The 114,294-nt window shown below is 54.7% G+C and carries 105 protein-coding genes, 2 tRNA genes and 1 pseudogene (2 of these 108 only partly in view); 54 read left to right on the top strand and 54 right to left on the bottom strand.

Translation table 11 applies throughout. From position 1 onward, the window contains the following. From ACKXF9_RS03190 to ACKXF9_RS03180, 3 genes are all read right to left on the bottom strand, one after another. Positions 1-413, bottom strand: the beginning of a protein-coding gene (locus ACKXF9_RS03190) for an NAD(P)/FAD-dependent oxidoreductase (RefSeq protein WP_418265278.1). 445 nt of this gene lie to the left of the window's left edge; the window shows 413 of its 858 coding nt (coding positions 1-413); it begins with the start codon at positions 411-413; the stop codon falls past the left edge of the window. 189 nt (positions 414-602) lie between these two features. Beyond that, positions 603-932, bottom strand: a complete 330-nt coding sequence (locus tag ACKXF9_RS03185; protein ID WP_291012481.1) for a branched-chain amino acid transporter permease — start codon at positions 930-932, stop codon at positions 603-605. Then, positions 929-1,696 (bottom strand): AzlC family ABC transporter permease, encoded by a 768-nt coding sequence (locus tag ACKXF9_RS03180; RefSeq protein ID WP_418265277.1) that lies wholly within the window; start codon positions 1,694-1,696, stop codon positions 929-931. The genes ACKXF9_RS03185 and ACKXF9_RS03180 overlap by 4 nt, the downstream gene beginning before the upstream one ends. Before the next feature lie 174 nt (positions 1,697-1,870). Here ACKXF9_RS03180 and ACKXF9_RS03175 point away from each other — a divergent pair, with 174 nt between their 5' ends. Further along, positions 1,871-2,173 (top strand): hypothetical protein, encoded by a 303-nt coding sequence (locus ACKXF9_RS03175; RefSeq protein ID WP_418265276.1) that lies wholly within the window; start codon positions 1,871-1,873, stop codon positions 2,171-2,173. Between the two features lie 48 nt (positions 2,174-2,221). On the opposite strand, the gene ACKXF9_RS03170 is transcribed toward ACKXF9_RS03175, so the two are convergent. Beyond that, positions 2,222-2,677, bottom strand: a complete 456-nt coding sequence (locus ACKXF9_RS03170) for a MarR family winged helix-turn-helix transcriptional regulator (protein WP_418265275.1) — start codon at positions 2,675-2,677, stop codon at positions 2,222-2,224. 92 nt (positions 2,678-2,769) lie between these two features. Further along, positions 2,770-4,434 carry a Na+/H+ antiporter NhaC family protein gene (locus ACKXF9_RS03165; RefSeq protein ID WP_418265274.1) on the bottom strand — a complete coding sequence of 555 codons (1,665 nt, stop codon included), beginning with the start codon at positions 4,432-4,434 and terminating at the stop codon, positions 2,770-2,772. A gap of 72 nt (positions 4,435-4,506) precedes the next feature. Here ACKXF9_RS03165 and ACKXF9_RS03160 point away from each other — a divergent pair, with 72 nt between their 5' ends. Further along, positions 4,507-4,680 carry a hypothetical protein gene (locus tag ACKXF9_RS03160; RefSeq protein ID WP_339394529.1) on the top strand — a complete coding sequence of 58 codons (174 nt, stop codon included), beginning with the start codon at positions 4,507-4,509 and terminating at the stop codon, positions 4,678-4,680. A gap of 60 nt (positions 4,681-4,740) precedes the next feature. On the opposite strand, the gene ACKXF9_RS03155 is transcribed toward ACKXF9_RS03160, so the two are convergent. Then, complete coding sequence (locus ACKXF9_RS03155) at positions 4,741-5,130, bottom strand: thioesterase family protein (protein WP_418265273.1); 390 nt, start codon at positions 5,128-5,130, stop codon at positions 4,741-4,743. Between the two features lie 498 nt (positions 5,131-5,628). Here ACKXF9_RS03155 and ACKXF9_RS03150 point away from each other — a divergent pair, with 498 nt between their 5' ends. From ACKXF9_RS03150 to ACKXF9_RS03125, 6 genes are all read left to right on the top strand, one after another. Beyond that, on the top strand, positions 5,629-5,964 hold the full coding sequence (locus tag ACKXF9_RS03150) for an ArsR/SmtB family transcription factor (protein ID WP_249237749.1): 336 nt from the start codon (positions 5,629-5,631) through the stop codon (positions 5,962-5,964). A gap of 24 nt (positions 5,965-5,988) precedes the next feature. Then, complete coding sequence (locus tag ACKXF9_RS03145) at positions 5,989-6,210, top strand: cation transporter (protein ID WP_249238732.1); 222 nt, start codon at positions 5,989-5,991, stop codon at positions 6,208-6,210. Between the two features lie 293 nt (positions 6,211-6,503). Further along, on the top strand, positions 6,504-8,396 hold the full coding sequence (locus tag ACKXF9_RS03140; protein ID WP_418265272.1) for a heavy metal translocating P-type ATPase: 1,893 nt from the start codon (positions 6,504-6,506) through the stop codon (positions 8,394-8,396). 491 nt (positions 8,397-8,887) lie between these two features. Continuing rightward, complete coding sequence (locus ACKXF9_RS03135; protein WP_418265271.1) at positions 8,888-10,450, top strand: EAL domain-containing protein; 1,563 nt, start codon at positions 8,888-8,890, stop codon at positions 10,448-10,450. Continuing rightward, positions 10,447-12,129 (top strand): MSCRAMM family protein, encoded by a 1,683-nt coding sequence (locus ACKXF9_RS03130; RefSeq protein ID WP_418265270.1) that lies wholly within the window; start codon positions 10,447-10,449, stop codon positions 12,127-12,129. The genes ACKXF9_RS03135 and ACKXF9_RS03130 overlap by 4 nt, the downstream gene beginning before the upstream one ends. Positions 12,130-12,144: 15 nt before the next feature. Further along, a complete protein-coding gene (locus ACKXF9_RS03125) occupies positions 12,145-14,118 on the top strand; it encodes a hypothetical protein (protein ID WP_418265269.1) in 1,974 nt (657 codons plus the stop codon). 86 nt (positions 14,119-14,204) lie between these two features. Here ACKXF9_RS03125 and ACKXF9_RS03120 read toward each other — a convergent pair whose 3' ends face one another. Then, a complete protein-coding gene (locus ACKXF9_RS03120) occupies positions 14,205-14,402 on the bottom strand; it encodes a hypothetical protein (protein WP_418265268.1) in 198 nt (65 codons plus the stop codon). A 12-nt stretch (positions 14,403-14,414) separates the two neighbouring features. Between ACKXF9_RS03120 and ACKXF9_RS03115 the strand changes: the two genes are divergently transcribed. The 3 genes from ACKXF9_RS03115 to ACKXF9_RS03105 all read left to right on the top strand — a co-directional run bounded on the left by ACKXF9_RS03115 (position 14,415) and on the right by ACKXF9_RS03105 (position 16,254). Continuing rightward, positions 14,415-14,999 (top strand): HAD family hydrolase, encoded by a 585-nt coding sequence (locus ACKXF9_RS03115; RefSeq protein ID WP_418265267.1) that lies wholly within the window; start codon positions 14,415-14,417, stop codon positions 14,997-14,999. A gap of 22 nt (positions 15,000-15,021) precedes the next feature. Further along, complete coding sequence (locus ACKXF9_RS03110; RefSeq protein WP_418265266.1) at positions 15,022-15,213, top strand: hypothetical protein; 192 nt, start codon at positions 15,022-15,024, stop codon at positions 15,211-15,213. A gap of 372 nt (positions 15,214-15,585) precedes the next feature. Continuing rightward, positions 15,586-16,254, top strand: coding sequence for an alpha/beta hydrolase (locus ACKXF9_RS03105; protein ID WP_418265863.1), 669 nt, complete (start codon positions 15,586-15,588; stop codon positions 16,252-16,254). A gap of 93 nt (positions 16,255-16,347) precedes the next feature. On the opposite strand, the gene ACKXF9_RS03100 is transcribed toward ACKXF9_RS03105, so the two are convergent. Then, positions 16,348-16,521, bottom strand: a complete 174-nt coding sequence (locus tag ACKXF9_RS03100; RefSeq protein WP_418265265.1) for a hypothetical protein — start codon at positions 16,519-16,521, stop codon at positions 16,348-16,350. A 22-nt stretch (positions 16,522-16,543) separates the two neighbouring features. Between ACKXF9_RS03100 and ACKXF9_RS03095 the strand changes: the two genes are divergently transcribed. Then, entirely contained in the window at positions 16,544-17,878 is a 1,335-nt protein-coding gene (locus tag ACKXF9_RS03095; protein ID WP_177801292.1) for a threonine/serine ThrE exporter family protein, read from the top strand. Between the two features lie 113 nt (positions 17,879-17,991). On the opposite strand, the gene ACKXF9_RS03090 is transcribed toward ACKXF9_RS03095, so the two are convergent. Continuing rightward, on the bottom strand, positions 17,992-18,744 hold the full coding sequence (locus tag ACKXF9_RS03090; protein ID WP_339394522.1) for a DUF4866 domain-containing protein: 753 nt from the start codon (positions 18,742-18,744) through the stop codon (positions 17,992-17,994). Positions 18,745-18,823: 79 nt separating this feature from the next. Between ACKXF9_RS03090 and ACKXF9_RS03085 the strand changes: the two genes are divergently transcribed. The 7 genes and pseudogenes from ACKXF9_RS03085 to ACKXF9_RS03055 all read left to right on the top strand — a co-directional run bounded on the left by ACKXF9_RS03085 (position 18,824) and on the right by ACKXF9_RS03055 (position 23,217). Further along, positions 18,824-19,024, top strand: a complete 201-nt coding sequence (locus ACKXF9_RS03085) for a hypothetical protein (RefSeq protein WP_339394521.1) — start codon at positions 18,824-18,826, stop codon at positions 19,022-19,024. Positions 19,025-19,600: 576 nt separating this feature from the next. Continuing rightward, positions 19,601-19,810: pseudogene (locus ACKXF9_RS03080) on the top strand (helix-turn-helix domain-containing protein); the annotation flags it as partial. A gap of 261 nt (positions 19,811-20,071) precedes the next feature. Then, positions 20,072-20,431 carry a DUF6017 domain-containing protein gene (locus ACKXF9_RS03075; protein ID WP_418265862.1) on the top strand — a complete coding sequence of 120 codons (360 nt, stop codon included), beginning with the start codon at positions 20,072-20,074 and terminating at the stop codon, positions 20,429-20,431. Positions 20,432-20,486: 55 nt separating this feature from the next. Continuing rightward, positions 20,487-20,861 (top strand): TnpV protein, encoded by a 375-nt coding sequence (locus ACKXF9_RS03070; protein WP_418265264.1) that lies wholly within the window; start codon positions 20,487-20,489, stop codon positions 20,859-20,861. A gap of 15 nt (positions 20,862-20,876) precedes the next feature. After that, positions 20,877-22,205: an AAA family ATPase gene (locus ACKXF9_RS03065; protein WP_418265263.1), complete on the top strand. Its 1,329-nt coding sequence runs from the start codon at positions 20,877-20,879 to the stop codon at positions 22,203-22,205. Further along, a complete protein-coding gene (locus ACKXF9_RS03060; RefSeq protein WP_418265262.1) occupies positions 22,193-22,816 on the top strand; it encodes an RloB family protein in 624 nt (207 codons plus the stop codon). Before ACKXF9_RS03065 ends, ACKXF9_RS03060 begins: the two co-directional genes overlap by 13 nt. An 11-nt stretch (positions 22,817-22,827) precedes the next feature. Continuing rightward, the gene (locus ACKXF9_RS03055; protein ID WP_418265261.1) at positions 22,828-23,217 is read left to right on the top strand and encodes a hypothetical protein; all 390 of its coding nucleotides are present in this window, start codon (positions 22,828-22,830) and stop codon (positions 23,215-23,217) included. Between the two features lie 305 nt (positions 23,218-23,522). Here the strand turns inward: ACKXF9_RS03055 and ACKXF9_RS03050 are convergent, their stop codons facing one another. From ACKXF9_RS03050 to ACKXF9_RS03040, 3 genes are read right to left on the bottom strand one after another with little or no spacing between them, the layout of a single operon-like run. Next, on the bottom strand, positions 23,523-23,756 hold the full coding sequence (locus ACKXF9_RS03050; RefSeq protein WP_081027638.1) for a DUF7695 domain-containing protein: 234 nt from the start codon (positions 23,754-23,756) through the stop codon (positions 23,523-23,525). Between the two features lie 38 nt (positions 23,757-23,794). Further along, on the bottom strand, positions 23,795-25,618 hold the full coding sequence (locus ACKXF9_RS03045; RefSeq protein ID WP_418265260.1) for a hypothetical protein: 1,824 nt from the start codon (positions 25,616-25,618) through the stop codon (positions 23,795-23,797). 39 nt (positions 25,619-25,657) lie between these two features. Then, entirely contained in the window at positions 25,658-27,910 is a 2,253-nt protein-coding gene (locus tag ACKXF9_RS03040; protein ID WP_418265259.1) for a DEAD/DEAH box helicase, read from the bottom strand. A 221-nt stretch (positions 27,911-28,131) separates the two neighbouring features. Between ACKXF9_RS03040 and ACKXF9_RS03035 the strand changes: the two genes are divergently transcribed. From ACKXF9_RS03035 to ACKXF9_RS03000, 8 genes are all read left to right on the top strand, one after another. Then, positions 28,132-31,290, top strand: a complete 3,159-nt coding sequence (locus ACKXF9_RS03035; RefSeq protein ID WP_418265258.1) for a DUF3427 domain-containing protein — start codon at positions 28,132-28,134, stop codon at positions 31,288-31,290. A gap of 12 nt (positions 31,291-31,302) precedes the next feature. Next, positions 31,303-31,704, top strand: a complete 402-nt coding sequence (locus ACKXF9_RS03030) for a (deoxy)nucleoside triphosphate pyrophosphohydrolase (protein ID WP_249233943.1) — start codon at positions 31,303-31,305, stop codon at positions 31,702-31,704. Between the two features lie 160 nt (positions 31,705-31,864). Then, entirely contained in the window at positions 31,865-32,485 is a 621-nt protein-coding gene (locus tag ACKXF9_RS03025; protein ID WP_418265257.1) for a hypothetical protein, read from the top strand. Continuing rightward, on the top strand, positions 32,475-32,717 hold the full coding sequence (locus ACKXF9_RS03020) for a hypothetical protein (RefSeq protein ID WP_418265256.1): 243 nt from the start codon (positions 32,475-32,477) through the stop codon (positions 32,715-32,717). Before ACKXF9_RS03025 ends, ACKXF9_RS03020 begins: the two co-directional genes overlap by 11 nt. After that, on the top strand, positions 32,714-33,163 hold the full coding sequence (locus ACKXF9_RS03015; protein WP_418265255.1) for a YaiI/YqxD family protein: 450 nt from the start codon (positions 32,714-32,716) through the stop codon (positions 33,161-33,163). The genes ACKXF9_RS03020 and ACKXF9_RS03015 overlap by 4 nt, the downstream gene beginning before the upstream one ends. A 198-nt stretch (positions 33,164-33,361) precedes the next feature. After that, entirely contained in the window at positions 33,362-34,519 is a 1,158-nt protein-coding gene (locus tag ACKXF9_RS03010; RefSeq protein WP_349176072.1) for a DUF262 domain-containing protein, read from the top strand. Between the two features lie 780 nt (positions 34,520-35,299). Continuing rightward, on the top strand, positions 35,300-35,575 hold the full coding sequence (locus tag ACKXF9_RS03005) for a helix-turn-helix domain-containing protein (RefSeq protein ID WP_418265254.1): 276 nt from the start codon (positions 35,300-35,302) through the stop codon (positions 35,573-35,575). A 65-nt stretch (positions 35,576-35,640) separates the two neighbouring features. Continuing rightward, complete coding sequence (locus ACKXF9_RS03000) at positions 35,641-36,840, top strand: tyrosine-type recombinase/integrase (RefSeq protein WP_418265253.1); 1,200 nt, start codon at positions 35,641-35,643, stop codon at positions 36,838-36,840. 108 nt (positions 36,841-36,948) lie between these two features. On the opposite strand, the gene ACKXF9_RS02995 is transcribed toward ACKXF9_RS03000, so the two are convergent. Beyond that, positions 36,949-37,039 (bottom strand) — tRNA-Ser (locus ACKXF9_RS02995). A gap of 448 nt (positions 37,040-37,487) precedes the next feature. Between ACKXF9_RS02995 and ACKXF9_RS02990 the strand changes: the two genes are divergently transcribed. Then, on the top strand, positions 37,488-38,855 hold the full coding sequence (locus ACKXF9_RS02990) for an MATE family efflux transporter (RefSeq protein WP_418265252.1): 1,368 nt from the start codon (positions 37,488-37,490) through the stop codon (positions 38,853-38,855). A 64-nt stretch (positions 38,856-38,919) separates the two neighbouring features. On the opposite strand, the gene ACKXF9_RS02985 is transcribed toward ACKXF9_RS02990, so the two are convergent. The 16 genes from ACKXF9_RS02985 to ACKXF9_RS02910 form a co-directional block, all read right to left on the bottom strand. Continuing rightward, the gene (locus tag ACKXF9_RS02985) at positions 38,920-40,377 is read right to left on the bottom strand and encodes a glycoside hydrolase family 1 protein (RefSeq protein ID WP_418265251.1); all 1,458 of its coding nucleotides are present in this window, start codon (positions 40,375-40,377) and stop codon (positions 38,920-38,922) included. Positions 40,378-40,380: 3 nt separating this feature from the next. Continuing rightward, complete coding sequence (locus tag ACKXF9_RS02980) at positions 40,381-41,763, bottom strand: PTS transporter subunit EIIC (protein ID WP_418265250.1); 1,383 nt, start codon at positions 41,761-41,763, stop codon at positions 40,381-40,383. A 210-nt stretch (positions 41,764-41,973) separates the two neighbouring features. Next, positions 41,974-42,804, bottom strand: coding sequence for a PRD domain-containing protein (locus ACKXF9_RS02975; protein ID WP_418265249.1), 831 nt, complete (start codon positions 42,802-42,804; stop codon positions 41,974-41,976). 244 nt (positions 42,805-43,048) lie between these two features. Beyond that, positions 43,049-43,963 (bottom strand): ornithine carbamoyltransferase, encoded by a 915-nt coding sequence (gene argF / locus ACKXF9_RS02970; protein WP_418265248.1) that lies wholly within the window; start codon positions 43,961-43,963, stop codon positions 43,049-43,051. Next, a complete protein-coding gene (locus ACKXF9_RS02965) occupies positions 43,960-45,162 on the bottom strand; it encodes an aspartate aminotransferase family protein (protein ID WP_418265247.1) in 1,203 nt (400 codons plus the stop codon). Before ACKXF9_RS02965 ends, argF begins: the two co-directional genes overlap by 4 nt. A 120-nt stretch (positions 45,163-45,282) precedes the next feature. Further along, entirely contained in the window at positions 45,283-46,137 is an 855-nt protein-coding gene (gene argB, locus ACKXF9_RS02960) for an acetylglutamate kinase (RefSeq protein ID WP_249237720.1), read from the bottom strand. A 219-nt stretch (positions 46,138-46,356) separates the two neighbouring features. Continuing rightward, positions 46,357-47,586 carry a bifunctional glutamate N-acetyltransferase/amino-acid acetyltransferase ArgJ gene (gene argJ, locus ACKXF9_RS02955; RefSeq protein WP_339394501.1) on the bottom strand — a complete coding sequence of 410 codons (1,230 nt, stop codon included), beginning with the start codon at positions 47,584-47,586 and terminating at the stop codon, positions 46,357-46,359. A 157-nt stretch (positions 47,587-47,743) separates the two neighbouring features. After that, positions 47,744-48,685 (bottom strand): N-acetyl-gamma-glutamyl-phosphate reductase, encoded by a 942-nt coding sequence (gene argC / locus ACKXF9_RS02950; RefSeq protein WP_348584260.1) that lies wholly within the window; start codon positions 48,683-48,685, stop codon positions 47,744-47,746. Further along, positions 48,682-50,082, bottom strand: coding sequence for an argininosuccinate lyase (argH, locus tag ACKXF9_RS02945; RefSeq protein ID WP_418265246.1), 1,401 nt, complete (start codon positions 50,080-50,082; stop codon positions 48,682-48,684). Before argH ends, argC begins: the two co-directional genes overlap by 4 nt. Positions 50,083-50,287: 205 nt before the next feature. Continuing rightward, positions 50,288-51,520 carry an argininosuccinate synthase gene (locus ACKXF9_RS02940; protein WP_418265245.1) on the bottom strand — a complete coding sequence of 411 codons (1,233 nt, stop codon included), beginning with the start codon at positions 51,518-51,520 and terminating at the stop codon, positions 50,288-50,290. A gap of 367 nt (positions 51,521-51,887) precedes the next feature. Continuing rightward, positions 51,888-52,193, bottom strand: coding sequence for a GIY-YIG nuclease family protein (locus tag ACKXF9_RS02935; protein ID WP_348584258.1), 306 nt, complete (start codon positions 52,191-52,193; stop codon positions 51,888-51,890). Further along, positions 52,180-53,007: an MYG1 family protein gene (locus ACKXF9_RS02930; protein WP_249237714.1), complete on the bottom strand. Its 828-nt coding sequence runs from the start codon at positions 53,005-53,007 to the stop codon at positions 52,180-52,182. The genes ACKXF9_RS02935 and ACKXF9_RS02930 overlap by 14 nt, the downstream gene beginning before the upstream one ends. 129 nt (positions 53,008-53,136) lie before the next feature. Further along, positions 53,137-54,468, bottom strand: coding sequence for an ATP-grasp domain-containing protein (locus ACKXF9_RS02925; protein ID WP_418265244.1), 1,332 nt, complete (start codon positions 54,466-54,468; stop codon positions 53,137-53,139). Between the two features lie 160 nt (positions 54,469-54,628). After that, positions 54,629-55,387 (bottom strand): esterase family protein, encoded by a 759-nt coding sequence (locus ACKXF9_RS02920; RefSeq protein ID WP_207699090.1) that lies wholly within the window; start codon positions 55,385-55,387, stop codon positions 54,629-54,631. 21 nt (positions 55,388-55,408) lie between these two features. Further along, positions 55,409-56,179, bottom strand: a complete 771-nt coding sequence (locus tag ACKXF9_RS02915; protein WP_418265243.1) for an alpha/beta hydrolase — start codon at positions 56,177-56,179, stop codon at positions 55,409-55,411. 349 nt (positions 56,180-56,528) lie between these two features. After that, positions 56,529-57,605 carry a branched-chain amino acid aminotransferase gene (locus ACKXF9_RS02910; protein WP_097776827.1) on the bottom strand — a complete coding sequence of 359 codons (1,077 nt, stop codon included), beginning with the start codon at positions 57,603-57,605 and terminating at the stop codon, positions 56,529-56,531. Positions 57,606-57,846: 241 nt separating this feature from the next. Between ACKXF9_RS02910 and ACKXF9_RS02905 the strand changes: the two genes are divergently transcribed. From ACKXF9_RS02905 to pyrB, 5 genes are all read left to right on the top strand, one after another. After that, a complete protein-coding gene (locus ACKXF9_RS02905) occupies positions 57,847-58,500 on the top strand; it encodes an HAD family hydrolase (protein WP_418265242.1) in 654 nt (217 codons plus the stop codon). Positions 58,501-58,638: 138 nt separating this feature from the next. After that, a complete protein-coding gene (locus tag ACKXF9_RS02900) occupies positions 58,639-59,439 on the top strand; it encodes a YoaK family protein (RefSeq protein WP_308632277.1) in 801 nt (266 codons plus the stop codon). Between the two features lie 229 nt (positions 59,440-59,668). After that, the gene (locus ACKXF9_RS02895) at positions 59,669-60,892 is read left to right on the top strand and encodes an argininosuccinate synthase (protein WP_418265241.1); all 1,224 of its coding nucleotides are present in this window, start codon (positions 59,669-59,671) and stop codon (positions 60,890-60,892) included. Positions 60,893-60,898: 6 nt separating this feature from the next. After that, positions 60,899-62,200, top strand: a complete 1,302-nt coding sequence (locus ACKXF9_RS02890) for an adenylosuccinate synthase (RefSeq protein WP_418265240.1) — start codon at positions 60,899-60,901, stop codon at positions 62,198-62,200. Further along, positions 62,191-63,144 carry an aspartate carbamoyltransferase gene (pyrB, locus tag ACKXF9_RS02885; protein WP_418265239.1) on the top strand — a complete coding sequence of 318 codons (954 nt, stop codon included), beginning with the start codon at positions 62,191-62,193 and terminating at the stop codon, positions 63,142-63,144. The genes ACKXF9_RS02890 and pyrB overlap by 10 nt, the downstream gene beginning before the upstream one ends. Before the next feature lie 132 nt (positions 63,145-63,276). Here the strand turns inward: pyrB and ACKXF9_RS02880 are convergent, their stop codons facing one another. The 12 genes from ACKXF9_RS02880 to ACKXF9_RS02825 form a co-directional block, all read right to left on the bottom strand. After that, on the bottom strand, positions 63,277-63,999 hold the full coding sequence (locus tag ACKXF9_RS02880; RefSeq protein WP_249237702.1) for a response regulator: 723 nt from the start codon (positions 63,997-63,999) through the stop codon (positions 63,277-63,279). Then, the gene (locus ACKXF9_RS02875; RefSeq protein WP_418265238.1) at positions 63,992-65,965 is read right to left on the bottom strand and encodes a DUF4118 domain-containing protein; all 1,974 of its coding nucleotides are present in this window, start codon (positions 65,963-65,965) and stop codon (positions 63,992-63,994) included. The genes ACKXF9_RS02880 and ACKXF9_RS02875 overlap by 8 nt, the downstream gene beginning before the upstream one ends. Positions 65,966-66,154: 189 nt before the next feature. Then, positions 66,155-66,802 (bottom strand): potassium channel family protein, encoded by a 648-nt coding sequence (locus tag ACKXF9_RS02870; RefSeq protein ID WP_294648750.1) that lies wholly within the window; start codon positions 66,800-66,802, stop codon positions 66,155-66,157. Between the two features lie 11 nt (positions 66,803-66,813). Beyond that, entirely contained in the window at positions 66,814-68,151 is a 1,338-nt protein-coding gene (locus ACKXF9_RS02865) for a TrkH family potassium uptake protein (protein WP_348584246.1), read from the bottom strand. 199 nt (positions 68,152-68,350) lie between these two features. After that, positions 68,351-69,484, bottom strand: a complete 1,134-nt coding sequence (locus tag ACKXF9_RS02860) for a M20/M25/M40 family metallo-hydrolase (protein ID WP_418265237.1) — start codon at positions 69,482-69,484, stop codon at positions 68,351-68,353. Between the two features lie 107 nt (positions 69,485-69,591). Further along, positions 69,592-71,118 (bottom strand): glycoside hydrolase family 1 protein, encoded by a 1,527-nt coding sequence (locus ACKXF9_RS02855; protein WP_418265236.1) that lies wholly within the window; start codon positions 71,116-71,118, stop codon positions 69,592-69,594. Between the two features lie 3 nt (positions 71,119-71,121). Then, positions 71,122-71,460: a PTS lactose/cellobiose transporter subunit IIA gene (locus ACKXF9_RS02850; RefSeq protein WP_097774500.1), complete on the bottom strand. Its 339-nt coding sequence runs from the start codon at positions 71,458-71,460 to the stop codon at positions 71,122-71,124. Positions 71,461-71,506: 46 nt separating this feature from the next. Further along, positions 71,507-72,781: a PTS sugar transporter subunit IIC gene (locus tag ACKXF9_RS02845; RefSeq protein ID WP_418265235.1), complete on the bottom strand. Its 1,275-nt coding sequence runs from the start codon at positions 72,779-72,781 to the stop codon at positions 71,507-71,509. A gap of 17 nt (positions 72,782-72,798) precedes the next feature. Further along, a complete protein-coding gene (locus ACKXF9_RS02840; protein WP_118529269.1) occupies positions 72,799-73,110 on the bottom strand; it encodes a PTS sugar transporter subunit IIB in 312 nt (103 codons plus the stop codon). Between the two features lie 749 nt (positions 73,111-73,859). Next, on the bottom strand, positions 73,860-74,288 hold the full coding sequence (locus tag ACKXF9_RS02835) for a hypothetical protein (protein WP_226870598.1): 429 nt from the start codon (positions 74,286-74,288) through the stop codon (positions 73,860-73,862). Beyond that, the gene (locus ACKXF9_RS02830; protein WP_020225660.1) at positions 74,219-75,019 is read right to left on the bottom strand and encodes a helix-turn-helix domain-containing protein; all 801 of its coding nucleotides are present in this window, start codon (positions 75,017-75,019) and stop codon (positions 74,219-74,221) included. The genes ACKXF9_RS02835 and ACKXF9_RS02830 overlap by 70 nt, the downstream gene beginning before the upstream one ends. A gap of 34 nt (positions 75,020-75,053) precedes the next feature. Then, positions 75,054-75,533, bottom strand: a complete 480-nt coding sequence (locus ACKXF9_RS02825; RefSeq protein ID WP_020225661.1) for an imm68 putative immunity domain-containing protein — start codon at positions 75,531-75,533, stop codon at positions 75,054-75,056. Positions 75,534-75,910: 377 nt separating this feature from the next. Between ACKXF9_RS02825 and ACKXF9_RS02820 the strand changes: the two genes are divergently transcribed. The 7 genes from ACKXF9_RS02820 to ACKXF9_RS02790 all read left to right on the top strand — a co-directional run bounded on the left by ACKXF9_RS02820 (position 75,911) and on the right by ACKXF9_RS02790 (position 82,997). Then, positions 75,911-76,324, top strand: coding sequence for a cysteine-rich VLP domain-containing protein (locus tag ACKXF9_RS02820; protein WP_020225662.1), 414 nt, complete (start codon positions 75,911-75,913; stop codon positions 76,322-76,324). 110 nt (positions 76,325-76,434) lie between these two features. Continuing rightward, entirely contained in the window at positions 76,435-76,830 is a 396-nt protein-coding gene (locus ACKXF9_RS02815; protein WP_020225663.1) for a replication initiator protein A, read from the top strand. A 183-nt stretch (positions 76,831-77,013) separates the two neighbouring features. Then, positions 77,014-77,955, top strand: a complete 942-nt coding sequence (mobV, locus tag ACKXF9_RS02810; protein ID WP_418265234.1) for a MobV family relaxase — start codon at positions 77,014-77,016, stop codon at positions 77,953-77,955. A gap of 69 nt (positions 77,956-78,024) precedes the next feature. Beyond that, positions 78,025-78,216 carry a hypothetical protein gene (locus ACKXF9_RS02805; protein WP_020225665.1) on the top strand — a complete coding sequence of 64 codons (192 nt, stop codon included), beginning with the start codon at positions 78,025-78,027 and terminating at the stop codon, positions 78,214-78,216. Positions 78,217-78,310: 94 nt separating this feature from the next. Further along, the gene (locus tag ACKXF9_RS02800; RefSeq protein WP_418265233.1) at positions 78,311-79,822 is read left to right on the top strand and encodes a recombinase family protein; all 1,512 of its coding nucleotides are present in this window, start codon (positions 78,311-78,313) and stop codon (positions 79,820-79,822) included. A gap of 127 nt (positions 79,823-79,949) precedes the next feature. Beyond that, positions 79,950-81,842 carry a BglG family transcription antiterminator gene (locus tag ACKXF9_RS02795; RefSeq protein WP_348584240.1) on the top strand — a complete coding sequence of 631 codons (1,893 nt, stop codon included), beginning with the start codon at positions 79,950-79,952 and terminating at the stop codon, positions 81,840-81,842. Positions 81,843-82,748: 906 nt separating this feature from the next. Continuing rightward, a complete protein-coding gene (locus tag ACKXF9_RS02790; RefSeq protein ID WP_418265232.1) occupies positions 82,749-82,997 on the top strand; it encodes a DUF6061 family protein in 249 nt (82 codons plus the stop codon). Positions 82,998-83,386: 389 nt separating this feature from the next. Here ACKXF9_RS02790 and ACKXF9_RS02785 read toward each other — a convergent pair whose 3' ends face one another. From ACKXF9_RS02785 to ACKXF9_RS02765, 5 genes are all read right to left on the bottom strand, one after another. After that, a complete protein-coding gene (locus tag ACKXF9_RS02785) occupies positions 83,387-84,202 on the bottom strand; it encodes an HNH endonuclease (protein WP_418265231.1) in 816 nt (271 codons plus the stop codon). A 76-nt stretch (positions 84,203-84,278) separates the two neighbouring features. Next, positions 84,279-85,259 carry a Shedu immune nuclease family protein gene (locus tag ACKXF9_RS02780; RefSeq protein ID WP_015537122.1) on the bottom strand — a complete coding sequence of 327 codons (981 nt, stop codon included), beginning with the start codon at positions 85,257-85,259 and terminating at the stop codon, positions 84,279-84,281. Next, positions 85,252-85,719: a very short patch repair endonuclease gene (locus tag ACKXF9_RS02775; RefSeq protein ID WP_015537121.1), complete on the bottom strand. Its 468-nt coding sequence runs from the start codon at positions 85,717-85,719 to the stop codon at positions 85,252-85,254. The genes ACKXF9_RS02780 and ACKXF9_RS02775 overlap by 8 nt, the downstream gene beginning before the upstream one ends. Further along, positions 85,719-86,543, bottom strand: a complete 825-nt coding sequence (locus ACKXF9_RS02770; protein ID WP_176933793.1) for a hypothetical protein — start codon at positions 86,541-86,543, stop codon at positions 85,719-85,721. The genes ACKXF9_RS02775 and ACKXF9_RS02770 overlap by 1 nt, the downstream gene beginning before the upstream one ends. 3 nt (positions 86,544-86,546) lie before the next feature. After that, positions 86,547-87,899 carry a Sau3AI family type II restriction endonuclease gene (locus ACKXF9_RS02765; RefSeq protein ID WP_418265230.1) on the bottom strand — a complete coding sequence of 451 codons (1,353 nt, stop codon included), beginning with the start codon at positions 87,897-87,899 and terminating at the stop codon, positions 86,547-86,549. 186 nt (positions 87,900-88,085) lie between these two features. On the opposite strand from ACKXF9_RS02765, the gene dcm (ACKXF9_RS02760) reads away from it, so the two are divergent. The 3 genes from dcm (ACKXF9_RS02760) to ACKXF9_RS02750 all read left to right on the top strand — a co-directional run bounded on the left by dcm (ACKXF9_RS02760) (position 88,086) and on the right by ACKXF9_RS02750 (position 91,661). Then, the gene (dcm, locus tag ACKXF9_RS02760; protein WP_208936266.1) at positions 88,086-89,324 is read left to right on the top strand and encodes a DNA (cytosine-5-)-methyltransferase; all 1,239 of its coding nucleotides are present in this window, start codon (positions 88,086-88,088) and stop codon (positions 89,322-89,324) included. 70 nt (positions 89,325-89,394) lie between these two features. Next, complete coding sequence (dcm, locus tag ACKXF9_RS02755) at positions 89,395-90,633, top strand: DNA (cytosine-5-)-methyltransferase (protein WP_418265229.1); 1,239 nt, start codon at positions 89,395-89,397, stop codon at positions 90,631-90,633. Positions 90,634-91,001: 368 nt separating this feature from the next. Next, positions 91,002-91,661 carry a hypothetical protein gene (locus ACKXF9_RS02750; protein WP_418265228.1) on the top strand — a complete coding sequence of 220 codons (660 nt, stop codon included), beginning with the start codon at positions 91,002-91,004 and terminating at the stop codon, positions 91,659-91,661. Here the strand turns inward: ACKXF9_RS02750 and ACKXF9_RS02745 are convergent, their stop codons facing one another. Further along, entirely contained in the window at positions 91,662-92,477 is an 816-nt protein-coding gene (locus ACKXF9_RS02745) for a helix-turn-helix domain-containing protein (protein ID WP_418265227.1), read from the bottom strand. Between the two features lie 446 nt (positions 92,478-92,923). Here ACKXF9_RS02745 and ACKXF9_RS02740 point away from each other — a divergent pair, with 446 nt between their 5' ends. The 5 genes from ACKXF9_RS02740 to ACKXF9_RS02720 all read left to right on the top strand — a co-directional run bounded on the left by ACKXF9_RS02740 (position 92,924) and on the right by ACKXF9_RS02720 (position 97,803). After that, positions 92,924-93,526, top strand: coding sequence for a CHC2 zinc finger domain-containing protein (locus tag ACKXF9_RS02740; protein WP_418265226.1), 603 nt, complete (start codon positions 92,924-92,926; stop codon positions 93,524-93,526). A 73-nt stretch (positions 93,527-93,599) separates the two neighbouring features. Then, on the top strand, positions 93,600-94,916 hold the full coding sequence (locus ACKXF9_RS02735) for a DNA primase family protein (RefSeq protein ID WP_418265225.1): 1,317 nt from the start codon (positions 93,600-93,602) through the stop codon (positions 94,914-94,916). 190 nt (positions 94,917-95,106) lie between these two features. Further along, positions 95,107-96,081 carry a MobV family relaxase gene (mobV, locus tag ACKXF9_RS02730; RefSeq protein ID WP_418265224.1) on the top strand — a complete coding sequence of 325 codons (975 nt, stop codon included), beginning with the start codon at positions 95,107-95,109 and terminating at the stop codon, positions 96,079-96,081. 24 nt (positions 96,082-96,105) lie between these two features. Beyond that, entirely contained in the window at positions 96,106-96,399 is a 294-nt protein-coding gene (locus ACKXF9_RS02725) for a helix-turn-helix domain-containing protein (protein ID WP_081028473.1), read from the top strand. 15 nt (positions 96,400-96,414) lie between these two features. Then, entirely contained in the window at positions 96,415-97,803 is a 1,389-nt protein-coding gene (locus ACKXF9_RS02720) for a site-specific integrase (RefSeq protein ID WP_418265223.1), read from the top strand. 150 nt (positions 97,804-97,953) lie between these two features. Here the strand turns inward: ACKXF9_RS02720 and ACKXF9_RS02715 are convergent. After that, a tRNA-Arg gene (locus ACKXF9_RS02715) sits at positions 97,954-98,030 on the bottom strand. A 21-nt stretch (positions 98,031-98,051) separates the two neighbouring features. Between ACKXF9_RS02715 and ACKXF9_RS02710 the strand changes: the two genes are divergently transcribed. Then, the gene (locus ACKXF9_RS02710; protein WP_348584182.1) at positions 98,052-98,375 is read left to right on the top strand and encodes a hypothetical protein; all 324 of its coding nucleotides are present in this window, start codon (positions 98,052-98,054) and stop codon (positions 98,373-98,375) included. 122 nt (positions 98,376-98,497) lie between these two features. Continuing rightward, positions 98,498-99,805, top strand: a complete 1,308-nt coding sequence (gene tig, locus ACKXF9_RS02705; protein WP_418265222.1) for a trigger factor — start codon at positions 98,498-98,500, stop codon at positions 99,803-99,805. Between the two features lie 308 nt (positions 99,806-100,113). Here tig and ACKXF9_RS02700 read toward each other — a convergent pair whose 3' ends face one another. The 6 genes from ACKXF9_RS02700 to ACKXF9_RS02675 all read right to left on the bottom strand — a co-directional run bounded on the left by ACKXF9_RS02700 (position 100,114) and on the right by ACKXF9_RS02675 (position 111,018). Beyond that, positions 100,114-100,890 carry a sulfite exporter TauE/SafE family protein gene (locus tag ACKXF9_RS02700; protein WP_249237675.1) on the bottom strand — a complete coding sequence of 259 codons (777 nt, stop codon included), beginning with the start codon at positions 100,888-100,890 and terminating at the stop codon, positions 100,114-100,116. Position 100,891: 1 nt separating this feature from the next. Beyond that, positions 100,892-101,326: a MarR family transcriptional regulator gene (locus tag ACKXF9_RS02695; protein WP_339394474.1), complete on the bottom strand. Its 435-nt coding sequence runs from the start codon at positions 101,324-101,326 to the stop codon at positions 100,892-100,894. 241 nt (positions 101,327-101,567) lie between these two features. After that, the gene (gene feoB / locus ACKXF9_RS02690; RefSeq protein WP_418265221.1) at positions 101,568-103,913 is read right to left on the bottom strand and encodes a ferrous iron transport protein B; all 2,346 of its coding nucleotides are present in this window, start codon (positions 103,911-103,913) and stop codon (positions 101,568-101,570) included. Between the two features lie 374 nt (positions 103,914-104,287). After that, the gene (galE, locus tag ACKXF9_RS02685) at positions 104,288-105,313 is read right to left on the bottom strand and encodes a UDP-glucose 4-epimerase GalE (RefSeq protein WP_339394472.1); all 1,026 of its coding nucleotides are present in this window, start codon (positions 105,311-105,313) and stop codon (positions 104,288-104,290) included. A gap of 361 nt (positions 105,314-105,674) precedes the next feature. Continuing rightward, positions 105,675-106,748 (bottom strand): aldose epimerase family protein, encoded by a 1,074-nt coding sequence (locus ACKXF9_RS02680; protein WP_348584179.1) that lies wholly within the window; start codon positions 106,746-106,748, stop codon positions 105,675-105,677. A gap of 325 nt (positions 106,749-107,073) precedes the next feature. Then, a complete protein-coding gene (locus tag ACKXF9_RS02675; RefSeq protein WP_418265220.1) occupies positions 107,074-111,018 on the bottom strand; it encodes an efflux RND transporter permease subunit in 3,945 nt (1,314 codons plus the stop codon). A 412-nt stretch (positions 111,019-111,430) separates the two neighbouring features. Here ACKXF9_RS02675 and ACKXF9_RS02670 point away from each other — a divergent pair, with 412 nt between their 5' ends. The 4 genes from ACKXF9_RS02670 to rsmI all read left to right on the top strand — a co-directional run. Then, complete coding sequence (locus ACKXF9_RS02670; protein WP_339394469.1) at positions 111,431-112,384, top strand: PSP1 domain-containing protein; 954 nt, start codon at positions 111,431-111,433, stop codon at positions 112,382-112,384. A gap of 286 nt (positions 112,385-112,670) precedes the next feature. After that, entirely contained in the window at positions 112,671-112,838 is a 168-nt protein-coding gene (locus ACKXF9_RS02665; protein WP_005937576.1) for a DUF362 domain-containing protein, read from the top strand. A gap of 139 nt (positions 112,839-112,977) precedes the next feature. Next, positions 112,978-113,652: a tRNA1(Val) (adenine(37)-N6)-methyltransferase gene (locus ACKXF9_RS02660; RefSeq protein WP_418265219.1), complete on the top strand. Its 675-nt coding sequence runs from the start codon at positions 112,978-112,980 to the stop codon at positions 113,650-113,652. 44 nt (positions 113,653-113,696) lie between these two features. Further along, positions 113,697-114,294, top strand: the 5' portion of a protein-coding gene (rsmI, locus tag ACKXF9_RS02655; protein WP_418265218.1) for a 16S rRNA (cytidine(1402)-2'-O)-methyltransferase. The gene runs 260 nt beyond the window's last position; 598 of the gene's 858 nt are visible here — the first part of the coding sequence; its start codon is at positions 113,697-113,699; its stop codon lies beyond the right edge, outside the window.

The raw sequence follows: 114,294 nt of genomic DNA, 5'->3' as shown, positions 1-114,294 counted from the left end.
CCACGGTAGAAAAAGGCGTCGCAGGCGGCGCAATAGCTCACGCCGTGCCCCTCCAGCCCGGCAAGGCCCGGGATGCGCGGCACCGCCCGGGATGCGCCCGTGGCAAGGATCACAGCGTCCGCCGGGTAATTTTTATCCACTGTTTCTACGGCGAGTTTATCCGTATAGGTCAGGCCCACCGCTTCGGCCGTGACGAACTGCACGCCCAGACGTCTGGCGTTTTCCATGCTGCGGCGTTCCAGCTCCGCACCGGAAACAGGCTGGGCAAAGCCGTAGTAGTTTTCAATTTTTTCGGCGCGGTCAAGGGCACCGGGGCCTTTGGTGAGCACCGTGGTATCCACACCGGCGCGGACAGCGTACAGAGCAGCGGAAATGCCCGCCGGGCCGGAACCGACAATGATGATGCTGGGCATGGGGAACCCCCTCCTTCGGATGCATTTTTCTACAGTATACACCTTTTTTTGAAAAATTTCCGTGACCGGGTCGCAAAACATCGTTTTTTCGGACGGTCCTGCTCCGGTTCGCTGTCAGCGGATCGTCCCATGCACAAACGCACTGTCGTACAGGAATCTTCCTGCGCGGCAGCGCGCTTTTCTCTTTCTTCAGAACACCAGCTGCACCAGCAGCACATAGCACAGCGTACCGCCCGCGACACTGAGCAGGGTCTCATGCTTCCACTTGTGCAGGCCCACCGTCACCAGCAGGGCGATAGCCTCCGGAATGCCACGGCTGCCCGCAAAGGGGGTGACGCTTTTCAGGCAGTAGACGATCAGCATTCCAAAAATGGCTGCGGGCAGCACCCGGCCCAGATACCGCACCACCTCCGGCGGCTGCTGATCCTTGGAAGAGAACACCACAAAGGGCAGAAAGCGGGTGATCATGGTGGCGGCGGTGCACACTGCAATGGTCAGGCCCATCTGGACTGCGGTCATGCGCCCACCTCCTCGCCGCTTTTTTCTGCTTCGGTGCCTTCGGCTTTTTCAATGGGTTTACGCAGGGCCAGCAGCAGGATCAGGATGCATCCCATGGAGGGCAGCAGAAAGCTGCCGGAGCCAAAAACAGCCAGACACACCAGCGGGGCGGCAAGGCCGATCAGGGCGCTGTAGTGCTGCCGGTCCTTTTCCCACTGGTTGAGGAAGATCACCGTGAACATGGCGGTCATCACAAAGTCCACACCCTCGGTGCTGAAGGGCAGCACCGAACCCACCACCGCGCCAAGACCGGCGCTGAACACCCAGTAGCACTGATCCAGTAGGGTGATGAAGAACATGAACCAGCCCCTGTCCACCCCTTCCGGCGGCTCGGCCGAGCAGGTGATGGAAAAGGTCTCGTCGCTCATGGCAAAGATCATATAAAAGCTGCGCAGGCCGTAGCCCTTGTAGCGCTCCAGCATGGCAAGGCCGTAGAACAGATGCCGCGCCTGGATCATCAGCGCCATCAAAAAGGCCGAAAGGGGCGAGAACGCGCTCAGCAGCAGGCTTGCCAGCACAAATTCCAGCGAACCGCCGTAGACCACCGTGCCCATGAGCATGGGCATCCACACCGGCAGGCCCAGCGACTGCACATAAATGCCGTAGCCCATCCCCAGCACAAAATAGCCCGCCAGCACCGGGATGGTCTGCGGTGCGGCGGCGCGCAGTGCCCGCCATACGGTGCTCTGCCGCCTTGTCAGTTGTTGTCCGGTTGCATATTCCATTGGTCTTCCCTCAAAAAACAGCATAGGGGCCTTTGACCGCAGCCGCAGTGCTGCCGTCAAACCCACTTTTTCGATATGTAGATGTATGTATTATTATAGCAGGTTTCACGGCTTTTGCAAAGGTGTATCCGAAAACAAACAAGAAAATCAATTTTCCTCTAAAGGCTGGCAGCGGTGTGCGCCTCCTTCATCAGCCCGGTGTTCGAGCTGCCGGCCCTGTTCGGCTCCATGGCGCTGGGTCTGTTCGCCAGCTCGTCCAGCGGCAGCAAGGTAGTCAAGGGCGGCATCAAGGGCGTGCTGCCGGTGCTGGTCATCATGACAGTGCTCTTCCTCGCCGCACGCCTTGCAGGCTACGGCTCCGTGCTGGGCGGCCTTGTGGGCATCTTTATCATCGTGATGCTGCCCATCGGCATCCTGACCTCCTACGTACTGTGGAAGAAGGGCAAGATCCAGGTAGTGGATAAAGAGCAGAAATAACGATACGCAAAAAGCCCTCCCGGTCGCAGCGACCGGGAGGGTTTTTGCTTATTCTGCGTTCTTTTTGGGCAGATCCAGTTCCGGCATCAGCTCCTCGCTCACGATGGTGAGCATCTCTTCCAGCTTTGCGCAGTCCTCGGGGGAGAAACGTTCGCGGGCGCGCTCCACTACGGTGTGCAGGTAGGAATAGCTGATGTTGTAGTAATCGATATACTTCTGGGTAGGACGCAGGTTGTATTCGCGCCGGTCGGTGGTGGACTGGATCTTTTCCACATAGCCTTTTTTCACCAGACTGCCGATCTTATACGCCGCATTGGGGGTGGAGATCTGCATCATGCGGGAGAACTCCGCAATGGTAGGCTCGCCCATGGCCATGATGCCCTCCATACAGAAGGATTCCACCGTGGTCAACGTGGCTTCCCGGGTGGCAAAGCGCTGAAAAATGTTCTGGTAAAAGTGCAGCTTGAATTTGGTATATACGTCCTGAAATGCCTGTTCCAGCATGGGTCGTGCGCCTCCGATGGTTCATTTTCTTTCAGTATACCACATTTTGCACGCAGCGCAAAGGGAAATCACGGAGAAGCTGAACAGCCTTTTCAGGCCTGCTTCGTCTTTTTGGTGCGCAGGCGGATCACGTTCAGCACCGCCAGCTCCACCACAATGGCAACAGCCAGCAGGATCAGCGAGGTGAGCAGGCTGCCGTTGGCACCCAGAAAAGCCTGTGCAATGCCTGTAATGACATAGCACACTGCCGCGCAGGAAGCCGCCGTAATGGCGTAGGGCAGCTGGGTGGACACATGGTTCACATGGCTGCAGTGGGCACCGGCGGAGGCCATGATAGTGGTGTCCGAGATGGGGGAGCAGTGGTCGCCGCAGACGGCACCGGACAGGCAGGCCGCAATGGAAATGACCAGCATCTCACCCTCCGGGAAGGCATGGCACACGATGGGGATGAGGATGGAGAAGGTGCCCCAGGAAGTGCCGGTGGCAAAGGCAAGGAACACTGCCACAAGGAAGATGATGACCGGCAGCATGTACTGCAGGGCAGAAGCAGAGCCGCTCAGCAGGTTTGCAACATAGTACTTTGCACCCAGCAGGCCGGTCATGCCGGACAGGGTCCATGCGAGGGAGAGGATCAGCATGGGGCTGACCATGGCCTTGAAGCCCTCGGGGATGCAGGCGGCAAAGTCCTGAAAGGTCATCACGCTGCGCACGCGGTAGAACACAAAGGTGAACAGCAGGGCGATGCTGCTGCCCAGCACAAGGCCGGCAGAAGCGTTGCAGTCCGCAAAGGCGGTAACGAAGTCCACGCCCTCAAAGAAGCCGCCGGTGTAGATCATGCCAAAGATGCAGGCTGCGATCAGCACCAGCACCGGGGCGATCAGGTCCGCCACATGGCCGCAGGTGTCGGTGCCGTCGTCCACATCGTTGCCGTAGGGACGGTCCTCGGTGGTGAACAGGTCGCCGTTTTTCGCGTTGTCCTCGTTGAGCTTCATGGAGCCGAAGTCCGTGCCGGTGAAGATGAGGAACAGGCTCATCACAATGGTGAGCACGGCATAGTAGTTATAAGGAATGGTACGCAGGAACATGGTAAAGCCGTTGATGCCGGAGCCTTCGGGCACGCTGGAGGTGACCGCAGCCGCCCAGCTGGACACGGGTGCAATGATGCACACCGGGGCCGCAGTGGCGTCGATCAGGTAGGCCAGCTTTGCGCGGGACACCTTCTGCCGGTCGGTGACGGGGCGCATGACGGAGCCCACGGTCAGGCAGTTGAAGTAGTCGTCCACGAAGATCATCACGCCCAGCAGCAGGGTGGAAAACTGCGCACCGGCCCGGGAGTGGATGTGGGTGGAGGCCCAGCGGCCGAAGGCGGCCGAGCCGCCGGCCTTGTTCATCAGGGCCACCAGAATGCCCAGCATCACCAGAAAGATCAGGATGCCCACGTTGCTGCTGTCCGAGAGCTTGGCGACCATGCCGCCGTCTTCGTTGAAGAACAGGGTGTTGATGGCCAGTTCCAGATTGCCGTTGGCGTACAGCAGTGCACCGGACGCGATGCCCACCAGCAGGGAGGTGTACACCTCCTTGGTGTTCAGCGCCAGCACAATGGCGATCACCGGCGGCAGCAGCGAAAAGAGGGTGCTGTACACCGCACAGGTATAGGTGGACGGGTCCGCGATCTTGCCGGGCGTTGCCGCTGTGCACCACAGCAGCAGGGCAAACACCAGCAGAGCTGCGAACCATGAAAGGTTCTTGTTTTTCATAACGGATTCCTCTTTTTTCAAATTTCCGGGGATGCATACCCCTCTTTGCGCAGGAAAAACTATCCCCATCGAATGCAAAGGGAGGGGTGCGCCGCGCCGGATTATAAAGCGATGTATTTTGAGCTGTTCCGGGCCAGCGTGCAGGCCGCACAGCTTTTGCAGGCCGCGCAGCAGCAGGCCGAAAAACAGCTGCTGGAAGCAGACTTGCCGCCGATCCGATTGGATGAGAAGGAGGACGAGAAGTAAGCCGGCTCCTTCCGTCACGGCGTTGCCGTGCCAGCTTCCTCAGCGAGGACGGAAGGAGTTTTACCCCTTCTTTGCCTCTGCCTTGGCGGCGAACTTTGCGTCGTTTACCACAAAGCGCTCGTGGGTACCGCCGCCCACGGGGCCTTTTTCGTCGTGCAGGGCCACCTTGAAGGTGAGCTTGCGGCCTTCTACCGCCACCAGCTCGCTCTCGCAGGTCACGGTCATGCCCACGGGGGTGGGGGCGGTGTGCTCCAGCTCGAGCTTGGTGCCCACCGAGCCATTGCCTTCGCCCAGCGCGTCGGCCACGCTCATCCAGCAGGTCTTTTCAGCCAGCGCCACCAGTGCCGGGGTGGCAAACACCTCCAGCGTGCCGCTGCCCATGGTCTTTGCGGTATTGGCTGCGGTGACGAGCACGCTCTGTGCCCCGCGGATACCGGTTTCCAATGTCATATACTTTCCTCTCCTTTTGCGCGCCGTATGGCGCATTTTATTTTTGAACACCTTTATAAGATACCACATTTTGCACCAGAACGCACCCTGTTTTGCGCTTTTTTGTAAATTTCTCTTTTTCTTTTTGCGCAAACGGGCTGTCATGGAGTGGAAAGGGGGGCGTCCCGGCGCGGGGAAGTCTTTCCTCAAAGGGAGATGCCTTGGCAAAAAGATGTAGTTTGCGGGGACTGCCAAAGGCTCTCCCTTTGGGAGAGCTGGCAAGCCCGACAGGGATTGACTGAGAGGGTGAGGATGCTGACCGTGGGGGTGCAAAGCCTCCAATCTGCACCCTTATTGCGATTCAAAAACGCAAATTTCCTGCGTTTTAAGGCAAATTTCATCAATTCAGCGCAGATGTCCAAAATCTTTGAAAAAAGCCTTGACAAGGGGCATTCCGCGTGATACTATGAACACATGAACAGACGTTCATATGAATCCACTGCGAAAGGAGCTGTCCACATGCCTGAGACAAAAGACCCCGCGCCCGCCCTGCAGCCGGAAGGCCCGGATATGCCGGACGACGAGGTGCTGTACGAGCTGGCCGACCTGTTCCGGGTGTTCGGCGACTCCACCCGCATCAAGATCCTGTATGCACTGCACGACAACGAGCTGTGCGTGCAGGACATTGCAAATGCGGTGGCGCTGAGCCAGTCGGCGGTGAGCCATCAGCTGCGGGTGCTCAAGGATTCCAAGCTCGTGCGGTTCCGGCGCGAGGGCAAAACCGTTTACTACGCACTGGACGATGACCATGTGCGCAGCATCCTCTCCATGGGGATGGATCATATCGAAGAGTGATTCCAAGAAAGGCTGGTATTGACGATGAAGAAGAGCTACAAGATCGAAGTGGACTGCGCAAACTGCGCACAGAAGATGGAGGACGCTGCCAACAAGGTCGCAGGCGTGGCAAGTGCAACCGTCAGCTTCATGACCCAGAAGATGAAGGTGGAGTTTGCCGAGGGTGCAGACCCCCACGACACCATGGTGAACGTTCTGGCCGCCTGCAAGAAGGTGGAGGACGACTGCGAGATCTTTGACATCTAAGTGCATTTTCTCCCTTCAAAATGCCCCGCTCCCCTTCGGGGGAGTTTTTTATAGAGAATGTTTTTCGTGTTGAAAAAACAGACTGTTTTCAACAGTTTCCACCCAGTTTTCAACGTCCTTTGCGGAAAACTTGCAAAAGAAACGTGAAAAAGTGCTTTTCCGGCAGAAAAACTGCGTGGAAAACCCGGGTAAAACCGTGGAATATCCATTTTTATGGGGAAAAATTGTTGAAAAGTCCCCGCCTGCCGCAGCGCAGTGCGGCCCATGATCCCCCAAAAAAGGAGAGCTTTACTATGAATAAAAAGCAGAAAAAGAACCTGCAGCGCATCATCGCTGCGGTAGTTCTGGTGCTCATCCTCAAGCTGCTGCCCCAGTTCCCCACACCGGTGGAGCTGGCGCTGTACTGCATCCCGTACCTCGTGGTGGGCTGGGACGTGCTGCGCAAGGCACTGCTTGGCATCAAGAACCGCCAGCCCTTTGACGAGTGCTTCCTGATGGCCGTTGCCACCGTGGGTGCGTTTGCGCTGGGCGACTACATGGAGGGCTGCGCCGTCATCATCTTCTACCAGATCGGCGAGCTGTTCCAGAGCGTGGCCGTGGGCAAGAGCCGGCAGAGCATTTCCAGCTTAATGGACATCCGCCCGGACTACGCCAACATTGAGGGCGAGGACGGAAAACTGGAGCAGGTGGACCCGGACGACGTGGAGATCGGCACCGTGATCGTGGTGCAGCCCGGTGAGCGCGTGCCCATCGACGGCGTGATCGTGGAGGGCGCTTCTGCCCTGAACACCGCCGCCCTGACCGGCGAGAGCCTGCCCCGCGACGTGCAGACCGGTGACGAGGTCATCAGCGGCTGCGTAAACATGACCGGCCTGCTGAAGGTGAAAACCACCAAGGAATTCGGCGAATCCACCGTTTCCAAAATTCTGGACCTTGTGGAAAATTCCAGCATGAAGAAGGCCCGCGCCGAGAACTTCATCACCCGGTTTGCCCGCGTGTACACCCCCGCCGTGTGCTACAGCGCACTGGCTCTGGCCTTTATCCCGCCGGTGGTGCTGCTGCTCATGGGTCAGCCCGCCCGCTTTGGCGACTGGGTCTACCGTGCACTGACCTTTCTGGTCATCAGCTGCCCCTGCGCACTGGTCATCAGCATCCCCCTGAGCTTCTTTGGCGGCATCGGCGGTGCATCTGCCTGCGGTATTCTGGTCAAGGGTTCCACCTATCTGGAAGAGCTGGCCCGCACCGGCATCGTTGTGTTCGACAAGACCGGCACCCTGACCCAGGGCACCTTTAAGGTGACCGGCATCCACCCCGCAGAGGGCACCACGGAACAGCAGCTGCTGGAAGCTGCCGCGCTGGCCGAGAGCTGGTCCAAGCATCCCATCTCCCTGAGCATCAAGACCGCTTACGGCAGGGAGATCGATCCGAACCGCGTCACCGACGTGCAGGAGCTGGGCGGCCACGGTGTCACCGCAAAGGTGGACGGCAGGACCGTTGCTGCCGGCAACGCCCGCCTGATGGAAAAGCTGGGCCTGAACGTCCCCGCCGTCAGCGAGACGGGCACCCTTGTACATGTTGCCATTGAGGGCAGGTACGCGGGCTATCTGCTGATCGCCGATGTGGTGAAGCCCCACAGCGCACAGGCCATCCGGGGCCTGAAGGACGCCGGTGTGCGCAAGACCGTCATGCTGACCGGCGACGCCGAGCCCGTGGCAAAGGCCGTTTCCGCAGAGCTGGGTCTGGATGAATACCATGCAGGCCTGCTGCCGGGCGACAAGGTAGACCAGATCGAAACGCTGCTCGCCGCAAAGCGGCCCAAAGAGAACCTCGCCTTTGTGGGCGACGGCATCAACGATGCGCCCGTTCTGTCCCGTGCCGATGTGGGCATCGCCATGGGTGCGCTGGGCTCCGATGCCGCCATTGAGGCCGCAGACGTGGTGCTGATGGACGACGACCCGGCCAAGATCGCGCTGGCCATGCGCATTGCCCGCCGCACCCTGCGCATCGTGTACCAGAACATCGTGTTTGCACTGGCCATCAAGTTTGCCTGCCTTGTGCTGGGCGCGGTCGGCATGGCCAGCATGTGGACCGCCATCTTTGCCGATGTGGGCGTGATGGTGCTGGCTGTGCTCAACGCCACCCGTGCCCTGTACACCAAGGACCTTGCCCGGAAAAACGAACCGTAAGGCCCGTCCTGTTTTATAACAACTCTGCCGTGCATCCTGCAAAGGGTCCACGGCATTTTTTTATCCGGCGCACAGCGGCCCCATCCGGTCTTCCGCAGCGGCTGCATGATGGCTGCGCGCGCTGCGCTGTGAGAGACGCAGGATGCCGGCTTTCATGCACCAAAATCCCGCTCCATGGCTGGAACTTCCGCAATTCCGATTTCTTCCGGAAATGATTGCTCTTTCGCCGAGAACGTGGTAAAATGGAAATCTAACACTCAAAAAATGCACATTTTTATCAAGGTGTATCTGAAGCATCAAAAATTCAGTCTATTTCTACATAAAGGGGCCGTTTGGGGCAGCGTTTTCGGAAGAGCAGGTGTTTTGTGCTCGGTTGGAAGCGTTTTCGTAAGCAGAGTGCACCGAATGGATATGGGCAAAAAGGCCGTTCCGGCAGTGTGCACTGCTTACGAAAACGGTTCTCCGTTCAAAACAAGAGGAAGGATGGAAATATGAAGCTGTTTTCCTACCTGTCTGTGGCGGTGCTGCTTCTAAGCAGCATCGCACTTGCAGCGTACTCCCCGGATCTGCTCTCAGCGCTGATCGTTGGTCTTATGTGCATCATTGCACTGGCCGGGTGCATTCACGGCCTTTTACCGACCATCTCCATTACGAGCGGTCTGCTGAACGGCCAAAAAAGCATCCGCAAGGCGTCTGAGACCGAAGGCAGCTCCGCATGGGTCGCGGCCCTGCAGATCGAACGCTTTTTTCAGCAGAAGACGCTGGACGGACTGTTTGAGGAATATCGTGAAAAAGTGCAGCATCAGCGTGAGACCGGGCAGATCGTCAGCGATCTTGACGAAGTGCTCAATGAAGATGTGCTGGCGCTGCACACATGGAAAGGCGTCATCGCGCAGCTGCCCGGCACCCTGACCGGTCTGGGCATCCTTGGCACCTTCGTGGGTCTGCTGCTGGGCCTGCGGGGCATCAGCTTCGTCACGGTGGAAGCCGCACTGGGCAGCGTGCAGTCCATTCTGGCCGGCATCAACACGGCATTCTACACCTCTATTGCAGGCGTGATCCTGTCGATCCTCTTCAACATCACAAACAATGTCCTGCGCACTATCATGAATCGTGAGACCGGGCTGTTTCTGGAAGAATTCCACAAGTCGGTCATTCCCACCACCGACGAGCAGGCGCGCTACAGCAGCCGCCGCGAAGTGCGGCAGATTCTGGAACTGCTGGAGCGCCTGCCCAGAAATGCAGGCAACGGCGTTCTGAGCCGCGAGACGGTGCAAAGTGCGGGCCTCAACGAGCGCGTACTGATGCCGCAGATCCTGGACGGCCTGCGCAAGAACGAGTTCACCTTCTTCCTGCAGCCCCGATATGATCTGAACACCCGCAGGGTGGTCGGTGCCGAAGCACTGGTGCGCTGGAACCACCCGGTGCTGGGCGTGATCTCGCCCGCCGTGTTCATCCCGGTGCTGGAAAACAATGGTTACATCACCAAGTTGGACCAGTACATCTGGGAGGAAGTGTGCAAGACCATCCGGGTGTGGATCGATGCGGGAGTCCGCCCGGTCCCCATCGCGGTCAATGTCACAAAGACGGATATTCTGGCCATCGATGTGGCGGAGTTTTTCTCCGAAATGCTCAAAAAGTACCGTATCCCGCCAAAATATCTGAACATCGATATTGCAAAGTCTGCCTATCTGGAGACCCATGGTGCGCTGAGCGATACGGAAGCGCAGCTGCAGCAGATGGGCTTCCGGGTGATATTGGACGGCTTTGACGGCGACTATGTGGAACTGAGCGCACTGGGCGGCTTTGGCACCGACCTGCTCAAGTTGGATCTGCGCAGCGCTGCGCTGCAGAATAAGACCGATGTGCTGCCCGGTATTTTTGCACAGGCCCGCACGCTCCGGCTGAATCTGCTGGCCGAGGGCATTGAAAGCACCGAGCAGCTGAACGTGCTGCGCAAAGCCGGCTGCACCGAAGGGCAGGGATACCTCTTCTCCCGTCCGCTGTCGGTGGATGAATTTGTCAGGATCCTGAAAGTGGGGCACTCCGGATGAAAACGAGAAAACGCAGACAGGATCCGGATGCAGAATACAATTTCTGGCAGCCGGCTACCGATATGATGAGCGCCCTTGTGTATGTGCTGCTTCTGATCATTGCACTGCTGGGCCTTTATCTTCTGAGCGATTACACCGGCCTCGAAGAGCCCTCCTCTTCCAGTGAGGAGGCCGCGTCCAGCGGCTGGCATGACGATGACTACGACGGCTGGCACGATGGCGGTGCCGATGATGACCCCGGCGATGGCGACGGCGACGGACGATACGATCAGCAGATCATCCAGACCGGCGGCGGTGGCGGCGGCTACGACGAGGACGGCGTTAAGGCCGCCGTGTTTGCCGAGCTGATCGATGAAGAGACCGAGCGGCGCATTCAGGAAGCCGGTGTGCGCTTTGAGCTGTACCGCACGGATACGGCCCATCTGATAAACGGCAGCCTGCAGACCCTGAATACCTACTACCCGGAAAAGATCAGCTACCGGGAGTATGAGACCACCGGGGAAGGCACCTTCTATCTGCCGGAAAAGATCTGGCAGGGCAGCTACTACTTCCATCAGCTCAGTGAGCCGGAAGGATACGATGCGGCAGCGGACACCTACTACGATGTGGACCGCATGTACGACTGGCCGGAGCCTTATATCGTGCAGATCCGGGTAGCTCCCTGCAAAAACATCATCCGGCTGCAGATGAACGATGCCGAAACCCAGCAGCCTGTAGGTGGCGGCACCTTCCGGGTGATCGCAGCCGAAGATATCATCACAAAGGATGGCACGGTGCGCTATACGCAGGGTCAGCAGGTGGATACCATCACCTGTGACGAAACCGGCTACGGCGAAAGCGTGGAATTGTATCTTGGCAAGTACACGGTGCAGCAGCAGTCGTCCCCCAACTACTACACCACCATGCAGCAGGATCTGGATGCAGAAGTGGAAAAGAAGAACGGCAGCGACCCGGAGCTGCACAAGATCGATACCGAAAAGACCAAGATCATTCTGAACGTCACGGACGAGCTTACCTCCTCTGCTCTGGAGGGTGCAGTCTTTACGGTGACCAACCGGCGCACCGGCACCACCCAGACGGTGGCGACCGATGGGGCGGGCCAGATCCGTCTGACCGATCTGGATAAGAGCACGACCTATCTCATCCGCGAACAGCAGGCACCGGAAAACTACCGTCCGGATGACACGGACCACACGGTGACCGTCGCTGCGGACGGCCGCATTGACGGTGCAGGCAGCACAACGCTGGACATCACCAACCGGCTCCTGCGGGTATCCATCTCTGCCGTGGATATGGTGCTGCGCAGCAATACGGAGGGCGAACAGCTCTCCCTGTACAACGAGCAGGATCAGCTGATCCGGAGCTGGACGTCCAGCGATTCCGGCCAGCTGTTCACCGATCTGACCGAGGGCAGCTACTATGTGGTACGCGGCAAGGCAGATTCTGCAAATGCCCGGAAATATCCCTTCACTGTACAGGATACTGCAAGTACGCAGAACTGGACCGTGCCGGTGTTTACGCTGCGCAGTGCGGTGGCTCTGGCCGTTCTGGCTGTGGTCGCCGTCGGTGCGGTCTGGCTGCTGGTGTTCCTGTGGGGCATCCTTGCACGCCGCCGCAAGGCGCGGAAAGCTGCTGCAGCTCAGGACGAGACCCTCGACCAGAGCGAAAATAAATCGTAAAGGTGGTGAGAAACAATGGACAATGACGAGATCCGCATCAGTGACCTGCTGTACACCGTCTTCAAGCACCGGAAGACGATCCTTGTGCTGGGCCTGCTGGGCTTTTTCTGCGGATTCGTGTTCAGCGGCGTCTCCTTTCTGCGGAACAGCCGTACCAACTACGCGGTCAATTGTTCCGTTGCGATCACCTCCCAACCCTCTGCAGACGGCGTTGTAAACAATAATTCTGATTACCTGAGTTCAAACACCTTTTATCAGACCCTGGATATGATGGACGCCGCGACCTTTGTGATGAAGAGCGAGCGCACCCTGCAGACTGCCATTGATCATTCGGGCCTTGTATCGGTCACAACACAGGACGTGTCTCAGAATCTGCAGGTGAGCCGCTACAATGAGACGCAGGTGCTGCTGCTTACCTTGACCTGGAACAATGCCGAGGCCGGTGTCCAGCTGATGAATGCACTGGTGGATGCCATCAAGGAGATCCTGCCGGAAACGCTGATGATGGGCTCTGTGGCCATGATCGATGCTCCGGAAGCAGCTTCTACAACGGGCGGCGGTGCCGGCCAGTATGTCCGCCTGTGGGTAATCTTCTGTGTGCTGGGTCTGGCCGCCGGTGCGGGTCTGGCGGTGCTGGAGTTTTTCCTGCGGCCCACCCTGCTGAATGTGAAAGACGTGGAGGACGTCCTGAAGCTCGAAACGCTGGGCAGCATCCCCAAGGACAACAGCTACTTCCAGAAGAACATGCAGCTGTTGAGCGAAACACACCGTGCAGATGCCGATGCCGTGCAGAACTTTGCTTCGGCCGCGCATATCCTGATCAATCGGTTCGGCACCACGGCAGAGCCGCACTGGTTCTATGTGACTTCGGCTGAGGATGGAGAAGGCAAGAGCACGGTGGCGGCCAATCTGGCCCTGCAGCTGTCCGATATGGAAAAGCGCACCCTGCTGCTGGATCTGAACACCCGTGCTCCCCGCCTGGGCGGAATGTTTTTACAGGATCTGCCGTACAGCCGGACGCTGAATGCCCTGTACAAAGGCGAATCTGCCGAGCCGGAAGCGGTTATTTCGCTGACCGGCTATCTGGACCTTCTGCCGATGGTTCTGGAACCCGATGCGGTGCCGCTGGATGCCGCCCTGTTCGACTTTTTGAAACCGATCATGGAGCCCTACGAGTATGTCATCATTGATGCTTCCTCGGTGGGACGTTCCTCGGATGTGCTGCGCCTGAACCAGCTGGCAGACCATGCGCTGTTCGTTGTGCGTCACGATGCCACCCCGCTGTCTGTCATACAGGATACCATTGAAAAGCTGAACAAGTCCGGTGTGCAGCTGCTGGGCTGTGTGGTCAACGAAGTGCAGTCGCTGGAAATCTTTCCGCTCCATCCGGAGCACGTCGCAGCTCCCATCCGGAAGAAAAAGAAAAAACCGGAGAATGCCGACAGCCCGCTGCCGGAGGACCTGCTCCGTCCGGCAGATTCCGCGCTGGAGCCGACATGGAAACCGGCAGGAGATGGCCGAAGCGTGATGGACGAGCTGACCGATGATCTGCAGCGCAGCCAGAATACCCGGAGCGATGATGAGATCATGTGGGAGCTGCTCCGCATGGGAAAAGACGGCAGCTGGAAGCGGCCAGAGCGGAAGCCGACAGCGGACAGCAGCACTGCCCAGCCGCCGCAGTCCGTTCCGGATGCGCTGCCGACTTCGGGGTCAGCTCCAACCCCCCAGCCTGTGACGGAAACGCCGCCTGCACCCGTGCCAGCGGAGAAGCCGAAACCCGTACAGCCGAAACCCGTACAGCCGAAACCCGTACAGCCGGAACCCGAAACGGAGTCCAAGGCCGGTCTGCTCCCCTGGACCGAGCCGGAACCCGAACCAAAGCCAGAGAAGAAGCGCAGCCGTGCACCGAAGCCGGCTGCGGCACCCAAGCACGGCAAAGCATCCAGCCGCAGCGGACTGGGGCTCTGGGGCAAAAAACCGAAGCACTGAGAACCGAAAAGAGACAAAAAGCCCACAGGTCAGATGGAATTCCGGCCTGTGGGCTTTTGCAATATTCGTGCAGGTTCTGTTCCGGTTTAGCGGCAGACCGGGTCGGCGGCATCGTAAAGGGCCTGCGCCATACGGCTGGCATCCTCCGGGGTCATCAGGTCCTGCACCACGCTGCGGACGGCAGTGCCTACTGCAAATTCGTATTTCGGGATGGAGAACCGCTCCGGGGTCTGGTTTATCACCCCACGCTGTCCCAATCCAAAGCTCTTTTTGGAAGTGTTCATCCACGGGAAGATATGGGAAACGTTCTGGTTCGGTTTGACCCGGAGCTGTTTATGGACCGCTATTCCCTCACCGGCGAGGATCGCAGGCTGATCCGCAACGAGGTGTTCCGCTCGGTGGAGTGGACCATGCTGGACCGGGGCGTGATCGACGAGGAGATCGCAGAGCAGCGCATCCTGCCCCGCCTGCCGGAGCGTCTGCACGATGCAGCCCGCGGGCTGATCGAAACGTGGGATGACCCCATCGTGCCGGTGGAGGGAATGCTGGAGCTTTTGCAGGCACTGAAAGCAAAGGGCTACCGGCTCTACCTGCTTTCCAACGCTGCCACCCGCCAGCCCATCTACTGGGCACGGGCAGAGGCCAGCAAGCTGATGGACGGTGCCCTGATCTCCGCAGAGGTCAAGCTGCTGAAGCCCGACCCGCAGATCTACCGCACCTTCCTGCGCAAGTTCGCCCTTCGCCCGGAGGAATGCGTCTTTATTGACGATACGCCCATCAACGTGGAGGGCGCACTCTACGAAAATATGGCAGGCATCGTGTTCAACATGGATGTTGCTGCCCTTGCCCAGAGCCTGCACGCTCTGGGCGTGGAATGGTAAGGTTTTGATTGGAGAAATGCTTATGATGATCTGGATCGGTTTGATGCTTTTGATTTGTGCCGGATTCTCCGCTTATGCGGGGGCATCCCAGTTGGAACAGGCAAAACAGCGTGCGAAGTGTTCTCTGGACGCTTTCACGGAACGAAGAAACGGGGTAAGCTGCATCTGTCTGACGATCCTGTTCGTGATCCTTGGAATCGGTATCAATCTGTGACAGCGCATTTCTCCCGTCCCTGTTTGCTTCTTCCAAAGCCGGTTGATGGATTTGTTATGGCTCCCCATCGCTGCAGCAGTCCACAGGCGGTTTTGAAAGATAAATCTCCTTCATTTTCTGCTTAACGGCAGCAATAAGAGCGGGGCCTTGCAAAAGGCTCCGCTCTTGTTGTTGCAGCATAGCATTCCTGCAATCATCACGCTTCCGTGATGGCTACACCCTCCTACGATGCAGGCAAGGGTTTGGGATTTCCCAACAAGCCCTGCTTGCTGCGAATGCAAACGCTTTTTTGAATTGCAAAATGATTTTTCAGTTGCTATACTGGGCTTATCAAAGTTTTTTCGGGAGGATGCCGCTATGACTGCACAGACAATGCAAATCGAGAACAGGCCTTGCCGCATTTACGGCGAAGCCCATGCAGAATACCTGCTGCTCCAAATGACCGGCGAGCACGAGCTGCAAAGCATGGAAAGCGAGGTTGCCGCTATTGCACAGAGTGCGCACCACTTTCTGTTTGCGGCCATCCCGGTGGAGAGCTGGAACGATGCACTTTCTCCGTGGAAGTCTCCTGCCGTGTGGGGGAAGCAGGGTTTCGGTGGCAATGCTGCGGACACCCTGCGCTTTCTGACAGAACAGGTCATCCCCACGCTGAAACAACAGTTTGAACTCTCGGAGAACGTCAAAATCATTCTGGGCGGCTACTCGCTGGCGGGATTGTTTTCGCTGTGGGCATCCACCCAGACCGATTTGTTCCACGGTGTCGCCGCTGCATCTCCCTCGGTGTGGTTCCCGGGCTGGATGGAGTTTGAACAGCGGCACCCGATGCAGACGCAGCACATTTATCTGAGCCTTGGTGACAAGGAAGAGCACACGAAAAACGCCGTCATGGCTGCGGTGGGGGATCATATCCGTGCCCTGTACAGCCGACTTGCAGAGCGCGGCGCAGACTGCACCCTTGAATGGAACAGCGGCGGGCACTTCAAGGATGCCGATTTGCGCACGGCGAAAGCATTTCGGTGGGTGATGGCGGAACACGCATGACCATTTTGATCGATGCCGATTCTCCCGCGGGCTAAGCAACAGCCCGCAGGGCTGATTGCTTGCGGTCTGCGGACCGCCGCCCTGTTCTCATCCTCACCATCTAGCCGCAAAAAAGGCACCAGCCTGAGCTGATGCCTTTTGTTGGCGGAGATTTTCTTCTTTGAAATACCAAACGAACATTGCCGGCATATCCAAGATACGTTTTACCTGCCCTGCAATTTCCCTTATAATAGCACCGCAGTCTTGAAACAGCTGCAATATTCCCATATCACAAAGGAGGCTTTCCGGTATGGGACAACGGCAAAGTGAGATCATCAAAAATCACATGGAAGTCTACTGGCACGACTATGCGTCGGCCAGCAAGGGCGTCCCCATTACCGAGGCGGGGCTTGTGGAAAAAGCCTCCGTCATTGGACGCACCGGGCTGATGCTGCTGGAATGCGGCACCGGCGCATGGCGTGTCCGAAGCTCCATGAACACCCTTTCGCGGGAGCTGGGAGTCACAACAACAGCGGACATCGGCCTGTTGTCCATTGAGTTCACCTGCTTTGACGGTGACCAGTGTTATACCCAGTCACTCTGTCTGACAAATACGGGCGTGAATACCTCCCGGCTGAACCGACTGGAGCATTTCGTCAACGACTTCGACCGGGAAGGAAAATTTATGACCGGCGAAGAGCTGCACAGCCACCTCGATGAGATCGAGCGCATCCACGGCTTGTATTCGCCCATCGCACTGGGCTTTGCAGCTGCACTGGCCTGCGGCTGCTTCACCTTTCTGCTTGGCGGCGGCATTGTGGAAATGCTGTGTGCCTTTTGCGGTGCAGGTATCGGCAACTTTGTACGGTGCAAGCTGACAAAGCACCATTTCACCCTGTTTCTGGGCATTACGGCGTCGGTCTGTTCAGCAAGCCTCGTGTATGCCATCCTGCTGAAGCTGGCAGAGGTGCTGTTTGCCGTATCGGCGCAGCACGAGGCGGGGTATATCTGCTCCATGCTCTTCATCATTCCGGGCTTTCCGTTCATTACCAGCGGCATCGACCTTGCCAAGCTGGATATGCGCTCCGGGCTGGAACGTCTGGCCTACGCCGTCCTCATCATTCTGGTGGCAACCATGACGGCTTGGATCATGGCACTGCTGCTGCATTTGCAGCCGGTGCAGTTCCCTGCCCTGAGCCTGACACTCCCGGAAGAGATCGTGTTCCGGCTGCTGGCAAGTTTTGGCGGTGTGTTCGGCTTTTCGCTCATGTTCAACAGTCCCCGGAACCTGGCAGTCTGCGCTGCCCTTATCGGTGCGGTAACGAACACGTTCCGGCTGGAGCTGGTGAGCCTTGCGGGCTTTCCACCCGCTGTTGCAGCGTTTCTGGGCGCACTGCTGTCCGGATTGCTGGCCTCCTGCCTGAAGAGCGCCGCCGGTTATCCCCGCATCTCCGTCACCGTGCCGTCCATCGTTATCATGGTACCGGGACTGTATTTCTACCGTGCCATCTATAATCTGGGCATCCTGTCTCTGATGGATTCCGCCACATGGTTTGCAGATGCCATTCTCATCATCGTGGCACTGCCGTTAGGGCTGATCTTCGCCCGTATTGTCACTGACAAGACTTTCCGTTATTGCACCTGATGTGCAGCATTTCCATTCTCCCATATAAGGCAAAACGCAGCGAATCTTTTAACGGTTCGCTGCGTTTTGTTTTGCTGTGATGCACTTATAAAGGGAGTTCGTTTACAGGGCGTTTACTCGCCGTAAACGATCTTGGTAGCAGTTTCCACATGGCGTTCCAGCCGGTCGGCAAAGTGTTCCAGCGGCAGAAAAACGCCAAGTTCATCGTAGCGGGTTCCGCCGTCCTTGAGCGTATCCTGTCCATAGTAGACCACGGAACGGGGCAGTGCGTGCTGCAGCTTCATCTGGATATCCCAGACGGTGGAGTAGGCCTCCGCTTCCGTTACCTTCTGCTTCACGGTGTCCGGCAGTTCGTAGATCAGCAGCAGCCCCAAATGCTGGTTGTAGTGGTACTCCACCACATCCATCGAGCCTTCGTCGTAGCCGTGATACTTGCAGTAGCCGCTGGCAAGGTACATTTTTACCTTTTCCTGCTTCTGGAACACCCGGATGAACCGGTCGTATACTTTACTGCTCACGGCAAATTTGTTGTTCGGCAAAAGAACGCCGGCATCATCCGTCAGGATCACCGGGTTCGGCTGACCATCGGCGTTGAATTTGAACGGGATCAGGGCAGCGTTCCGTAGCAGGTCAAACATACTGTGCTGGCAGATCGCCATCAGAAAGGCAGACAGATCCTTGTTCTCGTAGGCATTGAACAGCGCCGCGGCAAACTGCTGTGCACTCACGGTCGGCGCATCCAGTACGTCTGCCATGTCCAGCGAGTCGTTGAAGGTATCCATCAGGCGGTGGCAGGCTTCTGGATTTTTCAGGATTTCCCCGAACAGTGCCTCTGCCTTTTCTTCTCTTGGAAATATCGTTGCCATCAAAAAGACCCTCTTTCTGTTTATTTCCAACTACCTATTATAGATTCATAATGCCCCGCTGTGAAATACTGCTTTCATATTGCTGCTATATGCAGAACACTTTTTACACAACCTCATCAATGCAGGGGTCTGGTCGCCGTACTCTCTGTATCGTGAGGACATCGCCACCTTTGCCGCAGGCGGCGACTACAAGCAGAGCGATGCCACCGGTTTCATCAGCATCTATGGTCTGCCCACCAAGGTGCAGGCTATCGTAAACAGCGAAAAAGAAGGGGAATGAAGTAGTTTATAGCAGTTTGTGCTTTTTCGATTACGCTTCCAAGCTCTCGTCTGCACAGGCGATGCTGGAAGGGCTGGGCTATGGCAATGCATCAGCATGATGCCATACGCCCCAAAGACAGGGTGGACGGGCGATGTTCCGGCAAAAAAGAATGGACAGACGAATAAAATTCATCTGTCCATTCGATTTGGCGGAGATGGTGGGATTCGAACCCACGTGCCCGGTTAAGGACAAAACGATTTCGAGTCTTTAAAATTGTTGGATGAAGCTGGTCCCTCGCGGCTGTCATTGGCAGCTGAGGGCATTCTTATAACATCCAAAAAGGCACGTCACGCCGCAATTTGCAGGCGAAAATCAGCCGCTTTTTGCGAAATGACGTTAGAAAAAGCCTTTTTCACACGGGCCGTCAACGGCTGCATTTCAGGTGTAGTTGTGTTAGATGTCCGTTAGAAATATGCAGTGCTGCCGTTGCTGTGCCAGCTCACAGCAGGCTTCCCTGTCTGAACGCAGCGTTCCCCGAAAGCCGGGAAATGCTGCGTTTTCTCTTGCCCGCATTGGGCTGAAAGGGAAGCCGCCATGTCAACATTCCGCGTCAATAAAAACGTCAACTACACCGTCATGAGCAACCACCACCTGCAGGATAAGAGGCTGTCCCTGAAGGCCAAGGGACTGCTGTCCTATATGCTCTCCTTGCCCGACGACTGGGATTACAGCCTGAAAGGGCTGACAACCGGGTGCAGGGATGGCATCGACAGTGTGAGAAGTGCGGTTCACGAACTGGAAGATGGCGGGTATCTGTGTCGGAGCAAAGTCCGTGATGCCCGTGGCCGCATTATTGACTACAACTATGAAGTCTTTGAACTGCCGCAGAAAGAACGGATTGAAAAACGCCCTGCTCCAGTGCTAAATTCACCATCATCGGAAAATCCAATGTCGGGTTTTCCAACGTTGGAGAATCCAACACAACAAAATACTAATAAACAAAATACTAAAAGACAAAGTACTAATCTATCAGGGCAGACAGACGAATCCGCAGATTTTGACCAGATGGAAGCACAGGTACGGGAGGCGTTTCGGGAACGGCTGGAGATCGACACCCTTGCCCAGCGGTACGACCCCGACAAGCTGGAGGAGTTGCTGGACAACATTGTGGAGATGTACTGCTGTCCACGGCAGACCCAGTACGTCGGCAAGCAGCCGCAGACAACCAAAGCCCTCCGGCTGCGGCTGGACAAGCTGACCAGCCAGCACATTGAGTACATCTTCGACGTGATGTCCAACACGACCCAGCCCATCAAGAACATCATGGCCTATCTGCGCACCACCATCCTGAACGCCCCCACCACGATGGAGCACTACTATCAGGCGCAGGGCAACTGGCTGACCGCACAGAATCGGAAGAAGTAAGCGCTGTTTTCCACAAAGGCCATAACGCACGTTGAAAATGCAAAGGAGAATTCCCATGAAGAACACGAACGCCGTCCGCACCGAGATCCCTTACGCACAGGCCGGGGAGTATCAGCTGCCCCTGCTCACCCTGCCGCAGACCAATGATACCGAACCGCTGGGCAAGTATGGCCGGATGCGGCTGGCCTATCTCAAGAACCAGCGTCCTGTGCTGTACAACAAGATGCTGCTGAACGGTACGCTCTGGCCGCATTTGCAGGATGTCCAGAAAATGGCCTGCGCGTGGCTGGAACGCACGATGACCACTCTGTTGGACAAGTACCCCGCGCCGGACAAAGAGTACGCACAACTTCTCTGGGTGGCGCACATGAACGAGCTGAAAGCGCAGGCGGAAGAAGTGGTGGTGAGGGAAATCGTGTATGCAGAGTGATTTCAACTGTTTTTCATGTTTCTGTTTCAGCATCAAAAACGCCTAGACGCGATTTTATGTCTTGATTTTGAATATTTTCCGCAAATATCAATATTAAAATTTGATTTTCTGCCAAGAATGGAGTATACTGAACCCAGAAAACACTTGGGAGGTTTTGCGATGCTGCTTCAATTTTCTGTCACGAACCACCGTTCCATCAGGGATACCGCCGTCATCAGCATGAAGGCATCCACAGATAAAAGTCTGTCCGACAGCCTGATTTCGCCGGACGAGAAGAAACAGCTTGTGCCAGTGCTTGCACTGTACGGCGCAAATGCAGCTGGAAAGAGCAATGTTCTCCATGCCCTCCTGCTCATGCGCGAGATGGTCTGTGGGCGGTATGCCAAGTTGCTGAAAGGTGAGTCCCTTCCGCAAGAGCCGTTTGCTTTCACCGACCAGCCTACACAGCCGACCAGCTTTGAAGCCATCTATTTTTATGGCGGCATCAAGTATGCCTATGGGTTCTCGTTTGACAAGTCCAAAGTCCTGACCGAATATCTCTATCACTGGCCCAACGGCCGGGAGGCTCTGGTTTTTTCCAGAGAAGGCAATGGTTATCAGTTCCGCGAGAATGTTCAGGAACAGCTTACCCTTGCCGGACGCACCGCAGAAAACCGGCTTTACCTGTCCAGCTCGAACGAGTGGAACTGCCCCCAGACTGAAAAGGCGTATCTGTGGTTCTTTGAAAAACTGACAGGCTTTATGGGAACCGAAATGCGGCTGGATGCTACATTGTCTGCCATCCGGCAGGGCGGCTCTGAAAAGAGCCGTATCCTGCATGAAATGCTGTATGCAGACCTCGGTATCAAGGACATCCGCATTACAGGCTCCAAGGAAGAGCCTATCATCTCCGCACTGCACATTCTCGATGCCGAAGATGGCGCTTCTGAGGGGTTCTGGCTCCCGTTGGGTCAGGAATCTGTTGGGACACAGCGTTTCTTCTCTCGCATCGGTATGTGGCTTGTGGCTTTGGAATCCGGCTCTGTTTTGGTAGTAGACGAGATAGAATCCAGTATGCACCCGCTGCTGACAAGGCATCTGATCGAGATGGTGCAGGATGACGCTATCAATACAAACCATGCACAACTCATCTTTACAACACACGATACCGGACTTCTCGACCTGACGTTGCTGCGGCGCGATCAGATCTGGTTTGCAGAGAAGAACGAAAAGACCATGCAGACCGATATTTATGCCCTGACCGAGTTTTCTCCCCGGAAAGGTGAGAACATCGCCAAAGGCTATCTGCAAGGCCGGTATGGGGCGATCCCATTCATTGGAGGGAATGCAGTATGGGCAGAATAAAAGAACTCAGCCGCAAACCTGCCCGAACCAGAAAGCGAAATCCTGTCGTATACCTCATCTGCGAAGGCAGTGAAACCGAGATTCGGTATTTCAAGCGTTTCCGAAGTCGGGGCTGTAACATCGACATCATCCCGATTTCTTCTCAGTATAAATCTGCCGACAGGCTTGTGCAGAAAGCCAAAGCCACTATGGGCAACAATCCCTACTATCCCGATGAAGGCGATTCCATCTGGTGCGTCTTTGACCGTGACGATAATTCTAACGAGGTACTTCTGCGCGCCAAACAGTCCGCTCAAAAGGAAGGCTATCATTTGGCCTACTCCAATCCATCCTTTGAGCTGTGGTTCCTACTACATTTTGTAAATCAGCAGACAGAGGTTGAAGATTGCCAAGCATTGATTCGATTGCTAAAACAGCCGGGCAGACTTCCTGATTATGAGAAAAACAAGGATTACTTTGACGTTTTGAAGCCTTTGAAATCCACTGCAATCCAGCGGGCAAAAGCACGGGCTGAACAAGTCCGGAATCAAGACACAGAGCTGATATCTCGACAAAGCAATCCACTAACAACCGTTTGGGAGCTTGTCGAATACCTGAACTCCAAAGTTTGAGAGGTGTCTTTATGGCTTACCTGAAATTGATGCTGGATGAAAAGGAAATCGCTCATTTGAGCGAAGATGGGCAGTATCTCTGCGCCAATGAGGGGGTGCCACAGTACGACCTGCCCTTGAACCTCTTTATCGGCAGCAGCCACAAAGTCCCACTGGTCGATGTGGTCGTCTGGGCAAAGAAGCGCATCTTCCCCCGAAACCGGATGGACTGCAAGGAGATTCTGGAGATGATGGGCCTGCCAGACTACAATGCGTGGGAAATCGTCAAGCGCACCAATGCCTGCTTGATGGAGGACCCTTTCTGGCTGCGTTTCAGCGAAGCTGAGACTTTTGAGGATACCACCCGCGGCAGGGCAAGAAGGATCATGGCCGAATATCAGAAGTCAGCTGATACCAACTAGTATCAATACTAGGGCTCAATCCATCGACCCCTCACTTTAAGGCGGCATTGCTGCCGTATATACTGGTTCTTCTCGAATGTCCAGCTTTTTTAGAGCAGAATCCCTTAATCGCTTTGCTTTTCCCTTAAAATGCAGCCGATTTTAAGGGAAAGCATAATTGAGTAAGGTTTGAAGCAGTCCTATTTATATAATTTTTTTGTTGGTTGTTAATATATTGATACCAATTAGTATCAATAGGTATCAGCCAATGGATACAACAAGACCCACAGATTGGAATGAGCCTCCAATCTGTGGGTCTTATTCATTTAAGTTCCGTCATCATCGTTTGGGTCAGGAACTTCTACCCACTCTGAAAGTTCTTCGCAGTAGTCCGCATATTTTCCGCCTTCGGTGGTCCTGATAACGCGCCGCACGTAGTCCTTGCCGCCATCTACGCAACAGAGACCACAGCTGCACTTCTCCAAATCGTAATGGCTTTTGCTTTCGATGACGTCTCCACAGCGTTTGCAACGGATTTTGTTCGATATAATAATTCGCATCTTTCTGTTTTCCAATTTACAGATGTGCATCCGAGCATTTACTTTTGTAATATTTCTTTTAGCTTTTTCTCAGTACATCCAATGCATAGAATCTGTTGTGACTTAACTTTTTTATCTGAATAAATACTTGTGTTATTCCGTTCAATCAATATTGGACTTTTTATTTCTATGATATGATTTCTTAGCCACACGTCGTCCTTTCCTTCTTGTTCCCAAAACGTTCCTATCGGAACACCTGCATCCTGTGCGAGTCTCGTCAGGTTATTAAATGTATCCTCGTTGTCTTTGATTTCACTAAATCCAAATAGACGATGAGCATTGTGAAGCAGATCTTTAAAACCAATGATTTCGTGTGCACCTTGATACAATATTTCCAACGTTGGTTGAGTCTCATGGTGATTCCATATCAAATCTTGATACTTATCGATTATAGACTTAACACTATTATCCTGCCCTGTGAAGTCTCTATACAATTTTTCAAATTCAACACTGGCCGCTTTAACCTCTTCCGTTGACCATTCTCCATCTTCAGCTTCTGATATTTTATCCTCAATGTTTTCCAATAAATTCATCCGTGAAATATCCGCAACATTTGAACCAAGCGATTTTAAAATTTTCAACATCAATCTCATGTCGCAAATATTGTCATTTGCCATTAAATTCAGAAGGCAATCCGCTGTTTCCTTCATGCTCTGAAGGACTCTAATATACATATCAGGCATGGGCCGACGTACCCGAAGCGCATGATTGATTTGCTCCATGAATTCATATATGAATTTTCGATCCCGTTCCGTTTTATTTTTTGAAACAATCGGAAGCTCACAAAAAGCAGGCATTGTCCATGAAAATTTTTCACGCAAAGGAACACTAATACCATTTTCATAGTTAGGAAAAGCCGGAATCACGATATTATTAGCACACCATTTAGATGTATCAAAGAACATATCTACACAAGAAAAATAGTCTATCCCTTGAACGGTTTCATGATTTCGCTTAACCCACTGCATCAGCATTTGTGAAATTATATATTCCTGCTTATATGGTGTGTTGCCGCTTTGATTTATAAATGAGCATGCCAAAATCAACGGATACATTTTAAGATACCGACAGATCACCTCATTCCACACTTCAAAATCATTGTATTTTACCGTAAATCCCCACGTTTTTATCTCCATGGGAGAATATAATGCCAATAATTTCAGTTCTTTGCTCAGATCTATTTTATTATCCTGGCTTTCACTCCAAATATATTGATATTCAGAATAATAATATTTTGAGGGATAATTACATTCCTGCCAAGCGAGAGGGAGCATTGTAGATAAGTACAGGCATGGAAATCCTGCTAAGCTGAATCTTTCATTACTCGAATATGCTCGCTTATTCATTGGAATATGAAACAATTCATTTGGATTACTTTTGATAGTCTGACTACGGCCATCTACAGCCCTAATTCTAAAGTATCGTCCCCCATTAGAACTTCCAAACAGTCTCATACATGTGCAGATTGTTTTTTCTCCAGCAGATACAAGAATTCTCCCGTTCATCAAACTTATAAAAAGAGCTGGTCTCAAAATTTCCATGACTTCATCGAATAGTTCTTGCGATACCTTATAATTCGATTCTTCATAGCTTTCGAAGACAGCAATTATTTTTGTACTTATCTCAGCAGCAACCCTTTTTGACTCATTTAATTTTTCATTAAATTCAGCTTTTTTATCGGCATCAAGATCACACTCATCACAATTGTCAAGAAGTGTTAGGTATTTACTTGCTTCCTCTTCGAATTTTTCACCAATGATAAATGCCTCACTAAAGTACCTTTTAGGAAGATCTATTTCATCTAAAAGTTGATTTATCTTCATCGTTATCGCCACCCCAAATCGATATTTTCTATACTAACTTCAAGAGATTCTCGTATAATACTTTTCCAGACTCTTATCGCAGACCCTTATGATATGCAGCCAATCTTCCTTCGTGAGCTTGCGGAAAATGATTGGGTTGACTTCAATGGTTTCCACATCCTTGCAGCGCATCAGGAAACGCATATCCTCAAACCGCTTGAACGGATTGGAAAGAACATTTTTCTCCACATCTTTCCGGGTGTATCCACCCTTCTGATAGATGCTGTTCGGCTTTTCTGCTATCATCCCATGCGCTTTACGATCTTCATAGAAGTCGATAAAATAATCCACAACATCCGGCAGAGCTACCCGACCGTTGCTGTCCATATACTCGTAGATTGCCTTGAGCAGCACCGGCTTATAGGAATAGCTCATATCCATTGTTTCGATGAACTTCATAAACTTGTCTGCCATATTCTGCGGCGTAATTAAATCCCAGCCATACTGTTTAGCGATATTTCGGATGCTTTCCTCCCGGAAATAGTGGAACATCCGCTTATCCCCAAACGGAATGGAAAGATCAGGCTTGATTTTTCCGTCTTTAATATAGCGTTCAACCGTTTCGGACTGAACATCGACCATGCGGACAAGCTCAATCTGCGAAATCATATCTTTGACGCTGTTCTGCCAGTTGAACAGGTCAATGATTTCATAGTCATCCACATCAATCGGAACATCCAGCCATGCTTCGGGCTTCTCGCCTTTGAAAAGCATATCCTGATCCAATTTCCGTTTATTTTCCGGTGCCAGAACATAGGCCATCGGCTGATATTTGGCAATGTTCAGCACACGATGCAGACTATACGGCATATTGAACATATTGGCGTTGTCTACGAAGTCGATGACAAGCAAGTCATCCTTGCCCGGACAACGGCGCGTACCACGACCAAGCTGCTGCATATAGATAGTTTTGGACATCGTTGGCCGTGCCATAAACAGAACGGTGGTATGCGGGCTGTCCCAGCCTTCGTTCAGCAAATCGCAGGCGCACAATACGTCCGTTGACCCTGTTTCGTAATCCTTCAGGACTTTCTCCCGAATCTCCACACGGTCACGTCCAGAAACGGCTTCTGCGTTTACTCCATTGTCGCGCAGCAACTTTGCAATTTCCGCAGCATGGTCTACGCTGGCGCAGAAGATCACCGTCTTTTTTCCGTTCACATATTTCAGATAGGTATCCACGATCAGCTGATTCCGTTCCGGGATAAACAGCTTGCTTTCCAAGTCCTGCGAATTATACTTGATACCGTTGATGCGCACGTCCGTCAGATCGATGTTAGTTTTGACCCGGATGCAGCGGATGGGCACCAGCACGCCACGTTCCACTGCTGTTTTCAAATCCATCTTGTGCGCCACATTCTGAAACAGTTCCAGCATATCCTCGCCATCGCTGCGTTCCGGGGTCGCTGTCAGGCCAAGAATGAACTTCGGGTGAAAATATGTAAAGATTTTTTGATAGGTATTCGCTGCCGCATGGTGGCACTCGTCAACAATCAGGTAGTCAAACGCTGTGGGCGAAAACTTTTCCAAATCTTTGGAAATGCTCTGGACAGTTGCAAAAATAACGGTCTGTGAAACATCTTTCTGTCCACCGGTATACTCGCCAAGTGTCGCCTCCGGCCACACCCTCGCAAAGGTATCCTTCGCCTGAGATGCCAGTTTCAGCGCATTTACCAGAAACAGCGTGCGCCCGCCCACGGCTTTCGCATCTGTCGCTGCGGTAATGGTCTTTCCTACGCCTGTCGCATGGTACAGCAATGCGATGGTTTTCCCATCGTCCCGCACCTTTTTCAGGTTCTCGATGGCTTCCTGCTGATAATCCCGGAGTTCGATTGTCTGACCCATCTGAACCGGAAGGTCTGCTTCAAATGCCTTGAACATTGGGCTGCTGCCCAAAAATGTAATCAGCTCATCCTTGACCTTTTCCGGCTGCTTTTCCAGCTGACTGTAAATCCAGCGGTAAACCTTCCAGTTATCATAAACCAGACTGTTCTGCTTCAGAAGGTCATCTGCATACTTGTTCTCGGAAACCTTACTTGGGTTGTGGTAAGTTTCTCCGTCTATCTCGATTGCAATTTTGGATTCAGGCGATTCCAACGCAAAGTCGATGTAGCGATGCCGACCATAGATATCAACACACGGATACTGAACCTGCAAATTTTCTGTTTTCTCCGGGCCGAATGCTTCACAGAACAGCTGAACAAACAGTTCTTCCGCACGGCTATTGACGCTGGTTGCTTTTAATGGTTCCATAGAGCACACCTCTTTGGGTATTTTGTAGAATCCGAATTCGTTATAAGTTCATTATAGAGCACTTTCTGACTTCTTTCCAGAGATTAGTACAGAAATATGTCAGCAGCCTGCCTGTTTATTGTTCTTTTTGAGTGGTTAAGCAATGTCTCATCCGTATTGTGAGCATTGAATAGGGCTTTTGTCCGCGCTATAATAGAAGAAAACTGCAAGGAAGTGTCATCATGCTTCACCCCGGACTGTACGAACAGGTCATTAACAATGCGCTGAACCGTGAGCTTTCGGAGGTTCCGGAAGCTCGTAAATCCACTGCGCCCATCGACACGGCAGAAGCCTCTAAAGTGCTGGCGCAGTACCTGACCGAAGTGGTACAGAAAGGCCTCGACAACGTACAGGACAATGGCGGCGGCATCGAAGCACAGATTGCTCTGGCAAACCAGATCGTAAGCACCATCCAGACTACCACCAAAGAACCTGACTTTGCCGCGCTGGGCGTTGACCAGCGTGCAGAGCAGCTTCTTGCGCTTTTACGGGAAAATGACCCCCGCCTTGCCACCGGAAAAGCGGCCAAAGACATCGAACGGCCGGAAACGCCTCTTGCGCAAAGCTCGTTGTTCACCGGTGCCATCCACGAGCCGCAGATGTACACTGAACTGAAAAAGGAGATCGTGTCTGCCGACCACATCGACATGCTGGTGTCCTTCATCAAGTGGAGCGGTCTGCGCCTGCTTATGGACGAGCTGCGGCAGTTTACCCAGAACGGCGGAGAGCTGCGTATCATTACCACTTCCTACATGGGTGCCACCGATGTAAAGGCTATCGAAGAACTGCGCCAGCTGCCTAATACGAAAATCAAGGTCAGCTACGACACCAAGCGCATCCGGCTCCACGCAAAGACGTATGTGTTCTACCGGGACACCGGTTTTACAACAGCCTATGTCGGCTCGTCCAACCTGTCCAACGCGGCCATTTCCAGCGGACTGGAATGGAACGTCAAAGTGACCCGGAAAGACCTACCGGAGACCATCGATAAGATTGCCGCCACCTTTGAAAGCTACTGGAACGCCGGCGAGTTTGAGTACTACAACGAAGGTCAGCGGGAGCGCCTTGCGCGGGCCCTGAAAGCCGAAAAGTACAGCGAGACCGACCACAGCGGCATTTACACGCTGGACATTCTGCCGTATTCCTACCAGCAGGAAATTCTGGACAAGCTGGAAGCCGAACGCACCGTGCGCGGGCACAATCGCAATCTGGTGGTTGCCGCCACCGGCACCGGCAAAACGGTCATCTCGGCGCTGGATTACAAGCGGTTCTGTAAACAGCATCCCGGCAAGCCCTGCCGGCTGCTGTTCGTGGCGCATCGAGAAGAAATCCTGAAACAGAGCCTGTACACTTTCCGTGCCGTGTTGAAAGATGCCAATTTCGGCGAACTGTTGGTCGGCAATTACAAAGTGGACAGCATTGAACACCTGTTTATTTCCATCCAAACCTTCAACTCGCAGGATTTTACCGCCAAGACCGGGGCTGATTTCTACGATTATATCGTGGTGGACGAATTCCACCATGCCGCCGCGCCCACCTATCAGAAGCTGTTGGAGTATTATCAGCCACAGATTTTGTTGGGCCTGACTGCCACACCGGAGCGTATGGACGGCAAGAGCATTCTGGATTATTTCGGTGGGCGCGTTGCCGCCGAGATTCGCCTGCCGGAAGCCATTGACCGGAAACTGCTGTGCCCGTTCCAATATTTCGGCGTGACCGATACGGCCGACCTGAGCAGTCTGAAATGGCGCACCGGCGGTTATGATAAGGCCGAACTGTCCAACCTGTACACCTTCAGCGGCATGGTAGCACAGCGCCGCGCTGACCTTGTGGTGAATTCTATCCTGAAATATGTCACCGATATTGACGAGGTAAAGGGGCTTGGCTTCTGCGTTTCCATCGAGCACGCCCGGTTCATGGCGGACTATTTTAACACCCACGGCATCCCGTCCATAGCGCTGACCGGCGATTCTTCCGATGAGGAGCGCAACACCGCCAAACAGCGGCTCATTTCCGGGGAGATTCGTTTCATTTTTGTGGTGGACATTTACAACGAAGGCGTGGACATCCCGGAAGTCAACACCGTGCTGTTCCTGCGCCCCACCGAGTCGCTGACCGTGTTTTTGCAGCAGCTGGGCCGCGGCCTGCGTCTGGCTGAAAACAAGGAATGCCTGACCGTGCTGGACTTCATCGGGCAGGCAAACAAGAAGTACAATTTCGAGGAAAAGTTTACGGCCCTGCTCTCCAACACCACCCACAGCGTCAGCCGAGAGATTAAAGAGGGTTTTGTCTCTGCGCCCAAGGGCTGTTATATCCAGCTGGAAAAGATCGCCGCAAAATATGTGCTGGACAATATCAGCGCCTCCTATGACCGCACCTCCGGGCTTATGGCGCGGGCAACTGCCTTTACCGAGGATACCGGTCTACCCCTGACACTCAGGAACTTCCTCGACTACTATCATCTTGACCCGCGTGCAATTTACAGCAAAAAGGTCTGCTTCAGCCGGCTGTGCGTCCGCGCAGGGGCGGCATCCGATTTTGCAGAACCTTTGGAAGAGAGCATGACCAAAGCCCTTGCACGCTTTGCAGTCGTGGATTCCCGCAGGTGGATCCGTTTTTTGCTGGAGCTTCTGCCAAAGTTGGACAACACCGACTTTGCGGCTCTATCGCCAGTAGAGAAGCGGATGCTGCAGATGTTCTATGTGACCCTCTGGGGCAAAACTGCAGAAAGCTGGGAGGATGAAGAAGTTCTCGATAACCTGTATGCTCTCTCGGACAGTCCCGTTTTGCTGGGGGAGCTGCAGGCACTTTTGCAGTATCAATATGACCGCATCGATTTTATTGACGAGCCGGTGGATGTGGGCTTTGATTGTCCGCTGGATTTGCACTGTACTTATACCCGTGACCAGCTGCTGGTGGCGTTGGACTTTTTGAAGCCTGCCACTGTCCGCGAGGGCGTGAAGTGGCTGCCGGAAAAGCAGCTGGACGTATTCTTTGTGACCCTGAACAAAGCGGACAAGGATTACTCCCCCACCACCATGTACAAGGATTATTCCATCAACGAAAGCCTTTTCCACTGGCAGAGCCAGAGCACCACCGCCGAAAACTCTGCCACCGGGCAGCGCTACATCCATCACCGGGAAAAAGGAAGCCGGGTGCTGCTGTTCGTGCGCGAGTTCAAGGCAGAGGCCCGTTTTGGCGGTGCAGGAGCGTATACCTATCTGGGCACGGTGAACTATGTGAAACACGAGGGCTCCCGCCCCATGAATATCACATGGCGGCTGAACCGCCCAATCCCTGCAAAGTTTCTCAAAAAGACCAACAAGCTGGTGGTCGGTTAAAAGGAGAATATCATGAAGGTTGTTCGCGTTGTTGCAGCTGTGATCTGCGACGATATTCAGACGAAACATAAAATTTATGCCACCGCCCGCGGCTATGGCGACTACAAAGGCCAGTGGGAATTTCCGGGTGGTAAAATCGAGCCGGGAGAAACCGCACAGCAGGCGCTGAAACGAGAGATTGAGGAAGAGTTGGACACCGAAATTGCGGTACATGATAAAATCGGCACCATCGAATACGACTATCCTGCATTTCATCTTTCGATGGACTGCTTCTGGTGCGAGGTTCTTTCTGGTGACCTTGTTCTGAAAGAAGCCGAAGCCGCGCGCTGGCTGACAAAAGACGAACTGGATTCTGTACAGTGGCTCCCGGCTGACCAGACGATTCTGGAAAAAATCCGGGAGATGATGAAATAACTCTGTTGCTCCAAGTTGCATCTGCAAGCAGTGCCTCTGTATATACAAAGGCTCAAACACGCATGGCATTGCAAATTTGCCGTGCGTATTCTGCTTGTTGGGATGCAGTCCCAATCCCTGTGAACATCACGGAACCGTGATGGCTGTGCACTCTTACAGAGTGCTGAAAGAGCGTTTTGCAGAAACGCGAAGCCTGCATCGGCACGATGCAGAACAACAGGTTTGGGCTGTGCCCAACAAGCTCTTGCAAGGCAAGGGGCTTTGTATATACAAAGACATTGCTTGCAAGAGAGCTTCGGCGTACCAGAATGGTACCACGAAGCACTGCTTGCAGAAGCTATTGCATCCATCTGAATTGTCAATTCCGCTCGCAGCTGTTATACTGGACTCATCAAAAATTTTTCAGGAGGCAGTTGCCGTGACCGCAAAGCAAGTTCAAATCGGAGATAGACCCTGCCGTATTTACGGCGCAGACTGCGCCGAATATCTTCTGCTTCAGATGACGGATGAACACGAATTGCAACGCATGGACAACGAAGTTGCAGCCATTGCACAGGGCGCAGCACATCCGTTTCTGTTTGCTGCGGTTCCGGTGGAAAGTTGGAACGATGCACTTTCTCCGTGGGAAGCCCCTGCCGTATGGGGAAAGCAAGGTTTCGGTGGCAATGCTGCGGAAACCCTGCGCTTTCTGACAGAGCGGGGCATCCACCCAGACAAAGCTGTTCTACGGTATCGCCGCCGCCTCGCCCTCTGTGTGGTTTCTGGGCTGGATGGAGTTTGAACAGCGGCACCCGATACAGGCACAGCGCGTTTATCTGAGCCTTGGCGACCGGGAAGAGCGCACAAGAAATGCCGTCATGGCTGTGGTGGGCGATAACATCCGCACCCTGCACAGCCAGCTTACAGAGTGTAGCATAGACTGCACCCTTGAATGGAACAGCGGCGGGCATTTCAAAGACGCTGACATGCGCACGGCAAAGGCGTTTCGCTGGATGATGGAGGAACACACATGACCATTTTGATCGATGCAGACGGCTGCCCGGTTGTCGATCTGACGTTGCAGATTGCAAAGCGGTTTGGCGTTCCGGTCATCATCCTGTGCGACACAGCTCACCAAATCGAGCGAGAAGGTGCGCAGACTCTGGTGTTCGATAAAGGGGCTGACAGCGTAGACTTTGCGCTTGTCAACCGGGTAAAGCCGGGGGATATTGTCGTGACACAGGACTACGGTCTGGCGAGTATGTGCCTTGCCAAGTGCGCCCGGGTGCTGAACCAGAATGGTCTGGAATACACCGCCGACAACATAGACGCTCTCATGCTGCGGCGGTATGAAAACAAAAAGCTCCTCCGTGCCGGAAAGCACCCCAAGGGGAGCCCAAAACGGACGAAGGAGCAGGATGTGGCTTTTTCAACCCATTTCAAGGCTGTCTTAGAAGCCTCACGAAGGCTCATGCTTTAAGCAGTTCTCGTTATGCGTGGTGTGTGTGCTTTCTGTTAGGCTAGAACAATGGGTGCTGCTACATTTAAGCAGCACCCATTGTTTTGCTCGTTTTTTCACGATTTTTGTGATTTGCACGTATGCTGCTATTGACTTTTGCTGTGATTGGATGTACTATACAATCAAGTGATTACTTCCAACAAAAGAAAGGTAGGCAACATGAGAGTCAACAAAGGTTTGATGATAGCAGCAACATTTGATCCGACCAAAAGAACCTCCTTGATAACTGTAGCAGATATGTGTCGTAAAATTGAGGAGAACTCGATTTCTTTGCCGTTGTATCAGCGAGATATCAGTTGGACACTTCAGAAGTGTATCGATCTTCTTAATTATCAATTGTGGGGAAAGGCTCCGGTTTCTCCTATTTCTATCAATGTTATAAATACTGTGGATAGTGCTGTTCCGCAAGTTTCCTTTATAGATAGAGAAATCATCTCAACTATTGAACGCGGTCAATACTCGGTCGTGGATGGTCAGCAGCGTTTAACCACTAACTATAAAGCATATTGTAATCATGATGATTTTCGAAATATCGTGTTAGACTTAGGAAAAGGCGAGTTCACAGAGGTGCGTGACTCTATCAGGAGTAATCAAATTCCTGTTGGTATCCTCTTAAATAAAGAGGATACCAAATTATTTGAGTATACTAAGGCTAAAAGTGCACTTGGTTCTGCCGATGTCTTGTCTGTGCTCCTTCAAGTACGCAGCAAAATGAGAAACTATAATTATACTCTTAATTCGGCTGAAGACCTAACTGAGGATGAACAAATTGAGTGGTTCGAAGTTCTAAACAATGCTGGCAGCCGAGTAAGTATTATTCAAATGCGCTTTTCTAAACTGAAAGCTCATGGAATTGATATTTATAAACAGTACACAAACCTCTACCGTACCCGTGTATATGAAGCAGGGTACGAAGATTTTTTCACTCCGCAAAAAACCAATGTTTCTTACCCAGTTGCAGCATTAAATCCTGCGTATGAAGTTATCACTCAGAAGCCTCATTCCGGAAATTATGCTCCTATTCCTTCTGACACTAAGGAAAATCAACTTTGTAACCTTTCTCCAGAACAGCTTACACAATGCTTTTCTATGACTTTAGCTGCACTCGATCGCACTTTAGACTTCATCAATGAGAACACACCCACTCAACTTCCTCGCATTGATTATATTAATTATTTATTAGGATATTTTATCTTTCATAACGAAGTTTTGACCGAAGATAACAAGGAAAAACTTCTTCAGTGGATGGATAATGTTGATTTCACCAACAAGTCCAATTCTGAACGACGTGATATTTTCACCGCATTGATCACCTAATAATTTTATCTAATTTATCAATAGCAGCCATCTGCATCTACCTTGCAGACGGCTGCTATTTTTTGTTGACTTTTGGAGACACGGGTGCATTTTGGTCGTCCAACTGGGTTCGGATATGAAGGCTTCTTTTAGGAACTCACTTCTGTCTGCTTGTTACAATTCGGTTACAGAACGGTCTTGAATGCTACGAAACAGCCCTTTTCGTGGGCTCGTATATAGAGGGGTATTTCTTCGGAGTATCTTCTTTCACGAAGGTTTGCTTGTACTCGTATGATTATTATGACAATTCCGTTTAATAGCAGACGCACGATTTGCAAATGCAAATTGTGACTTTTTTGTTAATTTTCAAAAACATTGCTACGTTTTGGCCTTTCTCGATGCCTACCAATTAGAGGGACAATTTTTCGGAAGCCTTAAATTCCGAAGATTTTCTATAAAACTCTGTTCTTTGAAAACAGAATAGTTCAATCGTCCGGTACTTCACAAAAGGTACTTCTGTAACTCGCAGCCCGGTCATAACGAAGACGGGGTGGCTGAAATGCCAATGGTGCGGTGCAAGCCCGCTGCTGGACGATTTCCCACTCCTAGGGTGCCGAGGGCGAATATGGGAGACCTATATCATATTGACGCAGATGGGCTGCAAGTCTATCTGCGATGCGAGAGTTGAAACTACTGTCAGCTCTCTTTACATTGCCACCTGACCGCCGCTTTGCTGCAAAGGATATAACCGCAGGTGGCACACACTTTTGATCTTAAACTACTTATGCAGAAGGAGTGCCCATGAAGTTTAACGATGCCTATTCCCAGATGTTTCCCGGTTACCCCGATGCCATCAGCCTTCAGCAGGCTGCGGAGATGCTTGGTCTGAACCGCCATACAGTTGGGGAACTGATTCGTTCCCGCCACCTATTTGCGCTTAAAATCGGCCGCACCTATCGTATCCCGAAGCTGAGTGTGATCGAGTTCCTGCTTACCGGGCAGAGCACCTTCCCGGCTGGAAATCCGCCGCTGGATGTGGTATGCTGTGGGTGCAGCAACGGACAGCACGCCTGTTGACCCAAAGGAGGTTTATGATGAAAACTACAGGGTCTGTCCAAGAGAAAAATGGACGTTTCTATTTCGTGATCAATCTTTATGATGCCAACGGCAAGCGGAGGATCAAGTGGATCTCCACAGGTTTGACCGTCCGGGGCAACAAGCGCAAGGCAGAATCCATGCTCCGGGAAGTATTGCTCAGCTATGATGAGACCGGGGAGCTGCCCACAGGGCGGGGCGGAGCCTACGAAAAAGTGGATGCTAAAACCGCCAAGCCCTTGCCGCAGCATCTCCAACCCGTCAGCAAGTCGGAGATGCTGTTTCTGGACTATCTCAACGAGTGGGTGCAAGTCCATAAAGCATCCATCCAGCCTGCAACCTTTATCAGCTACAATCGGATGATCACCGGGCGCATCACGCAGTATTTTGAGCCGCTGGGCTTGAAGCTGTGCGAGGTCACGCCGCAGGTGCTGGATGAGTTTCAGGAGAAGATCTTGCTGGAGGGCTACACCACCAACACGGTCATTCACTACCACGCCATCTTCGGTAAAGCGTTCAAGGATGCCGTCCGCAAGGACTATCTGGAAACCAACCCGATGCTGAAAGTTGACCGCCCGAAGAAGAACAGCTTCCGGCCCAACTTCTACTCCAAGGATGAAGTCCAGCAGCTGCTGGAAGTATCGCAGGATGACCCCCTGCACCTGTGCATCCTCATTACGGCCTACTACGGTCTGCGCCGCAGCGAGGTACTGGGGTTGAAGTGGTCGTCTATCGACTTTGAGCGCAAGTCCATCACCATTAACCACAAGGTGACGGAACAGTTGGTGAACGGCAAGTACGTTCCTGTGGTCAGCGATGTGATGAAGAACAAGACCAGCTGCCGTACTCTGCCGCTGATCCCGGCTGTGGAAGAAGAACTTCTGAAGCAGAAGGAAAAACAGCAGCTTTACCGTAAGCTGTTCAAGAAGAGTTACAGCACCGAGTATCTGGATTTCGTCTGCACCGATCAGGAAGGCAAGCTGATCCGCCCGAACTTCGTGACGGAGCACTTCGACTGGCTGCTGACCAAGTACGGGCTGAAGCACATCCGTTTCCACGATCTGCGCCACAGCTGCGCCAGCCTGATGGTGATGAACGGCGTATCTATGAAGCAGGTTCAGGAATGGCTGGGGCACAGCACCTTTTCTACCACCGCTGACATCTACGCACATCTCGATTACAAAAGCAAACAGGGGTCTGCTGGGGTCATTGCGAACCTTTTGGGAGAATCCAAACTCCCCAAATAATTATGGATTTATCGTTCATGTATAAAGCATACTGTGATGAGGCAAAAGCGGTCTTTCTCTGCTTGATGCAAAAGAAAAAGTCGCAGATTCGTTTGAATCTGCGACTTCTGGCGGAGATGGTGGGATTCGAACCCACGTGCCCGATTAAGGACAAAACGATTTCGAGTCGTTCTCGTTACGACCGCTTCGATACATCTCCAAGTATATTTTCATGGCAAATTTACGATTTGTATATCGCAAATCGGCCTTGAAACTTGGAACAGTTGCTGTTAGAATATTGTTAGAAAACGCATCGTTCAGACAGGTTCTGAAGCCTGTCAGGACATCAAAATTGACGTTCCCTCGTGTGATATGGAGACATCCGGCGAAGCATCCACTTGGATTTCGAGTCGTTCTCGTTACGACCACTTCGATACATCTCCACGATAAACCTTATATAGTATAGCAAAAAAGCCTGTTGGCGTCAACACTTTTTCGCGTTCCAAGCTCCGGGTCTGCTGTGCGGCAGACCCGGAGCTTTTTGCACTTTTGAGCGGAACATGGAAAAATTTGCGAAAAGGGACTGGTATTTTTGCGGGTTTTGAGTATAATAGAGGAGATATAGAGGATATAGTTCAAATTTGAAGTAAAAAAGGAGAATCACATCCATGGCACAGTCAAAACAGGACATGGGCAGTGGGAACGTCCGCAGCCTGATGCTGCAGCTCATGATCCCTGCGGTGGTAGCGCAGGTCGTGAACCTGTTGTACAACATCGTGGACCGAATTTACATCGGCCACATCGCGGGCATCGGTGCGGCAGCGCTGACCGGCGTGGGCCTGTTCACTCCCATCTTGATGCTGTTGAATGCATTCGCTATGCTGGTGGGCGCAGGCGGTGCGCCCCGCACCGCCATTGCTCTGGGGCAGGGCGACAAGAAACAGGCAGAAAAGATCATCTCCAACAGCTTTACCATGCTGCTGCTCTTTTCGGTGGTGCTGACCATCGGCTTCTATGCCGGGGCGCCGATGCTGCTTCGGCTGTTTGGTGCCAGCGATGCCACCCTGCCGTATGCCCTGAGCTACAGCCGCATCTACATTCTGGGCTCGGTGTTCGTGCTGCTGGTGCTGGGCATGAACCCCTTCATCACCACGCAGGGCTTTGCCAAAACCAGTATGCTCACCACCGTGATCGGTGCGGTCATCAACATCATCCTTGACCCCATCCTCATCTTCGGGTTCGGGCTTGGCGTGCGGGGCGCGGCCATTGCCACGGTGCTCAGTCAGGCTGTGGGCGCGGTGTGGATCCTGCGCTTCCTCACCGGCGAAAAGACCCTCCTGCGCCTGCGCAGGGACTATCTGCGCCCGGAGCGCAATGTCATCCTGCCGGTGATGGCGCTGGGCATCTCCACCTTTGTGATGCTCTCCACCGAGAGCCTGCTGTCCATCAGTTTCAGCTCCAGTCTGGCGCGGTACGGCGGCGATGTGGCCGTGGGTGCCATGACCGTCATCACCAGCGCATCCCAGCTGTGCACCCTGCCCATTCAGGGCATCTGTCAGGGCGGTCAGCCTGTCATAAGCTTCAACTTCGGCGCAGGCAAAAAGCCCCGTGTCAAGGAAGCCTTCCGCTTTCAACTGACCCTGTGCGGCGTATACACCTGCGTATTCTGGCTTCTGATGATGCTGGTGCCCGGCGCGGTGGCCGGTATCTTCACCTCGGACAGTGCGCTGATCTCCTACACCACCTGGGCCATGCGCATTTACATGGCGGGCATTTTTGCCATGGGCTTCCAGATCGCCTGCCAGCAAAGCTTTATGGCGCTGGGGCAGGCTAAGGTCAGCCTGCTGCTGGCCTGCCTGCGCAAGATCATCCTGCTGATCCCGCTCATCTTTATTCTGCCGCATCTCGTGGCAGACCCGGTGTTCGGCGTGTTTCTGGCCGAGCCGGTCAGCGACATTCTGGCCGCCACCATCACCACCATCACCTTCTTTGCCCGGTTCGATAAAATCCTCGACCGCGGTGCGGCAAAGGTCTGATGTCTGCATAAAAATAACGCCTGCCAGCTGAAAATGGCAGGCGTTATTTTTGGTTCGGAGCAGGTTACAGCGTTTCGCCGTTTGTTTCAATTACCTTCTTATACCAATAAAAACTGTCTTTTTTATAACGTTTAAAGGTGCCGTTGCCGGAATCGTCTGCGTCTACATATACAAAGCCGTAGCGCTTTGCCATCTGGCCGGTAGAAGCGGACACAAGGTCGATGCAGCCCCAGGGAGTATAGCCCATCAGGTCTACGCCATCCTTGATTGCTTCTGCCATCTGATTGATGTGTCTGCGCAGATAGTCGATCCGGTACAGGTCATGTACCGTTCCGTCTGCCTGCAGCACATCCTGCGCACCTAGTCCGTTTTCTACCACCATGAGGGGGATCTGGTAGCGGTCATAGACTTCATTGAGATAATAACGCAGTCCTTTTTCATCCACCTGCCACCCCCACTGCGTCATGGGCAGATACGGATTTTTGACACCTACTGCCATATTTCCGGCCACGGTCTCATCCCCCGGATTTGCACTGATACATCGGCTCTGGTAATACGAGAAGCTGTAAAAATCCACGCAGCCATTTTGCAGGATCTCCGCATCCTCCGGCTGCATCGTGATCCGGATATCATTTTCCTGAAAATACCGTTTGATATACCCCGGATATCTGCCGCGTACCTGAACATCACTGCAAAAATAGTTGACGATCTGCCGCTGTTCCTGCGCTGCCCGCAGGTCATCCGGATCACAGGTGCGCGGGTAGGTACACTGGCTGGACATCATACAGCCGATTTTAGCTGCTGGCATCATTTCATGTGCCAGAGCCACTACTTTTGCACTTGCCACAAACTGGTGGTGTAGTGCCTGAAACCGCAGGTTTCTCCGCTCCGGCGTTTCGTGCTGGTCTATCGCTCCAGGACCGAATGTCCCCTCTGCACCAGCGGGCTGGATGCCTGCGCACAGGTACCCGCACATCGGTGCCGTAAGGATGTTCATTTCGTTGAAGGTCAGCCAGTATTTTACTTCGTGACCGTATTCTGCAAACAAAGTCCGGCAGTATCGCTCAAACAGTTCAATGCAACGCCGGTCTGCCCACCCGTTCCATTTTACGCTAAGGGCGTGCGGCATATCGTAATGGCAGATCGTCACCAAAGGTTCGATGCCGTAGGCATGGCAGGTATGGAAAACATCGTGATAAAACTCCAGCCCAGCCCGGTTCGGCTGGAGTTCATCTCCATTCGGGTAGATTCTCGACCATGCAATGGACAAACGGAACACTTTAAAACCCATCTCGCCGAACAGCCGGATGTCCTCTTTATAGTGGTGGTAAAAATCAATTGCTTTATGGCTCGGATAGTACGCATCTTTTTCCAGTGTCTTCGTAATTCTGCGAGGGCTTGTTTTTGTGCCAGATGTCATAAAATCTGTTGTGCTCAGGCCCTTGCCATCCTCCTGATATGCGCCTTCCGCCTGACTGGAGGAAATTGCACCACCCCATAAAAAACCTTCCGAAAATTTCATGGATCAGCCCTCCGTCATCGGGTCGCTGCTGCGGTACGCAAGGCAGGTCAGCACAAAAGTCACCACAAATGCCACTGCTGCACCCAGCATAGCAAATGCAAAGTTGCCCATGCCCTCGCCGCCAATAAACTTTGCCACATTCAGGATATTGGCAGGTCCCAATGCATAGCACTGCACGCCATACAGACCGGCAACACAGCCGCCCACAAAATTACCGATCAGCGCACAGATAAACGGCTTTTTAAAACGCAGTCCAATGCCGAACATTGCCGGTTCTGTCACGCCACCCACAAATGCAGTCAGCGCGCAGGAATAGCCCGTGGAACGCATATTCTCGTTCTTGGTCCGGATCGCCACGGCAAGGCTTATCGCAGTCAGGGTACAGGTAGAAACAAAGCTCATAATGGAGCACGGCTCATAACCTACCGTAGACATCAGCTGAACGCTGTACGGTGTAAGTGCCGTGTGCATGCCAAACATGACCATGATGGGGAACAACACGCCAAAAATGCCATAGGCAAGGAAGCCGAGAGTGCTGTACAAGAACATGATTGCCTTGGCAAGATAGGTACCCATGAATGCACCGATGGGGGCGACCACGCAGAACGCCACCGGGATCATGATGAGAAGAGTCAGAGTCGGCACAGCAATAGCGCGCAGCCACTCCGGCACATGCTTTTTCAGGAAATTTTCAATCTTGGACATGACCCATACCGACAGGATCACCGGGAAAATGGAATTAGTATAGCTTGTTGCGTAGATTGGCAGTCCAAAAATCGTTAGTGCCGTACCCCCGCTTACTGCCGAGATAAAGGTGGGATGGATCAGCATCGCACCCACCAGCATGCCTATGCTCATACTGCCTCCAAACTTTTTTGCGGCAGTTGCACCGGCAAAGACCGGCAGAAAATAAAATGCTGCGTTATTGACGAAGTCCAGCACAATATAGGTAGAGCTTTCCGTGGAAAGGATTCCTAAACGGACAGCAAGCAGATAAAAGACCTTTATCATGCCAGCGCCCATCAGAATGGGTACCAGCGGGATCACACAGCCGGAAAGCATTTCAATCAGCTTTACAACAATGTTTTTCTTCTTTTCATCTGCACTCTCGGCAGACACTTCCGGCTCCACGGCAAGATTATTCGCCTTTGCGATCTGCTTGTAAACGTTCTCCACATCATTGCCGATGATTACCTGCAGCTGATTACCAGACCATTGCGTGCCTACCGCACCCGGCAATTCCCGGATTTTGGCTTCATCCACCAGCCCCTTGTCTTTTACATTGAAGCGCAGCCGTGTAACGCAGTGTGCAAAAGAGCGGATGTTTTCTTTTCCGCCGACCAGGTCAACGATGCTGCTGACCATCGTATCATATTTGTTTGCCATTTTGTTCTCCTCCTGTTTTTGAAAAACAGTTTTCCAAGTGTTTTTTCTGGAAGATTTATCACAAACCCGTTCGGGGCGCGCTCCCGGTCGGTTCTGTTTCCAAATAAAAACCCCAGCGCACCGCAAAGCGTGTACCGGCTGACCAGATGGACAGACACGGTGCATCTTCTGCGGTACTCTGGGGTAAAGCCCTCCAAAGGCGGTATGCCTTTATCGGTCACAATCCTCACGAGCACACAAACGATTGATGTGTAGGATCAGATATAATATTTCCTCTTCGGAAAGAGATTTTTTCAGCTGTTGTTCGATCAGGGCGGCTACCTTGACCGAGCAGGAATAAATGGAGGGATACTCTTTTTTCATGGATTCAAAGATATCCCGATTCTGGGTGTCGATCATGGCGTCATCCAAGGTACGCTTCATCATGTAGTGCATGTGGGTGACGAACCGGTAGTAGTTGAAACTGTCACGATCCACCGTCACCTGCAGTTCCTGTTCAATAATACCCGTAGCCTGCTCAATGATGGAACCATAGTCGATGTCCGGTGTGGTTTCCGCCTGTGCCTTGTAGTTGACAAAATGCAGGGCGATGGCGGCGGCTTCCTCCCGGGGAAGGGCGATATCCAGCCGCTTTTTCAGGATGTTCAATGCCTGTTTTCCGATCTCGGATTCTTTGGGATAAAGCTGGCGCACCTCGTAAAAGAGCGGCAGCTTGATGTTGATGTTTTTGCGGTAGCGCTGAACGGAAAAATCAATGTGATCTGCCAGCGTGAACACCACGTTCTCCCGGAACCGGTTATCCATCTTCTCGTTGGCAAGGTCTACGATCTCGGCGGCGGCTTCCAGCACATTTTCCGGGATGCGGTTGAGCACGGCCAACTGTTCCTCGTCCACATCGTAAAAGGTGCGGTCGATTTTGGAAAGTGGTACATCATAGGGTGGCTTTGTGAAACCAATGCCTTTCCCGAAGGCTACAACCTCGTTGTTGCGGCTGTCCAGACAAAGGGAGATGTTGTTATTGATGTTTTTAATGACCTTCATCTTCCCACAACCCCCATAGAAAGAAAAAAACCGAAAGTTCACCCCTATCTGCAATGGATAAGGGAAAGCCTCCGGAGAGTAACAAACCTTACTTGATTGACCACGCTCAGTATAGCAAACCGGATCGGTTTTCGTCAATCGGCAAAGGGCACAAGAATTTTACAGTATTTTCAGACAGGATGTGCAAGGACTGGGATACAAAAAGCCCCTGCCAATGGCAGAGGCTCTTGCGCTTTATGCAATTTTATTTCCCCGCCAGAAGAATGGCCAGCACGGCTTTCTGCACGTGCAGGCGGTTCTCGGCTTCATCGAAGATCTCCGGTGCGTGCTGCTCGAACACCGCCGAGGAGATCTCCTCGCCCCGGTGGGCGGGCAGGCAGTGCAGCACCATGACGTCGGGCTTGGCGCTTTCCAGCAGCTTGCCGGTGAGCTGGTAGCCCACGAAATCCCGCAGGCGCTGCTCGCTTTCCGGCGTGCCGGGCTGGGCGGTGTTCCACACAGCCGTTGCCACCACGTCGGCGTCCTGAATGCCCTCGGCAGGGTCTGCGGTCAGGTGGAAGGCGCTGCCGTACTTGTGGGCGAACATCAGCACATCCGCCGCCGGGCGGTAGCTCTGCGGGCAGACGCAGGTGACCTGCATCCCGGCCAGCAGTCCGCCCACGATGAGGCTGTTTGCCATGCTGCTGCCGTCGCCGACAAAGCAGAGCTTCCGGCCCGCAAGGCTGCCCCGGCGTTCCCGAATGGTCATCAGGTCGGCCAGCACCTGACAGGGATGGGCGTAATCCGTCAGGCCGTTGATCACCGGCACACCGGCCAGCTCGGCAAACTCTTCCAGATCGCTCTGGCGGTAGGTGCGCCACACCACGCAGTCGTAGTAGCGGCCCAGCACCCGGGCGGTGTCCTTGAGGGGCTCGCCGCGCCCGGCCTGCAGCTCGGCGGTGTTCATGTAGTTGCCCAGACCGCCCAGCTGGTACACACCCACCTCAAAGCTGGTGCGGGTGCGGGTGGACGCCTTGGAGAAGATCAGAGCCACCGTTTTGCCCGCCAGCAGCGGGGCCGTTCCGCCCAGCTTCTGCTGTGCCTTGAGCTGGTCGGCCACATCCAGAATGTGGGTCAGCTCGGCAGGGGAGAGGTCGCTCATTCTCAGCAGATTTTTCATGCCTGCTCCTTCGGAGCCGTCGGCTCCATTTTGCTCAGCACATCGCCCAGGATCTCCAGCGCCATGTCCACATCGTGCTCGCTGAGGGTCAGCGGCGGCAGCAGGCGCAGGCGGGTCTTGGCCGTCAGCACCAGCAGGCCCGCTTCGCGGCAGGCAGCCAGCACATCTGCGGCCTTGAGGTCGTAGAACTCGATGCCCACCATCAGGCCGATGCCGGAAATGCTCTTGACATGGGGCAGCTTTGCGATGCCTGCGCGCAGCTGGACGGCGCGCTCGTTGACATTGGCAAGGAAGCTCTGGTCCATGCGGTCCACCACCACATTGGCACCGGCGCAGACCACCGGGTTGCCGCCGAAGGTGGAGCCGTGGGTGCCGGGGCCCATGCCTGCGGCCACCTTTTCGTTCATCAGCACCGCGCCGATGGGCAGTCCGCCGCCCAAACCCTTGGCCAGCGTGACCACGTCCGGCTTGAGGTTGTAGTGCTCACAGCACAGGAAAGTGCCGGTACGGCCCACGCCGGTCTGCACCTCGTCCACGATGAGCACAAGGTCTTTTTCGTCACAGAGCTTGCGCACGGCCTGCACATAGTCCGGGTCCAGCGCCATCACGCCGCCCTCGCCCTGAATGAGTTCCAGCATCACAGCGCAGGTGTTGCGGTCCACCAGCTCCTGCAGCGCTTCCATATCGCCCGCCGGAGCATACAGGAAGCCCTCGTTGAAGGGGCCGAAGTAGTTGTGGAACACCTCCTGACCGGTGGCGGTCAGGGTGGCGATGGTGCGGCCGTGGAAGCTGTTCACCAGCGTGATGACCGTGGTGCGGTCCTTGCTGTAGTGGTCCACGCTGTACTTACGGGCGGCCTTGATGGCGCCCTCGTTGGCCTCGGCACCGGAGTTGCCGAAGAAAACCTTGCTCATGCCGGTGCGCTTGCACAGCTTTTTGGCCAGCTTGCCGCAGGGGGCCGTGTAGTAGAGGTTGGAGGAGTGCTGCAGCTTATGGGCCTGCTCGGAAACGGCTTCGGCCCAGTCCAGATCACAGTAGCCCAGACTGTTGACACCGATGCCGCTGGTAAAATCCAGATACTGCTGGCCTTCGGGCCCGATGGCACGCAGGCCGTGGCCTTTTTCCAGCACGATGGGGTTGCGGTTATAGGTGTGCAGGACGTATTCGCCGTCCCGCTTGATGACCTTTTCAGAATCCATAGGTGTACCTCCTACTGACGATAAAAGCCCTCTCAGGCGCTGACGCGCCAGAAAATGCTGGCAAAGGCTTGAGAGGGTCATTTTTCTTATTATACCGCCTGCGCGGCACCTGCGCAATGCTTATTCGCGGTGGCTGCGGCGGTAGAAGCGGGTGCCGGAGCCGCGGTTGGAGAACAGCTCCAGCAGGATGGAGTGGGGCACCCGGCCATCGATGATGACCGCCTCGTGCACGCCCTGATAGATGGCGTCGGCCATGCCGCCGATCTTAGGGATCATGCCGCCTGCAATGACACCGGCGGACTTGTAGCCCTCGATCTCGGACACCTCCACCTCGGGGATGAGGGTGCTTTCGTCGTCCTTATCCCGCAGCAGGCCCGCGATATCGGTCATGGACACCAGCTTCTCAGCCTTGAGCGCAATGGCGATCTGCGCAGCGGCAGTGTCCGCATTCACGTTGTAGGCCTGACCCAGATCGTCCATGCCCACCGTGGCAATGACCGGGATGTAGCCGCCATCCAGCAGGCTGCCGATCAGGGTGGCGTCCACATGCACGATCTCGCCCACATGGCCCAGCTGGGGGTCCAGCTCGGTGCAGCGCAGCATCTGACCGTCCATGCCGCACAGGCCCACGCCGCGGCCGCGCAGCTTTGCCACCAGATCCTTGTTCACCTTACCGGCCAGCACCTGCTGCACGATCTCCATGGTGGCGTCGTCGGTCACCCGCAGACCGTTTGCGAAATGGCTTTCCACACCCACCTTTTTCAGCATCTCATTGATGGCCGGGCCGCCGCCGTGCACCAGCACGACGCGCACACCCAGCAGGGTGAGGGTGACCAGATCGTTCATGACGGCATTTTTCAGTTCTTCGTTGATCATGGCATTGCCGCCGTATTTCACGACCATGGTCTTTCCGTGATACTTCTGGATGTAGGGTGTCGCCTCAGAGAAAAGGCGCGCCATTTCTTCGTTTTTCATAAGATTTCCTCTGAACCCTCTCAGTCAATGCCTTGCGGCATTGCCAGATTCCCCTTTTTGTCGCTCACGCGACATCTTCCCCCGGCACGGGGGACGTCGGTCCTCTCAAGGGGGATCTTTTGCCGGACGGGTCACTTTATTTCATAAAATCAGCTGCTTGTCGTTCGTTCCTAAAGCTCCCCCTTCGGGGGAGCTGGCGCGCAGCGCCTGAGAGGGTTATCAGGTGCGGTAATCGCCGTTGATCTTGACGTAATCGTAGGTCAGATCGCAGCCCCATGCCTTGGCGGATGCATCGCCGGTGCCCATGTCCACCTTGACCAGGATATCATGCTCGGCCAGCACCTTGGCGGCCTCCTCCTCGCTGTAGGGGTGGTAGGCGGCGTTCTCGCACACATACACCTCGCCCGCCTTGCTGGAAAGCCGCACGCAGACCTTATCAATGGAGAAATCGCCGGGGGTGTAGCCGATGGCGCACAGGATGCGGCCCCAGTTGGCATCGCGGCCAAACACCGCTGCCTTGAAGAGGTTGGAGCACACCACGCTGCGGCTGACGGCACGGGCGGTCTTCAGGTCGGGGGCATGGGTCACTTCGCAGGTGATGAGGTGGGTGGCACCCTCGCCGTCACCGGCGTGCTCGGCGCACATGTGCTCGGCAATGGCAGTCAGCGCCGCCACAAAGGCGTGGTAGTCCGCGTTCTCCTCGCAGATCTCCGGGTTGCCTGCAAGGCCGGAAGCCATGATGATCAAGGTATCGTTGGTGGAAGTGTCCAGATCCACGCTCATCTGGTTGTAGGTGCCGGGCACCACGGTCTTGAGGGCCTTTTCCAGCAGGATGGGGGACACCGCCGCATCGGTGGTGTAGAAGGCCAGCATGGTTGCCATGTTGGGGGCGATCATGCCGCTGCCCTTGCCAATGGCACCCACGGTGCACACCTTACCGCCCAGCTCGAACTGGATGGCGTATTCCTTTTTGTGGGTGTCGGTGGTCATGATGGCGGTGGCGGCATCGGCGCTGCCCTGCTCGTCCGCAGCCAGCTTTGCGGCGGCGGCGGGAATGCCCCGGGCAAAGGGGTCGATGACCATGGGCTGACCGATGACACCGGTGGAAGCGGGCAGAACGTCCTGCGGGTCGATGCCCAGCTCCTTGCCCACCAGCTCACAGCATTCTTCGGCCAGAGCCACGCCGTTGGCGGCGCAGGTGTTGGCGTTGCCGCTGTTCACAAGGATCGCCTGTGCATAGCCGTCCTTCAGGTGGGCACGGTCCACCTTGATGGGTGCACCGCAGACCTTGTTGGTGGTGTACACACCGGCGGCGGCGCAGCGCACGTCCGCCTTGATGAGTGCCAGATCGTATTTTTCTGCATGGTTTGCGCGGATGCCGCAGTGCACGCCAGCCGCTGCAAAGCCCTTGGGCGCGCAGATGCCGCCCGCAACTTCTTGATACTGCATAATGATCTTCCTTTCCCACAAAGAAATACTCCCTCAGTCACGGCATTCGCCGTGCCAGCTCCCTCATGGAGGGAGCCTTTGCGTAACCGTCAACTGCAAAAGCCTCCCTCTTTGAGGGAGGTGGATGCGAACACCGTGAGCAGACGAAGGGAGTTTTTTATTCCAATCCTTCGGTCTCTTCCAGCCCCAGCATCAGGTTCATGCACTGGACGGCGGCACCGGAGGAGCCCTTGCCCAGATTATCGAACACAGACACCAGCATCATCTGGTCGCCGGCGGCGTTCACGGTCAGGTACAGCTCCATGCGGTCGGTACCGGCCATGGCGTTCGAGTACAGGCCGTTCTCCGGCAGGGTCTCGTTCAGCCCGTGCACCTTGACGGTGGCGGCGTCCTTATAGTACCCGGCAATGCCTGCAGCCACCTGTTCGGCGGTGGTGCCCGCCAGCGTCAGGTCCAGCGGCACCAGCACCTGCATGCCGCAGTAGTAGTCACACACCACCGGCACGAACATGGGGGTGTGAGCAAGGCCGCTGATCTTCTGCATCTCGGGCAGATGCTTATGGGCAAGGCCCAGACCGTAGCTCTTGGGCGCATCCAGCTTGCTGTGCGCCGGGCGGTCGGGGCTCTCGTACTCGGCGATCATCTTTTTGCCGCCGCCGGAGTAGCCGGAGATGCCGGTGCAGCTGAAGGGATACTCTGCCGGGACAAGGCCCAGCTCCACCAGCGGGCGGGCAATGCTGATAAAGCCGCTGGCATAGCAGCCGGGCACTGCCACGCGGCAGGAATTTTTGATTTTTTCCTTCTGGCCCGCCAGCTCCGGGAAGCCGTAGTCCCATGCGGCATCGGTGCGGAAGGCGGTGGAGGTGTCCAGCACCTTCACGTCCGGGCGCAGCAGGGGCATGACCTCTTTGGATGCCGCATCCGGCAGGCAGAGGAAGGCGAGGTCGGCGGAGTTGATGACCTTCGCCCGCTCGTTCACATCCTTGCGGCCCTCGGCGGAAATGGACAGCAGCTCGATCTCCGGGCGTGCAGCCAGCCGGTCGGCAATGCGCAGGCCGGTGGTGCCGGAAGAGCCATCAATAAAAACTTTCACGCTCATGCGTTATTCGCCTCCCAGGCATTCAGCTGTGCAGCGGCCAGCTCGATCTGGTTCTTCACGCTGGCTTCGCTGGGGCCGCCGTAGCTGGTGCGGCCCTCACAGCATTTGACCAGATCGATGGCCTCGTAAATGTCGTTCTCAAACAGATCGCTGTAGCTCTTGAACTCGTCGAGGGTCAGCTCTTCCAGAGTCTTGTCCTTGGCGATGCAGTCCGACACCATGCAGCCGGTGAGCTTGTAGGCATCCCGGAAGGGCATTCCCTTCTTGGTGAGGTAGTCGGCGCAGTCGGTGGCGTTGATGAAGCCCTTGGCGGCGGCGCGGCGCATGTTGGCCGGCAGGGTCTTCATGGTATCCAGCATGGGGGTCACGGTCTTGAGGCACAGCTCAAGGGTATCCACTGCGTCAAAGATGGCTTCCTTGTCCTCCTGCATGTCCTTGTTGTAGGCCAGAGGAATGCCCTTCATCATCACCAGCAGGGTGTTCAGGTCGCCGTAGACGCGGCCGGTCTTGCCGCGGATCAGCTCGGTGACGTCGGGGTTCTTCTTCTGGGGCATGATGGAGGAGCCGGTGGTAAAGGCGTCGTCCAGCTCAATGAACTTGAACTCCCAGCTGCACCACAGGATGATCTCCTCGGAAAGACGGGACAGGTGCATCATGCAGATGGAGATGGCATTGGCCAGCTCGATGCAGAAATCACGGTCGGACACGCCGTCCAGACTGTTGGCGCAGGGAGCCGCAAAGCCCAGCTTTTCGGCGGTGAACTGGCGGTCCAGCGGGTAGGTGGTACCGGCCAGAGCGCCGGAGCCCAGCGGGCACTGAGCATCCATGCGGGCGGTGGCGTCCTCGAAGCGCTGCAGGTCCCGCAGCAGCATGGAGGCGTAGGCCATCAGGGCGTGGCCAAAGGTGATGGGCTGGGCACGCTGCAGATGGGTGTAGCCGGGCATGACGGCGGTGGTGTTCTCACCGGCCTTTTTGCAGATGACCTTGATGAGCTCCACGATGTAGGCCTGCAGGGTGTGGCTGTAGTCCCGCAGGGTCAGGCGGATATCCAGCGCCACCTGATCGTTGCGGCTGCGGCCGGTGTGCAGCCGCTTGCCGGCATCCCCGATGCGGGCGGTGAGGGTCTGCTCCACAAAGGTGTGCACATCCTCGGCATTGGGGTCGATCTCCAGCCTGCCGGCTGCCAGATCATCCGCGATGGATGCCAGACCGTTGAGGATGTCCTCACAATCCTTTTCGGAGATGATGCCCTGCTTTGCCAGCATGGCGGCATGGACGCCGCTGCCGCGCATATCCTGCGCGATCATGCGCTGGTCGAACCGGATGGAGGAGTTGAAGTCGTTCACGCGGGAATCCACGGCCTTGGAAAAACGGCCCTTCCAGAGTTGTTCTGCCATAGTTTTATCCTTTACTTTATGTCCAAACCCTCTCAGTCAAACCCGTCAGGGTTTGACTGAGAGGGTTCGTCAATTTCTTCTAAAAACGGCAAAGCCGCCGCAGGGGAAAACGCTCCTGCGGCGGTGCCGCCGGCAACGATGCCGGTTGGATGAAACTTCCGTGTGAAAGTGTGAAAACACACGAAAGGGAAAATGTTACAGCCGATTACTTGACCTCCGGCCAGTTCTTGGACAGCTTTGCGTGCTCCTTGATGGACAGGCCGAACAGGTTGATGAAGCCTGTGGCATCGGCCTGATTGTAGTCCTCGTCCTCACCGAAGGAAGCGGTCTGCTCGTCGTACAGGGTGTACGGAGAGGTGACGCCGGCGTTGATCATGTTGCCCTTATAGAGCTTCAGCTTCACATCGCCGGTGACGGTCTTTTCCAGACTGTCGGCAAAGGCATCCAGAGCCTCGCGCAGCGGGGTGAACCACTGGCCGTTGTAGACGATATCGGCATACTTCTGGGCCAGCTGAGCCTTGAAGTGAGAGCTTTCCTTATCCAGAGTGATGGTCTCCAGAACATTGATGGCCTTGTACAGGATGGCACCGCCGGGGGTCTCATACACACCGCGGCTCTTCATGCCCACCAGACGGTTCTCCACGATATCCAGCAGGCCGATGCCGTTCTCGCCGCCCAGCTTGTTCAGGTGCTCCACCAGCTCCACAGCGCCCATCTCCTTGCCGTCCACGGCGGTGGGGATGCCCTTTTCAAAGTGGATGGTCACATAGGTGGGCTTATCGGGAGCCTGCTCGGGGGAGACGCCCAGCTCCAGGAAACCGGGCTTGTTGTACTGGGGCTCGTTGGCGGGGCACTCCAGATCCAGACCCTCGTGGCTCAGGTGCCACAGGTTCTTATCCTTGGAGTAGTTGGTCTCGCGGTTGATCTTCAGGGGGATGTGGTGAGCCTCGGCGTAGTCGATCTCCTCGTCACGGCTCTTGATATCCCACTCACGCCACGGAGCAATGATGGCCATATCGGGGCACAGGGCCTTGAGGGTCAGCTCAAAACGCACCTGATCGTTGCCCTTGCCGGTGCAGCCGTGGCAGATGGCGTCTGCGCCTTCCTTGATGGCGATATCAGCCAGAGCCTTGGCGATGCAGGGACGTGCAAAGCTGGTGCCCAGCAGGTAGTCCTCGTACTTTGCGCCGAACTTCAGGGTGGGGAAGATGTAGTTCTCCACGAAGTCCTTCTTCAGGTCCAGCACGTACAGCTTGGAAGCGCCGGTAGCCTTGGCCTTTTCTTCCAGACCGTCCAGCTCGGTGCCCTGACCCACGTCACCGGAGACGGCGACGACCTCGCAGTTGTTGTAGTTTTCCTTCAGCCAGGGAATGATGATGGAGGTATCCAGACCGCCGGAGTATGCCAGAACAACTTTTTTGATGTTTTCCTTTTTCATGATGATTGCTCCTTTTAAAAATACACTTTTGTTTTCTGATGCGTACTTTCCCTTCGCATCCTCTTCCGTTGCGTTTCGGTTGATGCTTTTATTATACGCCGCGCGGCTTTTTCGTCAATGCCGAAAACCGCCAAACCTTACACGGATTTGACCTCTGTTTTGGTTCAATTTGTATCTTTATGCGTTATTTGCAGAATATATTCACATTTTATGCATTTGCGCAGTATATATTCGGGGCACATGCAGCCTGTCCGGAGGCATGTGCGGACTACAGCACACGGCAAGAATTCACACCGCAAAAACAAAACGCCCGGGACCCTTTTGTGAGCCGTCTGGCCCTGAAAGAGTCCCGGGTTTCGTTTTGGCTTTATGCGCCGGAAAAGGGCCCGCCCGCCGCGCTCCATGCGCGGCACAGCAGCTCTTTTTGCGCCTTGGGCAGCTTTTTGAGCGCAGCTTCCCGCCGCAGGGCGCTGCGCTTGTCTGCACAGCGCTCCACATAGGCAAAGGCTGCTGCACCTCTGGCCCGGGTGTAACGGGCTCCTCTGCCGCTTTTATGGGCCTGCAGGCGGGCGGCGGGGGCGTTGGTCCAGCCGGTGTACAGCTGGCCGCCGGTACACCGCACCATGTACACAAAAGCGGGCTTGGGCCGGGCCGGATGCTCAGATGCGGCCATTGTTCTTTAACACCTGACGGCAGGCCGCAAGGGCGGTCTCCTTATCCTTGGCCGTGATGAGGAAGCGGCTGGCGTGGCAGAAGCTGATGCCCGGGATGCCGCTCTTCTGTTCAATGACCTCCTGCGGCTGACCGGCCCAGCTCTGGGGGAAGGGGAGCTTGGGGCGCTTGGTCTTGTGGTCGGTGACGCACTGGGCGCTCCAGCCGCCGCGCTGGCTGGGGTAGACCACGAACAGCGCATCCGTTTTGTACAGGCCGTTCTTCCACGGCAGGTAGCAGGGCAGCACCACGATGCCGTCCCGGGAGTTCTGATAGGCCTGCTGCACCTTTTCGTCGGCGCGGTTCACGGCGTTGGCGCTGGCGATCTGGTTTTCCAAAATCTGCTTTGCCACGGCCACGGCCTTGAAAAAGCAGGCGTCCTGATCCTCCTTGGAGTCCCACACCGGGTTAAAAAAGCCGATGGCATCACACAGGCTGTTCTGCTCGCCGGTGTTGTCGTTGAGGTCCAGCGGCTGGATAAAGTTCTCGTCGATGAGCCGGGCCTGCCGCTCGCCCACAAGGCCGGGGCCCAGCACCCGCCACAGCAGGCCGAAGGCCGCGTAGGGCACACCGTTTGCGCGGTACTCCCGGGGCTCCTGATGATGGTCGAACATGCCATAGCCCACATCGTACACGATGCCGTCAAAGCCGTCCGGCACCACAAAGCCGCGGGTGATCTTGATATCCGGGCGCAGGATCTGCAGCAGCGCAGTGGCAAACACATCGTCGGCGTGGAACTTGCCGGCATGGGTAAAGCCGTTTGCAGGAATTTTCATAGATGTACCTCGTTCCCAATAAAATCTCTGGCAACAGTATACCACACTTTGCCAAAAGGGACAACGAAAAGCCCCGGGGCGGCAGATGCCGTTCCGGGGCTGAGGATTTATGCAGTCAGTGCATTCGTTTTACTTTTTCTTTGCGGTGCGGGCAGGCTTGGCGGCAGGCTTGCTCTCGGCCTTTTGGGCCGGGGCGGTCTCCGGCTCGCCCAGAGCCAGAATGCTGCTCAGCTCCTTCTGCACAGCGGCGTTGTTTTCGTCGGTGACGGCCAGCACATCGGAGTAGAACTGCTCCATGCCCTCGCGGGTGGAGAAGGTGGCAACGTACATCTGGTTGCCCATGGCGCCGCTCAGCGCGTCCGGCATGCGGTCCACCATGCGCATGTTCTGCTGGTACTTCTGCATGATCTGCTCGTGGCTGTACACAAAGTGCTTACCGTCGCGGCGGCCTGCAAACGGGCAGTAGAAGTGCTCGCCCACCGGCATATCGGTGCCGCCAAAAGCGATCATGTCCGCCCAGATCTTGTAAACGTTGGTGGAGCGGGCAAAGTTGATCATATCCGGGGTGAAGCCGCCGCAGGGGCGCATGTTGACTTCCAGTGCCACGATCTGGCCCTTTTGGCCCATGCTGGCCTGATCCTCGGTCATGCGGAAGAACTCAAAGTGGATGAAACGGCTCTTCACGCCAAAGCTCTTGACGGCGGCACGGCCTGCGGCGCGGGTGTCCTCGGGCAGGTCCTTGATGATGTAATAGATGGAGTTGTCGTTGTCGTTGACGATATCCATGATGGACATGGGGCTCACGTTTCCGGCCTCAAAGATGGGGTTGCCGTTGGCATCGATGATGGCATCGTAGCTGTTCACCTCGGCCCGGACGAACTCCTCCATGATGTACTCCACATCCGGGTGATGGGCCGTCTTCTGGACGAGGAACTTTTTCAGATCCTCGTCGCTGGACAGCTTGTGGGTGTCGGATGCGCCCACGCCGTTATCCGGCTTTACCACCACCGGGTAGCCCACCTCGTCGATGAACTTCCGGCAGCCCTCGTAATCGTCCACCATGTGGTAGCGTGCGGTGGCGATGCCGGCCTTCTGGTAATACTCCTTCATCTTGCTCTTGTACTTGATGCGGGGCATATCGGAGGTCTGGAAGCCGGAGGTGATGTGGAAATCGGTGCGCAGGGCTGCGTCCCTCTCCAGCCAGTATTCATTGTTGGACTCCAGCCAGTCGATGCGGCCATACTTGAATGCAAAGAAGGCCACGGCGCGGTAGACCTCATCGTAGTTTTCCAGACTGCCCACCTTGTAGTACTCGTTCAGGCTGTCCTTCAGCTCCGGCTTCAGCTCATCGTAGGGCTGGTCGCCGATGCCCAGCACGTTCATGCCGTTGTTTTTCAGCTCATGGCAGAACTGCCAGTAGTTGGTGGGGAAGTTGGGCGAAATAAAAATAAAATTCTGCATGGTTTTACGATTCCTCTTTCCTCTATAAAAAAACCCTCTCAGTCAACGCTTACAGCGTTGCCAGCTCCCCCGAAGGGGGAGCTTTTTCTGCTTTTCCGTCAGATGCATCAAAGCTCGCCCTTCGGGAGAGCTGGCGCGTCAGCGCCTGAGAGGGTTTGTTTTACTGCTCGCCCAGAATATACGGCATGTAATATGCAGTCTGCTTATACCACCAGTTCCAGTCGTGGTTCACATCGTGGCCCCACAGGTCTACCCAGATGGGGATGTTCTTGGCCTCGAAGATGCGCTTGAGGAACCATGTGGTGTCCGGCTGCTCCCAGTCGCCCTGACCGCAGCAGATGACCGCCTTCTGGCTGCGGAACAGCTGCATGTAGGGGTGATCCTCCGGGAAGTTCTTCATGTAGTCCACGGGCGAGTTCATGTACACCAGCTCGTCCATATAATTGCCGAAGCCATAGTGGGCCGTGTAGATGCCGCTGAGGGCCAGACAGCCGCAGAACACATCCGGGCGGCGCAGGTACAGGTTGACCGCATGGGTGGCACCCAGACTGCAGCCAAAGGCAATGACACCGGGCAGGTCGTCCCAGCCGTTGCGCTCCTTGGCCAGATACTGGATCTTGGGCACAGCCTCCTCCACGATATAGCGCAGCCACTGCTCATAGCGGCGGATGCGCCAATAGGGGTCACCCTGCGTGTCGGACCAGGTCTCCTTGTCCATGGTATCAATGGAGATCACCATGATCTTACCAGCATCGATCCATGGGGCAAGGGTGTCGGCCATGTGGAAGTTCTCAAAATCGAAGAAGCGGCCATCCTGACAGGGGATGTACAGCATCGGGCGGCCTGCGTGGCCGTAAATTTTGCACTCCATGTCGCGGCCCAGCGCCGGGCTGTAGTCCTTAAAATACTGCATTTCCATGGTGTTTCCTCCTTTTAGGGTTTACTCCTCCACCTCATACATCAGAGTATGGAACATAAAGGGCAGCTGTTTTTCCCAGCTGGCTTCGCTGTGTGTGCCGCCGGGCACGATGCGGCTGGTAAGGTGGATGCCCCGGGTCATGACCTTTGCGCACATCTCTGCAAAGCCGCGGCGCATCCCGTCGTGGTTGCCCATCTCGCGGGAGCCGTAGTCCATGTACAGCACGGTGCCCGGCTCCAGCTTTGCGCGGCCCACAAGGCCGGAAAGCTTTTCCGGCGACACCCAGATGGACGGCGACAGCGCCGCCGCACGGCTGAAAGTGTCGTTGTACTGCAAAAGGGCGTACAGGCTCATCAGGCCGCCCATGCTGCTGCCTCCGATAAAGGTGTGCTCCCGGTCGGGCAGGGTGCGGAAGTTGCGGTCGATGAAGGGTTTGAACCGGTGGATATACCAGCTCATGGTGGCCTGACCCATGCCGTCGAAGTGGCCGAACTGCGGGTCGTCGAACCGGTAGGGCGAATACTCCACCAGCCGCTCGTTATTGGCCCCGGCATTGCATTCCACCGCCGCCACGATCAGCGGGGTGTCGGTGTAGTCCAGATAATCGGCCACGCCCCAGCTTTTGCCAAAGGTGGCATCCTCGTCAAAAAAGACGTTCTGGCCGTCGAACATATACAGCACCGGATACCGGCGGTCGGGGTCAGCTTCATACATCGTGGGCAGATAAACATATACTCTGCGCTGCTCGGTGCCGTTGACGGCAGGGTAGCTCACGCTCCATTTTTTGACCATGGGTCCATTCCTCTCAATCTTTCCCGCACGCCTGCCGCAATGCAGGCCGCTGTTCTGTTTTCAGTTTAGCACTGCAGGGCACAGAAAGCAATTGCGCCGGGAAATTTTGGAGGTTTGACGCGAAGAAACCCTCTCAGTCTGCTCACTGTGTTCGCAGCCAGCTCCCCCGATGGGGGAGCTTCTTCCAAAAAGGAAAACGTTCCAGTTCCCGCTCAAAGCTCGCCCTTCGGGAGAGCTGGCAGGGCCGCAGGCACTGACTGAGAGGGTGATACGGCAAACGCCGCCGAGCGGAGGCCTGGCGGCGTTTGCTGCTATTCTGAATAAAAAGGTTCTCTCCGGAGAATCGGGATCAGTTCTTTTTCTCAACAGGCACGATCCAGCCCTTGGTATCGGGGATCTTGCCCCACTGCATACCGGTCATGGTGTCGTACAGCTTCTGGGTGACAGGGCCGATCTTGCCGTCGCCGATGTAGGCGTGCTCGCCCTTCCAGACCAGCTCCTTGACGGGGGAGACGACAGCGGCGGTACCGGTGCCGAACACCTCTTCCAGCTTGCCTTCGCGGGCAGCAGCCATGATGTCGGCAATGGCGATCTTGCCCTCGACGACCTCATAGCCCCAGTCCTTCAGCAGCTCGATGCAGCTGCGGCGGGTAACGCCGGGCAGAACGGTGCCGACGGTAGCAGCGGTGTACACCTTGCCGTCGATCTTGAACATGATGTTCATGCTGCCAACTTCCTCGACGTACTTCTTCTCCACGCCGTCCAGCCACAGCACCTGTGCGTAGCCCTGCTCCTCGGCCAGCTCACCGGCCTTGATGGAAGCAGCATAGTTGCCGCCGCACTTGGTGAAGCCGGTCAGGCCGGGAGCGGCACGGATGTACTCGTCTTCCACGTAGATGCGCACGGGGTTGATGCCCTCGGCATAGTAAGCGCCCGAGGGAGCGCAGATGATGCAGAAAATGTAGTGCTTGGAAGCGTGCACGCCCAGACCCACGTCGTTTGCAAAAATGAAGGGACGGATATACAGGGAAGCACCGTCGGAATGGGGCACCCAGTCACGGTCCACATCCACCAGAGTTTCAACCGCCTGAATGTAGTCCTCCACAGGGATCTTGGGGATGCACAGACGGTCGGCGGAGTCCTGGAAACGCTTTGCGTTGCAGTCCGGGCGGAACAGCTGGACGGTATCATCGGCCGTGCGGTATGCCTTCATGCCCTCAAAGATCTCCTGAGCGTAGTGGAACACGACAGTAGCCGGGTCCAGTTCAAAGGGGCCGTAGGGGACAATGCGGGCATCGTGCCAGCCTTCGCCCTCGGTGTAATCCATCACGAACATATGGTCGGTGAACTTCTTGCCAAAACCCAGATTGCTCTCGTCAGGCTTTGCCTTCGGAGCAGTGGTACGGGTGATCTTGATATCCAACATGATTTATTTTCCCTCTTTCCTGATCTCGGGCGCAGCGAGTGAAAATGCGCCCGCAAACACCGAATGTTGTTTTCTATTATAGTATTATGAAATCGTTTTACAAGGAAACGAAAAATCTTTCATCTTTCCCCCTGTTAAGTTGCGCGGAATTGCCTGCTTTTCTATGTGCAATCTGCCCAAAATATGATACAATGAGGGCATAAGCCGGATCTTACAGGCTCAGAAAGGAGCTTTTTGCACAATGATAAAAGGTGTTATTTTTGATATGGACGGTCTGATGTTCGATACCGAGCGCATCTGGGCCACCCTGTGGCGGCCCGCGCTGGCCACACTGGGCCTTTCTTATAAGGAAGGGCTGGACGCCGCCGCCCGGGGCACGGCGGGCGACTCCATGCGGGCGGTGCTGCGCCGCTTCTTCGGCCCGGACTGCGATACCGACGCCATCATGGAGGCGCTGCACCAGCAGGCAGAGACGGCGTTTCAGGCACCGCCGCCCAAAAAGCCGGGGCTGGATGAGCTTATCGCCTATCTGGAAGCGCAGCACATCCCCATGGTGGTGGCTTCCTCCAGCCGGATGGCGTCCATCCTGCGGCACCTCAACAACTGGCACATGACCGATCACTTCAAGGCCCTTATTTCCGGCGAGCAGTTCTCCGCGTCCAAGCCCGACCCGGAGATCTTCCTCACAGCCGCCAAGGCGCTGGGCACCGTCCCGGCTGAAACGCTGGTGCTGGAGGACAGCTACAACGGCGTGCGGGCCGGTGCCCGGGGCGGCTTTGTCACCGTGATGGTGCCGGACCTTGCCCCCGCCGATGACGAAATGCGCAGCCTGTACACCGCCGAGTGCAGGGATCTGTTCGAGGTAAAGAAGCTGCTGGAAGCAGGGAAGCTGTAACGGCGTTTCCCGGTCGTTTTCCGGCACAGCTTGCACCCAAAACATGTCGGCCATGTAAAACTGATATCAGCCGGGCCGCAAAAATGTACTATAATGGGAGAGCAAAAAAATGGGAGAGCAAAAAAAGAAGGTGCAAGCATGAAACCAAAACATCGCGGACAAATGTCCGAATCTTTTCTTACAGCCGTATTCCTGTCCCTGTCCGGCGGCCTGCAGGACGCCTACACCTACCTGTTCCGCGGCAAGGTATTTGCCAACGCGCAGACCGGCAACATCGTGCTGCTCAGTTCCAACCTGATGGACGGAAACTGGGAGCGGGTGCTGCATTATCTGGTGCCCCTGTGCGCCTTTGCGCTGGGCGTACTGACCGCCGAAAAGATGCAGGAACACTTCCGGAACATGCAGCGGCTCCACTGGCGGCAGCTGGTGGTGCTGGGCGAGGTGCTGCTGCTGTTCCTTGTGGGCTTTCTGCCGCAGGAGCAGAACCTGCTGGCCAACGCCATCGTCTCCTTTTCCTGCGCCATGCAGGTGCAGGCGTTCCGCAAGGTGAACGGCTACGCCTTTGCCAGCACCATGTGCATCGGCGACCTGCGCAGCGGCGTGGAGGCCCTGTGTGTCTGGAGCCGCACCCGCGACCCCAAGGCCAAAGACCGGATGCTGCGCTATTTTGGCATCATTCTGCTGTTTGCTCTGGGCTCCGGCCTTGGCAGCAAGAGCTGCGTCTGGCTTGGCGGCAGAACCATCTGGATCTCCTGCGGGCTGCTGCTGGTCAGCTTTGCGCTGATGTTCATTCGTGAGGATCTGGAAGAGAACCCGGTGATCGAAAAAGACCTTGCCGAGATCCGGCAGGAGACCCGGGAGATCGACCACGCCCTCCGGCAGGAGCTGCAGGAACAGCAGCAGGAATTAAAGGAGAGCGCTGCGCCGCACCACAGATGATCTCTCTGAATTTTTTGTTTTACGCCTGAGCGCATTCTGCGCAGGGGGGGGCAGCTGCATCGTATCTGTTGCAGCTGCCCCCCTGCTTTTATGTAAAAATCATATTGCCGCCATGTGCAGGATACTTTTTACACATCCTCTGTCTGCTCGTATAATAAGCACTGCAATCGAACGTTGCAAGAGGGAATCGAATGTATATCAAGTAGTTTTGTGAACGGAGGCAGTTCCTATGTCTGAGATCAAAAAGGTCGTGCTGGCCTACTCCGGCGGTCTGGATACTTCCATTATCATCCCGTGGCTGAAAGAGCACTACAACAACTGCGAGGTCATTGCCGTGTGCGGCAATGTGGGCCAGAAGGGTGAGCTGGAAGGCTTGGAGGAGCGCGCCAAGGCAAGCGGCGCATCCAAGCTGTACATCGAAGACCTGACCGACGAATTTGTGGAGGATTACGTCATCCCCACCATGCAGGCCGGGGCCGATTACGAGGGCTATCTGCTGGGCACCAGCTTTGCACGCCCCATTCTGGCAAAGCGGGTGGTGGAGATCGCCCGCGCCGAGGGTGCGGATGCGGTCTGCCACGGCAGCACCGGCAAGGGCAACGATCAGGTGCGCTTTGAGCTGGCCATCATGCACTTTGCACCCGACCTGAAGATCATCACCCCGTGGCGCGAGTGGGACATCCAGAGCCGCGATGAGGAGATCGACTACGCCGAGGCCCACCACATCCCGCTGAAGATCAGCCGCGAGACCAACTACTCCAAGGACAAGAACCTGTGGCACCTGAGCCACGAGGGCCTTGATCTGGAAGACCCGGGCAATGAGCCCCAGTACGAAAAGCCCGGCTTCCTTGAGCTGGGCGTCAGCCCCAAGACCGCCCCGGACAAGTCCGAGTTCGTGGAGCTGGAATTTGAACAGGGCGTGCCGGTGGCCCTGAACGGCGAGAAGCTGAAGTCCGCCGCCATCATCGCAAAGCTGAACGAGATCGGCGGACGCAACGGCATCGGCCTGTATGACGTGGTGGAAAACCGTCTGGTGGGCATGAAGAGCCGCGGCGTCTACGAGACCCCCGGCGGCACCATCCTGTACAAGGCCCACGAGGTTCTGGAGACCCTGACGCTGGACAAGCTCACCGCCCACAAGAAGCGCGAGCTGGCCATCACCTTTGGTGAACTGGTCTACGACGGCCAGTGGTTCAGCCCTCTGCGCAAGGCCCTGAGTGCCTTCGTCACCTCCACGCAGGAGCATGTCACCGGCAAGGTGCGTCTGGAACTGTACAAGGGCAACCTCATCAATGCAGGGGTCTGGTCGCCCTACTCCCTCTACCGGGAAGACATCGCCACCTTTGCCGCCGGCGGCGACTACAAGCAGAGCGATGCCACCGGCTTCATCAACATCTATGGTCTGCCCACCAAGGTGCAGGCCATCGTAAACAACGAAAAAGAAGGTAAATAAAGAGTTATGCTTACCGCAGTTACTGGTATCAATTGGGGCGATGAGGGCAAGGGCCGTGTCATCGACCTGTTAGCTGAAAACGCCGATGTAGTGGCCCGCTATCAGGGCGGCAACAACGCCGGCCACACAGTCGTCACGGAGCAGGGCAAGTTCATCCTGAACCTGCTGCCCTCCGGCATCCTGCACCCGGACGTGACTTGTGTGCTGGGCGCAGGCATGGTGATCGATCTGGACCATCTGGCCGGGGAGATGGACGCCATCGAGCAGCGCGGCATCCGGGTCGGCCCCGAAAACCTCAAGCTCTCGGATAAGGCCACCATTTCCATGCCGTGGCACAAGGTACAGGACGGGCTGGAAGAGGACCGCCTTGCCAGAAAGGGCACCGCTTTCGGCTCCACCCGTCGCGGCATCGCCTACGCCTACAGCGACAAGTACCGCAAAAAGACCCTGCGTCTGGGGGATCTGCTGCACCTGAACGAAAAGCGGGTGCAGGACCGCCTGCACATGATTTTGGAATCCAAGAATCTGGAGCTGGCAGGCTGTTACCATCAGGAGCCCATGAGCTATGACGCCCTGCTGGAATGGTGCCGGATGCAGGCGGGACAGTTCTCTCCCTACATCTGCGATGCAGGCGCATTCCTGCAGCAGGCCCACGACAGCGGCAAGCGCATCGTGCTGGAAGCGCAGCTGGGTGCCATGCGGGATATCGATTACGGCATCTTCCCCTTCACTTCCAGCTCCAACACGCTGGCCGCCTATGCGCCGCTGGGTGCAGGCATCCCCAATTGCAAGCTGGACCACGTGGTAGGTGTGCTGAAGGCCTACTCCACCTGTGTGGGTGCAGGCCCCTTTGCCGCCGAGAATGCCATGAGCGAAAGCTGGAACGAGCAGCTGCGCAAGGCAGGCGGCGAATACGGTGCCGCCACCGGCCGTCCCCGCCGGGTAGGCCCCTTTGACTGTGTGGCCAGCCGCTACGGTCTGGCCTGTCAGGGCGCGGACAAGATCGCCCTCACCAAGCTGGATGTGCTCAGCAGCATGAAGGAGATCCCGGTGATCACCGGTTACACATTGGATGGCGTGCAAGTCCCCAGCTTCGACCCGCTGTCCGACCTTGACCGTGTAGAGCCGGTGGTCACCATGCTGCCCGGCTGGCAGAAGGACATCTCCGGCTGCAAGAGCTGGGATGAGCTGCCCAAAGAGGCCAAGGCTTACGTGGAATTCCTGGAAAAGCAGCTGGGCCATGAGATCCAGTTCGTTTCCACCGGTGCCGAGCGCGAGAAGTTCGTGCTGAAAGGAGCATGGCTGTGAGACACTTTATTGAGCCCAACAGCTTTTCTCTGGAAGAGCAGCTGGCCCTTCTGGATCTTGCCGACCGGATGGAGGCCGACCCGACACCCTATGCCCACCTGTGCGATGGGCGCATTCTGGCCACCCTGTTCTATGAGCCTTCCACCCGCACCCGCCTTTCGTTTGAATCGGCCATGCTGCGGCTGGGCGGCAAGACACTGGGCTTTGCAGGGGCACAGCTTTCTTCCGCCAGCAAGGGCGAGACGGTGGAGGACACCGCCCGCGTGGTGAGCAACTACGCCGATGTGATCGCCATGCGCCACCCCAAAGAGGGCGCACCGCTGCGGGCATCCCTTTCTGCACGTGTGCCGGTGATTAATGCAGGCGACGGCGGGCACGCCCATCCCAGCCAGACGATGATCGACCTCATGACCATTCGCCAGCGCAGGGGGCGGCTGGATCATCTGACCATCGGCTTCTGCGGCGACCTCAAGTTTGGCCGCACGGTCCACTCCCTGACCGCTGCGCTGAGCCAGTTTGAGGGCAACCGGTTCGTGTTCATCTCGCCGGAAGATCTGCGCCTGCCGCAGTATGTGAAGAATGAATCGCTGGAGCCGACCCATCAGATTTATAAGGAAACGGCTGACCTTGAAGCCGAGCTGCCGCATTTGGATGTGCTGTACATGACTCGTATCCAGCAGGAGCGCTTTTTCAACGAGGAAGAATACCTGCGCCTGAAAGGCTGCTACCAGCTGGACGAAGCGCTGCTGCAGAAGGCACCGCAGGATATGCCGGTGCTCCATCCGCTGCCCCGCATCGACGAGATCAAAAAGGATGTGGATGACGACCCGCGTGCCGCCTACTTTGATCAGGTGCACAACGGCGTTTACATCCGCATGGCGATCATTCTGGCCCTGCTGGGCATTCCCGACCCGCTGACCGGGAAAAAAGTCCTGCAGCGCTGAGCCTTTGCCTCCCGGGAAAACATCATGCCCGCCCACCGTGGAAAAACCACAGTGGGCGGGCATTTTGCGTTTGATCCAGATGCCGGTCCATCCACTCGGCACGGGTGTGGGCACCGGAACCTTTTATGCAGATTATTCTTCGGGGATGGCTGCATCATTTTCCACGCGCAGCATCCGGTATCCTACGCCAACATGGGTCTGGATCAGATGCGGCGCATCCGGGCATCGTTCCAGTTTTTTGCGCAGGGATGCCATATAAACACGCAAGGAGGCAATGTCATTTTCCTGCGTACTGCCCCATACTTTCTGCGTGAGGGAGGTATGCGTCAGCACCTTGCCCACATTATGCGCCAGCACACACAGCAGTTTGTACTCGATGGGGGTCAGATGCAATTCATTCTCGCTCAACCAGACGCAGCCGGCCGAGAAATCGATCTTCAAAGGGCCATTGACAAAAACCGGACTGTTGATGCCGTCAGAAGCCAGCAGATTCAATCGGCGCTGCGTTACACGCAGTCTTGCCAGCAGCTCGTCCACGGAAAACGGCTTTGTCAGATAATCGTCTGCGCCGTTGTCCAGCGCCTCGATCTTATCAGAATCCTCACTCCGGGCACTCAGGACGATGATGGGCAGGTTCGACCATGTGCGGACGCTGCGGATGACCTCAATGCCGTCTATATCGGGCAGCCCAAGATCCAGCAGCATGATGTCCGGATTGTGGCTGGTGGCCATCATGATCGCCGTTTCCCCATTGGAAGCAGTCAGATATTTATAGCCGTGGGTCTTCAGGGTCGTTGTGATCAGACACCGTACAGGAACATCATCCTCTACGACCAGAATGGACGGCTTATTCATGAATGTTCACCTCACTTTGCGGCAATGCAAAGGAAAAGACACTGCCATTGGGAATGTTGTCACGCAGGGCCAATGTTCCGCCGTGAGCCGTCAGGATCGCACGGCAGAGGGGCAGGCCCAGTCCAAGGCTGCGGTGGCTGTCTGCAATGCGGCTCTGCCCGGTATAAAACATCTCGAACACCTGTGCTTTTGCGCGATCCGGAATGCCGGGACCGTTATCTGCCACCTCCACTACGACCTGATGGTCTTTCCGGTAAGCCGAGATCTGAATGACCGAGCCCACAGGGGTGTATTTGATGGCGTTATCCACCAGATTGACAACGACCTGCATGATCAGCCGGGCATCCACATTGACCAGGAGGATCTCGTCCCCATACTGTGTTGTGATGGTGTGTTCACAGCTTTTCCGGTTGACATGATGCAGTGCTTCTTCGATCATTTCGTCCATCAGCTGCGGTGAGATCTGCAGATTCATCCGTCCATCTTCAATGCGGGTGATGGAAAGCAGATTTTCCACCAGACCGATCAGCCATTGTGCATCGTCAAAAATATCGGTGCAGATCTTGTTCCGGGTCTCTTTATCCAGCGTTTCTCCGTTGGAAAGCAGATTGCTGGCATTGCCGGAAATGGAGGTCAGCGGGGTGCGCAGGTCATGGGAGATCGTGCGCAGCAGGTTTGCCCGCAGCTCTTCATTTTTTGCCTGCACGGTTGCCTGCTCTTTTTCCAGTGCGTTTCTGCGGTTTTCGATGGCCAGCGCGCCTTCACCCAGAATGGAGAGCAGCACGCTGTTTTCAAAGGCATCCAGCGGTTTTTCGGACAGATCGATCCCGATCACTCCAAACACGCCGCCTCCGGTCCGAAGTGCAAGATAAAGCCCCTTTGCGTCCGGGTAGCTATCCGTGCCTGCACCGGAACGCTTTTTGTTGGCAAACGTCCAGTTTGCTGCATCCCGTTCTTCCGGTGCAGAAAAGATGTTTTGCGCCGTTTCCCCGTCAACCCCAAAAACCTGTTCTGCCCCAAGATCTCCGTTTTGTTCCGGGTAAACGATCAGGCTCCGGTTCAGCAGCTTCATCAGCTGGGAAGCTGTCTGAGAGAGGATCTCTTCCTCGCTTTTTGCTCTCTGTAAAAGCTGATTTGTGTCAAACAGTATTTTTGTACGGAACGCTGCCTGCGCAGACATTTTTGCATGGTCTTTCAACCGTGTCGTCAACGCACAGGTAATGATCGCAGAGGTCAGCATCAGGGCAAATGTGACCTGATAACCGGGATCATACGCATGGAATGTCAGGCGCGGTTCCGTCAGAAAAAAATTGTACAGCGCAACACTGGCAACAGAGCCCAGCACACCACAGGTGTAACCGCTGGTAAACCATGCGGTGAACAGCACCCCCAGCATATAGAGCATAATAATGTTATAACGCGCAAAGTCCAGCTGCAGGAAAAAGAAGCCGATGAGCGTGATGCCGCTCAGGATGCCTGCGGTGATCAGCAGATCACGGACAGACGGCAGAAGCGGACGGGTGAACAGCTTCCGTCCTGAATCGTAGCCGTTCTCTGCAGAAGCATCCGGGATGATATAAATATCCAGATTAGGTGCAGTCAGCGTCAATTTTTCAGTCAGGGACGGCCCGCTCCAGAAATGACGGCGATGTACGCTGGAGCGCCCCAGTACGATTTTTGTAATGCCGGAGATCCGGGCAAACTCTGCGATCTGCTGCGGAATGTCATCCCCGTAGATCGTAGAAATGTCGGCACCTGCCTGTTCTGCCATACGAATGTGCTGCTGCAAGCGCCGACGATCCTCTTTTCCCATCTGATCCGAATCCGGAGTCCGGACATACAGAGCTGTAAAGGTCCCGCCAAACGCCTTTGCCATCGTTGCCGCCGTCCGCACGATCTTTGCATTGGAGGGAGAGGACGACAGACACGCCAGAATATGTTCAGTGGGTGGGTCATTCTGATTCATAAAGATCACCTGCCTTGCCCACAGTATAGCACAATTTGATGGTCACGACCACCAGCCGCGTCTTTTTCCTTCCTGTTGAAGGATCTCCTTCCGCATGTGATCCAGTGCATCTGCTGCCCGGAAACCACTCAACATGACTCCAAGAACCATCAATAACAAAACGACATCCATATGATCCGTCCTATCTTTTCAGAGCCGGAAACACTTCTGGATCGATGCGTATTTTCCCAAAACCAGCATACTTTCATCCCGGCACAGCTGCGTATCCGGCGTGATGCTCATATCGAGCTTTCCGTCTTTTTTCAGTGCAAGAATGTTGATGTTATACTTTTTTCGGATATTGATCTCACCGATCGTGCGATCCATCCATTCCGGCGGAATGGTCACTTCCATGATGGCGTGGTCGTCCTGCAGCTCGATGTAATCCAGAATGTGTTCGGAGCTGTATCGGATCGCTGCCCACTTTGCCAGCTGCTTTTCCGGGTAGACCACTTCATCCGCACCGTTGCGCAGCAGAAACTTGGCTTGTACATCCCGCTCTGCACGCGAGACCACAAGCTTTGCCCCCAATTCTTTGAGCAGTGAAGTGGTTTCCAGCGAGCTTTGAAAATTACCGCCGATGGTTACGATGCACACATCAAAATTGCCAACACCGAGGGAGCGCAGAAAGTATTCGCTGGTGCTGTCACCGATCTGTGCATTCGTCACATAGGAAAGTACGGCGTTCACACGGTCTTCGTTGTTGTCGATCGCCATGACCTGATGGCCCAGCTCATTCAGTTCCTGCGCAATATGGCGGCCAAAACGGCCAAGCCCAATCAAAAGAATCGATTTCATAGTTGCCTCCTTTATCCGATTGCGATTTTCTCCTGCGGCAGACGAGAGTGGGCAGGGCTGCTGCCAAATGCCGCATAGATCAACGTCAATCCGCCAACACGTCCCAAAAACATCAGTGCGATCAGCACCCCCTGCGAAAGGATGCCCAGCTGCGGTGTGATGCCCAATGTCAGGCCCACCGTTGCCACAGCCGAAGCAGTCTCATACAGACAGACCGACATCGGCAATTGCTCTGCCGCAGCAATGACAAAGGCTCCGAGGAAGAACAGCGTCAAATACATCCCTGCGATGGTGGCAGCATTCTTGACCGCGGAACCATCTATGCGCCGCCCGAAAAATTCGGCATCTTCTCTGCGGCGGAAGGTCGCCCACATATTGGCCAGCAGAACGGCAAATGTTGTGGTTTTCATGCCGCCTGCCGTGGAGCCGGGCGAACCGCCCAACAGCATCAGAACCACCATCAATGCCTGTGAAGTGCTGCCCATCGCAGCAAGATCAGCAGTGTTAAAACCAGCAGTACGGGGGGTAACGGATTGGAACATCGACAATAAAATGCGCTGCCGGGCAGAGCCTGCCGTGAACTCGAAGCAATAAAAGTACAGCGTCGGCAATACCAGAAGAAATGCCGTTGTGACAAGGATCACCTTGCTCTGCATCCGGTAACGGTGAAAATTAAGGCGATATGTACAAATGTCCTCCCATGTCAGAAAGCCAAGGCCGCCAAAGACGATCAGGGCCGCGATCACTGTGGTAAGCAATGGGTTTCCTGCATACTGCGTCAGCGAGACAAATTTTGCCCCCTCTGTTCCCAGCAGGTCAAAACCGGCATTGCAGAACGCCGAAATGGAATGAAACAATGCATACCAGATCCCGCGCAAACCATAATCGGCGCAAAATGTCGGCAGCAGCAGTGCAGCACCGGCCAATTCAAACAGGGCGGTGATCCGCAGAATAAAGCCTGTCAGCCGCACGATGCCGCCCATCTGCGGGGCAGCCGTAGCTTCCTGCATCGTGCTGCGCTGCTTGAGGGAGATCTTTCGCCCGGAAAGCAGCGCAAAGGCAGCACCCACCGTAATGACGCCCAATCCTCCGATCTGGATCAGAAGAAGGATCACGCTCTGCCCGAATGCCGACCAGTAGCTGCCGGTATCCTGAACCACAAGGCCGGTCACGCAAAGGGCGGAGGTGGAGGTAAACAGTGCCTCATGGAACGGTGTGATGCACCGCTGCTGTGCAGCGATCGGGAGCATCAGAAGCAATGCGCCCACCAGATCAACTGCCGCAAACCCTGCAATAATGACCTGAAAAGAAGAAAAACGGTGCTGCCTGTAACGAGGATATTGAATCATAAAAGCTCCTTTACCTGTCCGTGTGCATAAAGATTAGCATGGAACAGATAAAGGAGCCGTAAAGAAAATTGTAGAAGTATAAAGATTCCATTAAAATCGATCAGTCAACACTAAAAAATGCCGGGCATCACCAGCGCAAAAAAAAGCGGTAATGTCCGCCCAGCTGTGGAAAAGCCACAGTGGGCGGACATTTTGCTTTTTAATCCAGATATCGGTTCATCAGGCTCAATACGATGCCAAGTCCTGCCGGGAGACTTTTCAGGTCTACCCACTCGGCACGGGTGTGGGCACCGGCACCTTTTACGGTGCCAATGGTATTGGCCAGAACATTGCGCGAGAGAGGAATGTTGGCATCGGTGGAATAGGGACCAAGATCCAGTTCGCCCTCATAATACTGCCGGATGCAGGCGGCGTTTTCTGATGTCCACTTTTTCAGCTCGGTCTTGTCTCCATCGCCGCAGCCCGGGCGAACGCCCAGCACTTCCAGATTGATCTTTTTGCCCTTGGCGCGGAATTCATTCACCACCCGGTTCAGTTCCCCCTTCATGATCTGCAGGCACGCTTCACTGGCAGAGCGGTACTCGTACAGCAGGGTAACTTCCTGTGCAATGGAATTGACTGTGCTGCCGCCCTCAATGCGGCCCACATTGTAGGTGGTGTATTCCTGCTGCGGCGGGGTGATCCGGTACAGCTCGTGAATGATCTCGGCAGCGACCTGAATCGCGTTGTCTTTGCCGAAGTCCAGATAGGAGTGCCCGCCGGGACACTGCACCTGCATCCGGTAGCGGTGGGAGCCTACGGCGATGCTGGTGCACTGGGACATATAACCGTCGAAGGAATAAAACCTCCTGATACGGTCGCCGTAGTTATTGAAGATCTCCTTGCAGCCCTTCAGGTTGCCAAGACCTTCTTCGCAGCTGTTGGCCACGATCATCAAACCGGTGTGCAGCCGGTCTTTGTGCTGCACCAGAAAGCGGGTGGCCAGCATCAGGTTCACCAGATTGGCAGTGTCATCGCCGATGCCGGGTGCCCGCAGGATGTCGCCGTCCCGGCGCATGGGCAGTTCTTCCGTGTCATTGAACACCACGTCCATGTGAGCCATCATCACGGTGATCTCATCGTACCGATCACAGTTGAACTTGCAGATCACGTTTTGGGCTTCATCGATCCACACCTCGTTGCAGCCCTCGTGCTCGAACCACTTTTTGCAGAACGCAGCGCGCTTTTCCTCGTGGTGGCTGGGGGCCGGGATGCGGCCCAGCGTCATGAGCAGTTCTGCCTGTTCATCCTTGCAGGACGCTATAAACCGATCCAGCTCTTCTTTTTCGATCATACAGTTTCCTCCGTTTCACATAGCAGCCGTACCACCGCAAAAAAGGAGCAGAGCTGTGGTTGGTCAGCTCTGCTCCTTTGCAGAATGGGGGTCTCCGGTTATGCAGGTTATTCTTCGGGGATCGTCACATCATTTTCCAGATCCGCGCCGTTGGAAGCAATGAGCTTTTTATAGTAGTAGAAGGACTTCTTGCGCAGGCGCTTGCCGGTGCCTTTGCCGTAGTCATCCTGATCCACATAGATCATGCCGTAGCGCTTGGTCATCTCGGAAGTGCCGGAAGAGATCAGGTCGATGGGGCCCCACCATGCGTAGCCGAACACGTCCACGCCATCTGCGATCGCCTCCCGCAGCTGCTCCACATGGGCGCGCATGTAGTCGATGCGGTAGTCGTCCTGGATCTGCCCCTTTTCATCAAAGTGATCCACAGCGCCCAGACCGTTCTCGGAAATGAAGATGGGCTTGTGGTAGCGGTCATAAATGCGGTTCAGGGTGATGCGGAAGCCGATGGGGTCGATGGTCCAGCCCCACTCGGTCTTAGGCAGGTAGGGGTTCTTGATATCGGACACCAGACGGCCGGTGGGCTGCGGCACCGGGCTGCCCTTATAGCGCATGATGTAGGTCATGTAGTAGCTGATGGTGATGAAGTCCACAGCACCCTCTTTGAGAATCTTCATGTCATCCTTGCCCATCTCGATGTGGATGTTGTTCTCATCAAAGAAGCGCTGCATGTAGTAGGGATACTCGCCGGTGGCCTGCACATCGGTGAAGAACCAGTTGAAGTGATCCTCGAACATGACCTGCAGCTGATCCTCGGGCTTCGGGGACTCGGCGTAGTTCTCCAGACGGCAGAGCATGTTGCCCATCTTGGCATCCGGGTCGATCTCGTGCAGCTTTTTCGTTGCCAGAGCGCTTGCCACGAACTGGTTGTGCACAGCCTGGAACTTCTCCTGCCAGTGGCCCAGATAGGGGTTGCAGCTGCTGGGTTCCGGTGCGCCGTCAAAGATGACGCCGCTGCTAGTAAAGGGGTTGGACAGCACATTGTTGATCTCATTGAAGGTGAGCCAATACTTGACTTTGCCCTTGTAGCGGCGGATGACCGTCTCGGCATACTTTTCAAAGGCCTCTACGGTGTGGCGGCTGCGGAAGCCGCCGTACTCCTCGGCCAGATGCAGCGGAGTATCAAAATGGGACAGGGTGACCAGCGGCTCAATGCCGTACTTGTGCAGCTCGTCGAACACTGCATCGTAGAACTTCAGGCCCTCTTCATTGGGGATGGCATCATCACCGTTGGGGAAGATGCGGCTCCAGCTGATGCTCATGCGGAACACCTTGAAGCCCATCTCGGCGAACAATTTAATGTCGTCCTTATAGGTATGATAGAAATCGATGCCGCGGCGCTTGGGCAGCTCCCAATTTTCCGGGTGAGCCTTCATGTCCTCCACCATTTCCTTGGAGGCTGCATTGTGGGGCACATGCACATCAAAGGTGCCCTCGGTATCACGGATCTGTTTGGTGATCAGGCGGGCGAAGTCTGAAGTAGCCGGGCCTCGACCGCCCTCGTTCCATGCGCCTTCGATCTGGTTGGCGGCGGTGGAGCCGCCCCAGAGGAATCCTTCCGGGAATGCCTTTGCCATGGTTCAGTCTCCTTTCTTGTTCAGCAGCATCTTGACGATGGGCAGCAGTTTCTGGGTCATGCGCAGCTCGGTAGTGATGGTCATGACCGTATCCTGCGCATGGACGAACAGCAGGGAGTACTCCATGCTCTCACCGCTGACCTGACTCTGAATGACCTCGGTCTGGGCGTTATGGGCTTTGACGATCAGAGCTTCTGCCTCTTCCAGCAGCTTGTCCACCTCGTCCAGCTTGCCCTCGGCCATAGCGGCCAGTGCTTCGTCGATCTTGTCGCGGCCATCGCCTGCGTTCATGATGACTTCCATCGCCACCATATTGATATCGCGCTTTTCGTTTTCTTCCATAGGATGTTGCCTCTCCCTCATTTTCCTCTTATCTTACTCGAAACAATTATGCCTTTGCCGCAGCCTTGGCAGCCTTCTTGGCAGCCTTGGCGGCTTCGCGCTCGGCTTCCTTCTTGCATTCTGCCTTGTCCGCAGCCTTAAAGAACGGATACCAGATCAGCGCAGCAAGCACGAAGTTGATGCAAACCAGCAGAACGTTGCGCCAGTCGCCGCCGGACATGAAGAAGGCAGACACGGCGTTGGGGGCAAAGTTCATATCGAAGTTGACATAGTTGATGGTGCCCCAGCCCATGGTGAACCACAGGTAGGAGAAGCCGGGCAGGATGATGGCGATGAGCACGGTGGGGATCAGCATAAAGGGGTTGCCGACGACTGCGCCGTACTGCAAAGGCTCGTTGATGTTGAAGATGGAGGGCACCAGCGTAGCCTTGCCCAGCAGGCGGAACTTCTTGGATTTTGCACGCAGCATGAACAGTGCCAGCGGAAGGGTAGCGCCCTGACCGCCGATGTGGTGATAGCGGCTGAAACCGTAAGCGTAGATATTCTTGGGCGCAAGGCCGGCAGCTACCAGTTCTGCATTCTCAGCAATAGCAGCCTGAGTAATGCTGCGGGTAACAGGGGTAAACACCCAGCCGGAGACACCGAAGAAGTAGAACACATTCTGCAGGAACACGATTATAATGACGCCAGGTGCGCTCTGTGCAAAGCTGGTAACCGGCTTCATGAGGACCTGCACCATGGCAAACACATCGATCTTTGCAACATAGGTGAACAGATAGGCAATGGTCAGGCTGATGAGGATGGCCGCGATGTTGTCGAACCAGTTCTTAACAAAGTCGGGGATCACACTGTCCTCACCAAAGAAGGAATACTTGGCCAGCAGCTTGTAGATGACAGCCACCATCAGACCGACCACCATAGCAGTGAACATACCGCCTGCGCCGAACTTGTTCATGGAAACCAGCGAACCGCCGTCCACCGTTTGAAAGTTCATGCACATCATGTAGGCACCGATGCCGGTAAAGCCTGCGATCATGGAGCGGTCTTTCTTGTCGATCTTCTGCAGGCAGTTGTAGGGGATCACGAATACCACGAACAGACCGATCAGACCAAACGAGAAGGTGCTCAGCGGGCTGATGTCCGGCAGCACCGGAACAAAGCGGCGGAGGATGGCCCACAGGGACGGGATGGCACTGACCATCGAGAAGGGAACAATGTACAGGATCGCATCTGCCACGATGCCGAACCAGAAGTTCGACGTGATCTTGTTAATGACCGGAACGAGATGTTTCTCGATCCACGCCTGAATCTTCTCCATCATAGTTTTTTCCTCCCATTTCAACCTTCTTCATAAAACTCAAGGGCCGACTCCAGAATGGCTTCGCCATCCAATGCAGCATAGTCGTCCGGATCAATGGAAGTCACCTTCACATTGTGGTCCTTCAGCATCTCCTTATACTTGGGGACCTCGGCTGAAAAGTGGGGGCCAAGCAACAGCACGTCGATCTTGTCGGCGTACTCCGGCACCTGAGATTTGCTCACAGCGTGGATGGAAACATCCAAACCCTGAGCCTTTGCAGCCTTGCGCATGTTGGCGGCCATAAAGCCGGTGGAAGCGCCGATGCCGCAGGCAAGTAAGATACGGGTCATAACAATTGCTCCTTTCCATATCCAATGCAACAATTCTTTTCTCCGGAACAGCTTCCGGGTTTCGTTGTGCCCAGTATATCAGGTCCGTTTGTGAAATCAAAACAAAGTTTTTCCCCGATTCCGGCAAATTCCTCATCTTTCCAACAAGGCGGAAAAAAGTATGGTTTTGTTTTCTTCTTCCATTTAGGTCAGTTTACAAGGAACTACACGCAGACCACGAAACGGGGGCTGCTGACAACAAATAAAGGCTGAATATCAAGCACCGGGAAAGTGCGAGATATTCAGCCTGTTTTGTTGTCAGGGGTTTCCAAAGGGGTTTGCCCCTTGGCACACGACTTTGCTCGCAAAGTGTAGTGTGTTATACGCTCTGTCGGCGTTGCTGCGAAAATGCGGTTGCCGCCGGGGAGGGCAAGGGCATTTTTACGGCAGGAAAACAGGGCTGTGATTGCGTGGCGTGGAGCCGCAAGCGCAGGACTGGTTTCATCAGCAGACAGGGCGTATATGAATGCCCCCGTCCCTCGTCCTACGCCGAACTATGGGACAAAGTGTCCCAGACGGATAGCCACACTTACGAAAAAGCAGACGGATTTTTCTCTCAAAATTGAAATGGGCGGGAAGCCATTTTAGGGCTTTCCCGCCTTGATTGCCCATTAGCAAAGACGGGCGGGGCTGTCAACGGCGGCGCATGAAATGCGCCGTTCATCTTGACCGTTGACTGGCTCGGCTGGCTTTGCTATCTCCCCAACAAGTTATTGTTTGTTGTTTTCCCAATTATCTAAACGGGCTTGCATAGTTTCTCGCCATTCTTCACTTGGACAAGCAGTAATCAATTTTCGATACTCTTCACTTGATGGCGCTTCTATCAAATAAGACTCTACCAATTTTAGCAAATCCCACTCTACTCCATACATTCCACCTTCGGGGAAAATGTCAATCAATACGCCTACTTCTTCTCTTGTCAATGGCGTTTTTACATTGGAGAGCAATTCGTCATACATGTTGATGGTTTCTTCTGTAGGGTCATCTTTCACTGCGTCTGGCATTTGACCGAGAAGTTTCAATTTTATAATTGCCTCCTGCACCTTTACTCCCTCCAATTTCTCGTTCTCTATTTTCTCCCCCGCTGCGGGTTTGGATTTTTCAGCAAGTCCGACTTCTGTGCAATCTTTTTCAGCCACTTCTTTTCTTCCTCGGACAGCTTTTTCAAATTCAGCTTGAGCCGCTTACAGATAAACGCCAAAGCCGCTTGCTCCGGGTCGCTGTCTGGACTGGCAGTTTCCTCGGCGGTCTGCAAGAAATCTTCCAGCGGATTGTCCTCCGGAACGCTGAAAAAATCGTCCTTATGGGCTTCCCGCAGGTCAAGGGCTATCTTGTTTATGTCTTGCTGTATCACATAGCGGCAAAAGCTGTCATCGTCAATATGGGCGGCGACAAGCTGCCTTAACTGCGGGTCGGACAAGCCGGGATTGTGCTGCTTCATAATGGTTGCGCTCATAATATCCACAATGGCATTTGCGCTCTGTACCTGCTTGACTGCCGTTCCGTTCACATAGATTTCAAGGTCAGCCATCAGCCGGGGGAAATCCGGGTGTACCGCCAGCTCACACAAGAGGGAAGTATCCACCCGCCCACTTTTCAATAGTTCAATCATATCATCACTCAAGCGCAGGTCTGCAAGATCGGCGTTTGGGTGATTTTTTGTTTTAGAGCGTCCCAGCAGGTAATCAACGGTCACGTCGTAAAACTTCGCCAGCTGGATAAGGGCATGGTGGCTGATGTCTTTGAGATTGTCTCCCTCATAACTGCCTAAAGCAGATTTGGAAAGGTGAGTTTCCTCCGCAAGCTGTTCCAGCGTCAGCCCTCGTTCCACACGCAGGTCTTTCAATCGTTCTTGTATGGATAGTTCCATGCACTCCCTCCTTGTCTGCTTGATAATTTGGAAGTTATTCGCACAATTCCTTACGGATATTTTCGCAGTCTTTCGCCATTTCCAGCATATCTTCATCATCTACCATTTCATGAAGATCATATTCGAGCGGAGAAGCACAGAACTCTGCTAAAGCCCGATTCATTGCTTGATCCTCCTCTGGCGTAGTTATGATTTTTACAAACCTATCTCGTTTTTCCCCATCAAACAGATTTTTTATATTGAACCCACCACTTTTCTTACTCTCAAGAATAAGTGCTGCCAAATCAGTTGCCAAATCAATAGCATAATAAAATTCGTGACATTGGCCCTCCGAATCAATGTATTCTAAATTGGGTGAGATATGGAAATTCCAGTTTAGTTTGCTAAGGCCAGTATCATTGAATATCTCACTCAGAGGTATTTCAGTTTTGCCTTTGTCATAGAGGTAGTCCACCAAGGTCAGGCTATCGTCTGTGCCACCGATATAGTTATACCAATATTTTTTAATATACATTTTATCTCCTCCTTATCACTTCCGCTTTGTCGTTCTGTTTTTTTATTATATCACAATTCCGAGAGCGTGGAAATAGGCAGTTTTTTGGGCGGATTTCCTACCTTTCGGATATACGGGACGGGCGATCATTTAGGTGTAGACTTAGGGTAGTTCATCGATGAGCTGCACCTTGAAAAATGAATGACCGTCCGAAAAGGAATACCCCGGCAGGGGAAGCACCGCAAGAAGCCAATTTCTGGACACTTTGTCCAGAGGTCACTTCGGGACAACTTGTCCCGAAGCTGTGGGGAGCGTGCCAACGCCGGAACACGCCGCAGGAATGGGGCAGGAAGCCTTTTCGGAGAGAGCGGCAACGGAAAGCAAAATGGAGGAAACACATGAGAGAGAACCCATATAAACGACTGCCGCCCATAGAGCGCAAGCAAGACGGTTCCCTTTACCGCATGACCCCAGCGCAGCGGAAACAGGCAAACGCCCTGATCCGCCGGGAGTGCTGCTGTTATGAGGACGGGAACTGTATGCCCCTTGACGATGGGGACACCTGCACCTGTCCGCAGACGGTTTCTTTCTCGGTCTGCTGTAAGTGGTTCCGCTGGGCGGTCTTGCCGCTGGACGGGACGCTGGAAGCGGAGATTTTCCGGGATAAGGACTTGAAACGCTGTGCGGTCTGCGGCGGTGTGTTCGTCCCTAAATCCAACCGGGCAAAATACTGCCCCGGCTGTGCCGCCAGAGTTCACAGGCGGCAGAAAACAGAAAGTGAACGGAAAAGGAGGTCTTGTGTGGACAGTTAGGGGCTGAAAAGTCCTTGATTTTCAAGGCTTTGCAAGCACAGAACAGGGGCAGGCAATAGAAACTACCGTCTGCCCCCGGAAACAGGCTTCTAACCGTCCACAAACACGATATGACAAACACCATTTATATCCATCAGCCGGAAAAATCGGTCAGCTTTACCCGGCTGCCCAATTTCCTTTTTGAAGCCCCCACATTCACACCCCTGTCCAATGAAGCGAAGATACTGTACGCCTTTATCCTGCGCCGGACGGAGTTGTCCCGTAAGAACGGCTGGGCGGACGAGTACGGGCGCATTTACCTGTACTATCCAATCTGCGAGGTAGTCGCCCTGCTCCACTGTGGGCGGCAGAAAGCCGTCAATACCCTACGGGAATTGCAGTATGCGGGGCTGGTGGAGATCCAGAAGCAGGGCTGTGGAAAACCCAACCGCATTTACCCAAAATCCTATGAAGCGGTTCCAAACACCGACTTCAAGAAATCCGGTTATGGAACGCCGGAGGACTGAAAACCATACCCATGAAGTATGGAAATCACTCCCCGGAAGTACGGAAACCGGACGGTATATAGAAATATAAAGATAAAAAGATTGATTTATATTCTATCCATTCCTATCCTATCAGAGATAGTTTCGGCGGGATTTTCCCTGTGGAAACCCGCTGGAAAAGAATGGAACGAGGAAAGGAGCAGAATGGCACAACACGCAATTTTGCGGTTTGAGAAACACAAGGGCAACCCGGCAAGGCCGCTGGAAGCCCATCACGAACGGCAGAAAGAGCAATACGCCAGCAACCCCGACATTGACACCAGCCGGAGCAAATACAACTTCCATATCGTCAAGCCGGAGGGCAGGTACTATCATTTTATTCAAAACCGTATCGAACAGGCCGGTTGCCGTACAAGGAAAGACAGCACCCGGTTTGTGGATACGCTCATTACCGCCAGCCCAGAGTTTTTCAAGAAGAAGTCGCCAAAGGAGATACAAGCGTTTTTCCAGAGGGCGGCAGACTTCCTCATCGGGCGGGTAGGCAGGGAAAATATCGTGTCGGCCGTGGTACACATGGACGAGAAAACACCCCACCTGCATTTGGTCTTTGTCCCTCTGACAGAGGGCAACCGCTTGTGTGCAAAGGAGATTATCGGGAACAGAGCCAACCTCACAAAATGGCAGGACGATTTTCACGCTTATATGGTGGAGAAATATCCCGACTTGGAGCGTGGGGAAAGCGCCAGCAAGACAGGCAGGAAGCATATCCCCACCCGTCTGTTCAAGCAGGCGGTCAATCTCTCCAAACAGGCAAGAGCCATTGAAGCCACGCTGGGCGATATTACCCCGTTCAACGCCGGAAAGAAAAAAGAGGAAGCCCTCTCCATGCTGAAAAAGTGGTTCCCGCAGATGGAGAATTTCTCCGGGCAACTGAAAAAATACAAGGTCACAATCAATGACCTGTTAGCGGAAAATGAAAAGCTGGAAGCAAGGGCAAAAGCCAGTGAAAAAGGCAAGATGAAAGATACGATGGAACGGGCAAAGCTGAAAAGCGAACTGGACAATTTACAGCGGCTGGTTGACCGTATCCCGCCGGAAGTGCTGGCGGAGTTGAAGCGGCAACAGCGGCACACAAAGGAAAGGTGATTTTATAAGCAGATTTTTACGCCGTCCCTGTGCGGCATTGTACCTTGAAAATTGAATACAGGAGGTTCTATGGAGCATATCAGATACAAAAAAGAAACAGAGGTCGTGACTTTTCAGGGAAAAGAAATCACGCTGGAAAACCTCTCCCCGGTGTTCACGCCGGAACAGGAAGTGGCCAAACGCCGGGAACTGGAGCAGCAGCTTTATGAGGTGTTCCGCAAATATGCCGATAAGCGGCAGAAAGAGGAAGCCGGGGCGTAAGGTTTTCCGAAGCCATCGTTGATTTACGGGGCTGCTGGCGGTATAATAGAACTGTCAGCAGCTCCGTTTCTTTTTTAAGAAAAGGAGCGACAAAATGAATAACAGAATAGACGCAATCTATGCAAGGCAATCGGTAGACAAAAAGGACAGCATTTCCATTGAAAGCCAGATTGAGTTTTGCAAATACGAATTGAAAGGCGGGAACTGTAAGGAATACACAGACAAAGGGTACAGCGGCAAGAACACAGACCGTCCAAAGTTTCAAGGACTGGTGCGGGACATTAAGCGGGGCTTGATAGCAAAGGTCGTGGTTTACAAGCTCGACCGTATCAGCCGTTCCATTCTGGACTTTGCCAACATGATGGAGTTGTTCCAGCAATACAATGTGGAGTTTGTGTCCTCTACGGAAAAGTTTGATACCTCTACTCCGATGGGGCGGGCTATGCTGAATATCTGTATCGTGTTCGCCCAGCTTGAACGGGAAACGATACAGAAGCGGGTGACGGACGCTTATTATTCCCGCAGCCAGCGAGGGTTTAAGATGGGTGGAAAAGCCCCTTATGGCTTCCATACAGAGCCAATCAAGATGGACGGTATCAACACAAAGAAGCTGGTGGTAAACCCAGACGAAGCGGCAAATATCCGGCTGATGTTCGAGATGTACGCCCAGCCCACAACCTCCTACGGGGACATTACCCGGTACTTTGCCGAACAGGGAATTTTATTCAACGGCAAGGAACTAATACGCCCCACGCTGGCGCAGATGTTACGCAATCCTGTCTATGTGCGGGCAGACCTTGATGTGTACGAATTTTTCAAAAGTCAAGGGACAATCATTGTCAATGACGCTGCCGATTTTACCGGCATGAATGGCTGCTATCTGTATCAAGGGCGGGATGTGAAGCCCAGCAAAAAGAACGACTTGAAAGACCAAATGCTGGTGTTGGCTCCCCATGAGGGCATTGTCCCCTCCGACATCTGGCTGACCTGCCGCAAGAAGCTGATGAACAACATGAAAATCCAGTCTGCCCGGAAAGCAACCCATACATGGCTGGCGGGAAAAATCAAGTGCGGAAACTGCGGATATGCCCTTATGAGCATTAACAATCCTGTGGGAAAGCAATATCTCCGCTGCACAAAGCGGCTGGACAATAAAAGCTGTGCCGGGTGTGGGAAAATCATCACTTCGGAGCTGGAAGCGGTGGTTTACCAGCAGATGGTGAAAAAGCTGGAAAAGCACAAGACGCTGACGGGCAGGAAGAAAGCGGCAAAGGCAAACCCGAAAATCGCCGCCCTGCAAGTGGAACTTCTCCATGTGGACAGCGAGATTGAAAAGCTGGTGGACAGTCTGACGGGCGCAAACAATGTGCTGCTCTCCTATGTGAATGTGAAGATAGCGGAACTGGACGGGCGCAAGCAGGAACTTCTGGCGAGGATAGCGGAGTTGACAGTGGAAGCCATCAGCCCGGAACAGGTCAGCCAGATTTCCGGCTACCTCGACACTTGGGAGGATGTATCCTTTGACGACAAGCGGCGTGTGGTGGATTTGATGATTACCACCATAGCCGCCACAAGCGATAGTTTGAATATCACATGGAAAATCTGACGGGCGGAACCCCTCCCGTCAGATACCTACCCTGTGTAGTCCCTTGTAAACTGTACTTTGCTATACTATATAATATGAATTTTTATTCTGTCTTTCACCTGTATTTTTATAGAAGGAGTGTCTCTGCATGAAAACCGATAAGCGCACGCAGCTGCTGAAGATCTTATCCGACGCATCGCAGAGCATTTCCTCTGCAGCACTTGCCAATATGCTTGGTACCAGTGAACGGACGGTGCGCAACTACATCAAAGCCATCAACGAGGAGGGCAAGGCCGTTATTACTTCCTCCCGGGAGGGCTACCGTCTGGAAAGCCATACCGCCAGTCTGGACACCTTGCCCAACGAAGCAGAATCCCGCGTCTGGAAGGTGCTCTCTGATCTATTGACCAGTAAGGAGGGTGTCAACGCTTTTGACGAAGCGGAAGCCCTGTATGTCAGTTCCAGCACCATTCTGAATACCGTCATCCCACAGGTAAAAGAGATCGCCAAAGAATACGACCTGCGCATCGAATCTCAGAAATACCAGTTCTATCTGCGTGGCAGCGAGCAGAACCGTCGCAAAATGATCGGCAGCCTTGCCGTGCGCAACACCTACGGCTTTTTCAATTCTAAAGATGCGTTGGAACAGCTGTTTCCCTCTCAGGATATCGATGGCATTATGCAGGAGCTGTTCACGACCTGTCAGGAGTCCAAACTGTTTCTGAACGATTTTGCGCTGAATAATCTGCTGATCCATATTCTGGTCATCCTCATCCGGCTGAACATCGGCAATGAGCTGGACGACAAAGAACCGCCCATCTCGGTAGACGAGCTGCTGGCATCCTCTCAGGATCGGGAAGACATCGTGAATCTGGCCGACATGATCTCGGCAAATTTCGAGCAAAAATACAGCATCCGCATCCCGGAGCGGGATTATAAACAGATTTTGATGCTGATTGCCCTTTCGGTGGAGCACGAAACCGTGGATATCCAGTGCGTCATCAGCCCGGAGTTCATCCACAATGTGGCTTCCATCCTTTCCATGATGTCCCAGCGGTACTGCACCCCGGAATTTGACAACGACTATATCCTGCAGTTCTCCCTGCACATGTATTATGCGCAGCAGCGATGTGCCTTCCATATCAGCTACCCCAATCCCATTGCGCTGCAGTTCAAGAAAGACTATGCCCCTGTCTACGATATGGCGGTCTACTTTGCACACCGCTTTGCGCAGATCTACCATATCGAAGTGAGCGAGGACGAGATCGCATTCATTGCGTTTCACATTGGTTCCTATCTGGAGAACAACAAGCAGAGCCGGGAACACGCCACCTGTGTAGTGATTGTGGAGTCCTACCATATGCTGGCACGGCAGCTGATCCACGAGATCAATGTTGCTTTTGCCAACCAGATCATCGTAAAGGAAGTTCTGCCCCTGAACCGGTACCTCAACCGTCAGCCGGAATGCGACCTTGTGCTGACAACCCTGCCGCTGGGCATACAGCATCCGCATGTGGTGCAGATCAGCCCGATCCTGACCAAAGCCAACTGTGAAAGTATCCGCGCCCAGCTAAGCTCCATCAGCACCGAGCGGGAACTTGCCCGTGCCCACCAGTTTTTGCAGAGCCTGCTGCACAAAGAACTGTATTTCCGCAACGTGAGTCTGTCCGATGCCGCAGCCTACATTCGTTTCATGGGAGAACAGTGTGTCAAACATGGCTATGCGAAAGAGGAATTTGTACAGGACGTTCTGCAGCGCGAATCGTTTTCCAGTACCGCCTTCACCGATGTACTGGCTGTGCCTCACGCCATCAATCAGTACGCCGACCGTTCCTTCATCTGTGTTATCCATAATGATATGCCAATTCAGTGGAAAAAGAAAACGGTGCATTTCGTTCTGATGATCGGCATTACCGAAGCTGAGATGAAGTTCTTTAAACCCGCCTTCGACAGGATCGTGGAATTGTTCAACTCCACATCCCGCACCCTTGAATTGCTTAAAACCAATACCTTTGAAGAATTTTGTGCACAAATGCGGTAACCTATAAAAAGCCGGGTGTCATCTACTTTAAGATGGCATCCGGCTTTTCTATTTTGATGGGTTTCCAAAGGGGCCAAAGCAGGCGAACCCACCATCTCCATGACAGCTCTTTTGGAATTACTGAAAGATGCCGACCCGGAAATGAAGGCAAAACTCCGCCTGGCACTGCTCACCTGATGCAAAAAAGGGCACTGATTGCAATGCAATACAGCGCCCTACATCATCGGACATGGAAAACACCGACCGTGCAAAAACCGTGCAGAAACCGTGCAGCCATGGCTTACAAAACAAAAAAGCCATGAAATCTTTCGATTTACAGCTTCCACGGTAGACATTCCTACGCGTTGGAACCCGCGGGCTAAGCAACAGCAACGGGTTGCGTTAGCTGATTTTTCCGCAGCCCCTTGGCAGGGCTTTGAAAAATCAGAACGCGGCCCCAACAACTCCTCCCTGTTTCAGCCGCAGGCTGCGGTCGTCGTTGTTGCACTGGGCTGATTGCTTGCGGCGCTATGCGCCGCCGCCCTGTTCGAGCCCCTTCCATCGCGCAAACAAAAAAGAAAAACCAGCACACAATGTGTACTGGTTTTTCTTGGTGCGATGGAAGGGACTCGAACCCCCGGCCTACTGATTCGTAGCGCACGCCGGGCGATTCCCTCAATTTTTGGAAGTTACGTTTTACCGTTATTTCTCTGCGATACATCGCAAGTTTTGAGCTTGGAGTTTCTGCACCCTTTGTCCGATTTTGCAACGATTTGCACCCTTTGCACGTTTTGAAACCGTGCAAAAACCGTGCAGAAACCGTGCACTTACTCCCAGACAAACTAAAATCCACTTCATCCGACAACGACTTGACGGCATTGGTTCGAGCGACCGCACACCAAAAATCAAGTCTTGGAGGATACTATTATGACAAAATTGCTTTCCTGCCGCTACAACATGGACACCAACCGGGTGGAAGCCCGGTTCGCAGATGGCACCACTCTTGCCATTAACTGCATCGCCGTCGAGGACGAATACGGCAACTCCCCGGCACAGCGGGCAGAACTGGACTGGCTGCTCTACAACAAGCCCTTGGAGTATACCCAGATGGTGCTGAGAGGGGAGATAGAGCATTATCTGTCGCTGGGGTGTGACCACGGCAGGCTGGAAGATTGAGCCTTAGAAAACGCGCAGCAAAACCGCTAATCGCGCGGCGCGCGTTTTTATCGCTGACTTTTATTCAGGCAACATTGCACGCGTGCATTCCAGCGTGCGATTCCACTTTTCCGAAATTCAATCGTATTACAGTTTATTTTTGCAAATTCTCACTTTCACGTCGCACCTTCCCACGCATGAAAAATGCACGCCCGTGCGATTTTGGTTCGCAGTTTATTCGCGGTCAGCTGGATTTATTCGCGCTTTGTTCGCGCGATTACGCGTTTTCAGCGTAAATTCAGCGTAAACCATGCCAAGTCAGCGTATTTTCAGCGTAAATCCCGAAATGTCAGCGTAAAAGTCAGCGCAAATCCAAGAGTGTCAGCATATAAGAATTAAGTTCTATGCTTTCATCCTTCAAAATCATACCAGTCTTTGTATATCTGCCTTGTATACGAGCCATCAGACTTTTTTATGTTACAGCTACTACAAAGAAGCTGAATATTACATAAATCATTCAATCCACCGGCACAAAGCGAAACCATATGGTCAAAGTGTACAGATTCTTCATCTTCACAATCCCATCCGCCTGATAAATCTTTTCCGCAGCATACGCACCTATTTCGGTCTCTATATCTTACCGCATTTTTCACCCATTTAGGTATATAGCACCGTTTTCTAGTCGTTGGATTTGCGTTTGCCATATACGAATTAAATCTATACAGAAACATCCGATTCTGAAAAAGAATATAGAAAAGTTCCCTTGATAAATGTTCTATCGCATCGTCTAATTCGTCATCATACATTGTAAAATCGTCGTATGCGTCTACAAAAGATTCAACTTCATGTGTTATCAAATATGAAAAGAATGGTTCATGTGGTATCCTATATATCTTAAAGATATTATCTACTTCCAAATTATAGTCCTTGCTCCCACTGTCATTAAACGCTCTTTTTAGCCGTTCCTCTTTATTTGCAATTTCAAGTTCATCATATCTTTCCTGTATTTTTTCCAATTGCTCATGTTCATCTTTAAATAGCAGTCTGCGTATTACGAAATCACAAAAGCCATGAAGTGAAGTCCACTTGGAAAAATCTTCGTTGTTCTCTTCATAAAATGGCTCGGTATATTGAGCACCAGTACTAATCCAATCTATCGAAGAAGTAAAGCAATAGAGCAGATTGTCTATAATATTGCAGTAATAATAGACATCATGGTATGTCATCTCAATGTTTCGCATATATATTTTCCTCTATTTGCATATCTCATTTCCTTGCGCCTAAAGGTCTTTTGCTTGCAGTTTATTCTTGCATCCAATCATCGCCTACACTTTCTATTGCCTCCGCTCCCAGCACATTTTGCGCCCGCTCTGAAATGTGGTCATACGTCAAAATCGACACTTGATTATACGCCGCATTCAGAATTCTATACGCTTCTCGTTGCTCATCATTCCAGTCATACGACCGTCCAAAAATCAAAATACAACGTGGTTTGATCACTCTACTTCCTATACGTCTCGTAAATTTCGTGCTGTTCGCTTCTAATTCAATCGCATAAATATAATTGAGACATTGCGTTATAGCTTTAGTCAAATCGGCCGATGGAACATAATTGCCATGATCTTTTGTACTCGCCCAAAACGGCAACCCATTTGGTTTCTTTATCTCTACTAAATCAACAAAGCCATCATATGACTTCATAATGTAATCCGCAATATTCTCTGTATCAATCACGCGCTCATCAATGATTTGTGCAAAATCAGATCCTAGGACCCACTTATTCCTTGTAAACCACTCTTGCCAGTATCTTTCCGGCTGTTCTTCCTGAAGTTTTTCCCGAAGTTCAATAAGTGCGTCGCGCTTTTTTATAACACTGGCCGCAAGAAAAACATTATCCGACAAAATCCCATTTTCAATCAGCATACGCGCGGTATCACTTTGACCTTCTATTAGCCGCTTAAAATTCTCGACCAAGGTTGCGCTTTCCTCCGAAACATTTATATATTCTCCCTGCCCTAGCATCAGTGGTTTATAATTCTCAGAAATATAACGAATCAACGCATCAAGTTCTTCATTATTCAGCGTCAATTCGCTTTTAGGCTTTTTACTTTCTAGGCCGTAAGGAATATTATACCGTCCGATTTTCAATGAAATATCCTGCACATCAGTATGGTCATGTGGAATCCGCATAAGCAGTGCCTGTGAATATACTCTTTTCTTTATCTGCAATGTACACGGATCCGCATAATCGACTCCCTTCGCCGATGTTTTTATTTCACTCATGATATTCCTCCTTTACTTCATCCATCCTCTCCTCAATCCTTTGTTCTACCAACTCCTGAATCGCATTAATGCACCCATCCGTATCTTTCAACACTTCTTTCTCCCAGAAGTGGATAACATACCAGTCTTGCGCTCGCAAAGCCTTATCATCCCGAATATCTCGTGAGATATTCTCCTCGATTTTGGCTATCCAGTACTCCCGGTTACGTTTCAGCCTCGGCTTGCGTTCTTCCCAGTTCTGCCCATGCCAAAACTCACCATCCACGAAGATAGCGATATTATATCTCAGGACGGCAATGTCGGGAGAGCCGGGGAGACGCTTATCGTTTAGCCTATATCGAAACCCCAGATGCCACAGACGCTTCGCCAAAAGCACTTCCGCCTTTCCTTGCTTCAGGTGGACACGAGACATCCGCTTGGATGTTTCCGGGGTCGTGTCATATGATTTCGGATGTTTCATTATTCTTGTATCACCAAATCACCGCATACTTCATTAAATTTATTTTGAGCCAGTGGTGCTACACCTCCGTGTTGAAACTTATTGATCAGTTCTGAAATTCCCATATGTCCCTGCATATGCGCTATAACCGTCAAATGCGAAAGACAATTATTGATTCTTCCGGACTTAAAATCCCACTGCTGTCCTTTCAAATATGAATATTTGCAATCCTCATTTTGGGCAAGCAAATCATTATAATATAAAAATCCTTCTAGTGAAACACCTCCCAACAATCCAAAACTATCACCAAGGGTTTCTACAACATCCGGGTCAAGAATAAGTGAATTCCAACAAAAGCGTGTCATGCTCGATTCGATTACTTCGCCTGTTATAACATTTATGGTTTCGCTCAAATATTCTGTATCGTTATGTTGATATCCAATCATATATGCTATTCTTAAAAAAAGAACAGCTAATACATCGAGATTTGCTTGATGCCCTTGTCCGATTCTGTCGATGATATCCCAAATCCGACCAAAATTCATATCTGGCACAATCTCACCGTCAGACTTTTGTATAATCGGACGTGCGTCTAACAAAAAATTACGTTGCCCATTTCTTTTACTCTCAATTCCGGGATATTGCATATATACTTTTTCATGAGAATGCGTTTCATATAATAGTATTCGCCTTTCAATATTCCCGTTTTCGAGTCCTTCTCTTGAAAGATTATTGAAGTTCTCAATATTTTCTAATTTTATCTGTTTTGTTGTATTTTGTGGTGCTCTTTTAGAAATGGTAGTACGTACTCTTTCTCGAATATCTTGGTTTAAAATCGGCGGCATATTTTATTCCTTTCCAATTTGTTTTGCTACATACGAATTGTTCAGCCAGAAGCACTGCTTCGTCATAGAACCACCCGTAGGCAGGGGCGCGGTATCTGTACTATCCCGCCCATGGGGGCGAACGTGAGCCACACGGCTTTCCGACGCCTTGGGCAAGTTATTGCGATTCCGCCCGCTGGCATCTTTCCAGATGTGAACGCCCTCCCGCAGGGTATCGACCGTACGCTGCCACACATGATGCACCTCTTCCAGATCCTCTGCCGGGATATTCCAGAATTTCACCCTCTGAAAGTAGCACTCGCCGTCCCTTGACTTTTGGAAGATGATGAACAGGAATTTGGTCGGTGCAAGAAGGTCATAGAGCGCAGACTCTTCCCATGTTTCGTTCATCATTGCACAGAAGTTCATCACAGGGAAGGACATACTCTCTTTTATACTGCCATTCGGTTCAATGGCGATGGTCTTGAGTTGGATGCCTGCCTTTTGGAATTCCTCTGTGTTCGACAGATGCCCTTTCACGCCAAGCATCGCTGCCACTAAAAGCTCGTTGAGGTTCTTGGCATTCGTTTCTACGCCCAGCCGTGCCTTAAGTTCCGTCCTGCTCATTCCCACATAAGGCCGGACTTTTGCGCTGAACCAGTCCTCAAAGCTGGTCGTTCTTAACGCTGCCGGGTCTTTGATGATCTTCTCGCAGGGTTCGTCCCCGAAGATGTACCGCCGCAGGATCTGCGTCATATAGCTGGACTTCAGCGAGTACGCCCGCTTCATGGCCGGGATAGGGCTGAATTGCTGCGACCGGGTATCCTGCGAGTTGCGGCCTTTCGGACACGCTGCCAGATACATGGTATCGCCCTCACTGATCAGGTGTGCCTGTCCTGCCTTGATCTTGTCCATCAAGATCTTCCAGTCATTACGGATGACCTCTAAATCTTCGTCCGGAAACTGGAACAGCACCGCCTTGTCGATGGTGAAATCGACTTTTGGAACACCATCCTTGTGTTCATAGGACATCAGGAGCATACAGGCGCACTTTGTCCAGAAAGCACTGGTTGCGAAGGTCTTGCCATATTCTTCTTCATAGTTCAGCATATCGCAGACCAACCGCTCCTTGGCCTGAATGCCACGAGGTGTCCGGCGATAGGGAGTCACTTTCAGCTCCACGCCAGCTTCTTCAAAGTCCGGGGCGGGTTTGCTATTGGGCTTGTACCCGAACCAGCTTTCTTCTACCACCGTGCCGATTGCACCTTTACCTGTGGCGATACGCCCGGTCTTGTCGATCTCGCCCAGCGTTTTACCCACCGCTTCCTGTCCGCGAATGAGAACTTCCTGCTTGGTCTTGTACTTCCGCTGCTCCATCACACCTCTTGACCTCCTCAAAAAAATAGCTTGATCTTTTTATCTATTTTTGCTATAATCATATCGAGCCATAGAAAGCCCACCGATATAAAAGAAAGGCTTTCTATAAAAACTTTCAAAAAAGTCTTGATCTTTTTAACGAAAAATTGTATACTTATTACTAAGTATATCACAAAATGAGGTGTTATGAAAGTGTCAGCAAATAGCGATATCCGTGTTGTCGAGCTATTTGCCGGCGTTGGCGGTTTCCGCGTTGGATTAGAGCGTTGTTCCGAAAGATTCAAAACGATTTGGGCAAACCAATGGGAACCCGGCCAAGCTGGTCAATGGGCTTATAAGTGCTACAGCAAGAACTTTGGCGAAGATTCCCACTGTGTGAACGCAGACATCGCCACTGTTATCGATCAAGTGCCGCCGCACGACCTTCTGGTGGGCGGTTTTCCATGTCAGGACTATTCCGTTGCCAGCACAGGTGCCAAAGGCATCGAAGGCAAAAAAGGCGTCCTCTGGTGGTCTATCTATCAAATCATCCAGAAGAATCATCCGAACTATGTCCTGCTGGAAAACGTAGATCGTCTGCTGAAGTCTCCTGCATCCCAGCGTGGCCGTGATTTCGGCATCATCCTGAAATGCCTACAGGAAGAAGGCTATGGCATCGAATGGCGTGTGATCAATGCCGCAGACTATGGCTGCGTCCAGCGCAGACGGCGCACCTTCATCTTTGCATTCAAGAACACCACCAAGCAATATGAGCGTATGACCTCGTGTTTCTCTGCGGACACAAAGGACGGTCGTGTCTGGCTGATGCAGGAGGGCTTCTTTGCCCATGCATTCCCGGTGCATTCTGAGGTCGCAGACCCTAAGAAAGTGACCACCGTCGATTTCAATGAATATACCGACACCGTTGACGTAACGAACCGTTTCAGAGCCGCTTTCTACAACAGCGGTGTGCTGTGCAACGGTAAGATCTTCTCTCTGGAAGCCGTTCCGAACGGTAAGGAACCGATGCTGCTCGGCGATATCGTTGTCAACGGCGATATCGACAAAAGCTTCTTCATCGAGGATGAGGATCTGGAAAAGTGGAAGTACATGAAGGGTGCCAAGACCATCGAGCGCACTTCCAAGACCGGCTACTCCTACACCTTTTCCGAAGGTCCCATTGCGTTCCCAGACCCTCTCGACCGTCCCGGTCGTACGATGCTCACCAGTGAGGGCACCAAGAACCGCAGCTCCCATGCGATCATCGACCCTAAAACAGGGAAGTTACGCATCCTGCTGCCGGAGGAGTGCGAACGCATGAACGGTTTCCCGACGGGCTGGACCGACACTGGGATGCCGAAGCGTCAGCGTTACTTCATCATGGGCAATGCCCTTGTCGTTCCGCTCATCACCCAAATGGGCAAGCAATTACTGGATATCTTATAACAAAAAACCAAGGCTGCTTAGTCAGCCTTGGTTTTTATGCTTTTTCGCCACGATCAAGAGGTGCCCTATCATGGAGAATATCCGTGTTGTTGAGCTTTTCGCCGGGGTCGGCGGCTTTCGCCTTGGGCTGGAGCAGGCTTCCTCCTGCTTTCAGACTGTCTGGGCGAATCAGTGGGAACCATCCATGCGTTCCCAATTTGCTTTCGAGTGCTACGAACGGCATTTCGGGCATCGCACAGAACACGTTTGTCAGGACATCGTGACCGCCAAAGGAAACATTCCTCCACACGACCTTTTGGTCGGTGGCTTTCCCTGTCAGGATTACTCCATCGCCAAAAAGGGCGCACGAGGGATAGAAGGGAAGAAGGGCGTTCTTTGGTGGGAGATCAACGCTATCCTACGGGCACACAAGCCTCGCTATGTCCTTTTGGAAAACGTAGACCGGCTCATCAAATCTCCGGCATGGCAAAAAGGGCGTGATTTTTCCATCATCCTGCGGTGCTTCTATGAAGCAGGCTATGCCGTTGAATGGCGGGTGATAAATGCCGCCGACTATGGCGAAGCACAGCGCAGGCGGCGCACCTTTCTCTTTGCCTTCCGAAACGATACCGCCCTGTTCCGAAAAGCGGCGGAGCTCATCTGTGTGGAGGGTCTGAAGGGTGCCCATCAGTTGCTCCTGCAGGACGGCTTCTTTGCCCCCATCTTTCCCTTGTATGGCTTTGAACGGAAATACAGCGAGGGATGGCTCGATGAGTTTCGCTACCTCGATCTGAAGGATCTGTCTGCCGCACAATCCTGCCACTTCTATGCCTCCGGGCTTATGGTCAACGGCCGCTTCTATTCCGTCGAGAGTATCCCTCTTCAATTCCCATATAAGCCGCTCCGCTCCGTGTTGGAGACCACCCCACTTGCAGAGCGATATTTCCTCTCTGCTGCCGACATCGACCACTGGCGGTATCTCAAGGGCGCAAAGCAGGAGACCCACCACCGCAGGAACGGTTCTACTTATTTCTTTTCGGAAGGCTCTATGGCATTCCCCGATCGTTCCGACCTTCCTGCCCGCACGATGCTCACCAGCGAAGGCTCCGTTTCCCGCAGCACCCATGTAGTCGCAGACCCACGGACCCAACGTCTGCGTACGCTAACGCCCATCGAATGCGAACGACTCAACGGCTTCCCGGATGATTGGACAGCCGGGATGCCGGAACGACTGCGCTATTTCACCATGGGGAATGCGCTCGTCGTTCCGCTGGTCAAGGCCATGGGCAAGCGGATCAGCGCACTGGCCGAGGACGAGCAGTGCAGTTGATGGGCGTTTCTCTTGGGTTTCCAAAGGGGCCGCAGCACCCCTTTGGCACACGACTTTGCCCGCAAAGTCTAGTGTGTTACACCTTGGTTCCGGCTGACGCGGAAAAGGGGCTGCGAGAGGTTCCGGCAAGCACCTGTTCTGTGGCAGAAGGATGCGCGGATGGGCGTGGCAGTTGACGGTCTTTGCCCACCCAGCGCAGGCTTGCAGAGGAACCAATGGTGTACGTTCTCCCGCCCTGTATTAGTAGCACTCTTTGTCGTTTCTTCGAAGAATATTTCTTGCAAAGGCTATGCATCCCATAGTTTTTGTAGTATTATTTTTTCATAGCCCATCCACCCCATCAAAACGACAAGGAGGCGACTCGTGTTATGATCTATCGGAACGACCCCTATCTTGATGCCCAGTTCCAAAAAGCGGTTCAAGCCGCCCACGACCAAGACTGGGATACCTTTGAGCGTTCTTCGTTCTACGATGCTCGAATGATGGAAGATCTGCTATATGTTTGCGAGGATTTTATGCCGTTGGAGGCCAAGTGCCGTTTTGCCTTGGAGCATTACGACAACCACGGCGACCATTCTCCCATTATTCGGAAATACGTTCGCCGGGCAAGGATCATCCGCCCTGAAAATTGGCGCGATGCCCTGCCGGAAAGCGTACGCGATCTCGATACTTTTACGATCTACCGTGGCTCTAGCAGCGACATCAGCCGCGCGCCTCTCTCGCTCTCGTGGTCACTCTCTTACGATGTTGCAGAGTGGTTCGCACGTCGTAATAATTTCCTTTACCAACTGCCTGTCCATGTTTATCAGGCCACAATCAAAGCCGATAAAATCATCGCGTATCTGAATTACCGCAACGAGTTCGAAGTTCTGCAGTATCGCAACATCAAGGATGTGCAGGAGATCACACCCTTGCGAGGGTACAGTTCTCTATACAACGCATTCTTGAAATCGCAGAGTACTCCCGGCAGTGACGCAGACGCAGGCGACCGTTACTTCAATGAATGGTATCAGGCGCAGGGCAAATGATCAGCGTCTGTGCTTGCCCCGGTTGCCTGCAAGTGTCCCCGGTTTCAGCATTGCCGTTTTATAAAGAATCTTCTTTATCAGCTTTCTTTCATCTTCTGTCAGCTTATCGTAGTTGATGCCGATTGCCTTCAATGCCGTTCGGATCTTCTTTTCATCCGCAGACCCTTCAAGTTTCTGTGCATCCTCCAGTTCCTTCATCAGGTTATCGACCATCGCACCATCCGAAGTGGTCTTGTCCTTGCGGTGTTCCGTCTTGATGTTTTTCAGGATAGCCACCAGCTCATCATACAAAACCCTGCCAAAGTACTCATCTTCATCAATCTGCCCCAACTTCAAGGTGCTCATGTACAGATCGTTTTCATCTGCTGCATACTTCTTTTTCAGCATTTGCCGGGTCGCTTCCAGACCGGCATTGAGGTTTTGAATGTTTGCGCTGACATGTCCATCCACATAGATTTCCAGATCGGTCATGAACCGCTGGAAATTCTCATGCACGATCAGCTCGCACAGCAGCCGATGATTGAATTTTCCATTCCTTAATACGTCCACTGCGCCATCGCTCAGATGCAAGTCCGAAAGGACTGCATCTGGGCGTTTTTTGTTTTCCGTCACACCCAGCAGGTAATCCGTGGTCACGCCATAGAACTCAGCCAGTGTTGTCACCGCATAAATGCTGAGGTCGGTCACATCGTCGCTCTCATATTTCGACAATGCCGATTTGGACAGACCCGTCTGCTCTGCCAGCGTTTCCAGCTTCAGACTCCGCTCCACACGCAGGTCTTTGAGCCGTTCTCCCAGTGTCAGCTTGATGTTCATGGTCGCACCTCCGATGTTTTTTGCACAGTATACCACTTCCGGCGGTTCCTGTCCATAAGCGTGGAATTTTGCAGTTTCTGCACCTGTTTTCCGACATTATGGATATACGGCACAGCAGCCATGGAGGTGCTATCCTATAGACAGAAGGAAAACATATCACTCCCCAGCAGCGAACATATTAAGGGCTTCCCGTAAAAGCCCTCCCGAATCATATAACCGAACCTTGACAACAGAATGACCGTCCGAACTGCCCAGACCGCCAAGACCTCCCATCGGGGGAGCGAGCGCCCTGCATAGGGCCGACACAGAGTCCAAAAAGATTTCCTGTCGGGAGGCAGCAAGGGAGACCGGCTTCACCGAAGTTCCCATTTGGGGGACCCCGGTGACTTTGAACGTGGCAGGGATCAAAACGATCCGTGCCAAAACCTTTGACCAAAGGAGAAATTTTGAGTTTATATCAAAAGATCAAGTCCGCCATCACCGTTCGGCAGGTGGGAGAGATGTACGGCATGAAGCCCGACCGCCATGGCATGGTGTGCTGTCCGTTCCATTCTGACAGCGACCCCAGCATGAAGCTGAACGACACCTATTATTACTGTTTTGGCTGTGGGGCCAATGGAGATGCCATCGACCTCACCGCCAAGCTGTTTGACCTGAACCCCTGGCAAGCCGCCGAGAAGCTCGCAAGTGACTTCGGGCTTGACCCGGACAAGCCGCCCGCCAATGCCATCGCCCTGCCGCCGCCCAAGCGTGGCCTGACGGACGAGCAGTGGGCAGACATCGCCTACTGCCTGCGGGTGCTGACCGATTATCTCGACCTGCTGCACGACTGGCGAGAGCGTTACAAGCCCGCCAGCCCGGAAGAACCGCTGGACGAGCGGTTCGTGGAAGCCCTCCACATGACCGAGACCATCGAGCACCTGACGGACTGCGTTGCATTTGGGACGCCCCAGCAGAAGGCCGCTGCCGCCGCACAGCTGCTGTCCGGGTCGTACCTGCTGATGCTGGAGGAGCGCACCGACCGCCTTGCTCTGGCGAAGTGCGCCTGATAATTTATTCACCTGAAGTGGTAGGTCTCACCGTGAGACCCGCCACTTCACTTTTCTAAAGGAGAGCCACCCTATGAAGAAAAACATTTCCCGCAACCCCTTATGGCCGGACTGGTACAACGGCAAGAAGATCGATGAAGTCCAGTTTGGCCGTGCCTTTCTGGAACAGTGGCCGCTGAAATGCGTCAACGGCACACTGTACACGCTGGACGGCCCGGTAGAGGACGAAAGCGAGATCAAGCAGCGCATCTTGGAGAACATCGAGGAATATGTCACCTCCGGCCTGTCCAAAAAGGTCACCAACATTCTGGAGACCATCAAGCTGCTGGCTTTTTCCGACCCGTTCCCCATCGAACAGGACTGCATCCACCTCCAGAACGGCGTGTACCATCTGCCGGACGGCTCTTTTCAGGAGAGCCGCCTGTTCTGCCAGAACCACCTGCCTGTGAGGTATGACCCCAAAGCCGCCAGCCCTGACCGCTGGCTGACCTTTCTGCACGAGCTGCTGGACGATGCCGACATCCCCACCTTGCAGGAGTATCTGGGCTACTGCCTGATCCCCAGCACCAAGGGACAGAAGATGATGCTCATTGTCGGCAAGGGCGGCGAGGGCAAGTCCCGCATCGGGCTGGTGCTGAAACGGCTCATGGGAGATGCCGCCAGCAACGGCAGCGTCCAGAAAGTGGAGAACAACCGTTTTGCCCGCGCCGATCTGGAACGCCGCCTGCTGATGATCGATGATGATATGGATATGAACGCCCTGCCCAAGACGAATTATATCAAGACCATCGTGACCGCCGAGGCCAAGCTGGACTTGGAGCGCAAGGGTGTCCAGAGCTACCAGCGGGACATCTACGCCCGGTTCCTCTGCTTCGGCAACGGTGCGCTGACCTCGCTGTACGACCATTCGGACGGTTTCTTTCGCCGCCAGCTTATCCTGACCACTAAGGACAAGCCTGCCGACCGCACGGATGACCCCTTCCTTGTGGAGAAGATGTGCGCCGAGTTGGAGGGCATCCTGCTCTGGTGTCTGGAAGGGCTGCATCGGCTGGTGCAGAACGATTTCCGTTTCACGGTCAGCGAACGAGCCGCTGCCAACGTGGACACCATCAAGCGCAGCAGCAACAATGTCATCGACTTCATGGAGTCCGAGGGCTATTTCCGCTTCAAGGCGGACTACTCCATCAGCTCCAAGGATTTCTACGACATTTACAAGCAGTGGTGCGAGGACAACGCCTGCCACAGCGTATCGGCGATTCGTTTCAGCGCAGAACTGCGACAGAACGACCGCCGCTATAACCTTGAAGCCACCAACAACATCTATCTGCCCGGTGGCCGCAGGGTGCGGGGTTTTGTAGGCATCGAGCCGCTTGTCCACCCCTGCCCGTAAAAAGTGCATTTTTCACAGAAGAAGTTCGTACAACCTGTACGGTCTGTACTTGTACGCATCTGTACGGCGAATTAAAGCGTTTTAAAACGTGTTATCGTTTATATTTCGCATTTCCGTACGTCGTACGAACCGTACAGGTTATTTGAAGTCCGTACAGATTTTTTGTACACCCCAAGAAGGAGCGTGATCTATGAAAGCCCAATACGGCATTTTAAGGTTCAAAAAGTACAAGGGGCCTGCCATCAGCCCCATCGAAGCCCACAACGAGCGCACCAAGGAGCAGTACGCCAGCAACCCGGATATCGACACGGACCGGAGCCGCTACAACCTCCATCTGGTGCAGCCGCAGGGCAGGTACCGGGAAGAAGCCGACCGTATGATAGCTGCCGCCCACTGCCGTGTCCGCAAGGACAGCGTGCGGGTGGTGGAAGCTCTCGTCACCGCCAGCCCGGAGTTTTTCAAGGATAAGACCAACCGGGAGATCAGGGCGTACTTTGCGTACGCCCTGAAATTTTTGGAGGGCAGACAGTGCCCGGATACCTTCCTCTCTGCTGTTGTCCACATGGACGAGAAAACGCCCCACCTGCACCTCTGCTTCGTGCCCCTGACTGCTGACGGACGGCTGAGCGCCAAGGAGATCATCGGCAACCGCAAGAACCTTGTGAAGTGGCAGGACGAGTTCTGGCAGCACATGGTCAAGCAGTACCCGGAGCTGGAACGGGGTGAAAACGCCAGCCAGACCGGGCGGGAGCACATCCAGCCCCGCATCTTCAAGGAGATGACCCAGCTGACCAAGCAGAAGGAGCAGTTGGATGCCCTGCTGGTGGGTATCAACCCCTTCAACGGCAAGAGCCGTGCGGCGGAGATCAGCAAGGTGCTGGACAGCTATATCCCGGCAGTGTCCAAAATGCGCACCGAACTGAACCGCTATCAGGTCGCCTTTACGGAGACCGCCGCCGAAAACGAAAAACTGAAAGAGAAGAACAAGACGCTCTCCGCCTCGCTGGACAAAGCGAAGGAAGGGAGCGTCTTGAAGCGTCTGGAGGATGCCAAGCTGCGGCAGGACTATGAAGCCGCCCTGAAAACGCTGGACAGCATCCCGCCGGAGGTCATTCGATTCTATGAGAACCGCACGCAGGAGCCTGCGATGCGCCACGATAAGTAAGGAGCAATGCCTATGTGTAATAAAATGTACGAGCATGTGAAATCTTCTGATTATACGAAAAAGTTCTTGCAGTCGGACTCTGATCCGGCTACAATGGAGGTGGTCACTCGAACCAATGCCGTTAAGTCTCCGACCAACAGCCCTGAGACCACTAAGCTGGTGTACACGGTAAAGGAGGTCGCGCAGATGCTGGCCATCAGCCAGCGTGCCGCCTACAACCTGTGCAACAGCACCACCGAGTTCCGTGTCCTGCGGGCAGGCGGAAGCATCCGCATCCCGAAAGACAGCTTCGATGCGTGGCTCTACCGGGCAGCTTGATAAGGAGGCAAATCTATGGCATATATCACGAAACGCGGCAGTTCTTACAGCGTCCGCTACACCTATCAGGACGAGCACGGCAAGAGCTGCGACAAATGGGAGAGCTTTCCCACCAAAGAGGAGGCGGTGAAACGCCAGAAGCAGATCGAGCATGAACTGGCGACCGGCAATTTCCTGATCCCGTCCACCGTGACGGTGGCAGAGTTCCTCATGGACTGGCTACCCAAGCAGTGCAGCAAGCACAAGTGGGCACCCAAGACCTACCAGTCCAATCTGGCCCTCATCCAGAATCTCATCATCCCCTATATCGGGGAGATGCAGATGCAGAAGCTGCGTCCCTACCACATCGAAGCCCTGTACGACACCCTGAGCAAGACCCCCTGCGGTCAGTATGTGGGCGGCAAGCGGCGAGACCTCTCGCCCAAGCAGCAAAAGCGCACCCTCTCCGGCACTACCCTCCATGAGGTCCACCAACTGCTGCACAATTCCTTTCTGCTGGCGGTGGAGTGGGGCATCCTCATCAAAAGCCCCGTCCCGGTGGAAGCGCCCAAAAAGACCACCCAAGAGCGCAGCATCTGGGAGGTGGAGGAGATGCGGGCAGCGCTGGACAGCATGGAGGACCCCATCCTGCATCTGGCGGTGCACCTGACGCTGGTGGGTGCGCTGCGGGAAGGGGAGGTGGCAGGTCTGACCCCGGAGGACATCGACTTTGATGCTGCCAACGGCATGGGCACCTTCACCGTCAACCGTTCCATGCAGCGGGTGCAGAAGGACACGCTGGCGCAGGTGGACAAGGGCTGCATCCTCCGTATCTTCCCGGACAAGCTGGAGGGCAGCAAGACCTCCCTTATCCTGAAGGACACAAAGACGGAAGCCTCCTGCCGCACCATCTTTATGACCGCTGCCTTGCGGGAGGAGCTGAAGCAGTGGCTGGAACGGCTGAAACGGGAAGAAACCCTCGACCCGGAACGATACCGCAACAGCGGGATGCTGCTGCGGCTCCCCAACGGTCTGGCGGTAGAGCCGGTGCTCATCCGCAAGAAGTTCCTGAAATGGCAGGACACACACCCGGAGTTTCCTCGCATCGTGTTCCACGGTCTGCGCCATTCCAGTGCCACCTACCAGTTAATGATCTCCGGCGGCGACATCAAGGCGGTGCAGGGGACCACTGGTCACGCCAGTGCGGATATGCTGGTGAACACCTACGCCCATATCCAGCAGTCCTCCCGTGTAGAGCTGGGCAAGAAGTTTGAAAGCGGCTTCTATGCCAAGCCCGACACCTCCAGCCCGCAGGCTGTACCCGCCGCAGGCGAACCTACCATCTCCATGACGGCTCTTTTGGAATTGCTGAAGGATGCCGACCCGGAAATGAAGGCAAAACTCCGCTTAGCACTGCTCACCTGATGCAAAAAAGGGCACTGATTGCAAAGCAATACAGCGCCCTACATAATCGGACATGGAAAACACCGACCGTGCAAAAACCGTGCAGAAATCGTGCAGCCATGGCTTACAAAACAAAAAAGCCATGAAATCTTTCGATTTCACGGCATTTTCTGGTGCGATGGAAGGGACTCGAACCCCCGGCCTACTGATTCGTAGTCAGTCACTCTATCCAGCTGAGCTACCAACGCATACGTTCCGTCCGGAACAAGATGTATTTTATCACTCGGTCATGGTTTTGTCAACACTTTTTTGCAATTATTTTTATTCTTTTTGACCACGATCGTTTTTCACGCGTGTGCACGGCATTTTTCACAGGCTTCCTTTTGCGTCCATCGCCGCGCTTTCTGCCCGCCGCCTGCACAGCAGGGCTCCGTTTCGGTATTTTTGTTCTGTTCCTCTTATATGGGCATCCTGCGGCAGACGCTTTGCGCCCGCAGGGTCTGCGCACTTTTCCGGCAAAAAGCCGTTCAAAGCGCAAAACCAGCATTTTTTATGATTTTTCTTGTATCGCTTTTGTCATTCTTGTGTTATAATAACCTTACTATATGTTTTAATCTGTGTCCGTGCAGGGGTACAGGAACTTTGCGGCGGGCGTCGATCAGGCGCCGGGCCGCCGGGTTTTCTCTGCAGCGAGACACCACGGAGGGTAGATCCTATGAAACTGGTAAGCGTGGAAACTCCTGAAAAGAGTGTCTGCAAAATGACCTTCAGCGCCAGCCCGGAAGAGCTGGAAGCTGCATCCAATGCCGTTTATGAGCGCACCCGCGCCTCTTATACGATCCGGGGCTTCAAAAAGGGCGAAGCTGACCGTGCACAGATCGAGGCTGATCGCGGCGAACACACCTTCTGGTACGACGCCATCAACGATCTGATGGACAAGGACGTGCCCGCACTGTACGATGCTGCGATGGCAGAGCACGGCTTTGTGGCTGTTGCCGATCCCGTATACGATCTGGTGAGCGTGAAAAAGGACGAGGGCTTTGTGGCCACTGCCACGGTTGCTCTGCAGCCTGAACTGAATCTGACCAAGACCACCGGTTTTGTGTCTGAGTGCGTTACCCCTGAGGTGTCCGACAAGGAGATCGACAATGTGCTGGAGCGCCACCGCGCGGCTGCCGCAGAGCTGGTGCCTCACAAGGGCCCTGCCGTGAAGGGCAACATCGTACATATCGATTACGAGGGCCTGCTGGAGGGCAAGCCCTTCCAGGGCGGCACCGCACAGAATCAGGCCGTTCAGCTGGGCAGCGGCCGCATGATCCCTGGCTTTGAGGAGGGCATTCTGGGCCACAAGGCAGGCGAGGAGTTCGAGATCTTTGTTACCTTCCCCAACCGCTACCACGCAAAGGATCTGGCCGGCAAGCCGGTGGTGTTCAAGGTCAAGCTGATCGACGTCTGCGTGCGCCAGATCCCGGCCCTGAACAGCGATTTTGCCAAGAAGGTGGCCAATCTGGACACCATGGACCAGCTGCGTGCGCAGGTCCGCCAGCAGCTGCACGACGGCAAGCATGCCGCTGCGCTGAACCGCGCCAAGGATCAGATCCTGACCCAGCTGGCCGATGCTTCCGAGGGCGAACTGCCCAGCGTGCTGGTGGAGACCACTTACCAGCAGCAGATGGAGCAGATCCAGCAGCAGCTGCAGATGCAGCGCCTGAGTCTGGACCGCTACCTGAGCCAGATCCACGAGACCCGCGAGAGCTTTACCGCCAAGGTCCGTTCTTCTGCCGAAAAGACCTCCCGCGTGCACATGGCTCTGCTGCAGATCGCACAGCAGGAGAACCTGCTGCCCACCGAGGAAGAGATCGAAAAGACTCTGGCCGAACGTGCAGAGCGCTCCAAAAAGACGCTGGACGAGGTCAAGGCCAACTCCAACATCCCTGCCATGCGCCGCAACGAGGGCATCCGCAAGGCTGCCGACTGGGTGATCGAGCACTCCACCATCGAGGACAAGGCAGAGAGCAAGTAAGCGCTGACGATCTGGAATGCGCGCCGCTTCGCTCTGCGCATATTCAGCGGAAAAATCATTTATAACAGAGCAATGCCGGGCGGTCTGCGGACCGCCCGGCATTGCGTTTTCACGGGAAAGGTCGTGGAGGAAAACAGCATTTGCTGGTCAGGACGAACTCCTTCCGTCAAACCCTGCGGGTTTGCCACCTTCCTCAATGAGGGAGGCTCTGGCGAAACCGAAAGTTTTGCACCTGAGCCGGAAGCTTTTCCGACGCGAAAGGCTCCCTCTTTGAGGGGGCTGTCGCCGTAGGCGACTGGGGGAGTTTTTCAAGTCAAGAGGTTGAAGCCCATGATGACCACGCCCAGCACCACCAGCACGACGCCGGTGGCGCGGTTCAGGGTCTTAGGTTCAGCCTTATTGGCAAACACCGCCGCAATGCGTGCCCACAGCAGGGTGAACACCACGCACAGGATCCACACCAGCCAGTCGGGCGTGCCGCCGATCATGAAGTGGGAGACCGCACCGGTCAGGGCCGTGAAGGTCATGATGAACACGCTGGTGCCCACGGCGGTCTTCAGCTCGTAACCCAGCACGCTGGTGAGGATGAGCAGCATCATCATGCCGCCGCCCGCGCCGATAAAGCCGCAGATGAAACCGATGAGCATTCCGCACACCACCGACTGGACCGCACGCTTTTTTGCGCTGACGCCCTGCATGGCTTCCTTGGTGGTCATTACCGGGCGCACAATAAACTTGACGCCCAGCAGGAAGGTCATGAACACCGAGAAGCCGCCCATGGTGGCAGAGGGTACTCTGCTGGCCACCCAGCTGCCCACCACCGTGAACACCAGCACGCTGGCCATCATGATCAGGCCGTTTTTGAGATCCAGATTCTTGTTTTTGTGGTAGGTATAGGCGGACACCGCGCTGGCCAGCACATCTGACGACAGGGCAATGCCCACCGCCATATAGGGGTCCATGTGCAGGAAGGTGATGAGCATGGGGCTGATGACCGCCGCCGCGCTCATACCGGCAAAGCCGGTGCCAAGGCCGGCCCCCATGCCGGCAAAAAAGGTGACAAGAACCGTAAACAACACGCTCATTTTATGCGTTCTCCTTTAAGATTTCGTCCAGATTTTTCCCGATCAGCTCCATGGTCCGGAAAAAGACCTCCTGATCGGCTGGCTCCACATGGTCCAGCAGGCGCTTGAAAAAGGCGTTCTGCACGGCACGGCCCCGGCGGATGATCGGGTCTGCCTTGCCGGTGCAGAGCAGCTTTGTTTTGCGGCGGTCGCTGGCCACGGCATAGCGTTCCAGATAGCCCTCCTGCACCAGCTTGTCCACATTCATGGAGACGAGGTTCGCCTTGATATGCCGCACCTCCACGATGTCCCGGGCCGTTTTATAGTCCGGGTTGTTGGCGAGAAACAACAGGATATCCAGCGCCGTCTGCGACAGGCCAAGCTCCTGACACAGCGGCTTGCAGACGGCATTGTACGCCTGCGCGGTCTTGATGGAAAATTCGATATTCGGGTTCACAGCAGGTCTATCCTTTCATCTTTGAATGATTCATTTTTGAAGTATTATAGTGCAGAAGAGGGGAGATGTCAAGAGAAAAAGAGAACCAGCGCGGCAGCCGCTGTTTTCCTCCACGACCCCACCCGTGAAAATGCAATGCCGGGCGGTCCGCAGACCGCCCGGCATTGCTCTATTATAAGTATAAGTAATTTTTCCGCTGAATATGCGCAGAGCAGCGCGGAGCGCATTCCAATCGTTTTTCTCAGAACAGCGCCACTGCCGCCAGACGCACCAGCAAAGCACACAGCCATGCCACGGCGCACTGGTTCACCACCATGATGCCCGCCCACTTGTTGCCCAGCTCCCGCTTGACCGAGGCCACCGCCGCGATGCAGGGGGTGTACAGCAGGCAGAACACCAGCAGGGGAGCCGCCTGCGCCGGGGTGAGGGCCGCCGACAGGGCAGCTTCGGAGCCAAAGAGGATGAGCAGCGAGGACACCACGCTCTCCTTTGCCATAAAGCCGGTGATGAGGGCGGTGGAGATGCGCCAGTCCGCAAAGCCCAAAGGCCCGAACAGCGGGGCGATGTCGCCCGCAATGCGGGCAAGGATGCTGGCCTGCGGGTCGGCGGTCAGCCGCAGCTGCAGGTCAAAGTTCTGCAAAAACCAGATGACGATGGTAGCGGCAAAGATCACCGTGAAGGCCTTCTGCAAGAAGTCCCGGGCCTTTTCCCACAGCAGCTGTGCCACGTTCTTCAGGCCGGGCAGGCGGTAGTTGGGCAGCTCCATGACAAAGGGCACCGCCTCACCCTTGAACACCGTGCTCTTGAGCAGCAGTGCCGCCAGCACGCCCACCGCGATGCCGGTAAAGTACAGCAGCACCATCACAAGGCCTGCATACTGCGGGAAGAAGGCCGCCGCAAACAGGCTGTAGATGGGCAGCTTTGCCGAGCAGCTCATGAACGGGGTGAGCAGGATGGTCATTTTGCGGTCCCGCTCCGAGGGCAGAGTGCGGCTTGCCATGACGCCGGGCACCGTGCAGCCAAAGCCGATGAGCATGGGCACGATGCTGCGGCCCGAAAGGCCGATGCGGCGCAGCAGCTTATCCATCACAAAAGCCACGCGGGCCATGTAACCGGTATCCTCCAGCATGGAGAGGAAGAAGAACAGCACCACGATGATGGGCAGAAAGCTCAGCACGCTGCCCACGCCGGTAAAGACGCCGTCGATGAGCAGGGAGTGCACCGCCGCGTTGACGTTCCAGTTGGTAAGCGCCGTGTCCACGATGCCGGTCAGGGCGTTAATGCCCGTTTCCATCAGGTTCTGGAAGAACAGGCCGATGACATTGAAGGTGAGGAAGAACACCAGACCCATGATGGCGATGAAGGCCGGGATGGCGGTGTACTTGCCGGTGAGGAATTTGTCGATGCGGTTGGAGCGCAGCTGCTCTTTGCTTTCGTGGGGCTTGACCACCGTCTTGGCCACCAGCTCCTGAATGAAGGAGAACCGCATATCCGCAATGGCGGCGGCGCGGTCCAGCCCGCGCTCCTGCTCCATCTGCACGATGATATGCTCGATCATCTCTTTTTCGTTCTGATCCAGCTTCAGGGCTTCCTCAATGCGCTGGTCGCCCTCCACCAGCTTGGTGGCGGCAAACCGCACCGGAATGCCCGCCGCCTTAGCGTGGTCCTCGATCAGGTGGATGATGCCGTGGATGCAGCGGTGCACCGCGCCGCCGTGGTCGTCCTCACTGCAGAAATCCATGCGGCCGGGCCGCTCCTGATACTTTGCCACATGAACGGCATGGTCTACCAGCTCATCCACGCCCTCATTCTTGGCAGCAGAGATGGGGATGACCGGGATGCCCAGCATGGCCTCCATCTTGTTGATGCGCACCGTGCCGCCGTTGCCGCGCACCTCGTCCATCATGTTCAGCGCTAGCACCATGGGGGTGTCCAGCTCCATGAGCTGCATGGTCAGGTAGAGGTTGCGCTCGATGTTGGTGGCATCCACGATGTTGATGATGCCGGTGGGCTTTTCACCGATGATGAACTGCCGGGTGACGATCTCCTCGCTGGAATAGGGGGACATGGAGTAGATGCCCGGCAGGTCGGTGACTTCGGTCTCCGGGTGGTCCTTGATGGCACCGCTCTTGCGGTCCACCGTCACGCCCGGGAAGTTGCCCACATGCTGGTTGGAGCCGGTGAGCTGGTTGAACAGGGTGGTCTTGCCGCAGTTCTGGTTGCCCGCCAGCGCAAAGGTGAGGGTCTTGCCCTCGGGCAGGGGATTCTCCCCCTTTTTGATGTGGTATTTGCCGCCCTCGCCAAGGCCGGGGTGATCCACCATTTTATCATCTGCCGGAGCCGCCGATATTGCCGGGGCCTTTTCGGTGGGGGTGATGCCGATCTGCGCGGCATCGTCCAGCCGGAGGGTCAGCTCGTAGCCATGGATGCGCAGCTCCATGGGGTCGCCCATAGGAGCCAGCTTGACCAGCGTGACCTCTGCCCCCGGGATCAGGCCCATATCCAGAAAATGCTGGCGCAGTGCGCCGCTGCCGCCGACGGTATCCACAACAGCGCTTTTTCCGATCTGCAATTCTTTTAATGTCATAAGATCGACCTTCTCATTTTATCCACTATCAACGTGTGTTAGTTTGTGTTAACAATAGTAATATAGGCCAACTTTGCGCGGTTGTCAATAGAGAATATGGGGGAGATGCCTGCAAATCGAACCCTCTCAGTCATCGCTGCGCGATGCCAGCTCCCCCGAGGGGGGAGCTTCTTGGCTTCTTCCGGTCAGCACAAATAAAGCTCCCCCTTCGGGGGAGCTGGCGAACAAAGTGAGCCTGAGAGGGTTCATCCTTTGGCATAACGGTACAGTTTCCGGCCAAAGCGCAAAGCTTGCGGTTTTGACTGAGGGAGCTCACGCAAAAAAGCCGTGCACCCTCTTTTTCAGAGAATGCACGGCTTTGGAGGTTTATGCGTTTACTTCACGGTGTGGTAGCCATCGGGGTTGTTCTTCTGCCAGTTCCAGCTGTCAGCGCACATCTCCTCAATGCCGTACTGAGCCACCCAGCCCAGCTCACGCTTGGCCTTGGAGGGGTCCGCATAGCACTCGGCAATGTCGCCGGGACGGCGCGGGTCGATCACATAGGGGATCTCCTTGCCGCAGGCCTTGGAGAAGGCGTGGATCACGTCCAGCACGCTGTAGCCCTTACCGGTGCCCAGATTGCAGATGAACAGGCCGCAGTTCGTTTCCAGTTTCCGGATGGCGCAGACATGGCCGCGGGCCAGATCCACCACATGGATGTAATCGCGCACGCCGGTGCCGTCCGGGGTGGGGTAGTCGTTGCCAAAGACATGCACCTTTTCCAGCTTGCCCACAGCCACCTTGGCGATGTAGGGCATCAGGTTGTTGGGGATGCCGTTGGGGTCCTCGCCGATGAGGCCGGACTTATGGGCACCAATGGGGTTGAAGTAGCGCAGCAGGGCCACGTTCAGGCTGGGGTCAGCCTTGCAGACATCGGTCAGGATGCGCTCAGTGAAGGCCTTGGTGGTGCCGTAGGGGTTGGTGGTGGCACCCACGGGGAAGTCCTCGGTGATGGGCACGCTGGCGGGGTCGCCGTAAACGGTGGCGGAGGAGCTGAACACGAAGTTGTGGCAGTTGTGCTTCCGCATCACGTCCAGAATGACCAGCGTGCAGTTGAGATTGTTATAGTAGTATTCGATGGGCTTGGACACGCTCTCGCCCACAGCCTTGTAGGCCGCAAACTGGATGACTGCGGTGATGTCCGGGCATTCAGAGAAGATCTTCTCCACATCCTCGTGCCGGGTCATATCTGCGTTGTAAAAGCGGAAGTCCTTGCCGGTGATCTGCTTGACGCGGTCCAGCACCACCGGGGAAGCGTTGTAGTAGTTATCTGCCACGACCACGTCGTAGCCGGCGTTCAGAAGCTCGATGCAGGTGTGGCTGCCGATATAACCGGCACCGCCGGAAACCAAAATTGCCATAGTCCAGTACCTCTCTCACTCATTCACATTACAGTTGACGCCGGGGTTTCCGGCTCTGCCTAAAGAATACCTCTTTTGCGGTGCAGAATCAAGGGATGTGTTTTCTATTTGGATGCATTTTTGTTGCTTATTTGTTTTAGAGTTTTTGATTCAAAAGCGTTTTTTAGCATTCTGTCATGGATAAAAGGCACGGTTTGTGCAAAACATAGAAATGGGGAGAGAAAACCCTCTCAGTCACGGCTTACGCCGTGCCATCGGGAGCAGACTGAGAGGGTTGTCGCCGTAGGCGACTGGGGGAGTTTTCCTCCTGCCACGCAAAAAACGCCTGCCGGAGCAGACGTTTTTGTGTGGTGCATCATTTTTAAAGTTTCCCGCACTGCTTGCCGGTGAAGAACCGCAGGGTGGTGGTGGCACGGAACACCTTGCCCGCCCGCAGTACAGTGGTGGGAAACTCCGGGTGCGAGGGGCTGCAGGGATAGTGCTGGGTCTCCAATGCAAAGCCGCCGTACTTCTGCATGGGCACGCCGCCCTTGCCGGGGGTGGGGCAGTCCTGCAGGAAGTTGCCGGTGTACAGCTGGATGCCGGGCTGGGTGGTGTACAGCTTCATGCTGATGCCGGTCTTTTCGCTGGTGGCCCATGCACAGATGCTCTGGCTGGAACCCCGGGCGCGGTCGATGACAAAGCAGTGGTCGTAACCGCCGCCCACCATGGTGGTCTGGGCAAAGCCGGTGTCGATGTCCCGGCCGATGAGCTTGCCCTCGGTAAAGTCCATGGGCGTATCCGCCACCGGCAGGATGGCACCGGTGGGGCAGGTCTGGTTGTTGCCCTCCAGATAGTTGGAGGCATAGATGCGCAGCTTCTGGCCCAGAACATCCCCCTCACCGTTCAGGTTGAAGTAGCTGTGGTTGGTCAGGTTCACGATGGTGTCCGCATCGGAGGACACCCGGTAATCCATGCGGAAGGTATTGTCCTCCGTAAGGGTGTAGCGCACCGCCAGCTTCAGGTTTCCCGGGAAACCGTCCTCACCGTCCGGGCTCTCGGCCTCCATCAGCAGGGTGTCGCCGAAGGCCTTCACCCGGTACAGCTTGCGGGAGAAGCAGCCGTGCAGGTGGTTGGGGCCGTTGTTTGCTTCCAGCTGGTAAGTCTTGCCGCCCACGCTGAACACCGCGTTCTCGATGCGGTTGGCATAGCGGCCTACGAATGCACCGCAGCAGGTGCTGCCGGAGGACGTGAAGTCATCCTCATAATCTGCCATGGTGTCATGGCCCAGAACGACATCCACAGGGCCGTTTTTGGCCGGAACGATGATGTTTTTAATGATGCATCCGTAATCCAGGACGCTCACGGTCAAGCCGCCGGGGTTGGAAAGGATGTACTCTGTAACATTTGCGCCCTGTCTGGTCACACCGAAGGGCTTAGAGCGGATCTGTGCCATTGGGCATTCGCCTCCTCAGATTTTACTTGGAGATACAGTCAGACAGACTTCCACTGTATTCTAGCTTATTTATGATTATATCACAGTTTTACATCTTTGTGGGGAACGAATTTTAGAATTTGAATCCAATTTTTCAGGCTATTTTTTGTTGAAATTATTCAGTTGGCGGGGTATGCAGCACATGCCGTTTGCCGTTACGGCCTTTCCCGTGAAAACGCAATGCCGGGCGGTCCGCAGACCGCCCGGCATTGCTCTATTATAAATAACTCTTCCGCTGAATATGCCCAGAGCAAAGCGGAGGGCATTCTGAATCGTCATGCTGTCGTCAGGCTTCCGGCTGTGCGGTGCCCGCAGACTTCTGCGCCGCAATGAACTCTGCCGCATCGTCCGGGATATCGTCCAGATCATCGTCGCTGCCGACATCCACATTGAGCGGCGGCTTCTTGAACATCACGTCATACAGCACCGGCACGATATACAGGGTCATCAGGGTGGCATAGCTCAGGCCGCAGATAATGACGATGGCCATGCCGCTCATGAGCTGGCTTGCCATATCGCCGCTGAACACCAGCTGCAGCATGGCCAGCACGGTGGTCAGAGTGGTCATGAGGATGGGGCGCATACGGGTCCTGCCGGTGGCCACCAGCGCGGCGCGGCGCTCCATGCCGCCCAGACGCAGCTGGTTTGCATAGTCCACGAACACGATGCCGTTGTTGACAACGGTGCCCATCAGCACGATGAAGCCCATCAGGGAGATCATGGTCAGCTGCTGACCGGTGATCAGCAGGCCCAGCAGGCCGCCGGTAAAGGCCAGCGGCACCGTGAACAGCACGATGAAGGGGGACAGCAGGCTCTGGAACTGTGCCACCATGACAAGGTACACAAAGGGCAGGGCCAGCGCCATCCACTGTACCATTTCGTTCACCATATAATCGGTGCTCTCGGTCTCGCCGCCCAGCGTGATGCTGCAGCCCTCCGGCATTTCGCCGCTGGCTGCGTACTCGTCCAGCTTCTTCTGCAGCACGCGGGACTGCACCATGGTGTTGTAGCCCTTCAGCGTATCTGCCGTCACGGTGACATACTCGGTCTGGTTCTCGCTGGTGATGGCATCCGGCGCGGTGCCGGTGGACCAGCTGGCGATGTCGTTCAGGGTGCAGGTACCTGTGGTCACAGTGCCGTCTGCCGACATTTCGGTGGTCTCAAAGGTGAGCTCCATCATATTTTCCTTGGTGACGGGGTCCAGATTGTTGGTGATCTGCACATCCATGGTGGTGCCGTTCACCGTGACGGGGGTCTGGGCGGTGGCGGTGGTGGTCAGCTTGGCTGCGATCTGCTGGTACACCTGCGCCACGGTCAGGCCGTAGGCACGCACCTTGTCGCGGTCCACCTTCAGGATGATGGTGGCATCGCCGCTGCCAAGGCCGTTGTCCGCGTTGGCAAAGCCCTCGGTGTCGTTCACCATCTCCACCACCTTTTCGGAGACGGCGGTCAGGGTCTCGGCATCCGCGCCATAGACCTTGACCGACAAGCCGGTCGCCAGCTGGCTGGTCAGATCGTCGGTCATGCCGTACAGCTTGACCTCGGCGGTGCAGTTCTCGATCTGGGACACTGCATCCTCCATGGCCTGCCGGGTCTTTTCCACCTCACGGGAGGAAAGGCTCTCGTTCATCATGACATTGATCTTGTATCTGCCGTAGGCATTGGCGGCATTCAGGATATCGGTGATGGCGGTGGGCAGGCCCAGCTGGCTGATGTCCAGACCCGCCATGCTGGTATCGGTGGTGATGCCCACCTCTTCCACGTTTTCCACATTCAGGGCCGCCTCTGCCACCTGACCCGCAATGGCATAGGATTCCTCCTTGGTCAGGCCGTCGGCGGTGGACAGGGTGATCTGCGCCTCGTTGCTGGTGATGCTGGGCAGCAACTCCACGCCCATGTTCAGCACCTGCCAGCCGCTGAACACCAGCAGCACCACCGCCGCGATCAGGGGCAGGGCACGGTGCTGCAGGCACCATTCCAGACTATGGGCGTACTTTTCCTGCACCTTTTCAAACCAGACAAGGCGCTTGGGCTCGGCCTTTTTCAGCACGGTGGAGGCTGCCGCCGGGACCACCGTGAGCGCCACGATGAGGGAAGCCATCAGGCAGTAGCCGATGCACAGGGACATGGGCATCATCAGGCTGCGCACGAGGCTGGCCGAGAACACCACCGGCAGGAACACGCACACCGAGGTGAGGGTGGAGGCCACCACCGACATGCCCACCTGCCTTGTGCCCTGCACGGCAGCGCGGGCCGCAGGCACGCCGCGGCTGCGCAGGCGGTAGATGTTTTCAATGACGACCACCGAGTTGTCCACCAGCATACCAATGCCAAGGGACAGGCCGGCCAGAGTCATCACGTTCAGGTCCAGACCCGTAAAGTACATGAGCACCACCGCAAACAGCACGGACAGCGGGATGCTGATGCCGACCACAAGGGTGGGCTTGACGTCCTTGAGGAAGATGGCCAGCACGATGATGGCCAGCGCGGCACCCACCACCATGCTGGTGAGGATGCTCTGGATGACGATGGTGATGTAGTTGCCCTGATTGGACAGCACCACCATGTGCAGGCCGTCGTACCGGCTCTCCATCTGTTCAAAGGCGGTCAGGCAGTTGTCGGAGACCTCGCCCGCACTGGAGGTCGCATTTTTATAAATTTTGAGGATGGATGCCTTTTCGCCGTTCAGGCGGGTGTAGCTGTCTGCAGAGTTGTCGATGACCTCCACATCCGCCACATCGGAAAGGCGCACGTCACCGTAGCCCTCCACATGCAGCAGCAGAGCACCGCTGATGTCCTCCACGCTGTCGTACTCTTCGCCCACCTTCAGCAGCCAGGACTCGCCGTCCTTGTCCGGCACATAACCGGCCGGCATGGAGAAGTTCTGTGCATAGATGAGCTGGGCCAGCGTGTCGATGTCCAGCTGCTTTGCCACATCGGCCTGTGCCAGCGCACTGGTCTTGGCCGTCTCGTACTCTTCCTTGGCGGCCTCCAGCTGCTTTTCGTACTCGTTCAGCATTTCACGCGCTTCGGTGAACTGCATATAGGCATTGAGCTGCTGCTGAGAGAAGCTGCCCAGTGCGCCGGAGAACTCGCTCATCAGCTGCGGCACATTGTCCATGGCCTTGATGGTGCTTTCCAGCGCGTTGTAGACCACATTCAGGCTTTCCTGCAGCTGCATCTCATTGGCAAGATCTTCCGCCGTGCTGCCCTCGGTGCCGGTCTCGGTGTTCATGCGCTCCTGCAGCTTCTGCAGTGCGCCGGTGAGCTTATCCGTGATGGTGCGCAGCTCTGCCACGATATCGATGAGGGAATCGATGTCCCGCATACCGGTCTCGTTGAACTTGTCCAGCACCTTCTGCAGGCCGTCGCGCACCTCGATCAGGGCCTGCTGGATCTCGGGCTCCTTGACCACAGCGATCAGGTCATTGACGCTTTCCAGCAGGGCCTGCGCCTGCGCACGCACCGTTTCCACTGCGGCACCCACCTCGGTGCTCATCTGGCTCATGACCGAGTTGGACACCGTATTGCCAAAGTTTTTCAGCTGCTTTTCGTACTCTTTACGGCCTGCGGTGATCTGCGCCTCGGCAGCATCCAGCTGCCCACGGGCCGCCGCCAGCTGGGTGTCGATGAGCTCCAGCAGCTTTGCATTGATATCGTTGATCTTATCCTGATTCAGCTGCACCTGAACCATCTTATCCACCAGACCGCTGGAGGAAACGCTGGAAACACCGCCCCTGCGCTGGAGCTCCGGCACCAGCGTTTTCTGGATGAACTCCGAAAGCTCGTACTGGTCCGCGCCTTCGCGGCTGACAGCCACCGTCATAAAGGCGTTCATGTTCAGGCTGTACTCAATGACAGAGGGGGTCAGGCAGGTGCTCGGCAGGTCGCTTTTGGCCTGATCCAGCTTGTTGGACACCTTGACCATCGCGCTGTTCATGTCGGTATCGTCCACAAATTTCATCAGCAGCAGGCTGTAGTTTTCTGCCGATGTTGCGGTGATATCGGACACGCCCGGCACGGTGAGCGCATTTTCCAGAACATCGGAGACCTCACTCTCCACACGCTCCGGGCTTGCGCCGGGATACACGGTGACCACCATCAGATACGGCGTACTGACGTTGGGCAGAAGGTTCGTATCCATCTTTGTGACTGCCACAAAGCCCAGGATCAGAACCATAACGACTGCCACCAGCACCGTAAATGGTTTTTTAACACTGAATTTTTCCATTTTTCCCTACCATTTCTCTGCCGTGCCGCAAAGCAGGGCAGCCGCTTTCTTTCCAGAAAGGCCACACTTCAACATTTTTATTATACACACAAGCCCCCGCCTTGCAAGGGCAGGGGAGGATTCTTTTGTGATTCTTTAGATTCTTTCGCAGGATTTTAACAATTACCGTTCCGTTTTTCCATTTTCCGGCAGCGGATGCGACCAAATTCGGTCTGTCTCCCCCGATTGATACGCCTCAGCCGGGCAGATTGTTGCACCCCGCAGAAATTTTCTGCAGGGCGCACGGCAGCAGCTTTTTGTTTTTTGCGTGGAAATGTGCATTTGAATATGTTATACTAAGATGCAGAATGGATCAGCAGGCCCTTTTTCGGGCCTTATCCTATAGATTCGACCGATAAAAACGAGGAACGCTATGAAAAAAGTCATTTCCGTCCGTTTCAAAGAGAACGGCAAAAGCTATTATTTCGACCCCGCCGGGGCCGACATCAAAACCGGCGAATACGTCATTGTGGAAACTGCCCGCGGCATCGAGTGCGGCGAGGTGGTGCAGGGGGTGAGGGAGATCACCGATGCAGCGGTGCCCAAGGCCCTCAAGCCCATCACCCGCATGGCCGACAGCGTGGACATCCGCCGGATGCGCCAGAACCGTGAGGACGAGAAGCGCGCCTACCGCACCTGTCAGGAGTGCATCGCCCGCCACGGTCTGGAAATGAAGCTGGTGGAAGCGGAATACACGCTGGACCGCTCCAAGATCATGTTCTACTTTACCGCGGACGGCCGGGTGGACTTCCGCGAGCTGGTCAAGGATCTGGCCGGCATCTTCCACACCCGCATCGAGCTGCGCCAGATCGGCGTGCGGGACGAGAGCAAGATGATCGGCGGTCTGGGCATCTGCGGCCAGCCCTTCTGCTGCAGCCGCTTCCTCAAGGACTTCCAGCCCGTGTCCATCAAGATGGCAAAGGAGCAGGGCCTTTCGCTGAACCCCACCAAGATCAGCGGTGCCTGCGGCCGGCTGATGTGCTGCCTTGCCTACGAGGAAAGCGCCTACGAATACCTGAACAGCATCATGCCCATGGTGGGCAGCACCGTGCGCACACCGGACGGCCTTGGCACTGTGCTGGAAGTGAACCCGGTATCCGGCTACCTGCGGGTGCGCTGCGGCACCGAGAGCCTTTCGCCCCGGTACTACAAGGTAGGCGTGTGTGAGTATGTCAGCGGCGGCAAGCGTGCGCCCCGCCGCCCGGACCCGGACGACGATTACTCCGGCGTGCGCAACCCGGCACCGGTGGTGGCCTCCTCCGACGAGGGGGAAAAGCGCTGCGCTGGCGGCTGCTGTGCCAGAAAGCGCCCTGCCGAAAAGGAGTGAGAGCCGCGCCGGAGGCTCCGAGGGGTTAGTCTGGCAAAACTAACTATTCTTCGTGATTTTTGCCAAAAAACTCCTGCAAATTTGTCCATAAGTTAGCCTGTGCTTTTGTGCAACCCAACAAAAAACAAACTTTTGTGTTTTTTGGGCCACGGTTAGTCTTGCCTTTTCTCACCTGCTTTGTTAGAATGCAGACAAGGATATGATTTCCGGAGAGACATGCACAGCCGTGCCATACATGACTCTTCATACAATACTTCGGGCACGGAGATAAAAAGGAGAGTTTATTATGGCACACAAGGTTTCTGACGCATGTGTTGGCTGCGGCGCTTGCGAGGGCGCTTGCCCGGTTGGCGCTATCACCGTTGACGGTGTTGCATCTGTGAACGCAGACGCTTGCATCGACTGCGGCGCTTGCGAGGGCGCTTGCCCCACCGGTGCTATCACTGCTGAATAATTTTAGCAGCGGCACAAAAACGCTTCAAGAGCAGCAGGCCTGTCCAAAGCAGGTCTGCTGCTTTTTGTTTTGCAGTAATTCGCACAAATTCCACAGGCAATTCCACCTATTTTTTTGAGAGGGTCAGGCGCACTTATCTATGGAACATTCTACCGAAGTCTTGTATAATAGAACTATGGTATATTGCTCGCCGGAGCATCGTTTCGGCTCGGATGCGCTGCTGCTGGCCCGTTTTTGTGAGCCGAAGCGTGCCCAGAAGGCCGCAGACCTGTGCTCCGGCTGCGGCATCGTGGCACTGGAATGGCACGACCGGGGCCACCGGGGCCCCTGCATCGGGCTGGAACTGCAGCCGGAGGGCAGCGCCCTGCTTTCTGCTGCGGTGGAAGAGCAGGACATCGGGCATCTCACGCCGGTCTGTGCCGACCTGCGCACCTTCCGGCAGGGCGAGGGCAGTTTTGACGTGTGTGCGTGCAATCCGCCCTACTTCACGGATGGACCCCAGAGCCGGAACGCGGCCCACGCCCTTGCCCGGCACGAGAATACCTGCACACTGGACGATGTGTGCGGGTGCGCCTTCCGTCTGCTGAAGGACGGCGGACGCTTTTCCCTCTGCCACCGGCCGGAACGGCTGGCGGAGGTGCTGGCGGTGCTGCGGGCCCACCGGCTGGAGCCCAAGCGGCTGGCCTTTGTAAAGAACAAAGCAGACGGCGTGCCATGGCTCTTCCTTGTGGAAGCGCAGAAGAACCGCAAAACCGGCCTGCGGGTGGAGCCGGATGTGTTGATCAGCGCCGGTGCGGCGTTATATGGCAGATGACAGACTGCGGATCAGGCTGAGAGGATCATCTTCAGGAGGTAACTATGGCAGGAACTCTTTATATCGTGGCAACGCCCATCGGCAATCTGGACGATATGCCGCCCCGGGTGGCAGCCACCTTTGGCGCGGCCGACTTCATTGCCGCCGAGGACACCCGAGTGACCATGAAGCTGCTGAACTTTCTGGGCCTGAAAAAGCCCATGGTCAGCTACTATGAGCACGCCCTGCAGAAGGGCGAGGGCATCCTGCGCCGCATTGAGGCGGGCGAGAGCTGCGCGCTGTGCAGTGATGCGGGCATGCCCTGCGTCTCCGACCCGGGCGAGGTGATCGTGCGGGACGCGCTGGCCCGGGGCATCAAAGTGGTGCCGGTACCGGCGGCCTCTGCCTGCGTCACCGCGCTGGCCGTGTCCGGGCAGGACACCTCCCGCTGGGTGTTCGAGGGCTTTCTGCCCGTGAACCGCAAACAGAAAAAAGAGCGGCTGGCTGAGCTTTTGCAGGAAAAGCGCACCACCATCTTCTACGAAGCCCCCCACAAGCTGCGCACCACGCTGGACGATCTGACCAGCGCATTCGGTGCCGACCGCAGCATCACCCTGTGCCGGGAGCTGACCAAGCTCCATGAGGATATCTGGAAGACCACCC

The organism is Faecalibacterium sp. 9, assembly GCF_048320955.1.
Taxonomy (GTDB): Bacteria; Bacillota; Clostridia; order Oscillospirales; family Ruminococcaceae; genus Faecalibacterium; species Faecalibacterium wellingii.
Note: the sequence above shows the minus strand (reverse complement) of the source record. Positions and strands in the feature narration are given on the sequence as shown.

What these genes read in the sequence shown, in the direction of transcription:
- ACKXF9_RS03185 (WP_291012481.1), bottom strand. Translation starts at nt 932, where the DNA reads ATGACCGCAGTCCAGATGGGCCTGACCATTGCAGTGTGCACCGCCGCC.
- ACKXF9_RS03180 (WP_418265277.1), bottom strand. Translation starts at nt 1,696, where the DNA reads ATGGAATATGCAACCGGACAACAACTGACAAGGCGGCAGAGCACCGTA.
- ACKXF9_RS03170 (WP_418265275.1), bottom strand. Translation starts at nt 2,677, where the DNA reads ATGCTGGAACAGGCATTTCAGGACGTATATACCAAATTCAAGCTGCAC.
- ACKXF9_RS03165 (WP_418265274.1), bottom strand. Translation starts at nt 4,434, where the DNA reads ATGAAAAACAAGAACCTTTCATGGTTCGCAGCTCTGCTGGTGTTTGCC.
- ACKXF9_RS03160 (WP_339394529.1), top strand. Translation starts at nt 4,507, where the DNA reads ATGCAAAGGGAGGGGTGCGCCGCGCCGGATTATAAAGCGATGTATTTT.
- ACKXF9_RS03155 (WP_418265273.1), bottom strand. Translation starts at nt 5,130, where the DNA reads ATGACATTGGAAACCGGTATCCGCGGGGCACAGAGCGTGCTCGTCACC.
- ACKXF9_RS03150 (WP_249237749.1), top strand. Translation starts at nt 5,629, where the DNA reads ATGCCTGAGACAAAAGACCCCGCGCCCGCCCTGCAGCCGGAAGGCCCG.
- ACKXF9_RS03145 (WP_249238732.1), top strand. Translation starts at nt 5,989, where the DNA reads ATGAAGAAGAGCTACAAGATCGAAGTGGACTGCGCAAACTGCGCACAG.
- ACKXF9_RS03140 (WP_418265272.1), top strand. Translation starts at nt 6,504, where the DNA reads ATGAATAAAAAGCAGAAAAAGAACCTGCAGCGCATCATCGCTGCGGTA.
- ACKXF9_RS03135 (WP_418265271.1), top strand. Translation starts at nt 8,888, where the DNA reads ATGAAGCTGTTTTCCTACCTGTCTGTGGCGGTGCTGCTTCTAAGCAGC.
- ACKXF9_RS03130 (WP_418265270.1), top strand. Translation starts at nt 10,447, where the DNA reads ATGAAAACGAGAAAACGCAGACAGGATCCGGATGCAGAATACAATTTC.
- ACKXF9_RS03125 (WP_418265269.1), top strand. Translation starts at nt 12,145, where the DNA reads ATGGACAATGACGAGATCCGCATCAGTGACCTGCTGTACACCGTCTTC.
- ACKXF9_RS03120 (WP_418265268.1), bottom strand. Translation starts at nt 14,402, where the DNA reads ATGAACACTTCCAAAAAGAGCTTTGGATTGGGACAGCGTGGGGTGATA.
- ACKXF9_RS03115 (WP_418265267.1), top strand. Translation starts at nt 14,415, where the DNA reads ATGGGAAACGTTCTGGTTCGGTTTGACCCGGAGCTGTTTATGGACCGC.
- ACKXF9_RS03110 (WP_418265266.1), top strand. Translation starts at nt 15,022, where the DNA reads ATGATGATCTGGATCGGTTTGATGCTTTTGATTTGTGCCGGATTCTCC.
- ACKXF9_RS03105 (WP_418265863.1), top strand. Translation starts at nt 15,586, where the DNA reads ATGCAAATCGAGAACAGGCCTTGCCGCATTTACGGCGAAGCCCATGCA.
- ACKXF9_RS03100 (WP_418265265.1), bottom strand. Translation starts at nt 16,521, where the DNA reads ATGGGAATATTGCAGCTGTTTCAAGACTGCGGTGCTATTATAAGGGAA.
- ACKXF9_RS03095 (WP_177801292.1), top strand. Translation starts at nt 16,544, where the DNA reads ATGGGACAACGGCAAAGTGAGATCATCAAAAATCACATGGAAGTCTAC.
- ACKXF9_RS03090 (WP_339394522.1), bottom strand. Translation starts at nt 18,744, where the DNA reads ATGGCAACGATATTTCCAAGAGAAGAAAAGGCAGAGGCACTGTTCGGG.
- ACKXF9_RS03075 (WP_418265862.1), top strand. Translation starts at nt 20,072, where the DNA reads ATGGAAGCACAGGTACGGGAGGCGTTTCGGGAACGGCTGGAGATCGAC.
- ACKXF9_RS03070 (WP_418265264.1), top strand. Translation starts at nt 20,487, where the DNA reads ATGAAGAACACGAACGCCGTCCGCACCGAGATCCCTTACGCACAGGCC.
- ACKXF9_RS03065 (WP_418265263.1), top strand. Translation starts at nt 20,877, where the DNA reads ATGTTTCTGTTTCAGCATCAAAAACGCCTAGACGCGATTTTATGTCTT.
- ACKXF9_RS03060 (WP_418265262.1), top strand. Translation starts at nt 22,193, where the DNA reads ATGGGCAGAATAAAAGAACTCAGCCGCAAACCTGCCCGAACCAGAAAG.
- ACKXF9_RS03055 (WP_418265261.1), top strand. Translation starts at nt 22,828, where the DNA reads ATGGCTTACCTGAAATTGATGCTGGATGAAAAGGAAATCGCTCATTTG.
- ACKXF9_RS03050 (WP_081027638.1), bottom strand. Translation starts at nt 23,756, where the DNA reads ATGCGAATTATTATATCGAACAAAATCCGTTGCAAACGCTGTGGAGAC.
- ACKXF9_RS03045 (WP_418265260.1), bottom strand. Translation starts at nt 25,618, where the DNA reads ATGAAGATAAATCAACTTTTAGATGAAATAGATCTTCCTAAAAGGTAC.
- ACKXF9_RS03040 (WP_418265259.1), bottom strand. Translation starts at nt 27,910, where the DNA reads ATGGAACCATTAAAAGCAACCAGCGTCAATAGCCGTGCGGAAGAACTG.
- ACKXF9_RS03035 (WP_418265258.1), top strand. Translation starts at nt 28,132, where the DNA reads ATGCTTCACCCCGGACTGTACGAACAGGTCATTAACAATGCGCTGAAC.
- ACKXF9_RS03030 (WP_249233943.1), top strand. Translation starts at nt 31,303, where the DNA reads ATGAAGGTTGTTCGCGTTGTTGCAGCTGTGATCTGCGACGATATTCAG.
- ACKXF9_RS03020 (WP_418265256.1), top strand. Translation starts at nt 32,475, where the DNA reads ATGGAGTTTGAACAGCGGCACCCGATACAGGCACAGCGCGTTTATCTG.
- ACKXF9_RS03015 (WP_418265255.1), top strand. Translation starts at nt 32,714, where the DNA reads ATGACCATTTTGATCGATGCAGACGGCTGCCCGGTTGTCGATCTGACG.
- ACKXF9_RS03010 (WP_349176072.1), top strand. Translation starts at nt 33,362, where the DNA reads ATGAGAGTCAACAAAGGTTTGATGATAGCAGCAACATTTGATCCGACC.
- ACKXF9_RS03005 (WP_418265254.1), top strand. Translation starts at nt 35,300, where the DNA reads ATGAAGTTTAACGATGCCTATTCCCAGATGTTTCCCGGTTACCCCGAT.
- ACKXF9_RS02990 (WP_418265252.1), top strand. Translation starts at nt 37,488, where the DNA reads ATGGCACAGTCAAAACAGGACATGGGCAGTGGGAACGTCCGCAGCCTG.
- ACKXF9_RS02985 (WP_418265251.1), bottom strand. Translation starts at nt 40,377, where the DNA reads ATGAAATTTTCGGAAGGTTTTTTATGGGGTGGTGCAATTTCCTCCAGT.
- ACKXF9_RS02980 (WP_418265250.1), bottom strand. Translation starts at nt 41,763, where the DNA reads ATGGCAAACAAATATGATACGATGGTCAGCAGCATCGTTGACCTGGTC.
- ACKXF9_RS02975 (WP_418265249.1), bottom strand. Translation starts at nt 42,804, where the DNA reads ATGAAGGTCATTAAAAACATCAATAACAACATCTCCCTTTGTCTGGAC.
- argF (WP_418265248.1), bottom strand. Translation starts at nt 43,963, where the DNA reads ATGAAAAATCTGCTGAGAATGAGCGACCTCTCCCCTGCCGAGCTGACC.
- ACKXF9_RS02965 (WP_418265247.1), bottom strand. Translation starts at nt 45,162, where the DNA reads ATGGATTCTGAAAAGGTCATCAAGCGGGACGGCGAATACGTCCTGCAC.
- argB (WP_249237720.1), bottom strand. Translation starts at nt 46,137, where the DNA reads ATGAAAAACGAAGAAATGGCGCGCCTTTTCTCTGAGGCGACACCCTAC.
- argJ (WP_339394501.1), bottom strand. Translation starts at nt 47,586, where the DNA reads ATGCAGTATCAAGAAGTTGCGGGCGGCATCTGCGCGCCCAAGGGCTTT.
- argC (WP_348584260.1), bottom strand. Translation starts at nt 48,685, where the DNA reads ATGAGCGTGAAAGTTTTTATTGATGGCTCTTCCGGCACCACCGGCCTG.
- argH (WP_418265246.1), bottom strand. Translation starts at nt 50,082, where the DNA reads ATGGCAGAACAACTCTGGAAGGGCCGTTTTTCCAAGGCCGTGGATTCC.
- ACKXF9_RS02940 (WP_418265245.1), bottom strand. Translation starts at nt 51,520, where the DNA reads ATGAAAAAGGAAAACATCAAAAAAGTTGTTCTGGCATACTCCGGCGGT.
- ACKXF9_RS02935 (WP_348584258.1), bottom strand. Translation starts at nt 52,193, where the DNA reads ATGGCCGCATCTGAGCATCCGGCCCGGCCCAAGCCCGCTTTTGTGTAC.
- ACKXF9_RS02930 (WP_249237714.1), bottom strand. Translation starts at nt 53,007, where the DNA reads ATGAAAATTCCTGCAAACGGCTTTACCCATGCCGGCAAGTTCCACGCC.
- ACKXF9_RS02925 (WP_418265244.1), bottom strand. Translation starts at nt 54,468, where the DNA reads ATGCAGAATTTTATTTTTATTTCGCCCAACTTCCCCACCAACTACTGG.
- ACKXF9_RS02920 (WP_207699090.1), bottom strand. Translation starts at nt 55,387, where the DNA reads ATGGAAATGCAGTATTTTAAGGACTACAGCCCGGCGCTGGGCCGCGAC.
- ACKXF9_RS02915 (WP_418265243.1), bottom strand. Translation starts at nt 56,179, where the DNA reads ATGGTCAAAAAATGGAGCGTGAGCTACCCTGCCGTCAACGGCACCGAG.
- ACKXF9_RS02910 (WP_097776827.1), bottom strand. Translation starts at nt 57,605, where the DNA reads ATGTTGGATATCAAGATCACCCGTACCACTGCTCCGAAGGCAAAGCCT.
- ACKXF9_RS02905 (WP_418265242.1), top strand. Translation starts at nt 57,847, where the DNA reads ATGATAAAAGGTGTTATTTTTGATATGGACGGTCTGATGTTCGATACC.
- ACKXF9_RS02900 (WP_308632277.1), top strand. Translation starts at nt 58,639, where the DNA reads ATGAAACCAAAACATCGCGGACAAATGTCCGAATCTTTTCTTACAGCC.
- ACKXF9_RS02895 (WP_418265241.1), top strand. Translation starts at nt 59,669, where the DNA reads ATGTCTGAGATCAAAAAGGTCGTGCTGGCCTACTCCGGCGGTCTGGAT.
- ACKXF9_RS02890 (WP_418265240.1), top strand. Translation starts at nt 60,899, where the DNA reads ATGCTTACCGCAGTTACTGGTATCAATTGGGGCGATGAGGGCAAGGGC.
- pyrB (WP_418265239.1), top strand. Translation starts at nt 62,191, where the DNA reads ATGGCTGTGAGACACTTTATTGAGCCCAACAGCTTTTCTCTGGAAGAG.
- ACKXF9_RS02880 (WP_249237702.1), bottom strand. Translation starts at nt 63,999, where the DNA reads ATGAATAAGCCGTCCATTCTGGTCGTAGAGGATGATGTTCCTGTACGG.
- ACKXF9_RS02875 (WP_418265238.1), bottom strand. Translation starts at nt 65,965, where the DNA reads ATGAATCAGAATGACCCACCCACTGAACATATTCTGGCGTGTCTGTCG.
- ACKXF9_RS02870 (WP_294648750.1), bottom strand. Translation starts at nt 66,802, where the DNA reads ATGAAATCGATTCTTTTGATTGGGCTTGGCCGTTTTGGCCGCCATATT.
- ACKXF9_RS02865 (WP_348584246.1), bottom strand. Translation starts at nt 68,151, where the DNA reads ATGATTCAATATCCTCGTTACAGGCAGCACCGTTTTTCTTCTTTTCAG.
- ACKXF9_RS02860 (WP_418265237.1), bottom strand. Translation starts at nt 69,484, where the DNA reads ATGATCGAAAAAGAAGAGCTGGATCGGTTTATAGCGTCCTGCAAGGAT.
- ACKXF9_RS02855 (WP_418265236.1), bottom strand. Translation starts at nt 71,118, where the DNA reads ATGGCAAAGGCATTCCCGGAAGGATTCCTCTGGGGCGGCTCCACCGCC.
- ACKXF9_RS02850 (WP_097774500.1), bottom strand. Translation starts at nt 71,460, where the DNA reads ATGGAAGAAAACGAAAAGCGCGATATCAATATGGTGGCGATGGAAGTC.
- ACKXF9_RS02845 (WP_418265235.1), bottom strand. Translation starts at nt 72,781, where the DNA reads ATGATGGAGAAGATTCAGGCGTGGATCGAGAAACATCTCGTTCCGGTC.
- ACKXF9_RS02840 (WP_118529269.1), bottom strand. Translation starts at nt 73,110, where the DNA reads ATGACCCGTATCTTACTTGCCTGCGGCATCGGCGCTTCCACCGGCTTT.
- ACKXF9_RS02830 (WP_020225660.1), bottom strand. Translation starts at nt 75,019, where the DNA reads ATGGAACTATCCATACAAGAACGATTGAAAGACCTGCGTGTGGAACGA.
- ACKXF9_RS02825 (WP_020225661.1), bottom strand. Translation starts at nt 75,533, where the DNA reads ATGTATATTAAAAAATATTGGTATAACTATATCGGTGGCACAGACGAT.
- ACKXF9_RS02820 (WP_020225662.1), top strand. Translation starts at nt 75,911, where the DNA reads ATGAGAGAGAACCCATATAAACGACTGCCGCCCATAGAGCGCAAGCAA.
- ACKXF9_RS02815 (WP_020225663.1), top strand. Translation starts at nt 76,435, where the DNA reads ATGACAAACACCATTTATATCCATCAGCCGGAAAAATCGGTCAGCTTT.
- mobV (WP_418265234.1), top strand. Translation starts at nt 77,014, where the DNA reads ATGGCACAACACGCAATTTTGCGGTTTGAGAAACACAAGGGCAACCCG.
- ACKXF9_RS02805 (WP_020225665.1), top strand. Translation starts at nt 78,025, where the DNA reads ATGGAGCATATCAGATACAAAAAAGAAACAGAGGTCGTGACTTTTCAG.
- ACKXF9_RS02800 (WP_418265233.1), top strand. Translation starts at nt 78,311, where the DNA reads ATGAATAACAGAATAGACGCAATCTATGCAAGGCAATCGGTAGACAAA.
- ACKXF9_RS02795 (WP_348584240.1), top strand. Translation starts at nt 79,950, where the DNA reads ATGAAAACCGATAAGCGCACGCAGCTGCTGAAGATCTTATCCGACGCA.
- ACKXF9_RS02790 (WP_418265232.1), top strand. Translation starts at nt 82,749, where the DNA reads ATGACAAAATTGCTTTCCTGCCGCTACAACATGGACACCAACCGGGTG.
- ACKXF9_RS02785 (WP_418265231.1), bottom strand. Translation starts at nt 84,202, where the DNA reads ATGACATACCATGATGTCTATTATTACTGCAATATTATAGACAATCTG.
- ACKXF9_RS02780 (WP_015537122.1), bottom strand. Translation starts at nt 85,259, where the DNA reads ATGAGTGAAATAAAAACATCGGCGAAGGGAGTCGATTATGCGGATCCG.
- ACKXF9_RS02775 (WP_015537121.1), bottom strand. Translation starts at nt 85,719, where the DNA reads ATGAAACATCCGAAATCATATGACACGACCCCGGAAACATCCAAGCGG.
- ACKXF9_RS02770 (WP_176933793.1), bottom strand. Translation starts at nt 86,543, where the DNA reads ATGCCGCCGATTTTAAACCAAGATATTCGAGAAAGAGTACGTACTACC.
- ACKXF9_RS02765 (WP_418265230.1), bottom strand. Translation starts at nt 87,899, where the DNA reads ATGGAGCAGCGGAAGTACAAGACCAAGCAGGAAGTTCTCATTCGCGGA.
- dcm (WP_208936266.1), top strand. Translation starts at nt 88,086, where the DNA reads ATGAAAGTGTCAGCAAATAGCGATATCCGTGTTGTCGAGCTATTTGCC.
- dcm (WP_418265229.1), top strand. Translation starts at nt 89,395, where the DNA reads ATGGAGAATATCCGTGTTGTTGAGCTTTTCGCCGGGGTCGGCGGCTTT.
- ACKXF9_RS02750 (WP_418265228.1), top strand. Translation starts at nt 91,002, where the DNA reads ATGATCTATCGGAACGACCCCTATCTTGATGCCCAGTTCCAAAAAGCG.
- ACKXF9_RS02745 (WP_418265227.1), bottom strand. Translation starts at nt 92,477, where the DNA reads ATGAACATCAAGCTGACACTGGGAGAACGGCTCAAAGACCTGCGTGTG.
- ACKXF9_RS02735 (WP_418265225.1), top strand. Translation starts at nt 93,600, where the DNA reads ATGAAGAAAAACATTTCCCGCAACCCCTTATGGCCGGACTGGTACAAC.
- mobV (WP_418265224.1), top strand. Translation starts at nt 95,107, where the DNA reads ATGAAAGCCCAATACGGCATTTTAAGGTTCAAAAAGTACAAGGGGCCT.
- ACKXF9_RS02725 (WP_081028473.1), top strand. Translation starts at nt 96,106, where the DNA reads ATGTACGAGCATGTGAAATCTTCTGATTATACGAAAAAGTTCTTGCAG.
- ACKXF9_RS02720 (WP_418265223.1), top strand. Translation starts at nt 96,415, where the DNA reads ATGGCATATATCACGAAACGCGGCAGTTCTTACAGCGTCCGCTACACC.
- ACKXF9_RS02710 (WP_348584182.1), top strand. Translation starts at nt 98,052, where the DNA reads ATGTATTTTATCACTCGGTCATGGTTTTGTCAACACTTTTTTGCAATT.
- tig (WP_418265222.1), top strand. Translation starts at nt 98,498, where the DNA reads ATGAAACTGGTAAGCGTGGAAACTCCTGAAAAGAGTGTCTGCAAAATG.
- ACKXF9_RS02700 (WP_249237675.1), bottom strand. Translation starts at nt 100,890, where the DNA reads ATGAGCGTGTTGTTTACGGTTCTTGTCACCTTTTTTGCCGGCATGGGG.
- feoB (WP_418265221.1), bottom strand. Translation starts at nt 103,913, where the DNA reads ATGACATTAAAAGAATTGCAGATCGGAAAAAGCGCTGTTGTGGATACC.
- galE (WP_339394472.1), bottom strand. Translation starts at nt 105,313, where the DNA reads ATGGCAATTTTGGTTTCCGGCGGTGCCGGTTATATCGGCAGCCACACC.
- ACKXF9_RS02680 (WP_348584179.1), bottom strand. Translation starts at nt 106,748, where the DNA reads ATGGCACAGATCCGCTCTAAGCCCTTCGGTGTGACCAGACAGGGCGCA.
- ACKXF9_RS02675 (WP_418265220.1), bottom strand. Translation starts at nt 111,018, where the DNA reads ATGGAAAAATTCAGTGTTAAAAAACCATTTACGGTGCTGGTGGCAGTC.
- ACKXF9_RS02670 (WP_339394469.1), top strand. Translation starts at nt 111,431, where the DNA reads ATGAAAAAAGTCATTTCCGTCCGTTTCAAAGAGAACGGCAAAAGCTAT.
- ACKXF9_RS02665 (WP_005937576.1), top strand. Translation starts at nt 112,671, where the DNA reads ATGGCACACAAGGTTTCTGACGCATGTGTTGGCTGCGGCGCTTGCGAG.
- ACKXF9_RS02660 (WP_418265219.1), top strand. Translation starts at nt 112,978, where the DNA reads ATGGAACATTCTACCGAAGTCTTGTATAATAGAACTATGGTATATTGC.